Origin of the sequence: Ideonella margarita, from assembly GCF_038066635.1 — a bacterium.
GTDB classification, from domain to species: Bacteria; Pseudomonadota; Gammaproteobacteria; order Burkholderiales; family Burkholderiaceae_C; genus Ideonella; species Ideonella margarita.
On record NZ_JBBUTI010000003.1, the window covers coordinates 1 to 115343 of the forward strand.

Sequence of the window (115343 nt, forward strand, 5' to 3'; positions counted from 1 at the left end):
AAAGAATTGAAGTGAACTTCACTTCCATGAGCATTTAAAGTCTTGCGACTCTGACATCTTGCGATGCCTGTCACTCGCCTTCAAACGCCCACGCTTATCGGCTGTTACTTGTTAAAGAGCTTTGACTTTCGTCGTTTGCTGCAAGCATTTATTTGCAGCGAAGAGGCGAGATTTTGACTGTTTTCTTAAACCGTGTCAAGCACTCAGCTTCTTTATTTTTCACAGCTACTTTCGTTTGCTGCGACAGGCTTGGTTTTTGGTTTTGCCACTTGCGGCTATCACCTCGACTTCGCCTGCCGCGCTGAAGACTTGGTTGTCATCAGCGCAGCCCACGACTATAGCGCGCTTTCAGCCCAGTGCGCAACTTTCTTGTGAAAGTTTTTCAATCAGCGCTGCCGCATCAGGGCTGCGCAGGCATCTTGGGGCGCGTCCGCCTCCAGCACGGTGGGCAGGTAAGAGCTCAGCGCGCGTGCATCGCAGCGCAATACACGCTGCTTGATCGAGCTGACCTGCGCGGGATGCATCGACAGGCTGCGCAGGCCCATGGCAAGCAGCAGCTCAGTGAACGCGGGGTCGCCGGCCATTTCACCGCAGACACACACACCCTTGCCCAATGCGTTGGCCTGGCTGATCGTCTGGGCGATCAAGTGCAGCACAGCCGGGTGCCACGGGTCATACAGATGAGACACGGCCTCATCGGCACGGTCGATCGCGAGCGTGTACTGGATCAGGTCATTCGTGCCGATGCTCACGAAGTCGAAATAGCGCAGGAGCGACGGCAACATCAGGGCGGCGGCCGGCACTTCGATCATGGCGCCCAACTCAACATCGGTGAATGGCACGCCACGCGCACGCAACTCCGCCTGGGCCCGATCAAGCGCCTGCCGGACCCGATGGACCTCCGACAGATGCGCCACCATCGGAATCAGGATGCGCACCTTGCCGAAAGCACTGGCCCGCAGGATGGCCCGCAATTGCTGGCCAAACATCTCAGGTTCAGACAAGCTCCAGCGGATCGCACGCAGGCCCAGCGCCGGGTTGAGCGTGTGTTCGTGCCGAAGCTCGTGCGCCGACATGCGCTCCAGAGGCTTGTCCGCACCAATGTCCACCGTCCGGATCGTGACCGGCAGCCCCTTCAAGGCTTCGACCACCTCCCGGTAGGCAATGAACTGCTCATCCTCGTCAGGGAGGTTGCCGCCGCGATTCATGAAGAGGAACTCGCTGCGGAACAGGCCCACCCCGACTGCACCTGCGTCGATGACAGCGCCGGCATCGCGGGGCATCTCGATATTGGCAAGCAACTCCACCGACTGGCCGTCGAGCGTCACGCTCGGCGTGTGCCGCAGGCGGTTGAGCCTGGCGCGCTCGACCTCGGACTGCCGCTGCCGGAATCGGTATTCCTCAAGAATGATCGGCGAAGGGTTGACGATCAACACCCCCGCGTCGCCGTCGATGACCAGCCAGTCGTCCTGACGAACGATGCGGCTGGCCTCACGCGCACCGACAACCGCAGGAATATCCATGCTGCGGGCCACGATGGCGGTGTGAGACGTGCGCCCACCCACATCCGTCACAAAACCGGTGAAGACGCTGCGCTTGAATTGCAGCATGTCGGCCGGCGCAATGTCGTTGGCCACCAGGATGAGCGGGTCTTCGCCAGCAAAGTCACGCGGCACGCCGTGCACACCGGACGAAGCCAGTGGGTCTGCCACCCGTGCCAGGGCCTTGAGGATGCGCTCGGCGACCTGTTCCAGGTCGGCCTTGCGCTCACGGAGGTAATCGTCCTCCATCTCGTCGAATTGCCGGGCCAGCACTTCCAGCTGGGCCGACATCGCCCACTCCGCGTTGTAGTGCCGCTCGATGATCCACTGCTTGGTGGCCTCGGCCAGCATCTCGTCGTGCAGCATCATCAGGTGCACGTCCAGCAGCGCCGCCAATTCGGCATGGCTCTCTTCAGAGACTTCGGCCTTCAGCGTGGTCAGCTCCGCAGCCACTTCGTCACGGGCGTCACGCAGCCGCAGCACCTCGGACTCGACCTCGGAGGCGTCGACGAAATAGTGGGCCACGTCGACCCGACTCGACGCCACGAGCACGGCGCGCCCGATGGCGACACCGCGAGACACCGGCAGACCAAAAACCTGAATGCTCATGCAAGGAATGTAGCAGCCCGTCGCGCGCGCCAGACCGGTGGAAACGCGCCATCACAAAAGGGTCACGCAGGCGTCACAGGCCAGTCACCGGCGTAGCCAACCATGGCGTCATTCCGAACAGGAGGTCGCATGAAAGAGCTACCCAATCCCACCCTGCCGCTGATCGGCATGCTGGATTTCCGCGCAGCCCGCCCCGCACTGGCGCCTCAGGCGGCGCCGGTGGCGCAGGCCGCAGCGGCCAACACCGACGGGTTCGAAATCGTCTGGGCGCGTCACCTGGATGAAGTGCGCCAGGCGCAGCGCCTGCGCTACCAGGTCTTCGCAGAGGAAATGGGCGCCAGCCTGCCCAGCCTGCCGGGTGCGCCTGCCGGGCATGACGTGGACGTGTTCGACAACTTCTGCGAGCACCTGCTGGTGCGCACCCTGGCCACCGATGATGCGCCAGCTGCCGTGATCGGCACCTACCGCGTCCTGACGCCAGGCGCCGCACGCCGGGCAGGTGGTTATTACAGCGACACCGAGTTCGACCTGACCCGCCTGCGCCCGCTGCGGGAGAGCATGGCTGAGCTGGGCCGCTCATGCGTGCATCCGGATCACCGCTCAGGCGGAGTGATCCTGTCGCTGTGGGGCGCCCTGGCCGGCTTCATGGCCGCCAACGGCCTGAACAACATGATTGGTTGCGCCAGCGTGAGCATGCGCGACGGTGGCCACGTGGCCGCCAGCCTGTGGGAGCAGCTCCGGCACAGCCACATGGCCAGCCCCGAGCACCATGTGCGCCCGCGCCTGCCGCTGCCGGTGGAAGAGCTCAACCACGGTCTGCAGGTCGAAGCGCCCCCGTTGATCAAGGGCTACCTGCGCTGCGGCGCCAAGGTGCTTGGCGCGCCAGCCTGGGATCCTGATTTCAATACGGCCGACCTGCCGATGCTGATGCGTCTGGCCGATCTGCCCGCCCGCTATCGCCGGCACTTCCTCGGGCACTGATCAGCGCCCGGGGTTCGGCGAGGGGTTCACTGCCCTTCGCCGAACTTGTCGTTGACGAGTGCGGTGATCTGGGCCTGGGCCTCACCCTCATCGGGGCCGTCGGTCTCCAGTTCGACCTCGGCGCCCAGGCCAGCCGCCAGCATCATGACGCCCATGATGCTCTTGGCATTCACCCGGCGCCCGTTGCGGCTCATAAAGACCTCGCACTTGAAACTGCCGGCCAGCTTGGTCAGCTTGGCTGATGCACGGGCATGCAGCCCAAGCTTATTGCTGATGGTGAGCGTGGTCTTGATCATGGGCAGAAGAAGAAAGCTTTTGATTTTGTGGCCGCTGGGCGGCCCCTTGCATCACCCCCTGTGACCCACCAGCCACCGCACGGGCAACCAGGGACTCCAGGGGTTCATGAACATAGGCGAGCGCTCGCCAGAGCATCGGCACATTGACGCCCGCCACCAGGCGAACGTCCTGGCCGTCCACCAGCCGTTGCGCCACATTGCAGGGCGTCGCACCGAACACATCACACAGCACCAGTGCTTGCGGGTCCTTGACCGTCGCCAGCAGCGCGCGCCCCTGGCGCTCGATCTCTTCCGGCGCGGCATCTGCCGGCACATCCAGCGCGGCCACACGGCCGATGGCGTCAGGGAAGACATGCGCAGCCACGTCGCGCAGCGCGGAGGCCAGCGGGGCGTGGGCAATGATGAGCAAACCAGGCATGAACTACGGGGAGCAGACTGCAAACGCTCCAAACCAGCGGAGAGCCATTATCAGGCCGCGTGCGCTGGAGCGGGCGAGCAGGCCCTTCACGGTTGAAAACGCAACGCTTCCTCGAAAGGCGCCCAAGCGCTGACGGTGTTCTCACCCTCCGGACCAAGCACCATGGCCTGCACCACCCAGGTGCCGCGGGCGGCCAGCCGGAGCAGGACCTGCTTGCGCTGCCCATCGGGCCACGGTCCTGTCCAGGTCCAGCGCCCGGCCCCGGGCTGGGGTGTCATGCCCGGCCATGCCGGCGCTTTCGTGTCGGCAACCGGCTCACCGCGCAACTTGCCCAGGGCACTGTCGCGCAGATCATGAAGAGCGGCGTCCACCTTGGCGGGGTCCTTCATGTCAGCGGCACTCACGGCAAACAAGGTGCCGTTCACCTCGCAGACATGGAGCTCCATCGCCACCGTGGCACCCGCCACCTGCAGCGATCGCTCATGGTGATCAGGGCGGCACGGCATGCCAAATCGCAAGCCCGGGCCCGCCAAGGTCAGCTCCCGCCAGTTCAGGCTCGGCGCGCACGCGGCCAGGCAGGAGACAAGCAGGGAACAAGACCAGAGGGTCAGCAGATGTCGGCGCATGGCTCATTATCAGGGCCTCGTTCAGGGGATTCACGCGCGGTTGGTTCACGACGAACATAGCTCCCTTTTTGCTCGGCCGCCATGCAGCAAATGCTGCACGCTGCGCCGGCTTTTTGCCGCCCTCAACCGTTTGTGACAACATCAATGTGTCGCGAGCGGGACAACCGCCGCGCATTGTCATGAACGCCCCCGACCGGTTTACCTCGCCCATGCAGTCACCCTCCTCCGCCCCGTCCACCGCCAACGACGACCATTGGCGCGAGTTGATCAGCCAGATCGGCAGTGACGTCGGCATTGCGCTGTCGAGCGCCATGGAGCGCGTCACGGTGCTGGCCACCACGGGCAAGATCGACCGCGTCGGCCTGCGCGCACTGCGCGACGAAATCGAGCACGCCCGCCGTGTCGGCATGATCGGCCAGCAGCTGGCGCGCTTCGCCTCGGGCCGCATCCGCCAGTCGCCGGAGCAGGTCAATCTCACGCAGATGACGCGCGATGTGCTGGTGCAGCGCGGGCGCGAGGCCACGGCCAAGGGCCTGGAATTGCGCCAATCCATGCGCCCGGCCGACGTGATCGTCGATGCAACGCTGCTGCATGCGCTGCTGCAAGCCGTGGTGGACTGGGTGCTGGAACATGCCCGCGGCACCATCGAGTTCCGCCTGGACATTCGCCCCTGGCCGCCGCATGCGCGGCTGACCTGCCAGTTCGGCCATCAACCAGCCGATGCGGCCATTCCGGATGTGGTGGCGGCCAGCGACAAGGTGCCGTCGCTGGATTCGATGTCCTGGCGGCTGGTGCAGCAGATTGCCTGGACGCTGCAGCTGGTGATCGAGCGGCAGGACAGCGCCAACGCCAGCACGCTGTCGCTGGAGTTCCCGCGCACGGTCAGCGAACAGATTGAAGGCGTCACTGCCGTTGAAATCGACCAGGGGTTCGGCGTGTCCGACAACTCCAAGCCGTTGGCGGGCAGCCATGTGCTGGTGGTGGCTTCGCGCCGCGACACCCGCAACGAGATCCGCGAAGCGACCCGCCACATGGGTTTGCTGGTCGACTTCGTGAGCTCGGTGGAAGAAGCCGAGGAGTTCTGCCGCGACGCCCTGCCGCACGCCATCGTGTACGAATCAGGCCTGAGCGGCGACCGTTTCGAGAAGCTGCGCACGGGCATCCGCGCTGAAATGCCGACCTTCGTGTTCATCGAGATCACGGAAGAGGGCAAGCAGTTCGAGCTGTCGGATGAGGGCGAGCAACGTCAGGCCGTGGTGGGCCGCGAGGCCGTGATGGTCTCGCTGCCCTCGGCGCTGATCTTCGAGCTGTCGCGCACCCTGTAACGGACGACGGTGCCACGGGCCGCATCACGCGGCCCGTCCCGCCCTGCCGCGGTCAGCGGCCAAACACCTTCTTGAGGATGTCGCTGCCGGTGCCCACCGGGTCCTGGCGGATCTTCTTCTCTTCCTCGCCAATCATCAGGTAGAGCCCGTCCAGCGCCTTGCGGGTGACGTACGCCTGGATGTTGCTGTCTTCCTGCTTGACCAGCCCCATGCCGGCGGCCTTGCCAGCCAGGGCGTTGTACTTGTCGGCCAGTGACACCTGCTCCGTTGCCCGGGTGACGATGGGCAGGAACTTGGTGCCCAGCGGCGCGCGGGTCTTGCCGGCGAAGAAGTCGGTGACCGAGGTCTCGCCACCCTGCACCACCTTCACGGCGTCCTGCACCGACATGCCCTTCACGGCGGCCACCAGCAGAGAACGCGCCTCCGGCACGGCCGCCTCGGCGGCACGGTTCATGGCCGTCACCAGTTCGTCGACCTTCTTTTGCTGCCCGGTGAACTTGGCCAGCTTGGCGGCTTCATTCAAGAAACCGGGCAAGGGGATGCGAACTTTCGGGTTCCCGAGGAATCCATCGCTCTGGCCAAGCAAACTCACGGCCGCCTCAGCGCCGCGCTCGAGCGCCGTCTTCACGCCCAGCGAGGCGTCGGACTGGCTGAGCAAGCCGGCCTGGGCCTGCGAATGCCAAGCCCCGAGCACCAGCATGCCCGGCACCATCGTCGTAAACTGTCTTCGCAACATTTCTGAATCCTCCATGCAACGTCGCCGCCATCTTGCTCTGAGCGCCAGCCTGCTGGCAACCGCCACCTTGGGGCCGCTGCTGCTCTCAGGCTGCGCCAAGCGCGAAAGCGCGCCGGATGTCGCCTGGACGTTGCTCGACGGCAGCAAGGGGCAGATGTCTGCGCAGCGCGGCAAGGTGATGCTGGTGAACTTCTGGGCCACCAGCTGCACGACCTGCGTGCACGAGATGCCGCAGATCATGGCCACGCACGAGAAGTTCAAGGCACAAGGGTTTGACACGCTGGCCGTGGCGATGAGCTACGACCCGCCGGCCTATGTCGACAATTTCGCCAAGTCGCGCCAACTGCCTTTTGGTGTGGCGATCGACAACACCGGCGTCATCGCCAAGGCTTTTGGCGACATCCGCCTGACGCCGACCACCTTCCTGGTGGACAAGCGCGGCAAGGTCGTCAAGAAGTTCGTTGGTGAGCCCGACTTCGCCGATCTGCACAAGCTGATCGGCGAGTTGCTCGCAGAGGCCTGACTCCCGTCAGGCCCTGCGGCCAGTCAGACCAGACCGGCGCCGGCGGCCTGCTTGTCGGCGTGATAGCTGGAGCGCACCATGGCGCCGACAGCCGCGTGGGTGAAGCCCATCTCGTAGGCCTTTTCCTCGAACATCTTGAAGGTGTCCGGGTGCACATAACGGCGCACCGGCAGGTGGTGGCCCGACGGCGCCAGATACTGGCCGATCGTCAGCATGTCGATGTTGTGGGCGCGCATGTCGCGCATCACCTCGAGGATTTCCTCATCGGTCTCACCCAGGCCCACCATGATGCCGCTCTTGGTCGGCACGCCCGGCACTTCTTCCTTGAAGCGCTTGAGCAGGGTCAGGCTGAACTGGTAGTCAGAGCCCGGACGCGCTTCCTTGTACAGGCGCGGCGCGGTTTCGAGGTTGTGGTTCATCACGTCCGGCGGCGCGGTCTTGAGGATTTCCAGCGCACGGTCCATGCGGCCGCGGAAGTCCGGCACCAGCACTTCGATGCGGGTCTCGGGTGACAACTCACGCACCTGGCGGATGCATTCCACGAAATGCCCGGCGCCACCGTCACGCAGGTCGTCTCGGTCGACGCTGGTGATGACCACGTAGCTCAGCTTGAGCGCCGCGATGGTCTTGGCCAGGTTGGCGGGCTCGTCCACATCCAGCGGGTCAGGCCGGCCGTGGCCCACATCGCAGAACGGGCAACGGCGGGTGCACTTGTCACCCATGATCATGAACGTGGCTGTGCCCTTGCCGAAGCACTCGCCGATGTTCGGGCAAGAGGCTTCCTCGCACACCGTGTGCAACTTGTGCTCGCGCAGGATGTTCTTGATTTCGTAGAAGCGGGTGCTTGGCGAGCCGGCCTTGACGCGGATCCAGTCGGGCTTCTTCAGCGTCTCGGCAGGCACCACCTTGATGGGGATGCGGGCCGTCTTGGCCTGGGCCTTCTGCTTGGCAGTGGCGTCGTAGTCTTCAGCAGACTTGGCTTCGTGGGTGATGTTCTGGGTGGCCATGGCAATGCAGCAGCAGAAGAAAAGGCGGTCAGGGCGCCAGATGGCGGGCGAGGCGCTGGGTCAGCACCTCGGCCACGGCAGCAGCCGACACGCGGACGCCCAGTGTAGCGAGGTCGACTGTCTGCAGCCCCGCGTAGCCGCAAGGGTTGATGCGGCTGAAGGGCTCCAGATCCATGTCGACGTTCAGTGAAACGCCGTGATAGGTGCGATGCTGGCTGACCTTGATGCCCAGCGCGGCCACCTTGCCGAGACCGGCAAACGGGTCCAGGCGCGGGCCGGCCGGCAAGCCGGCATTGAGCGGATCAGCCAGGTTGACGTAGATGCCCGGTGCGCCCTCGACCCGGAAGCCGACCACGCCGAAGTGCTCCAGCGTCTGGATGACGGCCGCCTCGATGCGGAACACGTATTCCTTGACGTAGATGCCCAGGCGGCGCAGGTCGATCAGCGGGTAGATCACCACCTGACCCGGTCCGTGGAAGGTGACTTGCCCGCCCCGGTTGCTCTGCACCACCGGGATGTCGCCGGCGCCCAGCACATGCTCGGGCTTGCCGGCCACGCCCTGGGTGAACACGGGCGGGTGCTCGACCCGCCAGAGCTCGTCGGGCGTTTCGGGCCCGCGGGATTCTGTGAACGCCCGCATGGCGTCGAAGGTCTGCGCATAGGGCACGCTGCCCCAATCGCGCAGCAGCAGGCCGGGGTGAGCGGGCGCCATGCCGGGAATCGTCAGAGGACGATCTTGACCATCGGGTGCGTGGTCAGCGTGCGGTAGAGCTCGTCGAGTTGCTCGCGGCTGGTGGCGGTCACCGTGATCGTCACGCCCAGGTAGTTGCCGGCCTTGCTCGGGCGTGTTTCCACCGTCGCGGGGTCGAAGCCGGGGTCGAAATTCAGCGCCACGGCGACCACGGCGTCAACAAAACCGTCGACATGGGCGCCCATCACCTTGATGGGAAAGGCGCTGGGGTACTCGATCAGCGACTGCTCGGGAGGAATGTAGGACATGGCTGAACTGTGGGGTCAGGGTGAAAACAATTCAAGGGTGCGCCCGGGCGCTCACTTGATCCACAGGCGCAGGGCGTCCCAGGCGCGGCCCAGCAGACCGGCCTGCGGCACGTCGTCCATCGCCACCAGCGGCACCGACGCCACCGGCGTGCCGGCGGCCGTCGTCACCTTCAGAGTGCCCACGCGCTGGCCCTTGGTCAGCGGCGCCACCAGCGGGTCGTTGCGCTCCACGGCGGTGCGGATGCGATCGCCCTCGCCCTTGGGCACGGCCACGTACAGCGCACCGGAGCCGCCCAGACGCGCCTCGTTGCTCTTGCCCTTCCAGACCGGCGCCACCGTCACCGGCTTGTCGGCCTCGAACAGGCGCACCGCATCAAAGGCGGTGTAGCCCCAGTTCAGCAGCTTCTGGCTTTCGTTGGCGCGGCCCTGCATCGACTCAGCGCCCATCACCACCGACAGCAGGCGGCGCTTGCCGTTCGGGAAGTCACGCTGGGCGGACGAGATCAGGCAATAGCCCGCCGCGTCGGTGTAGCCGGTCTTCATGCCGTCCACCGTCGGATCGCGGCGCAGCAGCAGGTTGCGGTTGTCCTGCCGGATATTGTTGAAGCTGTATTCCTTGATCGCGTAGTAGGCGTAACGATCGGGGAAGTCGCGGATGATGCGCTGGGCGATCTCGGCCAGTTCGCGCGCAGTGCTGCGGTGGCCGGCTTCGGTCAGGCCGGTCACGTTCTTGAAACTGGTGTTCTTCAGGCCCCAGGCCTGGGCCTGGCGGTTCATCTGCGCAACGAACGCGTCCACCGAGCCGGCAGCGCCTTCCGCCAGCGCCACCGCGGCGTCATTGCCGGACTGCACGATCATGCCCTTCAGCAGCTCGTCCACCGTCGGCGTCATCTTCGGGTCGATGAACATCAGCGAGCCGCCACCCTTGCGCTCCGACCAGGCCCGCTCGGACACCGGCAGCCGCTGCTCCAGGGCCAGCTTCTTGTCACGCAGCGCGCTGAACACCACGTAGGCGGTCATCAGCTTGGTCAGCGATGCGGGCTCGGCCGGCGCGTCGGCATTGCGCTCGGCCAGCACCTGGTTGGCGGTCAGATCGACCAGCAGATAGCCGCGGGCGACGATGTCCGGCGCTTGAGGCGCCTGCGCCAGGGCCGGCAGGGACGCGCTGAGCGACAGCGCTGCAGCCACGAGAACAAAAGGAATGCGGTTCATGAATAGCCTGTGAATCAACGGTGCCATGCGTCAGTGACGATGGACTTGAGCAGCGCGAGCTGCCCATGGAAAAAGTGGCCGACGCCCGGCACCACCAGCACGGGCAGCACCTGGGGCCGGGCCCAGTCGAGGGCGGCGCTCAAGGGCACCACCTCGTCGGCCTCGCCGTGGATGACCAGCGTGTTGGCTGGCACGGCGGCGACCTGGAAATTGACGGCAGCCGGGCCCACCAGCACCAGCCGCTCGGCGGGATGATCGGCCGGCAGGCGCGCGGCGGCCTGCGACGTGACATAGGCGCCAAACGAAAAGCCGGCCAGCGCCAGCGGCAGGTTGGCATCGCGGTGCGCGGCGATCACGGCGAGCGCATCGTCCACCTCGCCGCGGCCTTCGTCCCATTGCCCCTCAGACCCACCCACGCCCCGAAAATTGAAGCGCACGGCCCGGTAGCCCAGTTGCACGAAAGCGCGAGCCAAGGTTTGCGCCACCTTGTTGTCCATCGTGCCGCCATGCAGCGGATGCGGGTGGCACACCACCACCACGCCGCGCGGGGCTGCGCCCTGCGGCTCGTCAATGGCAACGGCCAAGGCGCCTGCAGGCCCGTTCAGCGTCAGGCGCTGGGTATTTGCATTCATGTAGAAAACTCAGTGGCCCGGGTCAGCGGCCAACCTCAGGCGCCAGCATCAGGCGTTCAACGGGCTTGCCGTTCTTCAGGTGCGATTCGACGATCTCGTCGATGTCGTGCTGATCGACGAAGGTGTACCAGACGCCTTCCGGATAGACCACCGCCACTGGCGCGCCGGCACAGCGGTCCAGGCAGCCTGCCTTGTTCACCCGCACACCGCCCACACCGGCCAGACCGGCTTCGCGCACGATCTGCTTGCAGTGATCAAAACCGGCCTGTGCGCCTTGCTGCGCACAGCAGGCCTGGCCGTTGTCGCGCTGGTTCAGGCAGAAGAAGACGTGGTGCTTGTAATAGCTCATGGCCGGATTGTAGGCAGTGGGCCGTGGCGCAGCCCCGATCCGGTCAATCCCAGCGCGACGCGATGCGCCCGAACAGCGACACCAGCGCCAGGTACGGCCACAGCCAGCCCACCCACTGCGCCAGCCCGTGGAAGCGGATGAACCGCCCCTGCTCCCAGGCCTGCAGCGTCAACGCGAAGAAGGGGTCGGCCGGCGCCTGGGCCACCAGCATCACCTGCGCACACACCACCGCGATGCCCAGTGCTGCCACCAGCCGGAAACCGGCACCCATGCACATCAGCGCCAGCACCAGGCCCACCGCCAGGCCCGGCAGCAAGACCGGGCTCATCCAAGACAAGGCATGCGCCGGCCCGAAGCTCAGCGTGGCCGACAAGGTGCTGGCCGCCAGCCCCAGCACCGCGGCCGAGAGGGCCAAGGCCACGCGGCGCCAGCCCGGCAAGGTCACGGAAAAGGCCAGCAGACACGGGCCGAGAAAACCCAGCGTGATGCCCAGGCCTTCCAGCATGGCCGGGTAGCGGTCGCCCGACACGGGCACGTCGTTGAGCAGCTCCAGCAGGTCCTGGGCGCGCGGCACATCCAGCAGCAACTCGTTCAGGCCGGCCAGCACGCGCTCCCAACCGAGGCCGAGGCCGAAAGTGAACGGTGTCGGGAACAGCAAGCCAAACGGCCACACGGCCATCAGCACCAGCGTATTGGCACTGCGCCGCACAAACCAGCGGTCACGCACCCGCTGCCAGAGCGCGAGCACCGACATGCGATGCGCCGCCACCGCCAGCAAAGCCCCCAGCACGCCACCCGCCGCATTGAGCATCAGGTCGAGCTGCGACGGCACGCGCACCGGCAGGAACTGCTGGGTGACTTCCATCGTGTACGACACCAGCGCTGGCAGCGTCACCGCCAGCCACCAGGCCGGCCACGAGCGCACCTGGCTGCGCACGCACGCCAGGAACAGCAGCGCGCCCATCGGCATGTAGCCGATCAGGTTCGACCAGACATCAAACCGCAGGCGGCGCTCGGGCATGGGCAGCGCCAGCAGTTCCGTGAGGCTCGCGCCCGCCGGCCACCGCCAGTCGGTGAACGGATACAGGCTGGCATACATCACCAGCCCGATGAACAGCGCCGCCAGCGGCACGGCCGAGCTGAGATGCCGGGTGCCCGCGCTGGAAGCACTCATCGGCAACAGGATCAGAAGGGCTTGACGACCACGAGGATGACCACCGCGGCAAACAGCAGCACCGAGACCTCGTTGAACACGCGGTACCAGCGGTCGCTGCGGCGGTTCGCCATCTGCTCGAAGTCACGCATCAGGCGACGGCAGTAGTGGTGATAGCCAATCGTGGCCACCACCAGCGTCAGCTTGGCATGCATCCAGCCGCTGCCCGGGCCGCGGCCCACGCCGTAGCCCAGCCACATCACGGCGCCCAGCACCAGGGCAATCACCATCAGGATGCCGGAGAAGCGGTACAGCTTGCGCGCCATCAGCAGCAGGCGTTCGCGCTCGGCATGGCTGTCACCGGGCACCATGGCCAGGTTGACGAACAGACGGGGGAGATAAAAGAGACCGGCAAACCAGCTCGCCACGAAGACGATGTGCAGGGCCTTGATCCAGAGGTACGGGGTGCTCATGCGGCGATTATCGCGGCGCAAAAACGAAGCCCGGAAAAGAAAGAGCCCCGGCACGAGGCCGAGGCTGAAAAGCCTTTGACGCTGTCATCACGTAAAGGCACCTGCTCAGGGAGGAAAAGCAGGGAGATTCACCCTTTCGGGTGTCCCTCAGCCCCAAATGTATCACCGCGTCGCATACCGGTACCATAGCCACCATGTAAATGCCCCGCGGGAACCATCGAAAAAGTGACAAATTCGATACATCTCGCGACACCCCAGGACACCCCGTGACACACGCCCGATTCCCCGCTGCCCGCCCTCGTCGCCTGCGTCGCGACGCCTTCAGCCGCGCCATGGTGCGCGAGCACACCCTGACACCGGCCGACCTGATCCTGCCGGTGTTCGTGCTGGACGGTGAGAACCAGGTGCAGGACGTGGCCAGCATGCCCGGCGTGCAGCGCCTGAGCATCGACCGCCTGTTTCCGCTCGCCGAAGAATGCGTGCGGCTGGGCGTGCCGGTGATGGCCCTGTTCCCGGTGATCGACAGCGCCCTGAAAGACCCCACAGGCAGCGAGGCCACCAACCCGAACGGCCTGGTGCCCCGCGCCGTGCGGGCGCTGAAGGCGCGCTTCCCGGAGCTGGGCATCCTGACTGACGTGGCCCTCGACCCCTTCACCAGCCACGGCCAGGACGGCCTGCTGGATGAAAACGGCTACATCCTGAACGACGAGACGGTGGCGGTGCTGCGCCAGCAGGCGCTGACCCAGGCGGCGGCCGGCGTCGACATCGTGGCCCCGAGCGACATGATGGACGGCCGCATCGGCGCCATCCGCGATGCGCTGGAAGCCAACGGCCACATCCACACGCGGATCATGGCCTACAGCGCCAAGTACGCCAGCGCCTTCTACGGCCCGTTCCGCGACGCCGTGGGCTCAGCCGGCAACCTTGGCAAGAGCGACAAGAAGACCTACCAGATGGACCCGGCCAACAGCAACGAGGCAATGCGTGAAGTGGCCCTCGACATCGCCGAAGGCGCCGACATGGTGATGGTCAAGCCCGGCCTGCCCTACCTCGACATCGTCAAGCTCGTGAAAGACGAGTTCCGCATGCCGACCTTCGCCTACCAGGTGAGCGGTGAGTACGCGATGATCAAGGCCGCCGCCCAGAACGGCTGGCTCGACCACGACAAGGTGATGATGGAAGCGCTGCTGGCCTTCAAGCGCGCAGGCGCCGATGGCGTGCTGACCTATTTCGCGCTCGACGCCGCACGCCTGCTGCGTGAAGGCTGAGCCCTTGCCTGCCGACAACGGGGCCATGCGCATCTTCCACATCCACGCCGACCGCTTCGAAGCGCTCGACCGCCTGCCCGACACCCTGCCCGAACAGGGCTTCCTGTGGGTGGGCAGCGGCCGCCGGGAGTTCGAGGTGCACCGCGCCGATCTGCAAGCCGGTCTGCAGCGCTGGACCGGCACGCCGGGCCTGGTCGACCTGCATGTCAGCGACCTGCTGAACCCACAGTTGCCTTCGCACTTCGAGGACACCTCCTGGTACGACCTGCTGGTGTTCCGCCGGCTGGCCGCGGGCGCCGGCAGCCAGACCCTGTTCGTCGGTGAGGAAAACGGCACGGCCAGCACGGCCCGTCAGGCGCTGGCTGCCATCGACACCAGCCCCGTGGGCTTCGCCGTGTTCGACCGGGTGCTGGTGACGGTGCATCCGGCCGACTGCCTGGTGCGCGACTATTTCGCCCACCGGCTGACGCAGCACTCGATGGAGTCCGATCCGCGCGGCACCACCCGGCTGCCCGCCAGCCCGGCTGATCTGATGCTGCGGATGGTCAACCACATGGTCGACAGCTATCTGGAGCTGCGCCGGCTGCTGACCCGCCAGCTGACCACGCTGCAAGGCGAGCTGCTGGGCAACAACAGCCGCTTCCATGATTGGCAGGTGCTGCTGCAATCACGCGAAACGCTGCACATGCTGGAAGACACCTGCGAGGACCAGCGCAGCGCGGTGCAGGAATGGATCGACGCACTCGATGAATGGCCGGCAGAAACCGACCTGCTCGCGCAGCGTGAACGCGAGCTGCTGCGGGTGCGCTCACGCGATGTGCTGGAGCACATCGAGCGGGTGCTGAGCCATGTGCGCCGGCTGGAGCAGAGCGCCGAAGCGGCCGTGCAGATGCACTTCTCGGCGCTGGGCCACCGCACCAACGACATCATGCGCACGCTGACGGTGCTGACCGCCATCTTCCTGCCGCTGAACCTCATCACCGGCATCTTCGGGATGAACTTCGACTGGATTCCGCTGCTGCATCAGCGCGACGGTTTCTGGTTCGCGGTGGGCCTGATGGTCTGCATCGCCCTCGGGCTGGGCGGGTTCTTCTGGCGCAAGCGCTACCTGGGCACGCACCAGCGGCCGCGCTGAAGCCGGCCGCTGCAGCCTGCTTCAGCGCGCCTCAGCCGCGCTCTCGCCCGGCGTAGGGGTCGGCCAGGCCCAAGCCCAGCAGGATGGCCGTTTCGCGGGCCTCCATGGCCTCGGCTTCCTCGCCGTCGTCTTCGTGGTCGTAGCCCTGCGCATGCAGGGTGCCGTGCACCAGCAGGTGAGCGTAATGGTCGGCCACGGAGATACCCAGCTCGGCCGCCTCGCGCTCAACCACCGGCGCACAAAGAATCAGGTCGGCCTGCACCACCGGCTCATGCTCGTAGTCGAAGGTCAGCACGTTGGTGGCGTAATCCTTCTGGCGGTATTCGCGGTTCAGCGTCTGGCCTTCCTCGGCCCCGACGATGCGCACCGCGATCTCGCCGGGGTTCTCCAGCGCCGCGCGCATCCAGCGGATCACCTTGTGGCGCGGCAGCAATGCGCGGTGCGACGGATCAGCGAACTGCAGCGACAGCGTCAGCTCAGGCAGGGCAGCTTTGCTCATCGGCTCTGTGCCTCACGTTGGCGGCTCTGGGCGTCATAGGCATCCACGATGCGGGCCACCAGCGGGTGGCGCACCACGTCAGCCGAGGTGAAGTGCGTCATCGCGATGCCCTTGACCTTCTTCAGCACCTGGGCCGCGTCCACCAGGCCGCTGGGCATGCCCTTGGGCAGGTCGATCTGGCTGACGTCGCCGGTGATCACCGCCTTGGCGCCAAAGCCGATGCGGGTCAGGAACATCTTCATCTGCTCGGGCGTGGTGTTCTGCGCTTCGTCGAGGATGATGAAGCTGTGGTTCAGCGTGCGGCCGCGCATGAAGGCCAGCGGCGCGATTTCGAGCGTGCCCTTTTCGAAAGCCTTGGTCACGCGATCGAAACCCATCAGGTCATACAGCGCGTCGTACAGCGGGCGCAGGTAGGGGTCGACCTTCTGCGTCAGGTCACCCGGCAAAAAGCCCAGGTGCTCGCCGGCTTCCACCGCCGGGCGGGTCAGGATGATGCGCTGCACGGCGCTGCGCTCCAGCGCATCCACCGCACAGGCCACGGCCAGAAAGGTCTTGCCGGTGCCGGCCGGGCCGATGCCGAAGCTGATGTCGTGGCCCTGGATCTTGCGCAGGTAGTCCATCTGGTTGGGCGTGCGGCCAGTCAGATCAGCCCGGCGGGTGTGCAGCACGATCTCGCCCTCGGCCACCGCAGCCACCGAGCGGGGCTTGGCCTCGCCACGGCGCAGGTCGTCGATCGCCAGTTGCAGCACGTCGGCCGGCAGCGGCTTGCGTGCCAGCTCGTACAGGGTTTCAAGCAGAGCCAGCGTGCGTTCGGCGTCGCGCTTGCTGCCTTCGATGCGGAAGGCGCCCTGGCGGCGGCTGATCGTCACCGGCAGCGCGGCCTCGATGGTCCGCAGGTGTTCATCAAGTGCACCGCAGAGGTGGCCCAGCCGGGTGTTGTCCAGCGGCGAGAAAGTGTGTCGCAACATCATCAGCCGCATTGTCCGGCAAAGGATAATCCCGCGTCATGATCGGTCGACTCACTGGCGTTCTCGCGGAAAAATCGCCCCCGCAGGTGGTGCTGGATGTGCACGGTGTCGGCTACGAAGTCGATGTGCCCATGAGCACCTTCTACAACCTGCCCGCCCTGGGCGAGAAGGTCACGCTGCTGACCCACTTCGTGGTGCGTGAAGACGCCCAGCTGCTCTACGGCTTTCTCACCGGCGAAGAACGCGCCACCTTCCGCGAGGTGGTGAAGATTTCCGGCATCGGCCCGCGCACGGCGCTGTCCATCCTGTCGGGCATGTCGGTGAGTGACCTGGCCGGCGCGGTGTCTCGCCAGGAAGGCGCGCGCCTGCAGAAGGTGCCGGGCATCGGCAAGAAGACCGCCGAGCGGCTGCTGCTGGAGCTCAAGGGCAAGCTCGGGGCCGACCTGGGCGCGGTGCCGGCCGGTGTGAACAGCGAAGCGCAGGCCGACATCGTGCAGGCGCTGATGGCCCTGGGCTACAGCGAGAAGGACGCAGCCGCTGCGCTGAAGAAGTTGCCGCCGGACGTAGGTGTCAGCGACGGCATCAAGCAGGCGCTCAAGCTGATGGGCTGAGCGCCCGCGGTTTCAACGCGTCGCTTCAGCCCATCACCACGGCTCAGTGCTTCATGCTGCCGTGGTCGTGGCCGGCATGGGGGTCGGCCGGCTTGGCGCCCAGGGCCTGCACGGGCACCGTCAGCGCCAGCGTTTCCAGCTTGCCGTCCTTGCCCTGCACGTTCAGCGTCAGGGGCACGGTGTCTCCGGCTGCCAGCGGTTTCTTCAGGCCCATCAGCATGACGTGATAGCCGCCCGGCTTGAGTTCCACCGCTTTGCCAGCCGGCAACTCGACGCCCTTGACGGCGCCCATCTTCATCACGTCGCCCACCATCTTCATCTCGTGGATCTCGACCACGTCGGCCGCCGGTGACGCCGCAGACACCAGCGTGCCGCCCTGCGCCGAGGTGATGCTGAAAAACGCGCCGGTGGCTTTCTGCTGGGCCACGGTGCCGCGCACCCAGGCCTTCTCGACAGTGGTCTGGGCCAGGGCGGCGCTGGTGGCCAGGGTGAGTGCGGCCACCAGGGCCAGGGTCTTGAATGAGGTCGTCATGAGGGTCTCCTGTTGAGGATCATTCCACAGTCACGCCCGCCAGGCGCTGAGGGCCGTCACTGCGGGTCATGCCGGAGGGCCATTCGGCCTCACGCAGGCGAGACAAGCTGAAACTGGCGCTCTGGCGCTGGCGGGTGTCGAGGATCTGGGTACGTTTGAGGTTGGCGAAGATGCGCGACACGGTTTCGGGAGCCGTGTCGATGATCGCCGCCATGTCTTTGATGGTCGGCAGGGCACAAGTCGCGCCCTCGCCGGCCCAAGGGGTGTCGTCCGGCGCCAGCAAGAGCAGCAGGTGCTTGAGGCGGTCCTGGGCGGTGCCGGTGCGCAGGGCCACCAGGTCTTGCCCGCGGCGCTGCTGCTGCACCAGGCCTTCCATCAGCGCCAGCCGACGCTCGGCCTCGCCACTCAGCGGGCGGCGGCGGGCCTCGCAGGGCACGATGGCGCGCGCCGAATAGGCATACGGATACGCGGCCAGCAACTCCAGGCCCATCAGATCGCCCGGCAGAACGATCTGCATGAAACGCTGGCCTTCCCGGTCATTGCGGTCCAGGCGCAAGGCGCCCTTGTCGAGCTGCCACACCGAGCCCATGCCGCCCGCCTCGAACAGCCATTCGCCCGAGTCGAGGGAGACCGGGTCATCCTGAAAAGCAGAACGGGAATCAATGAACATGGCGACAGATCTGGACAGCAAGGCCGGTTTGGCCAGCAGTTGCGGCCAAACCTAGGGAAAATACTGATTTGATTGTAATCAGGCGAAAACCGGGTTTTTACCTAAGAACGGTCACATCAGTCTTGCGCGATATCAAGCCAATGGGGGTGCTAGACACACTCCACTCACGGCTCAATGGGCGTGGCCCGCGTGTGGATCAGCCACCAGGTTCATGCGGGCCGCAGGCGCCTTCAAGCCTTGGGCGGAGGCACCCTCCTTGGGCACCTCCACCCAGTCCCAGCGGCCTTTTTCGCAGACCTGCTGCACCGGCCACCACAGCAGCCCGGCCTGACCCGGCAGCTGCCCGCGCACCACGAATTCGTCGTACCAGGCGTCTTCGAGCCAGAACTCGCGGGCCGTGGCCTGCCAGGTGATATCCACCACGTCCTCGGTCACCTTGCGGCCGTGGCTTTCATAAGGCTCGGCCAGCTTGTCCTTGCGGATGCTGAGCTTCCAGCCCGGCTTCGGCATGGGCTTGGCGCCACGAAAACCAGCCGGAATGCGCACCGTCACCGTGTGGGTGGCAGTGCCCTCGCAGCCGTGGCCGATGCGCAGAGCGACCTTGGCCGAACTGCCTGCCGGGGCCTCGGCCGGCTCCACCGACACATGCGCCTGCGCAGCCGTGGCAAGAAGCATGGACAGGGCAGCAGCGCCCAGCAGGGAGGTCTTGAAGGATTGGAATGTCATGGTCATGCGCCTCACAGGTCGAACTTCAACTCAGCCGAGTAGCTGCGCTGCGGATAGGGGTGGAAATTCCAGTACTGCTGGTTGTTCAGGTTGTCGATGCCGAAGGCCGCGCTCCACTGGCGCGATGCCTGCCAGCGCACCCGCACATCGCCCGTCAGATAGCTGCTGGCGCCGGTGTAGGCGAAGGCATTGGTATCGAGGTTGTCGAGTGAGCTGTACTGCCGGCCGCTGTAGCGCACGCCCAGCGTGGTGGCCAGCGCTGGCGTCATCTGCCAGGTGGCCACCACGGTGGCGCGCCAGCGCGGCACCCGCGGCTGCCACTTGCCCACCGTGTCGCCCGGGGTGATCTGGTAGCCGTCGTTGGCCACGATGATCGAATCGGCGAAGGTCAGGCTGGCTTGCAGGGTCAGGTCGCGCACGAGCTTGTCGCTGCCGGCCGAAAACTCCAGGCCGGTGGTGCGCACATGGTTGATGTTCTGCACCGTGTTGGCGTTGGTGGCCGGGTTCAGCTGCGAGTACAGCGCGTCGCGCGTGTCCTCATGGAACAGCGTGCTGCGCAGGTTGCCCAGGGCGCCAGTCCATTCTGCGGTCAGCTCGCTTGTCCAGCCGCGCTCGGGGCGCAGGTCCGGGTTGTTGTTGATGGCCTGGCCCAGCGTGTTCACGCCGCCTTGGTACAACTCGCTCACGGTCGGGAAGCGCACGGCGCGGCCGGTGCTGGCTTTCAGCACCCATTCGTCGCTCAGCGCGCGCGACAGCGCCAGCTTCGGCGAGACGCTGGTCTTGCTGCGCTCAGGGTGGTCGATCTGGCCCGTGGTGGCTTGCGTGACGCCGCCCCAGGCGCGCCATTGTTCGGCGCGCAAGCCGATGACCGCCGCCCAATCCGGCGCAAAGCGCCAGGTGTCCTGCGCCCAGGCGCTGCGGGTGCCGGTGTTGCCGGCGAAGAGCGATGCGAAAGCCGCTGGGTCACCATGGCGCCAGTCAGCGGTGGTGTCCACGCGGGTGCGCAGCTGGTAGGTGTCCTGGCCAAAACCGCCGTCCACCACATGCGCGCCCTGCTCACCCTCGGGCCGCCAGGTGCCCTTGGCAGACAAGGTGCGCCAGCCGGTACCCGCCTGGTCGGTGATGCGGCCGGCATTGGCGGCGGCCTTGCTCGTGGGCGCCAATGCGCGGGCACGGTCGGTGTCGTAGTCGTAGACGCTGGCCGCCACTTCCCAATCAAACACGCCACGGGTACGTGACTTCAGCGACAGCGCGTGCATCACATGCGAGAGGTCTTCGTGGGTCTGGCTGAAGTCGGAGGCCGCCAGCGCGTAGCGCTTGCCGTTGATGTTCACCGCCTGGGTGATGTCGCCGCCATAGGTGTTGTTGACCACGGCTCCGGCGCTGTCACGCAGCCAGCTCTGCGAACTGCCGTCCGACGTGTTCTGCCACAAGCCCACCAGGTAGTTGGCGCGCAGCGTGGGCGTGATGTCCCAGGTGAGCTTGGCCTTGACCTGGTCCTGCACGGTGTCGTACTGGGTGGCTGAGCCGATCAGCCACCAGTCGGCATTGCGCGGGTTCTGGCCCGCCACGGCGCCGCTCACCACGGTTTCACCGCCCTTCAGCGCCGCGCCGGCGCTCAGCAGCTTGTTCGAGAACACCAGCGGCTGACCGACGCTGTCAGTGCGGTTGGCTGAAACGAACCAGCCGAAATCACCCTCGCGGCCGCCCAGGGAGGCACTGGCCTGACCGGCGTGATAGGTACGCTTTTGACCATACAGATCATTCGGCTGGCTGCTGTACGACAGCTTCGCATGCGCCTCGAAGGCCTTCGGGCTGCGGGTGACGTAGTCCACCACCGCGCCCACGGCGTTGCCGGGGTAGGCGGCCGAGAACGGGCCGTACAGCACATCGACCCGGTCAATTTCCTCCGGTGTCACCAGGCCCCAGCGGGGCGTGAAATTGGCGCCGTTGCCCAGCAGGTTCGACAGCAGCACGCCGTCGGCATACACGAGCGAGCGCGCGCTGTTGCCCGTGCCCGAGGCGCGGGTCGAGAGCACGGCGTGGTTGTAGTCACCCACATAGCGCTTGCGCACCAGCAGGCTGGGCAGGTATTTCAGCGCGTCTTCGGCATCCGTTGCGTTGATGGTCTGGGCGATCTGCGCCGCGCTCACGCCTTCGATGGTGGTGGGAATGCGCGTGGGCAGCGAACTGGGCTGGCTGCCGGTGATGACCACCACGCCGGACTGGCGAGAAGGGGCTGGAGCGTCGAGCGCGGTAGGGGCCTCTTCGGCATGGGCGCGCTGCCAAGGTGCGGCCAGAAGCGCGAGGGCGATGGCCGTCAGGGGAAAGGCTGAACGGGCGGAAACAGCAGAAACGCGCAACGAGCGCACACAAACAGAAGTGGTCATGAACGGGCTGATCAAGGCGATGCAGGCGGCGTCCGGGGCCGAGATCAGCACAGCGAGCGCTGGCAACTCAAGCAAAAGGACGCCCGACAAGGGCCTGCGCACGCCGGCAGCATGCCGAGAGACCCTCGGCGCAGGCGCACGCAGCGGGCTCGCCTCCGGGGCGAGCGATCAGCTGTTCAGCGGTGGGGCTCGGGGCTGTGCAACAGCCCAGGCAAACAGCGGCCGGTGGGCCTGCAGGAACAGGCGCGGCACGGCATGACTCAAGGCCGGAGTGGCCAGGGCATCGGTGGGCGGTGCGGACGGCGGCAGCGGGGCCTGCCCGCCCAGGCCGCAAAGCGGGCAGTGGTCAAAGTGCAGGCCGGCTGCGCCGGACAAGGGGGCCTCGGGGCCGCTCGCCTCAGAGCCGTCAGCCAGGGACACCAGCCGTGTGCCTTGCGGCGTGCAAACCTCGGTGTACAGGGAGTTGCCCGCCGCGGCGGCCATCGCATGCGAGATCGTCGGCGCGAACGCCAACCCGAAGATCGCGAAGAACGCGACCCACGACAGGCGTTGAAGACGACGGCGCATGGCAAACATGCCCGGAATTCTAGTCGCGACGCGCAAAGCCCTTCATCACCCCCCCTGACAGCACGATGCATTGCACAGGCAGATTTTCTAGACTGCCCTACCATTTGCCATCTGGCCACCTTGCCGTGAATTGAAGTGCCGCTGTACCGCCGTTCCTTGTTGCTGGGCATGAGTACCGGGCTGCTGAGCCCGCACGCGGCCGGCCAGCCCGAGCCACCCGCCAGCGCCGCAGCCAGTGCGGTCGATGCCACGCATGCGGCCGTGCGCTTCCCGCTGGCCAGCGACCAGGCCGACCAGCGCTCGACGTTCAATGCCCAGCTGCTGGAGCTGGCCCTGCAACGCGGCGGCTGGCCGCAACCGTTGCGCTACGTTGGCGGCGTGAACCAGGCCCGTGCGCTGGTCGACCTCGAGCAAGGCGCGCTGGATGTGGCGACGGTATCCGACCAGGCCGATCTGCCCGAGGGCCTTCAGCCCGTGGCCTTTGCGCTGCGCCATGGTCTGCTGGGTTTTCGCCTGCTGGTGAGCACGCCCGAGCGCATGGCGCGACTGCAGGCCACAACCAGCCTGGAGCAGCTGAAGCGCAACTTCCTGCTCGGCTACGGCCAGGACTGGCGTGACCTGCCTCGCCTTCAGCGCCTGGGTTTTCGCATCGTCACGGCCAGCACCTACCGCGGCATGTTCCGCATGCTGCTGGCCGGCCGATTTGATTACCTGAGCCGGGGCGTGAACGAAGTCCTGCCCGAGCTGGGCAACCGAGAGCTCAACCCACAGTCACGGCTGATGGTGGTGCCGAGCCTGTCGATGCGCTACCCGGTTGACGACATCTTCGTCGTCCGGCCCGGCGCCACCGCCCTGCACCAGGCCATTTCTGCCGGCTTGCAGGCCGCCGTGGCCGACGGCAGCTACTGGCGCCTGTTTGACAGCCACTTTGCCCAGGCGCTGCGCTTCGCCCGCCTGGAGCGCCGGCGCGTGTGGTCACTCGACGGCTACGGCAACAACCCGATGATCGAGCAGGCGCAGGCCCGGTTGCTCAAGCGCTGGCGCACCATGAAAGGCTGACACGGCCGCGCCCACGTGGCGATAATGGCTGTATGTCCATCCAGACCGACGACTTCGGCGAATTTCCGCCCCGTGCTGCCCGCGTGGTGGCTGCTGCGCCCGCCACGCCCCAGGAGGAAGCGCTCGAGCGCGCCCTGCGGCCCAAGGGCCTTGATGAATACGTCGGCCAGGTGAAGGCCCGCGAACAGCTGGAAATCTTCATCGGTGCGGCCAAGAAGCGCGAGGAAGCCCTCGACCACGTGCTGCTCTTCGGCCCGCCGGGCCTGGGCAAGACCACGCTGAGCCACATCATCGCCAGCGAGCTGGGCGTGAACCTGCGGCAAACCAGCGGCCCGGTGCTGGAGAAGCCGAAGGACCTGGCCGCCATCCTCACCAATCTCGAGAAGAACGATGTGCTGTTCATCGACGAGATCCACCGCCTGTCGGCCGTGGTCGAGGAAATCCTGTACCCGGCGCTGGAGGACTACCAGATCGACATCATGATCGGCGAAGGCCCGGCGGCCCGCTCGATCAAGCTCGATCTGCAGCCCTTCACGCTGGTGGGCGCCACCACCCGTGCCGGCATGCTGACCAACCCGCTGCGCGACCGCTTCGGCATCGTCGCCCGGCTGGAGTTCTACACCGCCGAAGAGCTGTGCCGCATCGTCACGCGGTCGGCCAAGCTGCTGAACGCGCCGATCGACCCGGCCGGCGCACTGGAGATTGCCCGCCGCTCACGCGGCACGCCCCGCATCGCCAACCGCCTGCTGCGGCGGGTGCGCGACTACGCCGACGTGAAGGGCGATGGCCGCATCACCGCGCCCATCGCGGATGCCGCGCTGAAGATGCTCGACGTCGACCCGGTCGGCTTCGACCTGATGGACCGCAAGCTGCTCGACGCCATCGTGCACCGGTTTGACGGCGGCCCGGTGGGTCTCGACAACGTGGCCGCGGCCATCGGTGAAGAGCCCGGCACCATCGAAGACGTGATCGAGCCCTACCTGATCCAGCAAGGCTTTCTGCAGCGCACACCGCGCGGCCGCATCGCCACGCTGATGGCCTACCGCCACCTCGGCCTCACGCCACCACAGCGCGGCACCGACCTGTTCGAGGGCTGAGGCGGCGGGGCTGGCCCGCCAAGTCACTTCGCCAAATCGGCCGACCGGTCGCCCAGCCAGAAGCGCGCTCCGGCGCCGAGGCCTGCGGCGGCGTCACCCGGGTTGTAGAGCTTGCAGCGTTTGAGCGACAGGCAGCCACAACCGATGCAGGCGTCGAGCTGGTCGCGCAGTTGCGTCAGCGCCTCGATGCGGGCCTGCAGCAACGGTTGCCACTGGCGTGAGAGCCGCGCCCAGTCCGCCTGCGTGGGCGTGCGGCCGTCAGGCAGGCTGGCCAGTGCGGCGCGAATGTCTTCCAGCGCCAGCCCCACGTTCTGTGCGGCGCGAATGAAGGCCACGCGGCGCAGGGCATCACGCGCAAAGCGCCGCTGGCCGCCGTCCGTGCGGTGCGCATGCAGCAAACCTTCCGCCTCATAGAACCGCAAGGCACTGGTGGCCACGCCCGCGCGCTCGGCCAGGGCGCCGATGGTCAAGAGTTCCGCCATGTCACGCTGCTCCGGGCTGTTGAAGACCACATTTGAAAAGCTGCTTGACTTCAAGTCAACTTGAAGTTTCAGACTCTCCCCATCGTCAACCTGAATGGAGAGCGCCATGAGCCGCAGCACCTTTGAGCATGTGAACCTGACCGTGACCGACTTGCCCCGCGTCTTGCACTTCGTGCAGACCGCCTTGCCCGATTGGCGGGTGCGCGGCGGTGGCACGATGGACTGGTTCGGCCAGCCCATCGACTGGTGCCATGTGGGCACCGACGAGGCCTACATCGCGCTGCAAAGCGGCGGCAACACCGAGGCCCTTGACTGGCAAAGCCTGGCCACCGGCGTCAAGCACATCGGCCTGGTGGTGCCCGATGTGGACGCAGTGGTGCAGCGCCTGACGGACGCCGGTTTTCCGCTCGACCACTGGGGCGGCCAGACCGCCGTGCGGCGCAGCGCTTATGTGGTGGCACCGGGCAGCGTGCAATTCGAGTTCGTGCAGTACAACAGCGCCGATCCGGCACTGCGCAACGATTACTCGACCGTCTGACCGGGGATGAGTGCCAAGTCAGGGCACGCTGAAGTTCAGCTCGCGGCTGCCCTGCCGCCCGAGGGTGTCGGTGACTTGCACCACCAGGCGGTGGCTGCCTGACGGGATTGCCGCCTGCTCCACCTTCAGGCCGTCCGGGCGCACCACCACGCTCTTGAGCAGGCGCTGCGTCACGTCGATGCGGAACGCGCCGTACAGCACCCGGAAGCTGGCCACGTCGATGGCCGCATCGGCCGCCGGCTTGAAGCGCAGCTCGATCGGCACCGGGCTCACCACCTGGGTGCCATTGCCTTCCAGCAAGGGGCGCAGCACCTCGATGGCCGGGGCGCCTGCGGCCCGCGCCACCAGTGTGACGGGCATGGGCACCGCCGCTGAACGGGCCACTTCGTCCGGCGTCACGAGCCAGTCCTGCGCGCGCGCCGGGCCGGTGCCCGTCAACGCCAGCAGCGCCAAGCCGGCCATCGCCACCACCCCGCCTCGGCGGCCAAACCCATTCATCGACAAACCCGTCATCGCACTTCCTCCACATCCAGCAGTGCCGACGCAAACGCGTCGCTGCACGCACCTTGCACACACGGGCCGGCCTGCTGCCCGAGCAGCGCCTGCAACTGAGAGCGCCCACGCTGGTCCAGCAAGGGCGCCAGAAACGGCCCTGCCCGCTGGCCGCGCAACGCACGCCAGTCACGCGGCCCATCGGTCACCATCACCAGCAAGCGGTCGAGCCCGGGCGGGCCGCCGGCCACCACGCGCCAGGACGGCCGCGGCAGCCACAGCTGCTGGCCCGCAGCTATGCGGTTGTCGCTGTCCAGCTCATTCGGGAACAGCAGCGTCATCGACGCGCCGTCGGTGCCAGCCATGGCCACGTAGACATGACCAGGGCGATCGCTCACCAGCATCAGGTCCAGCGGGTCCCGGTCGATGCGCAGGCGCTGTGCCGACGCAGTGACCTTCAAGGAGCGCTTGTGATCGCGCTGCGCATGCACCTGCGCCAGGATGTCGCCCGGTGTGGCCCGAACGGGCGCGGGCGTCGCCACGGGTGCGGGCACCGGCGCTGGCGTGGGTGCGGCAACTGGCGCGGCAACTGGCGCGGCAACTGGCGCGGTGACTGGCGCAACGACCGGCACAACGACTGGGGCAACCACAGGTGCAGGCACGGGCGCCACAGGCGGTGCCGCCGCGAACAAGGCCGGCACGAAGCCCCGGTTGCCCGTGACCACCAGGTGCTGAGGCGTGATGTCGGTGGCGCCGCGCATGGCCTGCTCCACCTGCGCTTGTGCGCAACGCACCAGCTCATTGGCGCTGATGGCGCCGCTGCCGTCCAGGTCGCGCGCCTCGCCCATCAGGCAGCGGCGCAGGGCCGTGGTGGCCAGGCCGCCGGTCTGCGGGTTGTCGAAGCTCAGCTCATCCGGCCGCGACGATGAAATGTGCACCACATCGCCCAGGCCCATGCCCGCCGCCGACAGCGCGGACTCCATGCTGCGGGTGCGCACATTGCTGGGCTGCGCGCAGGCTTCGCTCACACCCGATGTCTTGGCCTGCAGCATGGCCGCACCCAGCGCCCGGCTGGCTGGGCGGGCGGCGGCAGCACCACCGGAATGGCAGGCGTCGTACACCACCATCAGCTTGTCGGCCTTGTCGCCAAGCGGTCGCAGCATCCGCGCGAATTCGGCGTGGGTGAAATCCTTCAGGTCCCAAGGGATCAGCGTTTCAACGCAACCACCCGCTTGCGGATCATGGAAGCGCGAGCCGTGGCCCGTCCAGTACACGAACACGCGGTCGCCCGCGGCCACGCGCTGCGCCAGGGCCGAAAGCGCAGCCTGCACACCGGCACGGCTGGCCTGCTCGTCACGCAACTCGGTGATGTTGGCATCGGGCACCTGCAGCGCGCGCGCCATCTGGCGGGCGCTGCGCATGTCGTGCGTCACGCCGTCGAGGGCGCCGACCGGCCGGGCCGGGTCCTGCTGGTAGCGGCCCAGGCCGATGATCAGCGCATGCCGGCTGGCGCGGGGCGTTGCACTCGTTGTTGCCGTTGAAGCTGCCGCGGGCTCGGCGGCGCCGGCCGACGCCATGGCGCAGCCCATCACCACCGCCAGCACCGTGACCGTGAAGACCCGCGCCAACCAGCACAAGGGATCGGTCCTCATCGCGAAGCCAGCGGGCCTTGCCGCTGCTCGTAACCGGTCAACTCCTCGCGCTGGCTGCTCACCAGGGTGTTGCGCTCGTCACGCGCCTCGAACTCCATCGCGACGAAGTTGCGCAACTCGGGCGAGTACCACCACACCGTCGTCCAGCGCTGCCACCCGCGGTTGCCAGCTGCGGAACGGCCCTTGGCTTCCGACGAGACTTCGATGCGCTGGGCGTCGAACTCACCCGCCGGCACCTTCACCTTTTCAACGGTCTTGAACAACAGCGTCGCCTCGATGTCGATCAACGTCACCGAGCCATCCGCCTGGATGCGGCGCTGCTGGTAGGTCACGTTCTGCTTCTGCCCGGCCTGCATGCCCTCCCACCAGCGCGGCTGGTAGGGCGTGTATTCCACCCGGGCACCGTTGGCGTCCTGGATCACGATCGGGCGCAGCCATTCGTCGTACCGCGTGCCGCCAGCGGTGAACAGATGGTTGTCGTCACCAACCCGGGCGATGGCCGTGGTGTAGTTGCGCACCACCTCGCCGCGCCACTTGTCGACGACCTGGTAGCGCCAGCGATCACCCGAGCTGATGCCCCGCGAATTGACGGCCACGGGCGCGCGCGCCGGCTTGGCCGGGCCGGCGTCAGGCCGTGATTCAGGCATCAAGCCCACCGACACACGCGGCGCGGTGTCGGGGAAACCGGCAGGCAGTGGCGCACCGGTCGGCTTGGCAGGTGCAGACACCGTGGACGGTACCGGGGCTGGCTGAGGAGCTTGCTGGAACAAGTTGCCTGGCGCCAGACCAACCGACACGCGCGGCGGTGCGTCCGGCATCGCAACCGCAACCTGCGTGGGCTGCGGGCGCGGTGCGGGGGTGGGCGCAGGAGGTGCTGAAGCCTGTGCTGCAACCTGAACGGCAGGCTGTGGCGCGGGTTGTGGCGTGGACTGGGGAGCAGCAGGCGCCGGTATCGGCCTGGTCAACAGCGCCAGCTTTTGGCGGGCCTGCTGGGCATGGGCACCGGCAGGAAAGCGCTTCAGGTAGGCCTGCACTTCCAAGGCCTGCTGGCTGTCGCGCACCGCGTCCCACAGGGCGTTGTCGAGCGCCGTCTCAGCCGACACCACGGGCGCGGCCGGAGGCGGCGGCGGTGGCGGAGGGGGTGGCGGCGCCTGCACCACCGGCAAGGGCGGCATGAAGAAGAAGTCGCCCTCGAGCGAGGTGCTTTCCCACGGCACCTGCTTGCCTTGGGATTCCTTGCGCACCGAGCGGCGCACCTCCTTGAACACGTCTTCCACCTTCATGCCCGGCTGGGCCATGGCGCGCAGCAGGAACTGGGTGTAGAGGCCGTTGCTACCCGCGCCGTCACTGCTGACCGAGCCCGGTGACGTGGCAAACGCCACCAGCGTGCCCACCGGCGCGTCCATCTGCGCCAGGCCCTGCTGGGCCGATCGGAAGCTGCGCGCAAACGGGTTGTTGCGGCAGGCATCCAGGATCATCAGGTTGGTGGCATTGCCGGCCGTTTCCATCTTGTCGAGCACGGCCTGCGCATCGAGCGCCTGGTAGGCCACCTCGTCTTCGCGCTGGATGTCGGCACCGACCGGAATCAGGTAGTTGCGGCCCTTGATCTGCATGCCGTGTCCGGCGAAATAGAACACGCCGGTGCCGCCTTCGCGCAGCCGGGTGCCGAAGTCGCGCACCGCGTTCATCATGTCGCGCAGGCCCACGTCGGTGCGCAGGATCACGGTGAAGCCCGAGCGCTCCAGCGCCTGCGCAATCGCGCGGGCGTCATTGCCCGGATTGCCGAGCGGCGCATCACGGTAGGCACCATTGCCGATCACCAGCGCCAGCCGCTGGCTGGTCTGGGTGGCTGCCGCCACGGGTTGAACTTTCAGGGTGCGCTCGGAGCCGGCCGCGGGGGCCGCCAGCGCCGCCTGCCCGGCCGGCGACAGGCAGGCCCACAGGCCCGCCCACCACCACACCGGCAGGCCCGGGCCTTTGGAATGGATCATCCTGACAGTATCGACTGCCCCCGCACGATGTTGAGCACGGGTTAAGTCAGACGCCAAAAAGCCGATAAGACGACCATGAGCAACAGCCTCGCCGAACTGCTGGAGGACGTCGATGCCGGTCTGATCTGGGCCGGTGCGGACGGCGTCGTGCGCCGCATCAACGCGCTCGGCGCGAAGCTGACCGGCCTGAAAGAAGGCAAGGTCATGTTCGACCCCGACCTGAAGAATGCCGTGGCCACCGTGGTGAAGAACCGCGGCTCGATGGAATTGAAGGCCATTGGCATGCCGCCGGCGCCGGGCCAGAGCCCGACCCGCCTGACCTGCCGCGTGATTCCGGGCCTGGTGAAAGACGACGCCTTCGTGTTCGTGCGCCAGGCCGACGTCATCGCCCCGGCGTCGGTGGCCGACCACCTGCTGCTCGCCTTGAACGACGATGTGCATGCACCGCTGAAGGAAACCCTGGGCCGGCTGAAACACAGCAACGCCCAGTGGCCCCTGATGGTGGAATGCACACGCAAGCTGTTCACCAGCCTCGACCTGCTGGTGGAGCTGGCCACGCTGTGGCAGGGGCCGGCGCCCAGCGGTGCCGACAACATCACGCTATGGCCGCTGGTACAGATGGCCTGGATGATGCAGCAGAACTCGCCGGAAGCGCGGGCCTGCCCGGCCTCGATGCCGCCGCCCAGCTCGGTGGAAGTGGTGACGCTGTACGGCGACACCGACAGCCTGTCGCGGGCGATCCGGCTGTGCATCGATTCGGCCCTGCGCAACCAGCCCCCCGCCCAGCCCTGGAACATTCACCAGGAAGTGGACGGCCAGCGCGTGCTGATCCATTTCACCGGCGCCCCGATCTTCCCGCGGCCCAAACCGGCCCCGGGCGTGAAGTTGACCGAGCCCTCACGCCGCCAGGCGCTGGAGCTGTTCGGCCACCAACTGGTAGAGAAGATCGTGCAGGCGCACGGCGGGCAGTTGCTGGAGGACGCGGCCGAGCAGCGCTTCAGCGTTGCCCTGCCCACCAACCAGCCGCACCGCGCCAGCGGCGGCGTGATGGACATCGCGCAGGCGCAGCAATACGCCCGCGACCTGGCCGCCTTGATGTCTCGTGCCCGGCTGCACACCGCCCGCGATGCCGCCGCCAAGGCCGAGGCCCATGCCGCGCAGCAAGCTGCCGCCGGCGACGCGCAACTGGCGCAGCAGAAGCTGGCCGCGCAAGCGGCCGTGCGCCCTGCACCGCAGCTGCCTGAAGCCAAACCCATCAACAACAGCGACGACGACGCCGTGCTGTTCTGACGGCGCAGCCGCCTCAGGCGGCCAGCGGCATCTGCTCGCGCAGGGCGTCGGCAATGCGCCGCAGGTCAAGCGTGCGCAACAGGCGTTGTGCGCCCGGCTGCCCCACCTGCGCCAGCCGGCGCGAGCCCAGCTCGCGGGCCAGCGCATCATCCGGCGCGCCGTGCTGCGGCAGCTCGGGCTCCCAGTCGGCCGGCTCGATGGTGCGCAGCGCAGGCACCGCAAAACCAACCAGCTCCGGCCCGCTTTCCACCACCAGGATGCTGACGGACGGCGACGCGCTGATGGCACCGAAGCCCGCCAGCCGGCTCAGGCACATCACGGGAATCGTGCGGCCGCGGTTCACCAGCATGCCCAGCAAGGCACCCCGGTTCTGGAAGAGCGAGACATCGCAGGTGTAGGGCAGGATCTCGCAGACCTGGTCGATCGGCGTGGCGGTTTCGCCGCCGAGCGCGTAGGTGATCATGGCCCGGCCCAGGCCGGTCGTCATCGCGGCATCGAAGCCTTCGGCGGTGCCCTGGTCGCCCAGCGCCTGGGCGTTGGTCTGACCCAGGTTCACCAGCACCTCGTTGGTCAGCAGCGCATCACCGTCCAGCAGCAAGAACTGCTGCGCCGTCACGCCGGTGCGCACCAGCACGTCGGCGGCCAGCCGGCTCGCCGGCACGGCGCCGCGGAACAGCGTCGGGTGGGGCAGCGCGAAGGTCGGCACAGTCAGCACGTCCGCCTGGTCCACGCTCACCACATCCATCACCTGCTGCACGAGGCAGGCCACCATGCCGCGCTCCAGGCGCAGCACAAAGGCCTGCAGCGGCCCGTCGGCGGGCAGCGGCCCCAAGCCGCACAGGGCCATCAGATCAACCGCCGGCAACTTCAGTCCGGCGTAGTCGATCACGCCGCGGCAGTTGCCCATCGCCAGCGCGGAGCGCTCGATCACCGGTGAGGCCAGCGTGGCGTGCACCGACATCGCGTCCAGGGCCAGCGGCACCACGCCGCAGCGGATCAGCATCAGGGGCAGGCTGTTCTGCAGCACGCTCACGGCTTCATGGTCGGCGCTGGTTTGCTGGCGCTCGGGCTCGGGGTCGTCCACCATCGGCACCTGCGGCAAGGCCGCCAGCGCAGCCGGGTCCAGCACGTTGACCAGGCTTTGATCGTCGTCGCGGAACAGGCTGCCCGCCAGCACGGCGGCCACGGCGTCGGTCACCCTGGCCGGATGCAGGCGCTGGTCGGTCGGCCGGAAGATGCCGGTCACGCCGTCCGTCAGCAGGCCGAGGATGCGCCCCTGCTCGATCATCACGACTACGCTGGGCGAGGCCAGCTTCGGCGCCGGCCGCCCCAGCAGCAGGCGCAAATCAAGCACCGGCACCATCACGCCGCGCAGGTCAATGCCGCCGATCACATGCACGGCCGGGCACGGCATGGGCAGCAGCGCCAGCAGCGGCAGCACCTCTCGCAGTGCGTCCATCGGCAAGGCCAGGCTCATGCCCCCGAGCGTGAAGCCGCCATAACCTGGCAGGTCAACCGGCGTGTCGCTCATGGGGCTTTGCCGTTGGCGGTGAGCTCGTCGATCAGCCCGGAGACATGGTTGGCCAGCTCACGCTGCTGGTTGGTGGCCTCGGCGATCTGCTTGACGCTGCCACCCGTGCGACTGACGTTGTGGATGATGCCCTCGAAGCTGCGTACGGCGTCCTTGCTCACATCGGCGCCCTGGCCGACCTGCAGCGTGGAGGCCTCGATCAGCGAGGCGATTTCGCGGGCGGCCACCGAGCTGCGCTCGGCCAGCTTGCGCACTTCGCCAGCCACCACCGAGAAGCCCACGCCGTGCTGGCCGGCACGGGCCGCCTCGATCGCGGCATTGAAGGCCAGCAGGTTGGTCTGGTTGGCGATTTCACCGATCACGCCGACGATCTCCGCCACGCGGGTCGAGCTGGTCTGGATCGCGCTGATGGCGGCAATCGCCTTCTGCAGCGATTCATACCCGGCCTTGGCCGAGCTTTCCGCGTCGCTGGCCAATTCAGCCGCCACGCCCGAGTTGGCGGCGATGGTGCCGATGCTGCCCACCAGGCTGCGCACGCTGCTGCCCATCTCGGCCGACTTGGTGGCGATGCGCCGCTCCAGCATCACTTCCTCGGTGACGTCGTAGGCGTACTTCACCACCTTGTGCACCTTGCCGTTGATGTCGAGGATGGGGTTGTAGGTGGCCTGGATCCACACGTCGCGGTTGTACTTGCCCACACGGTGGAAACGACCGCTGATGAAGGCGCCTTCGCTCAGGCGGATCCAGAAGTCGCGGTACTCGGCACCCTGGGTGTAGTCGGGCGTGCAGAACATGCTGTGGTGCTGGCCCTGCAGCTCGCGCAGCGTGTAGCCCATGGCCACCTGGAAGTTGCGGTTGGCGGTGAGCACCCGGCCGTCCAGATCAAACTCGATGACCGCCTGGCCCTTGTCGATGGCATTCACCTTCGACTCGAACTCGGCTGCGCGCAGCTTCTGGTCGGTCACGTCGGTGGCGAACTTCACCACCTTCACCGGGTTGCCACGCGGATCGAAGATCGGGTTGTAGGTGGCCTGGATCCACACCTCGCGGCCGTCCTTGCCCACCCGCTTGTATTCACCCAGCTCGAACTCGCCGCGGCCCAGCCGCTCCCAGAAGGCCTGGTATTCGGCCGATGCCGCATGTTCGCTGTCGACGAACATCCGGTGGTGTCGCCCGCGGATGTCATCCATCGAGTAGCGAACCAGCTTGAGAAAGTTCTCGTTGGCCTTCAGCACGCGGCCCTGCATGTCGAACTCGATGACGGCCTGCGCACGTTCAATGGCGCCCAGCTTGCCCTCCGACTCCAGCCGCTGCAGCTTCTGCTCGGTGACGTCCTGCCCCAGCAGCAGCACCTTCTGCAGCATGCCGTCCAAACCCATCACGGGGCTCAAGGTGCCCGACAGCCAGACCTCGCGCTGGCCGGCTCCCTTGCGGCGGAACTCCGCCATCGACGGCTTGCCGTCGCGCAGCAGGCGCCATTGTTCTGCGTGCACGGCACCGCCGTGGTCTTCCTCGAACATCAGGCTGGCTTCGTCCTTGCCCACCAGATCGCCTTCACGCAGGGCCAGGGCACGCTGCATGCGCTCATTCGCCATCAGCACACGTCCGTCGCGGTCCAGCTCCATCAGGCAGGCGCTGGCACCCACGGCCGCCATGCGTGCAGCCACTTCCACGCTCTGGATCTTGGCCGGCGTCACGTCGATCGCGTACTTGACGATCTTGAACGGCCGCCCTTCCAGGTCGAGGATGGGGTTGTAGCTGGCCTGGATCCACACGCGCTTGGCGTTCTTGCCGAAGCGCTGGAACTCGCCGGCCTCATGGTGCCCCTGCGCCAGCCGCTGCCAGAAGCTGCGGTAGGCCGGGCCCTGCACCTCGTTGAGGTCGACGAACATGCGGTGGTGCAGGCCCTTCACCTCGTCCAGGGTGTAGCCCATCAGGTCCAGGAAGATCTGGTTGGCATGCAGGATGTTGCCGTTCAGATCGAACTCGATGACCCCCTGCACGCGGCTGATGGCCGAGAGCTTGCTGGCGTCTTCCAGGGCCTTGAGCTGGCCCTGGGTGATGTCCTGTGCAAACAGCAGCACCTTGGCCGGCTGTCCGTTGTCCACGGCGATCGGGCTGTAGCTGGCCTGCAGCCAGACCGTGCGGTGCTGCTTGTCGATGCAGGCGTACTCGCCGGTCTGCGGCTTGCCGGCCCGCAGGTTCGCCCAGAAGGCCTTGTAGTCCTCGCCCTCGGTGTCGCCGGCCGGCATGAAGCGGCTGTGGTGCATGCCCACCGCCTCTTCTTGCGTGTAGCCGAGGATGCGCTGGAATTGCTCATTGGCATGCAGCACCCGCCCGTCCATGTCGAACTCGGCCAGCGCATGGGTGTGGTCCAGGGTGTTGAGCTTGGCCTGGTCTTCCTGGGCCTGCTGCACCTGCCGGGTGATGTCGATGCCGTAGCTCACCACCTTCAGCGGCTGCCCGTTCAGGCCGCACACCAGCGCCACGGTCGAGCGGAACCACACCCGCTGACCGGTCTTGCCCACGCGCAGGAAATCGCCGTGCACGCTTTCGCCGCGGCGCAGGCGCTCCCAGCCGTCCTTGTAGCGCTTGCTCTCCACCGTCGCGGCTTCGCAGAAGTGGGTGTGCGACTTGCCGATCACTTCAGACAGCGTGTAGCCCAGGGCGTCGAGGAAGCGCTGGTTGGCGCCGATCAGGTTGCCGTTGAGATCAAACTCGACGCGCGCCTGGCTGTTCTCCATGGCCTCGCCCTTGGCCAGGGCATCCAGCGCCTGCAGGCGGTCCAGGGTGATGTCCGCGGCCACCATCAGGGCGCCGCACAGCGCGTTGTGTGCGTCGTGCAGCGGCGCGTAGTGCACCTGCAGATAGAGCTCGCGGCCATCGGACGTGACGCCGCGGTAGTCCCCGCGCACATCGTGGCCTTCACGCAATTGCGCCCAGAGCGCGTCGTAGGCTGGGCTTTCCACGAAATCCGGCGGGCACAACATGCCGTGGTGCTGGCCCACCAGCTCTTCGCGGTAGTAGCCGAACAAGCTCAGGAAGTTGGCGTTGGCGTCGTTCACCACCCCATCAAGCGACACCTCCAGCATCGCCAGGCTGCGCTCGATCGATTGCTGTCGGCGTGCGAGCGCGGCCATGTCCACCGCCGGCTCTCCGCTTTGCAGGGCATCAAATTCATCAGGGGTCGTGGCACTCATGGGTCAACCTTCTCAAGGGCGCCCCATCCGGGGCTCATCAGCCCTTGTCTTTCGGCTGATGCCCATGTCCGGTTGAGCGTGCAGACGCGCCTTCCCCCCGATCAGGCAGCCATCGACGGCAACTCCCCGCAGAGTGCGTGACCTAAATCACACAGCGTGTCCCACGCGGTCGGCGCTCTCGTCGCGGGCCTCGTCGTCCAGGTGCTGCACGTCCGCCCAGCCCACCAGCGTGAAGCCTTCGCCCGTCCACAGCAGGCGGTTGATGCCGGTGTTGGGCAACTCCCAGGTGCGCGGCGCATTGAGGGTGATGCGCGAGGCGGCGCGGTAGAAACAATCGAGCACGCCGCCGTGGGCCACCAGCACCAGCGTCTTGCCGGCATGGGCCGTGGCAAGGCGGGTGAGCGTGGCCACGCAGCGATCGAAGAAACCCTGCAAGGTTTCGCCCTCGGGCGGGCCGAAGGCCGGGTCGCGCTTGCGCCATTCGGCGCTGCCTTCGGGGTACTGCTGCTCCACCTCGGCATAGGTGTGGCCCTGCCAGATGCCGAAGTGCCGCTCACGCAGACCGGCATCGGTGATGAGCGGCAGGCCCGTGACGGCGGCCACCGCCTGCGCCGTGGCATGGGCCCGTGAGAGGTCGCTGCTGATCAGCACCTCGGGCGCGTCGTCCACCAGTGCCAGTGCGGCGCGGCGCGCCTGCTCCAGGCCGCGCTCATTCAGCGGAATGTCGAGCTGCCCCTGCAGCCGGGTTTCCACGTTCCAGGCGGTTTCGCCGTGGCGCAGGGCAATGATGCGTGTCACTCCCTGCATCAGACACCCCAGACGATGGCCTGCTGCTCGGCGAGCGCACGCTGCATCATGTCGATCAGTGGCCAGGCGCGCTGGCGCAGTGACACCACCGGGGCGCGGCTGGCACCGGTGTCTTCCTTGTCATCATCCGGGTTGGCCTCGTCAGCGTGTTCGGCGGCGCTTTTCAGCATCTCGGCCCGCACGGCTTCGTCCGCGGCAATCGCGGCCTGCAGGGCCTCCAGGGCAGCCGGCATCTGGCTCACTTCGATGATGCCCCGGGGGCCGGGCTGCTTGCCGATCAGGCCGAGCACGCGGTCACCGTTGGGGCCGAGCATGATGACGTCTGCGCACGCCTTGCTCTTGAACTTGTAGATCATGAACGCCTCGCTGCCCGCCCGACGTGGGCCGGCCACCGGCCACATTGTGCCCGCCGGTCTGGCGGGCGTCGGTGCGGCGCGGGGCGCGGCGCTCAGGCCACGCCGGCCTCGGGCGCGGCTGGCTCATTGGCCGCAGGTGCACGGCCGCGCGGACGAGCTGCAATCTCGAAGCCCCGCACATCCAGCGCCGGGGCGCACAGCTGGCCTTGCCAGCCCGCGCAGCCGGCGTCGCACAGCCAGCGGCGCTGCACCTCGTTGTCCACGCCCACGGCATAGACAGGCAGCTTCAGCGCCTGGGCAAAGGCGACGATGGCCTGTGCCAGGGCGGTGTCGGGCGTGGCCCGCTGCAAGCCACGCACCAGGCTGCGGTCCAGCTTCACGGCAGCCAGCGGAAACCGCCGCCACAAGGCCAGCGCGGTGTCGCTGGCACCGACGTTGTCGAGCACCATGCGCACGCCCAGGCGGTGCAACGCCTGCAGGTTGAACAACGCCGATTCGGCGTCGGCCTGCAGCGCACTTTCCTGCAGATCCAGCTCCAGCATGTTGGCGGCCCAGCCGGTCGATTCCAGCAGCGCCGCCACGCGGCGGGCGTAACCGGGCTGGCCAAGGGAGGCCGCGCTCACGTTCACGCACAGGGTCAGCGCCATGCCGGCCTGCCGCCAGGCCACGGCCTGGTGCAGCGCGCGTTCCAGCGCCCAGTCGTCCAGCGACACCATCAGGCCCAGGCGCTGCACGGCCCCGAGGAACTGCGCCGGCAGTTGCAGGCCGCGCACCGGATCATGCCAGCGCAGCAGGGCCTCGGCCGCCACGACCTGGCCGGTGCGGGCATCCACGCGGGGCTGCCAGTGCAGGCGGAAGGCGTCATCGGCCAGACCCTCGCGCACGGCGCGCTCCAGGCGTTCCAAATGCTGGCGTTCATCGTCAGCCAGGCCGGTGTGCACGGTCCAGCCGCGCCCACCGCCGTCGCGGCCGTTGCGCTGCAGCGCGGCCTCGGCATGGACCAGCAAATCTTCGGCACAGCCACCGCCACGCGGCGTGGCGGCGATGCCGATCTGCAGGCGCAGGCCTTCGGTGGCCAGCAGGCCGGCGGGCAAGCGGCAGGCGATGCCCTGCAGGCGTTCGGCCAGCCGCTCGGCGGCCGATTCACCGCCTTGCTGCAGCATCACGGCGAAGCGGGCGCCGCCCAGACGGGCCACGCGCGCATGGGCCGGCGCGCAGGCGCGCAGGCCCTCCACCAGTTCATCCAGGGCGCGGGCGCGGTTGCGGCCGCTGATGGCGAACAACGCCTGCGCATCAAAGCTCAGGCACAGCAGTGCCACCGAGGGCTCACCCGGGCGCGCCAGCGCTTCGTCCAGCGCCAGCAGCAGGCCGCTGCGGTTGGGCCACAGCGTGAGGCTGTCGACGCCGGTGGTGCCTATCTCGCGCGGGGCGCTGCTGAGCTTGCGGCCACTTTCGCGGAACGACCACACGCGGCCGATGGGCCGGCCGGCGCTCCACTGCGGCTGCGTCTGGCGCTCCAGCGTGATGCCGCTGAGCAGGGTGATGTGGTCGGTGGTGCTGAGCATCAGCTGCTGACCGATCTGGTGCAGCCGGCGCTGGTAGTCGGCGGGCTGCAGCACACCCAGCCGCATCCAGTCGAACACGGCTTCGTCGCTGCGGTCGGCCAGGGCGGCTTCGGGCAGCTCCCACAAGGTGGCAAAGCGCCGGTTGAAGGCGCAGATGTGGCCCGACAGGTCGGTCACCAGGATGCCGTCGGCGGTGGCCTCCAGCGTGGCGCGCAGTTCGGCCAGCAGGGTTTCGCGCTCCAGCGCGGCGGCGGCTTCGGCGCTGCGGTCACGCAGGCGCACCAGCAGGCTGTGGGGCTGGGCGCCGCCCATGGGTACCACGCTGCGGTGCACCAGGGCCAGGCCGCCATGTTCACGCGGCAATTCCAGGTCCGAGCTCAGTCGGCCGACCCGGCCGGCACGCACTTCGGCCCAGTAGGCGGCGTCCTCCAGCGTGGGCAGCAGTTCATCGGCAGCGGTGCCCGGCCATTGGTGCGCGGGCTGGCCCAGCCAGTCGGCACCCGCGCGGTTGATGGCGCGCAGCGTGCAGCTGGCCACATCCACCAGCCAGGCCGGCTCGTCGAGCACCTGCAGCCACTCCTGGGCGCCAGCGGCGTCCTCCGTGCCGTCGAGCCAGGCCTGCAGGCCTGGTTCGCGGGGAATCATGCCGCCTCCGGTAGAGGCTGCGGGGCCTCGACGTCAAAGAAATAGGCCACGCGCTGTCGGGGGCGCAGGTATTCGGCGGCACGGGCGGGCAGCTGCGCGGCCTTCAGGCTGCGGCGGATGCCGAGGTCACCTTCGCGGTCGAGGTCAACGTGCAGCGCCTGATCGGCCGGCACACCGGCTTCGTACACAAGCACGCGCGGCTTGAGCGGGCGGGCGGCGTTCACCGTCATCACCATCGCGTAGCGCTCGTCAGACAGCTGCACCACAGAGCCCGGCGGGTAGATGCCCATCAGGCGGATGAAGCCGCTGAGCATGTCGGCGTCGAACTTGTTGCGGCTCTGCGCGAACATGCGCGAGAGGGCCTCGTGCGGCGTCAGCGACTTCGACGGCACTGCGGCATTGCACAGGTTGTCGTAGGTGTTGACCATCGCCACGATGCGGGCCGCCGGGCTGATCTGGGTCAGATGCGCGCCACGCGGGTAGCCGGTGCCGTCCGCCAGTTCGTGGTGCTGCGCCAGCACCAGCAGCGCGCCGTTGCTCAGGCCCATGCGCTGGCCCTGGGCCACGCCCTTGGCCACGTGATCGCGGTAAAGCGCGGCTTCGGCATGGGTGAAATCGTCGTGCAGCAGGCGCACGCGGTCAGGCAGCGCCAGCTTGCCCACGTCATGCAGCAGCGCGCCCACGCCGATGTCCATCAGCACGCTGTCTTCCAGCTCCAGCGCGCGGGCCAGCAGCAGCGAGATCACGGTCACGTTCATCGCGTGGGCCGAGTGGCGGTCGCCGCCAGGCTCACCCAGCACGCGCAGGCACAGCTCGCCGTCCACCAGCATCTTGTCCAGCAGGGCGCGGGTCAGCATGTCGGCGCTTTCGCGCGCCTTCACCGGGGTGCCCACCACGGCGTCACTGATGCGGCGCAGGTCACGGCAGGCTTCGCCGTACTGGCGTTCACATTGGCGCAGCGCGGCCTGCTGGGCAGACACCCGCTCAGCCAGCTCGCGCCGGGCCTGCACGGCGGCGGCTTCGGCCGCACGACGGGCGGCCTGGGCCTGGTCGGCGGCACTGGCGCCCACGGCGGCGCCCTGCTCATCATTGGCCGCCGGGGTGGCGGCTTCGTCGATGGCGGCCACGCCTTCACCTGCGGGCACCACGGCCACGCCGTGGATGTCCACATCACTGCGCTCGGGGCTCCAGCGCACTTGGCGCAGCCCCAGACCTTGAATGGTCTCGATCTGCTCGGCCGACGCGATCTTGAAGCTCGACAGCGGGAAGGGATGCGCCATCCAGCCCACGTCCAGATGCACAAACATCCCGACGCGCAACGCTTGAACCGACACCGTATCCGACATGACTATGTTTCCCTGTGCTTGGTCGCCCGGGATCGCCGGGACGACTTCTCTGCACTGGTCATCGGCCATGCCGGCTGAAAACTTGAGACAGGTTGCAACGCCATGCAACCGGACACTCAAGCTGCGGCGGTGCCGGCCGCCCTCAACGCTGGGCCTGTTCGCGCCAGGTGCCCGGGGCCAGGCCGCTCAGGCGCTGGAAGAAGCGGGTGAAATACCCCGCATCCGTGAAGCCCAGATCGAGGCCGATGCGCTTGATGCTGAGCGTGGTGTAGGTCAGCTGGCGTTGGGCTTCGAGCATCAGGCGGTCATGCAGCAGGGCCAGCGCGCTGCGGCCCAGCACCCGCTGGCAGATGCGGTTGAGCTGGGTGGGCGTGAGGCCGAGCTCCGCCGCCAGATCAGCCACACGGGGCTGCAGGCGAAAGCGCGCGTCGATCAAGGCGCGGTAGCGCGCCAGGTGGTCAGCGGCCCGGCCGGCGCCGGCGGCGGGCACCGGCGCATCGTCGGGCAGCGCACGGGCCAGGCTCACCATGGTTTGCAGCAGGGCGGCGTCCAGCGCCAGCGCGCGCCAGGGCTGGGGGTTGGCGTATTCGGCGGCCAAGGTGGCCACGGCGCTGCCCAGGCTGCGCGCTGCCGGCCCGTGGCCGCGCAAGGCCAGCCAGTGCGGCTGGGCCAGGCGCGCCCACAGGCCCGGTACGGCGTCCAGCAGGCTGGCCAGGTGGCGCTCCTGCACCGTCACCACATGGCCTTCCACCCCGGGGTCAAACCGGAAGCCGTGGGCCACCAGCGCCGGCACGCACACCGCGCAGGGGCCGCGCAAGGGGCATACCTGGCTGTCCAGCCGGGCCTCGGCCTGGCCTTGCGCCATGTACAGAATTTGAAAGAAGGTGTCGTGGCGGTGCGGCTGGATTTCCCAGTCATGCAGCCGGCTGCGCGACGAGATGGTTTCCACGTGCAGCCGCTCTGACGACGCTGCCCCGCCCTGCTCACCGTAGAGCAGGTAAGAGGGCAGCGAACGCACCGCAGCGGTGGGCTGGGCGGCTGAAGGGATGGGGGTTTGTGCGGCCATGGAATGTTCGAATTGTTCAATGTCTTGCGTTTTCTGTCCATTGGCTTGGCGCTGCCACGGCCCTACGCTTGCGGCCAGCTATCCACACTTTCGGAGACACCCCCATGCGCACCCAAGTCGCCATCATTGGTGCCGGCCCGTCCGGCTTGTTGCTCGGCGCCCTGCTGCACAAGGCCGGCATCGACCACGTCATCATCGAACGCCAGTCGCCCGACTACGTGCTGAGCCGCATCCGCGCCGGCGTGCTGGAACAGGTGACGATGGACCTGCTGGACGCCGCCGGCGTGGGCGCCCGCATGCACCGCGAAGGCCTGCCGCATGACGGGTTCGACCTGTGCTTCGACGGCCGCCGCCACCGCATCGACCTGCATGCGCTGACCGGCCGCAAGGTGATGGTGTACGGCCAGACGGAAGTGACGCGTGACCTGATGGACGCCCGCACCGCCGCCGGCCTCGGCACCGTCTACAACGCCAGCGACGTGCAGCTGCACGATTTCAACGGCACCCAGCCGCGCGTGACCTTCACCGCCAAGGGCGAAGCCCACGAGGTGCACGCCGACTTCATCGTCGGCTGCGACGGCTTCCACGGCGTGGCCCGCGCCAGCGTGCCGACCGACGCCATGCAGACCTTCGAGAAGGTCTACCCCTTCGGCTGGCTGGGCGTGCTGGCTGATGTGCCGCCGGTGCATGAGGAACTGATCTACGCCAGCGACGAGCGTGGCTTCGCGCTGTGCAGCATGCGCAGCAAGAGCCGTGTGCGCTACTACGTGCAGTGCTCGCTCGAAGACAAGGTCGAGCAGTGGAGCGACGACGCCTTCTGGGACGAGCTCAAGCGCCGCCTGCCGGCCGAAGACGCCGCCCGCATGGTGACCGGCCCGTCGATTGAAAAGAGCATCGCCCCGCTGCGCAGCTTCGTGGCCGAGCCGATGCGCTTCGGCCGGCTGTTCCTGGCCGGTGATGCCGCGCACATCGTGCCGCCCACCGGCGCCAAGGGCCTGAACCTCGCGGCATCCGACGTCGGCCTGCTCAGCCATGCGCTGACCGACTACTACCGCGGCAACGCGGTGGGCATCGACACCTACTCGGAGCGTGCGCTCTCGCGCATCTGGAAGGCCGAGCGCTTCAGCTGGTGGTTCACCTCGCTGATGCACCGTTTCCCGGACACCGGCGCCTTCGGCCGCCGCATGCAGAGCGCCGAGCTGGATTACCTGGTGAAGTCGGAAGCGGCGATGACCGCGATGGCCGAGAACTACGTGGGCCTGCCGCTGAACGTGTGACACGCGGCTGACACGGAGCCGTCACGCTCCTTGCACATTCCGTCACCAGAATCGTCGTGAAAGAGGTCACAGCCTGCGCCACTGTCAGTGGCTCAAGCACTGAGCCTCACCCGCTTTCACGCGTCGCGAACCGCAGCCGCCCGGCCCGCCCCGGGGGGCTGCGCTTGTTTGTGGCGCCACACGATCTGGTTCGCCATGCTGCACTTCGACGAAACACCGCCCCGCAAGGCCCGCATCGAGATCATTCCGATGATCGACGTGATGATGTTCCTGCTGATCTTCTTCGTGCTGATCAGCACCAACGTCATCCCCAGCTTCGGCCTGAAGACCGCCCTGCCCGACAGCAGCACCGCGCAGCGCATGGTCACCGACCAGCGGCCGGTCATCGTCACGCTCGGCGCTGACGGCAGCGTCTCGCTCGACGGCCAGGCCGTGCCGGCCGGCACCCTCACCGCCCGGGTGCAGAGCATCCATCAACAAGACTCGCGCAAGCGCTTTGTCATCAACGCCGACCAGTCGGTGAAGTGGCAATCCGTGGTGGATGTGATGGACGCGCTGCGCGCCCAAGGCATCGACGCCATCACCTTCGCCACCAAGCGGGTCGGCTGATGATCGACTGGCTGAACGACCGCCGCGATCCGGCGGCGCTGGGCACGGCCGTGCTGTTCCTGACCGCAGGCTGGTGGGGCTTGCAGCATCTGCCTGCGGCGGTGTCCACCGCCCCGGTCAGCAATGAGGTGAAGGTGCAGTGGGAAGACCTGCCCGCGCCCACACCGGCTGAACCCACGCTGCCCGCACCGCCGCGCCCTGCGCTGGAGGTGCCCCCGACCAGCGCAGGCCAGCCGCCCGCGCCGGCCCCGGCTGCACCCGTGCTGTCGCCCAACGCCACGGAAGTGGCCACCGGGCCGACGAGCACGGCGCCTGTCGCGCCTGCTGCACCGCCTGCGCCGGCCACGCCACCTGCGCCAGCCGCAGCACCCGCCACCGCACCCCCGGCTCCGCCCGCGCCCGCGCCCGCACCACGCGCCCACGCCTCGGCCGAGCAGGGTTACGCCAGCCAGCTGCGCGGCTACCTGAACAGCATCAAGCGCTACCCCAACAGCCGCGAGGCCCGCCAGCTGCGTCCCACCGGCACGGTGCGCGTGTGGCTGGAGCTCTCTCGCAACGGCCAGTTGCAGGGCGCCGGCATCGAGACCAGCAGCGGCTCGTCGCTGCTGGATGTGGAGGCGCTGCGCACCGTGCGCGGCGGCCGCTACCCCGCCATGCCGGACGACGCCTACCCCGGCCAGGCCAGCAACCGTTTCGTGATCGCCATCGACTACACGCTCGACGACTGATCGACCCACCTGTTTTTTCTTGCAGCAACACCCTCCCACAAGGACACCCACCATGCGCCCCTTCACGCTCAATGCCATCACCCTGGCACTGCTGGCCCTGACCGCCCACGGCCAGGCCCTGGCACAACAAGCCGGCACCGACATCGGCAAGATCACCGTCACCGGCGAAGGTGACAAGCTCGGCACCGGCCTGCTGGTCGACGAAGACACGCCCAAGGCCAAGAGCACGGTCACCAAGGCCCAGCTCGACAAGGTGCGCGCCAGCTCGAACCCGTTCCAGGCCATGTCGCTGATGCCCGGCGTGAACAGCTACAGCTACGACGCCACCGGCCTGTTCGGCGGCAGCCTGCGCGTGCGCGGCTTCAACAGCGACCAGATGGGCTTCACCATCAACGGCGCGCCGGTGAACGACTCGGGCAACTTCGCGGTTTATCCGCAGGAATACACCGACCTGGAAAACACCTGCGAAATCTCGCTGACCCAGGGCGCCTCCGACACCGAAGCCCCGCATGTGGGCGCCTCGGGCGGCAACGTCGGCATCAATTCCTGCGGCGCGAATGACAAGGCCCGCGTGCGCGCCTCGCTGTCGGCCGGCAGCCTGAGCTATCGCCGCGTCTTCCTGCGCGCCGATACCGGCCAGGTTGGTGACTTCAAGGGCTTCGCCTCGATCAGCAGCAGCCAGGTCGACAAGTGGAAGGGCGAAGGCAAGGCCGACCGCACCCACATCGACGCCGGCGCCGAATTCAAGATGGGCGACGTCAAGCTGAACGCCGGCATCCTCTACAACAAGGCCGTCAACAACAACTTCCGCACGCTGACGCTGGAGCAGGTGGGCACGCTGGGCTACACGGCTGATTTCGCGACCGTCGTGCCGCAGCACCTGACGCCCGTGGCTGGCACCGCCCAGAACGAAAGCACCATCGCGTCGGGCACCGCCTACTACGGCTACGCCCTGAACCCGTTCGAGAACTACCTGCTGACGGCAGGCGCGCATGTGCAGCTCTCGCCCGTCACCCGCCTCGATGTGGAGCCGTACTTCTGGTACGGCTACGGCACCGGCGGCGTGCAGCAGACCTCGGTGGCAGAAGGCTCCGGCAGCACCCGCCTGGGCGGCGGCGTGAAGGACATCAACGGTGACGGCGACACGCTCGACACCATCATGGTCTACCGCGGCAGCCTGACGGAAACCCACCGTCCTGGCGTGACCATCAAGCTCAGCCATTCGATGGACAACCACCAGTTGCTCGGCGGCGTGTGGATGGAGCGTGCGAACCACCGCCAGACCCAGCCGGCCACCACCGTGGACAACAACGGCGCCATCGCCACCAAGTGGCTCGACAGCGACGGCGCCCTGCTGCGCCGCGCCGACGGCACGCTCTACCAGGGCCGTGACTGGAAGACGGTGTCGACCGGCCAGAGCGCCTTCCTGCAGGACACGATCGACGTGGACAGCCAGTGGCGCGTGATCCCGGGCGTGAGCTGGCGCTCGATCAAGCGCGAGTTCACCAACACCGCCAACGACGGCTCCGGCGGCGGTGCCGACTATGTGCTGACGCGTCGCTACTCGGAAGTGCTGCCGAGCCTGAACACCAGCTTCCAGTTCACGCCGGAAGTGCAGGCCTTTGCCGGCATCTCGAAGAACCTGCGCGCACCGAGCAACTTCGAGCTCGGCAATGCGGTCACCAGCGTGGTCTACGTGAACGGTGCACCATCGACCTACGTGGTGCAGGTGCGCAACACCGTGAAGCAGGAAACCGCCGTCAACCTCGACATGGGCGCGCGCTTCAAGACGCCGCTGGTCAAGGGCAGCGTCACCGGCTTCTACACCCGCTTCACCGACCGCATCGGCTCGGGCTACGACCCGGTGCAGGCCGGCAAGTTCGACATCAACGTCGGCGACTCCACCATGAAGGGCCTGGAGGTGGAACTGGGCACCGTGCCTTACATGGGCTTCAGCGCCTACGCGTCGGGCACCTACACGGTCAGCACGCTTGACAACGACCTGCTGAACTCGTATGTGGACAGCGTGACGAAGAAGGTCGTGAGCTACACCGCCGCCACCTCGGGCAAGCAGTTCCCCGACACCCCGAAGGGCATGGCCGCACTGGCCCTGCAATGGTCGGACGGCCCGCTGATGCTGAACCTGTCGGGCAAGTACACCAGCCGCCGCTACACCACGATGACGAACGACCAGTCGATCGGCGGCTACACCACCATCGACTTCAACGCCGCCTGGCAGCTGCCCGCCACCGACTGGACCCGCAACACCGTGCTGCGCCTGAACCTCAGCAACCTGACGAACAAGCAGTACCTGCTGGCCAACTCCGGCAGCGGCTCCAGCTTCACCGTCAATGCCACCGGTGCAGGCTCTTCGCAGCCCTCGCTGTACCAAGGCGCTCCGCGCTTCGTGAGCATGTCCCTGCAGACTGACTTCTGACCATGAACTTCAATTTCTTCCACGACCTCGTGCTGGTGGCCATGGCGGGGCTGATGGCCCTCGCCCTGATCGTCATCGTCGAGCGCCTGATCTACAACACCTTCGTCATCCGGGCGCGCAAGCGCCTGCTGGCCGCCCTGACCCAGCCGGGTGAGGGCGCCCTGCAAGCCGAGCTGGCCCGCGCCAGCCACGGCCCGCATGCCAACATGGTGGCCGGCGTTCGTTCGCTGAAGACCAGCGACCCCGAGCGCATGGACCTGAAGGTGCAGGCGCTCTACCTGGAGCAGCAAAGCAGCGTGCGCCGCGGCCTGTGGCTGCTGGACACCACCATCACGCTGTCGCCGCTGCTCGGCCTGCTGGGCACCATCCTGGGCATCATCGACACCTTCACCGCACTGGCGGCGCAAGGCGTCTCTGATCCGCAGGCGGTGAGCCGCGGCATCGGCACTGCGCTGATCGCCACGGCGGCGGGCATCGGCATTGCGGTGTTCTGTCTGGTGTTCAACAACTTCTTCACCGAACGCGTTGAGCGGATCAATGAAGAACTGAAGGTGCTGGCCCTCGGCCAGGCCGGGGAGGCTTGATGGCACAGGCGCAGGTGAAGGCGACAGCCGTGTTGACGTTGAAGGCCGCGCTGGCCGGGTTCGCCCTGCTGGGCGGCCTGGGCAGCTTGGGTGTGGGGGCTGCCACCGCCGCCCCGGTGCCGCTGCGGGTGATGGCCTTCAACGACTTCCACGGCCACCTCGAAGCCGCCGACCTGCGCCTGGACCTGCCTGACCCGGCCAACCCCGGTCAGTGGCTGCGCGCACCGTCGGGCGGAGCTGCGGCCCTGGCTGGCCTGGTGCGTGAGCTGCGGGCCGACAGCCCGAACCACCTGCTGCTGTCGGGGGGTGATCTGTTCGGCGGCTCACCGCTGATCTCGTCGCTGTTCCGCCATGAATCAACCGTGGCGGTGATGAACCGCATCGGCCTGGACGCCAGCGTGGTGGGCAACCATGAATTCGACGCCGGCTGGGCCGAGCTGCAGCGCCTGATCAATGGTGGCTGCGCCGCCACCCAGGCCGGCAACCCGGCGCGCAGCTGTGCCAACGGCCTCTGGGGGGGCGCGAAGTTCCCGCTGCTGGGCGGCAACGTGGTAGCGGAAGCCACCGGCCAGATCGTGCTGGCGCCCTCGGTGGTGCGCAATGTGGGCGGCGTGCGCGTCGGCCTGATCGGCGCCGTCACCCGCACCACGCCCGACATCGTGATGCGCTCCGGCATTGCCGGACTGCGCTTTGACGACGAGGCCGATGCCATCAACCGCAGCGCAGCGCTGCTGAAGGCGGCTGGCGTGCACACCCTGATCGCGCTGGTGCATGAGGGCGGAGAAATCGGCCAGGCCAGCCAGCGCGGCGACTGGAACGACGGCAGCTGCCCGAAGGCCCGCGGCGCGATCTTCGAGATCAACCGCCGGCTCTCACCCGACATCGATCTGCTGCTGACCGGCCATACCCACCAGGGCTACCGCTGCGAGATGGACGGCCGGCTGGTGATGCAGGCCACGGCGTACGGCCGCGGCTTGTCGGTGATCGACCTGGTGCTCGACAGCGACACCGGCCGCGTGCAACGCAGCCAGACCCGCGGCCTGAACGTGCCGGTGCTGAACGAGCGCACCGACCCTGCCCTGCGCCGCCAACTGGCCGCCGGCCTGCCCGCCCCGCTGGCGCGGGCGCTGCTGAATGCGCAGCCTGATGCACAAGTGGCCGCCGAGGTGGCAGCGATGGCGCAGGCCGTGGCCCCGCTGGCGAACCAGCCGGTGGGCCGCATCACGGCAGACTTCAAGCGCGGCGGCACTGGTAACGGCGGCCCGGTGGACAATGCCGCAGGCCGCCTCGTGGCCGATGCCCAGCTGGCCGCCACCCGCAGCCCCGCCACGGGCGGTGCGCAGCTTGCGCTGATGAACCAGGGCGGTGTGCGCAGTGATCTGGAATGCACGGCGGCTGACAAGGCGAGCGGAACGCCCTGCACCATCAGCTACGGCCAGGTCATCACCATGCAGCCCTTTGGCAACGCACTGGTGACGATGACGCTCAGTGGTGCCCAGTTGCAACGCGTGCTCGAGAGCCAGCAGCGCGCCAATCCGCAAGCGCCGGCCATCCTGCACCCGTCGGCCGGCTTGACCTACGAGTGGCATGCCAGTGCCGAGGCCGGCCAGCATGTGCGCCAGCTGATGCTGAACGGCCAGCCCGTGCTGCCCGAGCAACGCCTGCGGGTGACGGTGAACAACTTCATCGCCGATGGGGGCGACGGCTTCACCCTGCTGCGCGAGGGCACGGAGCGCCTCACCGGTCCGCTTGACGCCGAAGCGCTGGTGCAGTTTCTGGGGGGCTCGCAGCCCGTGCAGCCTGACACCCAGGCACGGGTGCGCTGGCTGCCCTAAACCCCCGGGGGCGCGGCGAGCCGGCCGCGTTTCCTACAATGCGGTCATGAACGCCAAGTCTTCCGTCTACACCCGTGGCGCGGCCCTGCCCGCGATCCTGGCCCAACGCATCGCCATCATCGATGGGGCCATGGGCACGATGATCCAGCGCTACAAGCTGGGGGAAGCCGATTTCCGCAATGCCGCGCTGCAGGCACATCCGAAGGACCTGAAGGGCAACAACGACCTGCTGGTGCTGACCCGCCCGGACGTCATCAGCGAGATCCACGAGCAGTACCTGGCCGCTGGCGCCGATCTGATCGAGACCAACACGTTCGGCGCCACCAGCGTGGCCCAGGACGACTACGGCCTCGGCCACCTGGCCCGCGAGATGAACGTGGCCGCAGCCCGCCTGGCGCGCGCCGCCTGCGACAAGTACAGCACGCCCGACAAGCCGCGCTTCGTGGCCGGCGCCCTTGGCCCGACCCCGCGCACCGCCAGCATCAGCCCCGACGTGAACGACCCGGGCGCGCGCAACGTCACCTTCGACGAACTGCGTGCGGCCTACCGCGAACAGGCCGAAGGCCTGCTGGAAGGCGGTGCAGACGTGTTCCTGGTGGAAACGATCTTCGACACGCTGAATGCCAAGGCCGCCATCTTCGCGCTCGACGAGCTGATGGAAGACACGGGCGAGCGGCTGCCGGTGATCATCTCGGGCACCGTCACCGACGCCTCGGGCCGCATCCTGTCGGGCCAGACCGTTGGGGCGTTCTGGTACTCGGTGCGCCATGCGCGCCCGCTGGCCGTGGGCCTGAACTGCGCGCTGGGCGCGGCGCTGATGCGCCCGTACATCGAAGAGCTGAGCCGCCTGGCCGGTGACACCTACATCAGCTGCTATCCGAACGCCGGCCTGCCCAACCCGATGAGCGACACCGGGTTTGATGAGACGCCGGACGTGACGGGCGGCCTGATGGAAGACTTCGCCCGCGCGGGTTTCCTGAACATCGTGGGCGGCTGCTGCGGCACCACGCCGGATCACATCGCGGCGATCGCCCAGCGCGTGAGTGCCTACCGCCCGCGCCACCGCCAGGACCCGCTGTTCAGCGGGCTGCTGGCGGCGGATGCCGACCTGGAAGCCTGAGGGGCTGCCGGGTTCAGCGCTTGACGTTGCCCGCTGCGGCGGGTGATGTCGACGGCGTTGCTGGTGGCGGGGGCGGCGGCAACTGGTTGTCGTCCAGCCGCTTCACCGGCCCGCTGCCGGGCATCAGGCGCAACTGCACCGCATCGCCGGTCACGGTTTGCACGGGCGCCAGGCGCCAGGCCGTGATGCCCTTGGTGTTCAGGTAGGCCCGCAAGGCACTGGCGCGGGCGTCGGCCTGCGCGCCGGGTGTGGAAATCTGCAAGCGCGCCGAGGGCTGCCGCTTCAGGCTGAGCACCAGCTTGTCGAGCACGCCCTTGATGGCCGGCTTGGCCGTCGCCGTGGCGCCTTCGAAGGAATGCACCAGCGGCACGCTCAGGCGCACCGAGCCGTCGGCTTCTTCCTGCACCCGCACGGGCGTGGGGTTGAACAGCTCTTTCAGCCAGGTGGCCTCGGCCAGCAGCGGAGACGGCTCGGCCGGCAACGCCACGGGGGCGACCGGCGCCGAGGCCGCAGCCACGGGCGCGGCGGGCACCACCACCGGGCGCTGCGGCGCTGGTGTGGCCACCGGCGCCACCGGAGCGGGGCGCGGCGGTGTGCCGCAGCCGGCCAGGCCGATGGCCAGCGCCGTGGCCAAGGCCCCGTTCAGAACCCATCGGTCAGCCCGGTATGGGGCTGGTCGTTGAACATGCATCTCGAAAACTCCCTGTGCCCGTGTGTTCACGGTGCGCTTGTCTTGTCTGGTTGGCAGGTCTCTGGCGTGCATGCTGGCCGAGGCTCCGGGGTGGCACGGCCACCGCTCAAGACTCGGGCTGGCTGCCCGGGCGGCCCTGGCGAACCGCTGCGCCGTCCATCACCTGCTGCAATTGCTGGCCCAGCACGTCGATCTCCTGCTGCATGGCCCGCACCAGCTGAGCATAGATGCGCTGCTGGCGGGCTGCCTCCCGCAGGCGGGCAGCCATGCGCTGGCCCAGGACATACATCAGCTTGGCCGCCACCTCGGGCTCCTCGCGCTGCATGCGCTGCAGGGCGCGGCGTGACAAGCCAGCGCCGATCACGGCAGTGGATGCCACGCAGCTGGCCACCCGGGCGCCGCCGTCGAGCAGCGCAATCTCGCCGATCAACTGTCCGGGCTGCAGCACCGAGATCACCACCGGGTCGGTGCGGCTGGCCACCATCGACTCCACCGTGGCTTCGCCGTGCAGCATCAGCACCATATAGCTGGCGTTGACCTGATCGCCCTCCTGCACGATGACCTGGCCCGGCCGGAACCGCATCAGGCGGGCGTGCGCCACCACCGCTCGGGCCTCTTCCTGACTGAGACCGTGCAGCGCATCAGCGGAACGCAGCATGCGAACGGCCAACTCGGCGTGATCAGGAAACTGCAGGATCGACGGTGCGGCAGGACTGGTGGGCATGGCGGAGTGGCACTAATTGCAACCCTGACGATACCTTGTTGGCATTTGCTTCGCCTGCTTGCCGGGCACGCCCCCACGGTCGTCCGTTAAAATTCCCACCACCAAGGAGCGTTGCAGCAACGTCGCCCCGTGCGACGGAGTCAGGCTTGGTACCGGATCAACGACGCTCACCCGCCCTGTGGGTGAGCTCCGTCCGTTGTTGTATTTCCCCGCCTGCCACCTGAGTTCTGCACGCCATGACCACCACCGCCCTGCCCGCCCTGCCCATGCGTCTTTCCGGCCTGGAGCCGGTCACGCTGGACGCCAGCACGCTGTTCGTCAACATCGGTGAGCGCACCAACGTCACCGGCTCGCGCGTGTTCGCCAAGATGATCCTGGCCGGCGAGTTCGAGAAGGCACTGGCCGTGGCCCGCCAGCAGGTCGAGAACGGCGCGCAGGTGATCGACATCAACATGGACGAGGCCATGCTGGACAGCCAGGCCGCCATGGTGCGGTTCCTGAACCTGATCGCCGGCGAGCCGGAAATCGCCCGTGTGCCCATCATGGTCGACTCCTCGAAATGGAGCGTCATCGAAGCCGGCCTGAAGTGCCTGCAGGGCAAGGGCATCGTCAACTCCATCTCGCTGAAGGAAGGCGAGGCCGAGTTCAAGCGCCAGGCCAATCTGGTTCGCCGCTACGGCGCCGCCGCGGTGGTGATGGCGTTCGACGAAAAGGGCCAGGCCGACACCTTTGCCCGCAAGATCGAGATCTGCGAGCGCGCCTACAAGGTGCTGGTGAACGAGGTCGGTTTCGCGGCTGAAGACATCATCTTCGACCCCAACATCTTCGCCATCGCCACCGGCATCGAAGAGCACAACAACTACGCCGTCGACTTCATCGACGCGACCCGATGGATCAAGCAGAACCTGCCCGGCGCCAAGGTGTCGGGCGGTGTGTCGAACGTGTCGTTCAGCTTCCGCGGCAATGAGCCCGTGCGCGAAGCCATCCACACCGTGTTCCTGTACCACGCCATCAAGGCTGGCATGGACATGGGCATCGTCAACGCCGGCATGGTCGGCGTGTATGACGACCTGGAGCCGGTGCTGCGCGAGCGCGTGGAAGACGTGGTGCTGAACCGCCGCCCGGACGCCGGCGAGCGTCTGGTGGAGATCGCCGAGAACGCCAAGGGCGCGGCCAAGGACGACAGCCAGCGCCTGGCCTGGCGCGCCGGCGACGTGAACGAGCGCCTGAGCCACGCGCTGGTGCACGGCATCACCGACTTCATCACCGAAGACACCGAAGAATGTTGGCAGGCGATTGCCGCCACCGGTGGCCGCCCGCTGCACGTGATTGAAGGCCCGCTGATGGCCGGCATGAACGTGGTCGGTGACCGCTTCGGCGCCGGCAAGATGTTCCTGCCGCAGGTGGTGAAGAGCGCCCGCGTGATGAAGCAGGCCGTGGCCCACCTGCTGCCCTACATCGAGGCCGAGAAAAAGGCGCTGATCGATGCCGGCGGCGAAGCCAAGCCCAAGGGCAAGATCGTCATCGCCACGGTGAAGGGCGACGTGCACGACATCGGCAAGAACATCGTCACCGTCGTTCTGCAGTGCAACAACTTCGAGGTGGTGAACATGGGCGTGATGGTGCCTTGCCAGGACATCCTGGCAAAGGCCCGTGAGGAGGGCGCCGACATCATCGGCCTGTCCGGCCTGATCACCCCGAGCCTGGAAGAGATGCAGCACGTGGCCGCCGAGATGGCCCGTGACCCGTGGTTCGCCGAGCGCGGCACGCCGCTGCTGATTGGCGGCGCCACCTGCAGCCGCGTGCACACCGCAGTGAAGATTGCGCCGAACTACGCCGGCCCGGTGGTGTACGTGCCCGATGCCTCGCGCGCCGTGGGCGTGTGCTCGGACCTGCTGAGCGACGAGCGGGCCGCCCGCTACATCGCCGAGCTGAAGGCCGACTACGAGCACGTGCGCCAGCTGCACGCCAACAAGAAGAAGACACCGCTGGTGAGCCTGGCCGCCGCCCGCGCCAACAAGGCGATGGTGAACTGGGCCGACAAGCCCGCGGCGCCGAAGTTCATCGGGCGCCGCGAGTTCCGCCAGTACGACCTGGCCGAGCTGGCCCGCTACATCGACTGGGCCCCGTTTTTCCAGACCTGGGACCTGGCCGGCCCCTACCCCGCCATCCTCGACGACGAGGTGGTGGGCGACACCGCGCGCAAGGTGTTTGCCGATGCGCAGGCCATGCTCAAGCAACTGATCGAGGGCCGCTGGCTGCAGGCCAATGGCGTGATGGCGCTGTACCCGGCCAACACCGTGGACGACGACACCATCGAGCTGTATGCCGATGAATCACGCAGCGAAGTGCTGCTGCGCTGGACGCCGCTGCGCATGCAGACCGAGCGCCCGGTGGTGGACGGCGTGAAGCGGCCGAACCGCTCGCTCGCCGACTTCGTGGCGCCCAAGGGCGTGCAGCCCGATTACGTCGGCCTGTTCGCCGTGACGGCCGGTCTGGGCGCCGACAAGAAGGCCAAGCAGTTTGAAGATGCGCACGACGACTACTCGTCCATCATGATCAAGGCCCTGGCCGACCGCCTGGCGGAGGCCTTCGCCGAGCGGCTGCACCAGCGTGTGCGCACCGAACTCTGGGGCTACGCCGAGGGCGAGGCCCTGAGCAACGAGGCGCTGATCGCCGAGCAGTACCAGGGCATTCGTCCGGCGCCGGGCTACCCGGCCTGCCCGGAACACGGCGTGAAGGCCGGCATGTTCGACGTGCTGCGCGCAACCGAGATCGGCATGGGCCTGACCGACAGCATGGCGATGACGCCGGCCGCCAGCGTCAGTGGCTTCTACCTGGCCCACCCGGAGGCGGCTTACTTCAACGTGGGCACCGTGGGCGCCGACCAGTCGGCAGCCTTCGCTGCAGCAGCGGGCGTGTCCGAGGTGGAAGCCGCACGTCGGCTGGTGTCGGTGCTGGACGACAAGCCCGGCGCGTCGGCGTAAAAGCTGGCGTTTAGCTGGGTCTGCTGCGTCAGGTAGGCGCGGTAGTTCAGGAACAGCTCGCGATCCACCTCGCCGGGCTGCTGCCAGAAAGTGTGCAGCGGCCCCGGGTGCACCAACCCCGGAATGGCGTACAGGCAATCACCCAGCGCCAGCACCGGCGTGTTGTGGAACATGGCCTGCAGGCCGGTGGTGCTGTTCACCGTGACCACGCCCTTGGCGGCGCGCAGCAACGTGGGCAGGTGCTGGTCGTGGATGTAGAGCACCCGGCCTTCCAGGCCCAGCGCTGCCACGCGGCTGCGAATCAGCTCGCGGTAATCACGGTAGGGCTTGTCCAGCGGATGGTGCTTGATGACAAGCAGGTCACCGGCAGGCGCGGCCTGCGCGAACGAATCGATCACCTCGTGGATGAACTGCTCGACGCTCTGGTACGGCGAGTGGCAGAGGATCTGCGCGTCGTTGTGCACCTGCAGCGGTACCAGGAAGTAGCGCTTGTGCTGCTCGGGCGCGGCCAGATAGGCTTGCGCGCGGCGCTCGACCCAGCGGCTTTCGTACTTGCGGCCAGCGCCGCGCACCCAGCGCAGGCCTTCCCGGATCGGGTGCAGGCAGCGGTGATGCTGGTAATGCGGGAAACGCTTGCGGCCCAGCCAGCAGGCCAGCGCGTAGGTCATCGCCAGGTTGGCCACCGTGCCGAATTGCTGGCCCGTGGGCTCAGGCGGCGGTGCGGGCTGGATGTCCAGTTCGCGGTAAAAGGTGGCGTCACGCGGCAGGCTGGATTCAGCATTCACGCCGCCCACCTCCAGCGTCACGTAATCGGGCCGCAGGTAGCCTTCTTCAAACACGTAGACGGGCACACCAGCGGCACGGGCCACGTCCACCGCCATCTGATGCAGGGGCCGGCTCTGGCCGAACAGCACCAGCGCATCGGCGCGGTGGCGATCCAGCAGGGCCCGCAGCGCGGCAGGCCATTGGGCCGTCGGTTGGTTGTAGGCCACCGCCGTGGGCGCCTCGCCACCGTGGCCGGTGCAGCCGGGCTCGCTCGAGAACCATTCATCACCGGCGTTGAAGTTCACCTTCTGCACCAGGGCGCCCTGCACGTGCAACCACGCCGCCAGCCGTGCGAAAAAAGGCCCCATGGGGCCTTGCAGCAGCAGCGGACGGCGACAGGCGCGCAGTCGGTCCAGGGAGGTAGGTAACAACATGTGGGTGCGGTTTGACAGCGCAGTGTAGGCCTGCCGTGTAAACGCACAGCCCCCCAAGAACGCCGACGAACACCCCCTAATGCGCCGCAATCCGCGATGACGTGACTTGATGCACCGCGGATGCCGGCCGGTTTCACGCTTGGTGCACGTTGGCGACCGGGCCTGCTCAGCCCCGCATGGCCACCCAGGCGCGCAGCACGTGGCGCCACAACTGCGACAACACGCGCCGCGCGGCCGGTGCTGCGGCATCTTCGGCCCGCCAGCGCTGCAGCTCCGCCAGCACGTCTTCAGGAGAGGTGAACTTGTCGGAGCGTGCGCTCACATAGCTGGGATAGCCTATCAACGCTGCAGCCACCAGCGCATCGATGCTGATGTCAGTGCCAGTCCAGGGTGGCGGTTGCCGGTCTTGCGTGAGGCCGCGGCCGGCGTAAAACGGCCAGCCCCAGGTCACCACTGGCCGACCACGCAGCAGAGCCTCGAAGCCGGCGAGCGAGGTCATCACATGCACCTCATCCACGGCCCTGAGCAGGGCGTCCATGGGCACATCGGTCACGATCTCCTCGCACCACGAGGCAGCCTCCTGCTCACCCTGGCCTTTCGCACGCAGCCCGGCCACGACGTCGGGGTGGGGCTTCCACACGATGTGCGCGTCGGGTCGGGCCCGGCGCACGGCCTGCAGCAGGCCGATGTTGGTGCGCACGCCGGGTGCGCCGGCCAGCACGGCGGCATCGGTTTCCACCTGGCCGACCACCAGCACCACGGCCTTTGGCGTGGCCGGACGGCGCCAGACGCCGCCACCCACGTTGTACTTGGTCAGGCCCGCCTCGAGGATGGCTTGGCGCAGGTGGGCGGCGCGGGCCAGCAAGGCGGGCTCGAAGGTGTGGGCACGGGCCAGCAGCGCCAGCAGGTCGGAGTTGGTGGCGGGGTCGTAGTGCATGCCGCCAGCGTCCACCACCCATGAAAGCGGCCGGCGCAGCGCGGCGCCCAAGCCCACCGAGCGCAGGAAACCGTCTTCCAGCCGCAGCACACCGGCCAGGTGGCCTGACGGCAGATCAGGCGGTACCGGCTGGCGGCCCCACAGCACCAGCGTGCTGCCGGCGGGCACCGCATCACCGCGGCCGATGAAGCGAACATGGCTGCCTTGCAGGAACTGCCGCACCAGCGGCCGCTTCCACCAGCTGAAGCCCTGCGCCACCAGCTCGGGCGCAAAGCGCTCACGCTGCTGGCGTTGCAAGGCCATCCAGCTGACCAGCGCTTCCACCTCACAGCGCTCACCGGTGTCGGGGTGCACATAGCGCGGGTAGGCGACCAGGGCGGCATGCACCAGCGCTTCCAGGCTGGCGGCACCACGCCGGGCGGGCGCGGGCAGCTCGTCCTGCGTCAAACCCCAGCCGGCATAAAACGGCATGCCGAAGCAGCGCACGGGCTTGCCCCAGAGCAGGGCTTCAAAGCCGAGCTGCGAGGTCACCACGTACACCGCGTGCACGGCTTCCAGCACACCAGCCGGGTGAACATCGGTGGCCAGCAGCGTGACGCGGGCAGCGTCGGCGTCGCTCAGGGTCGAGCTCAAGCCCGCACGCAAATCGGCCATGTGCAGCCAGCCACGCTTGCGGCCCGCCACCACGTCGGGGTGCACCTTGAGGATGATCCGGCGCTGCGGATGCTCGGCCAGCGCGGCATCCAGCATGCGCTGAAAGCTCGCGATATTGGCCTGCCCGTGCAGCACCGACGCATCACCATGGGTTTGATCGACCACCAGCACCGCGCCGGTGGCATCGAGTTGCACATCGTCGCGCGCGGCGTTGTATTTGGAGATGCGGGCGCTGCACCAGGCTTGCTGCAATGCGCGGGCGCGTGCCGCTTCAGCCGGCGTCACGCCCTCAGCAATCAGGCGTTCCAGGCGCGAGGGCTGGCTGGCGTCGTAATAGATGCCAAGGTCGTCAATCACCACCGAACACGGCGGGTCGTCAGGCCCCAGGCCCACCGAGCGCAGGAAGCCATCTTCCAGCCGCAGCAGTGGCAAGCCGTGCGCTCGGGCATATGCGGCGGCACGGGCTGCGCTGGGCTTCAGGCCCCAGGCCAGCACGGCATCGGCCGCCGGCTTGTGACAAGCCGTGCGCCGGCTGGCGCGCACTAGTTGCGCGTCATTCAGCAGCGCGGGCAGCGGCGCCAGCCCGGCCAGCCCCGGCCCATGCAGCAACCAGCGCGGCAGGCTCACCCCAGCTCAGAGGCCGCTGGCCGCGAAGTGGGGGTTGTCGAAACCGGGCTTGCCGTAGCGCAGGTCAGTGCCATCAGACACCACGGTCACGCGGCCACCGGCAGCCCGCAGCACGGCGTCGCCCGCGGCAATGTCCCACTCCATCGTGCGTCCCAGGCGAGGGTAGAGGTCAGCCTCACCGGCCGCCACCAGACACAGCTTCAGTGAAGAGCCCGCATTGGTGCGCGAAGCCACCACGCGGCCATTCAGGAAGGCGTCGAGCGCGGTTTCATCACCGTGCGAGCGGCTGGCCACCACCGTCAGGCCCTCAGCGGGCACAGCGCGGCACGCAATGCTGCGGCGGCCGGCGGCGTCTTCCAGCCACGCGCCGTGGCCCACCGCGCCGCCAAACAGGCGGCCGATCGCCGGGGCATACACCAGGCCCAGCACCGGGCGGCCGCCGTCAATCAAGGCGATGTTGACGGTGAACTCACCGTTGCGGCTGATGAATTCCTTGGTGCCGTCCAGCGGGTCGACCAGGAAAAATCGGCCTGCCACCTCGGGCACGTGCCCGGCAGCCACGGCTTCTTCGGCCACCACCGGAATATCAGGGGCGATCTTGGCCAGGCCTGCCAGGATCACGGCTTCGGCTTGCTGGTCGGCCAGCGTCACCGGGGAAGCGTCAGATTTGTTCACCACCGAGAAGTCGGTGGCGTAGATGCCCATGATGACTTCACCGGCTGCATGCACCAGCGGCGTCAGCTCTTCCAGCAAGCGAGGCAGATCGAGGTTGGCTTGTGACATTGGTGGGGTTGCAGCGGTTAGGGGGTGCCCGATTGTGCACGGCACATGCGAAAATCAGCCCCCTAAAACATTTATTGACCTGACTTGTGTCGACGCTGACGCCTGACATCGCTGAACTCAACCAACGCCGCCGGCGTGCGGTGGAGTTGCGCCTGGACGGCCTCACGCTCAACAACATCAAGGAGTCGACCGGCCTGAGCGTGCCCACCATCATCAGCGCCTGGCAGGCGTTCGTGGCGGGCGGCTGGCAGGCGATTGATGTGGCGGCCCGGGGCCGGCCCCGTGGCGACGGCCGGGTGCTGAGCGCCGAGCAGGAAGCCGAGTTGCGCCACAGCGCGCTGCACACCCCACCTGAGCAGCACGGCCTGCCGGCCGGCCTGTGGGACGTGGCCGCGCTGCAAACCCTGGCGCAGCAGCGCTGGGGCACCGAGTTGAACAACCGCGCGGCCACCCGCCTGCTGGAGCGCTGGCAGCTGGGTGTGCAGGGCCTGCGGGAAACCGCCGAGCGCCACCCGACTCACCTCGACTGGCTGGACACCACCTGGCAAAGCCATGTGAAACGCGGCCAGCAGGGTGGTGCGCGCCCGTGGTGGGCTGGCAGCATCAGCCACCCTGATGTGGCCGCTCCCGGCGGCGTGCGCGTGGCCATCACGCCGCGTGGCAGCCTGCACTGGCTGGGCACCGGGCACCTCGGCAGCGCGGCAGACATCGAATCCTTCCTTGAGCGCTTGCCAGAGGCGCACAGCCAGGGCGCCTGCGTGCATCTGCACGGCGTGGCGTTTGGCGCATCGCCGCGTCTGCTGGCATGGCTCGCTGAGCGGCCGCACATCGAGGTGCTGGCTTGCCCGGTCGCTCCTGCCCGGCCGCAAGCCAAAGCCGCCACCCCTATTTCAGCCCCAACTGCCGCGCCCAAACCGGCAGTTCCCTCACTTTCCATCCCGCCCAGAACGGACCATCCCATGAGCTTGACCCACCTTCAGCGTCTGGAAGCCGAGAGCATCCACATCATGCGCGAGGTCGTCGCCGAGGCTGACAACCCGGTGATGCTGTATTCCATCGGCAAGGATTCAGCCGTGATGCTGCACCTGGCCCGCAAGGCGTTTTACCCCGCCCCGCCGCCCTTCCCGCTGCTGCATGTGGACACCACCTGGAAGTTCCGGGCGATGTACGAGATGCGCGATCGCATGGCCAAGGAACTGGGCATGGACCTGCTGGTGCACCACAACCCTGAAGCACAGGAGTTGGGCATCAACCCGTTCACCCACGGCTCGCAGATCCACACTGACATGTGGAAGACGCAAGGCCTGAAGCAGGCGCTCGACAAGTACAACTTCGACGTGGCCTTTGGTGGCGCCCGTCGCGACGAGGAAAAGAGCCGGGCGAAGGAGCGCATCTTCTCGTTCCGTTCGGCACAGCACCGCTGGGACCCGAAGAACCAGCGCCCGGAACTCTGGCGCCTGTACAACGGCCGCAAGCTGAAGGGCGAATCGATCCGCTGCTTCCCGATCTCGAACTGGACCGAGCTGGACATCTGGCAATACATCCACCTCGAGAACATCCCTATCGTGCCGCTGTACATGGCCGCTGAGCGCCCGGTTGTGGACCGTGACGGCACGCTCATCATGGTCGACGACGACCGCTTCCCGCTGCGCGAAGGCGAAGTGCCGATGATGAAGAAGGTGCGCTTCCGCACGCTGGGTTGCTACCCGCTGTCGGGCGCCGTGGAGTCGGAAGCCGAGTCGCTCACCGACATCATTCAGGAGATGCTGCTGACGCGCACCTCCGAGCGCCAGGGCCGCATGATCGACCACGATGCCGCAGCCTCGATGGAGAAGAAGAAGCAAGAAGGGTACTTTTGAGCCCCCACGCTCCCTGGCGGTCGCTGCCCCCCCAAGGGGGCTCGCGCAGCGGCCCGGCAAAGCCGGCTCCGCGCACGCCACTTGGTTAAAACCACAGAATCTCTGAAGGAATCGACATGGCCCACGTATCAGACCTGATCGCCAGCGACATCGAGCAATACCTCAAGCAGCACGAGCGCAAGAGCCTGCTGCGCTTCATCACCTGCGGCTCGGTGGACGATGGCAAATCGACCGTCATCGGCCGGCTGCTGTATGAATCGAAGATGCTCTTCGAAGACCAGCTCGCCGCCATCGAGAACGACTCCAAGAAGTGGGGCACGCAGGGTGGCGACATCGACTTCGCCCTGCTGGTGGACGGCCTGGCCGCCGAGCGCGAGCAAGGCATCACCATCGACGTCGCTTACCGCTTCTTCAGCACCGACCGCCGCAAGTTCATCGTCGCCGACACCCCGGGCCACGAGCAGTACACGCGCAACATGATCACCGGTGCGTCCACCGCTGACGTGGCCGTGATCCTGATCGATGCGCGCAAGGGCGTGCTGACGCAAACCCGCCGCCACAGCTACCTGGTCAGCCTGATCGGCATCCGCAAGGTGGTGCTGGCGATCAACAAGCTCGATCTGGTCGACTACTCGCAAGAGGTGTTCAACCGCATCAACGAGGAATACCGCGAGTTCGCCAAGCAGATCGGCCTGGACGACATCACGTCCATCCCGTTGTCGGGCCTGAAGGGCGACAACATGCTCGAGCGCAGCCCGAAGACCCCGTGGTACCAGGGCCCGACGCTGATGGGTTTCCTGGAAACCTGCGAGATCGACGAAACCCGCCTGCAGAAGGAGGCCTTCCGCCTGCCCGTGCAGTGGGTGAACCGCCCGAACCTCGACTTCCGCGGCTTCTGCGGGGTGATCACCAGCGGCGCCATCAAGCCGGGCGACCGCATCCGCGCCCAGCCCTCGGGCAAGGAAAGCAAGGTCGCGCGCATCGTCACCCTGAACGGTGATCTGCCTGAAGCCGTGGCCGGCCAAAGCGTGACGCTGACGCTTGAAGACGAGATCGACATCTCGCGCGGCGACGTCATTTCGCTGGCCGAGAGCCCGGCCGAAGTGGCTGACCAGTTCGAGGCCACCATCGTCTGGATGACCGACGAGCCGATGCTGCCCGGCCGCCCTTACCTGCTGAAGATCGGCACCCAGACCGTGACGGCCACGGTGACCGAGCCGAAGTACAAGGTGAACGTCAACACGATGGAGCACCTGGCCGCCAAGAAGCTCGATCTCAACGAGATCGGCGTGGTGAACCTGGCACTTGACCGCCCGATCGCGTTTGATCCGTACAAGATGAACCGCGATACCGGCGGCTTCATCCTGATCAACCGCCTGACCAACAACACGGTCGGTGCCGGCATGCTGCACTTCGCGCTGCGCCGCGCCCACAACATCCACATGCAGCCGGTGGACGTGAACAAGCAGGCACGCGCCAGCGCCAAGGGCCAGCGCCCCGGCGTGGTGTGGCTGACGGGCTTGTCAGGGGCTGGCAAGTCGACGATTGCCAACATCGTGGAGCGAAAGCTGCACGCGATGGGCCGCCACACCTACCTGCTGGACGGCGACAACGTGCGCCATGGCCTGAACAAGGACCTGGGCTTCACCGAAGCCGACCGGGTGGAGAACATCCGCCGGGTGTCCGAGGTGTCGCGCCTGATGGTGGACGCCGGCCTGATCGTGATCACCGCGTTCATCTCGCCGTTCAAGTCGGAACGTGCGATGGCCCGCCAGCTGATGCAGGACGGCGAGTTTGTCGAGGTGCACGTGGACACCCCGCTGGCCGTGGCTGAAGACCGCGACGTGAAGGGCCTGTACAAGAAGGCACGCCGCGGCGAGATCGCCAACTTCACGGGCATCTCCAGCCCGTACGAAGAACCGGACGCACCGGAGCTGCGCGTGAACACCACCACCTGCTCGGCCGAAGAAGCCGCGGATGTGGTGATTGCGCGTATTCGAGAGCTGGGGCTGATCGACTGAAGTTGAGGGCGCGCTGGGGCAATGGCCCCATTTTGCGCGCCGAGTGGGGCAAGCTGGGTGGGGCATTTGCCCCACCCATTTGACCCAGCAACCGAAATCCGGCGCCTCAAGCCCATCGAAGCGCCAACAAAAAACCCCGCCTAGGCGGGGTTTTTCATGAGCGCTGATGCGAGATCAGGCTTGCTTGCGGCGACGCGACATCAGGCCCAGAGCGGCCAGGCCAGCGGCGAACATCGCGTAGGTTTCGGGTTCCGGCACGGGAGTGATGGTGTAAGCCACGTCGTAGCCACCCTTCTTGCCCTTGGACACGTCCGTGTTCAGGAAGATCTTGTCGGCCTTGGTCAGCGTGAACGTGCCGGTGTACAGGCCGGGCGACAGCGTAGCCGGCTCGGTCAGGATACGGAAGTCGTCGACGCCGTTGAAGTACTTGTCACCCGAGGTGCTCAGCCAGGCAACGTCAACAGTGGTCTTGCCGCTGGTGACGAACTGGAACGAGTACGAGTAGGTGCCTGCTTCCAGCTTGGTGAAAAAGCTGGCGTTGCCGGTCAGATGAGCATCATTGCCGGTGAGCGAGTTGTAGCTCAGGTCGGTGCCGATGTCGGTGTTGGCGGCAAAGGAAGCGACTGACGCCACTGCCAGAGCCGAAGCGATGATGAATTTTTTCATGAATAACCCCCACTTGATGAGGCAAAACGGACCTTCCGCCTCGCCGATTTCCTGTAGTGAATCTTAAGCGTCACAAATTGATACGTCAAACCTTCAACCCCCATCCATTGGGGGGAGGGCGTCGTGCAAAGTTGGCGAATCAGAAGCCGAATGCGCCAGAAAGCGAATGGCACTAGTGGCGAGCACTACCCGAGCCCGAGGGAACAAGCCTCGGGAATTGCCAACAAAAAACCCGCCGAAGCGGGTCTTTTGCGAGCGCTGATGCGAGATCAGGCTTGCTTGCGGCGACGCGACATCAGGCCCAGAGCGGCCAGACCAGCGGCGAACATGGCGTACGTCTCGGGTTCCGGCACCGGGGTGATGGAATAGGCCACGTCGTAGCCGCCCTTGGCAGGCTTCAGCGCGTCGATGTTCAGGAAAATCTTGTCGTTCTTGGTCAGCGTGAAGGTGCCGGTGTAGGTGCCAGCGGCAGCCGACGTGTTCGAAAACAGCACCTTGAAGTCTTCAGGGTCGGAGAACGAGTTGTTGCCCGTCGTGCTCAACCAAGCAGAAGCCAGGGTGGTCTTGTTGTCGGCCTCGAACTGGAACGAGTACGAATAAGTACCGGCAGTCAGGTTGGCAAAGAAGCTGGCATTGGCGGCCACGTGAGCATCATTCCCGGTGAGCGAGTTGTAGCTCAGGTCGGTGCCGATGTCGGTGTTGGCGGCGAAGGAGGCGACTGACGCCACTGCCAGAGCCGAAGCGATGATGAATTTTTTCATGAATGATCCTAAATTGAGGAGGCAAAACGGACCTTCCGCCTCGCCAATGTCGTCTAACGAATGTTAGGCGTCACAAATTGCTACGTCAAACCCCTGCACCCCCGACCTTTGGGGGAAGGTGTCGTGCATAGTTGGCAAAAACACCTCAGAAACAGACAAGCAAAATTTAAGCCACCTCAGCGCCACCACAGCTGACCGTAACAAGAGGCAACGTTGGCATTGAAGGCGTAGGTGAGCAGCGCGTTGGCATTTCCCACGCTGCGTTGCTCACGCTGCAGACGGCAGCCCAGCTCCACCGCGCGCATAGGCTGGTAGCTGGCGGCCACCGACAATGTGTGGGTGGCGTCTGAGGCCTGCTGCGCCTCGGTGAGCACCAGAAAGGTGCTGTCGATCTGCCGCTGCACCCGGCGCGCCTGCACTTGCACATTCACCTTGGAGGTGGCCAGCCAGTTGCCCGTCACTTCAAAGGTGGTGCGCAGCTTCGCATCGGCCAGCACGCTGCCTTGGTCGCTGGCGCCGGCGTCACTGTCACGCACCACGCGGGTCGTCAAACCCAGCTTGCCGGTGGGCTGCCAAGCCCATTTCACCGAACCCGCCCAATAGGTGGTGCTGCGGGCGATTTGCAAGCTGTGGCGTTCCCGGCTGACCGCCGCAGAGGCGTCAACCGTGCTGGCACCACTGGGCCGCCAGAAAACGACCGTACGGAGTTCGTTGCGGGTGAACTCGTCTCCGGTCGAAAGGCGCGGGTACTCACCCTCAGCGTAGGCCACTGCGCCGCGAATACTGAAATCAGACTGCGGCTGCCAGCGCACGCCCATGTCGGCCTTGCGCCAGTTGAGGTCACGATTCGCAAAACGCTCGGCTGAGAAGTTCCGCCGATAGTTTTCGAAGCCGGCATCAAAGGTGAAAGCCGTGACGACACCAACACGAGCGCGAGCGAAAACGCGGTCAACACGCTGCTCCGTCTTTTCAGTGACGGGCGTCACCGTACGCAGGTCGTACAAGAACAACTCACTGGAGGCCTCCGCCCCGACCTCACCACTCCACAGCCCTGCCGCCGTCCAGTCCAGACCCACATCGGCCTGATAACTGTTGTTGTTCAGGTAGTCGAGTTTGCTGTAACGGTTCACGTCATAGGACGCGCTCGCATGCATGCGGTGGCGGCCCAGCGGCTGGTCCAGCATCAAGCGCAGGCCGGATGCAGAGACGGTGTCGCTTTGCGCTGCAGCGTCAATCGCGCGCAGCACGTTGGAGTCACGCACGAACTGCTGCGACACGGCCACGCCGTAGGGGCTGGTTTCAGCGCGGGCGGCACCAGCCAGGGCCAGCGGGGCCAGCAAGGCGGCCAGAAGACGGGGTTTGAATTGCACGGGTAAAACCTTTAAGGCAGGCCGGCGGCGCTCAATAAGCGCTGCGGTCAAAGAACATCAGCTTGGCGGTGCGGGCGATGATGAGCAAGTCGAGGCCCAGCGACCAGTTGCGCAGGTATTCGAGGTCGTACTCCACCCGGCGCGCCATCTTGTCGAGCGTGTCGGTTTCACCGCGCAGGCCATTCACCTGAGCCCAGCCGGTGATGCCTGGCTTCACCTTGTGGCGGGCCATGTAGGCCTTCACGATCTTGCGGTATTGCTCGTTGTGGGCCACGGCGTGCGGGCGCGGGCCCACGATGCTCATGCGGCCCTGCAACACGTTCACGAACTGCGGCAACTCGTCGAGCGAGGTGCGGCGAATGAACGCGCCAAACGGCGTGATGCGGCTGTCACCCCGGGTGGCCTGCTTCACTTCGCTGCCGTTGTCTTGGGTGGTCATCGAGCGGAACTTGTAGACGTCGATGATTTCGCCGTCCAGGCCCGTGCGGCGCTGGCGGAAAATCACCGGGCCGGGTGAGCTCATCTTCACGCCAATGGCCAAACCCACCAGTATGGGGGAAATGCCGATCAGGATGAGCGACGACAACACGATGTCGCTGGCCCGCTTCACCAAACCGTTCACACCGGTGAACGGCGTGACGATCAAGCCCACCACCGGCACGCCGCCCATGTCTTCCAGGCGGCCTTGAATGATGTTCACACCGAACACATCGGGCACAAAGTGCAGCGAAGCCGTGGTGTTCTGCAGCGCGGCCATCAAATTCAGGATGCGAGGCTGCGACGTGAGCGGCAGCGTGATGAACACGTCTTTCACGCCGTGCTCGTCAATGTAGCCCGCCAGCAAATCCAGCTTGCCCAACAGTTGGTGGCCCTCTGGCACCGAGATGCGGTCGTCGGCGCGGTCGTCAAAAAAGCCCAGGCACTGATGGCCCAGCTGACGACGAGCCACCAGCATCTTGGCCACACGCTCACCCATGGCGTTGGCGCCCACCACCACGGCGGGCCTCCGCGCTGAAGGCAGGCTGGCATGGTGGTGCATCCAGGCGGTGCCGCCGGCGGTCAGTAGCCACAACACCATTGGTGTGCCTACACCCCAGGCCAGCAACATGTGTTTGTTGAATCCGCCCAGTGCACCGGTGGCGTAACCCAGCATAGCCAGCACAAACAGCACGCTGACCCATGACAAGGCAATGTCGATGAACACACCCACGCCGGTCTTGCCGAAGCGATTGACCCCCGGGAACATCAACACCACCAGCAAGGCCAGCAGCGCCATCGAAGGGCCTTCAAACGCCTGTCCAAACGCCGAGTGGCACACGCCCAGCATGATGCCGGCGACCGCCGGCTCCATCAGGGCAGACACCCCCGCCGCCACCGTGGGTGGGGCACTCAAAAACTGCTTGCGTGCACTGCGTTCTTCAAACATGGATGCGGGTCGGTTCAGGCCGTGCGGCCGTAGGTATCTTCAAATCGAACAATGTCGTCTTCGCCCAGGTAGCTGCCCGATTGAACTTCAACAATTTCCAGGTCGAGCTTGCCGGGGTTGGCCAAGCGGTGCACCTCACCCAGCGGAATGTAGGTGCTCTGGTTCTCGGTCAGCAGGATCTTGCGTTCGCCCACCGTCACTTCGGCTGTGCCACTCACCACAATCCAGTGCTCGGCGCGGTGGTGGTGCATCTGCAGGCTCAGGCTGGCGCCCGGCTTGACCATGATGCGCTTCACCTGAAAGCGCGGGCCCATGTCGATGCTGTCGTACCAACCCCAGGGGCGGTGCACCTTGCGGTGCACCAGTTGCTCGCCGCGGCTAGCGCCACCCAGACGGTTGACGATCTTCTTCACATCCTGGCTGCGGCTGCGGTCGGCCACCAGCACGGCGTCAGCGGTTTCCACCACCACCACATTGCTCAGGCCCACCGTGGCCACCAAGCGGCCGCTTGAGTGCACATAGGTGTTGGTGCTGTCTTCCAGCAGCGCGTCGCCAACCGCCACGTTGCCATTGGCGTCTTTGGGGGCTACTTGCCACACGGCGTCCCAGGCGCCCAGGTCGTTCCAGCCTGCGTCCAGCGGCACCATGCGGATGTCGAAGGCACTGCCGGGGCAGTGCTCCATCACGGCGTAGTCCACCGACTCAGAAGGTACTTGCTCAAACTCGGCCTTGCCGGGGCGCACAAAACGGCCATCACTGCTGCGCGCGGCCCAGGCTGCCTGCGTGGCGGCGAGGATGTCTGGACGGAACTGGCCCAAGGCCTTCAGCCAAACCGAAGCCTTCACCACGAACATGCCCGAGTTCCAGCTGTAGCCGCCTTCCGCCAGGTAGCGCTGCGCAGTGGCCAGGTCAGGCTTCTCAACGAACTGCGCCACGGTACGGGCGCCATCGGCACTGGCTTCACTGCGGATGTAGCCATAACCCGTCTCCGGCGCATTCGGCGTGATGCCCAGAATGGCAATGGCGCCACCAGCCGCCACACGCACCGCCTGTTGCAAAGCCGCCGTGAACGCCGCGGCGTCGCCCATGGTTTGATCCGCCGGGCTGACCACCAAAACGGGGTCAGAGTCATTTTCCTGAGCTTGCAAGGCGCCCAGCGTCAGCGCCGGTGCGGTGTTGCGCGAAGCGGGCTCCAGCAGCACGGCTGCCGGCTCGACCTTGATTTCACGCAACTGCTCAAGCGCAAGAAAGCGATGTTCGGCGTTGCCCAGCACCACCGGCGCAGCGACCGTGATGTCTGCCGCCCCCAAACCCATCAGGCGCGCGGTGGCCTGTTGAAACAAGCTGTCATCGCCAGACAGCACCAGGAACTGCTTGGGGTAGCCGGCCCGCGACAACGGCCACAGGCGGGTACCACTGCCGCCGGCCATGATCAGTGGCAGCACTTGAACTTGAGCACTCATGCTATTCGTACCTGGAAAGTGTTCTGAAATGTGTATTGCGATCGATTGTCACTGACCAGCGTGACGCCCGACGTATATCGAGCGGTTACAGCCCCGATACAGCTCTCATGGCGCTGCACCGGCACCACACCGGGTGGCAGCCAGCTCGCGGGCTGCCTCAGGCACCGGGCCATACCAAGCCAATTGAGGGTTGGGCGGCATCACCACCAGGGGCGCCACCACATCACCCAAACGCACCGGACCCAGCGCATGCTGAAGGGCCTGGAACCACAGCGCGTCGGCCTGCTGGCTCTGGGTGTTGAAGCGGTTCAGCGGCGCGGGCAGGCTGGTGCGGCGCCACAGCATGGCCGCACAGTTGCCGGGCTGCAAAGGCCGCTCGGGCCTGAATTGCAGGTGCAAGCCCGGCCCCACACGCAGCGCGCGCGGCCGAACTGCCACCCAATCAGGGTTCGCCTGCAGCGCAGCGCACTGCACGGCCAGCAAATCCGGGTGCCACCACTGGCCAGGTGCGGCCAGCGCCAGCAGCGGTGCCTGGGCCTGCTGCACGACGTGATTGCGGGCATGGCCGGGGCCTTGCCACAACGGAACTGCCACCGTGCGCACCCGCGCATCGGAAGCGGCGACCTGCGCCGTCAACGGCCAAGCAGCAGGCCAATCGTCGGCGTGCGCCAGCAATACCTCCAGGGCCACACCCTGCTGCGCCAAGACCGCCTGCAGCGTGGCAGCCACGGCGGCATCTTCGCCTTCGACGTTCAACAATACGCTGACGACCGGCTCAGCCCCTGCCTGTGGAGCGGCCTGGAGCTCATCAGCAACCACGGCAAGCGCACCAGCTTGATGCCAAGGGGCGTCAAGCGCAGACAGTCGCCAAGGCCGCGCGCCCACCGACTGCAGCAAGGGGTTGAATGCCGCAGCCGCAGCTGCGTATTGACTATCGGCTTGCAGCAAACCCGCCAGCGTACTCACCAGATCGACGTTCAAAGGCCGCAGGGCGACACGCCTGTGCGCCTCATCCAGCAAGCCAGGCAAACCAGCGCTACCTTCCGCGACGTTCACAGCGGCCAAGGCCAGCACATGGTCTTGCACCGCGGCTGGCGCGGCCCAGCGCCACGCGTCAGCCGGCCCAGCTTGCTCGCCCCAAGCCACCAGAAAGCCGGGGGCTTTCAGGCCATGCAGGCAGATGTCGGCCATGCGGGTGCTCAAGGCTTCGCGGGGTTCGCCTTCAAGCTCGGCCTGTCGCAACACCGCCAAGGCGGCGTCCAACTGGCCCAGCCTGATCAGGGCGCCGTAGCGCACCACCAGCACCTGCCAGCGCACATCAGCCACGGGCCACAACTGGCGCGCGGCCTCAATGTTCACGGCGTCAAGGGCTTGCAGGGCCACATCAGGCCAGCCTTGCTGCAGCAGCAAGCGCGCCACCATCAAGCCCTGCATCGGGTGGAGGTTGGCAGCCAAGGGCAGCGTTTGGCCGCGGGCGGCACAAAGCGCCAGCTCCAGCAAAGGCACCCAGGCCACTGCCGTGGTGTTATCAGCTTGTTGCTGCAACGTGTGCAGGGCCATCTCCAGCGCTTCGCCCCAGCCCTCGCCCACCAGCAGCACCAAGGCCTCCACCAAAGCGGCGGCTGGCTGCTTGCCGCCGCCTGGCGCGCTGACCAGTTCGGTGTGCAGCAAGGCATGCACCACATGCGCTGCGAGGAAGGGAACATCTGCCTGACCGAGCGTGGCCCGCATCGCCGTCATCAAGGTGGCGCGGCCGGAAGGCAAGTTCTCTGGCTGGGCCAGGCATTCACGGGCCTGCGCGAATTCGAGCTTGTCGAGGTGAACCGACGCCTCTGCCAAGGCCCACTGCGGCGCTTCGGGCTCGGCCTGCCGAAGGCGCTGCACCACCGTCTGGGCCAAGGCGTGATCGCCAAATCGACGCGCTGCGCGCAGCACACCTTTGGCCACACGCAACGGCGCCTTGGGTTGGGCCAGCAGCGCCTGGGCTACGGCAAACGCCTGCGGGTGCTGCCCCAGTTGCGTGTGGCAAGCCAACACACCCAGCGACGCTTCAGGTTCGAACCGCTCACGCGTCTGGAGCACCTGCCATGCCGACAGCGCCAACACGGGCTGCTGCAGCTTGGTGGCCGAACGCGCCACCCACTCCTGCATGGGCCACCGGTTGGCATCGTGAGCCAGCACCCGCTGTGCGGCCTGCAAGCTGCCTTGCGCATCACCCAGGTGCCACAAGCACTTGGCCTTCAGTGCCCACATGGGGATGCGGCCGGGCTCAGCCTCCAGCACCCGATTGATGGACTCCATGGCCTCGGCCCATCGGCCCAGTGCTGTGAGCGCACGTGCCAGCCCGACCTGAGACACCAGGCGGTCCGGCGCCGCCTCCAAGCTGGCGCGCCAGCGCTGCTCGGCTTGCGCCCAGTCTTCAAGGCCTTCGGCCACCCGCGCGGCTTCGTCCCACAGGCGAGCCGGCACACGGTACTCGCCATCGCGTGCAGCCCAAGCGGCTTCTGCGGCTTCAAATTGCTGCAAGGCCACCAAGTGGTCGAGGCGATCGAGCAGGGCCTGAGCGTTACTGTGCATGTGCAATTTCCATGGATGGGAAATTTTCACATGCGGACCAACTTGCGAGAGCCCCCTGAACGAATGAGAAATTCGACGCCCGCTCGAGAACAATTCGAGCAAGGCAGGTCATGTGAACCGTGTCACAACACCCTGGATCAGGCAACTACCTCCGCCAGCATCCGCAACACCCCCGGCTGCCAGTGCGGCAACTGCAGGCCAAACGCCTGTTCCAACTTGCTGGTGCTCAAGCGTGAGTTCAACGGCCGCTGCGCCGGCGTGGGGTAGGCGCTGGTCGGAATCGCCTTGACGGCGTCCGCCGCCACTTTCAGCGGCACGCCCTTGGCGCGCGCCCACTCAATCACCAGGCTGGCGTACCCATGCCAGCTGGTTTCGCCACCCGCCACTAGGTGGTAGGTACCAGTTTGAGGTGCACGCACTGCGTGGGCGGTGACGTCGGCGATCAGGTCAGCGCCGGTGGGGGCGCCTATCTGGTCGGCAATCACGTTCAGCGCGTCGCGCTCAGCCGCCAGGCGCAGCATCGTCTTGGCGAAGTTGCCACCACGCGCGCCGTACACCCAGCTGGTACGGAAGATCATGTGCCGGCAGCCAGATGCGCGAATCAGCTCTTCGCCTTCCAGCTTGGTGCGGCCGTACACGCTCAAGGGTTTGGTGGCCGCGTCTTCGGTACGTGGTTCAGTGCCTGAGCCATCAAACACATAGTCGGTGCTGTAGTGCACCAGCAAGGCGCCCAGGCGGGCGGCCTCATCGGCCAGCACGCCCGGTGCAGTGGCGTTCAGGGTGCGGGCCAAATCGGGCTCTGATTCAGCCCTGTCGACCGCCGTGTGCGCCGCGGCATTCACGATGACGTTGGGTGCCAGCTTGCGCACCAGCGCGGCCAACGCTTCTGTCTGCGCCAGATCACCACCCTGCTGCCGGTCAAGCGCGTGCAACTCGCCCAGCGGGGCCAGGGCGCGTTGCAGCTCCCAGCCCACTTGCCCGTTCAGGCCCAACAGCAAGATCTTCATGGTGCTTCAGCGGGCCTGGTAGTTGGTGCTCAGCCAGTCCTTGTAGGCGCCGCTTTGCACTTCGGCCACCCAGGCTTCGTTCGCGAGGTACCACTCCACGGTCTTGCGGATGCCAGTTTGGAAGGTTTCGGCCGGGCGCCAGCCCAGTTCCTGCTCAATCTTGCGGGCATCGATGGCGTAGCGGCGGTCATGGCCGGGCCGGTCGGTGACGTAGGTGATCAGGCGGCTGTAGGGGCCGGCCGCGTCAGGGCGCAGCTCATCGAGCAGGCTGCAGACGATCTTCACGATGTCGATGTTGGCCTGCTCGTTCCAGCCGCCGATGTTGTAGGTTTCACCCAGGCGGCCACCGGCCAGCACGGCACGAATGCCGCTGCAGTGGTCCTTCACGTACAGCCAATCGCGGATCTGCTGGCCGTCGCCATACACGGGCAGCGGCTTGCCGGCCAGCGCGTTCACGATCATCAGCGGGATCAGCTTCTCGGGGAAGTGATAAGGGCCGTAGTTGTTGCTGCAGTTGGTGGTGACCACCGGCAGGCCGTAGGTGTGGTGCCAGGCGCGCACCAGGTGGTCACTGGCTGCCTTGCTGGCCGAGTAAGGGCTGTTCGGCTCGTACGGATTGGTTTCGGCGAAGGGCGGGTCGGTGGGCTTGAGGGAGCCGTACACCTCGTCGGTTGAGACATGGTGGAAGCGGAACCCAGCCTTGGCTTCGCCTTCCAGGCCTTGCCAATACGCACGGGCGGCTTCGAGCAAGGTGAAGGTGCCGTCGACGTTCGTCTTCATGAACGCGCCGGGGCCATGGATGGAGCGGTCAACGTGGCTTTCAGCAGCGAAGTGCACGATGGCGCGCGGCCGGTGCGTGGCCAGCAACTGGTCGATCAGCTCGCGGTTGCAGATGTCGCCATGCACAAAGGTGTGGCGGGCATCGCCCTGCAGCGAAGCCAGGTTGGCCAGGTTGCCGGCGTAGGTGAGTGCGTCGAGGTTCAGCACGGGCTCATCGCTCTGGGCCAGCCAGTCGAGCACGAAGTTGCTGCCGATGAAGCCGGCGCCGCCGGTAACGAGAATCATGAATGCTCCAGAAATCGAGAGGTCAGTGGGCTGTGCGTGTAATCAAAGATCACGCAGCAAGCCTGCGGCAGCGTCTTTGCCAGACAACTGCGGGGCCATGCCCACATCGGGCCAGGCAATGGCCAGGTCGGGGTCGTTCCAGGCCACCGCGCCTTCGGCCTGGGGCGCGTAGTAATCGGTGGTCTTGTAGAGGAAGTCAGCGGTGTCGGTCAGCACCAGAAAGCCGTGTGCCAGGCCGGGCGGTATCCACAACTGGCGGTGATTCTCGCCACTCAACTCCGTGCCCACCCACTGCCCGAAGGTCGGGCTGCCTTTGCGAATGTCGACAGCCACGTCAAACACAGCACCGGCGGTGACGCGCACCAGCTTGCCCTGGGCATGCGGCGCATTCTGGAAATGCAGGCCACGCAACACGCCCTTGGCCGAGCGGGAGTGGTTGTCTTGCACGAAGCGCACGGGGCTGCCCACGGCTTCGTCGAAGCGCTTCTGATTGAAACTCTCCATCAGGAATCCGCGCGTGTCGCCAAACACCTTGGGCTCCAGAATCAGCACGCCTTCGATGGCGGTTTTGACCACGTTCATCAGAACACCTGGTCTTTCAAGATTTGTTGCAGGTATTTGCCGTAGCCACTCTTCGCCAGCGGTTCTGCCAATGCAGAGAGTTGGTCGCCGGTGATCCAGCCCTGGCGCCAGCAGATTTCCTCCGGGCAGCAGGCCTTGAGGCCCTGACGCTTTTCCAGGGTCTGCACAAAGCCGCTGGCTTCCAGCAGGCTGTCGTGGGTGCCAGTGTCCAGCCATGCATCGCCACGGCCGAAGATCTGCACGTCCAGCTCGCCTGCTTCCAGGTACACACGGTTAAGATCAGTGATTTCAAGCTCGCCGCGCGCGCTGGGCTTCAGCGCCTTGGCCCGCTCCACCACCTTGTCGTCGTAGAAATAAAGGCCGGTGACGGCGTAACGACTCTTCGGCTTGGCCGGCTTTTCTTCCAGGCTGATGGCGTGGCCGTCTGCATTGAACTCAACCACGCCGTAGCGCTCGGGGTCGGTCACCGGGTAGGCGAACACGGTTGCGCCTTCGGGCTTGGACGAGGCCTGCAGCAGGCGGCGGCCCAGGTCATGGCCGTAGAAGATGTTGTCACCCAGCACCAGCGCGCTCGGCGCACCGGCCAGGAATGCTTCGCCAATGATGAAGGCCTGCGCCAGGCCGTCCGGGCTGGGCTGCACCGCATATTGCAGCGAGATGCCCCAGCGTGAACCATCGCCCAGCAGCTGCTCGAAACGCGGCGTGTCTTGCGGCGTACTGATGATGAGAATGTCTTTGATGCCCGCCAGCAGCAGCGCTGAGAGCGGGTAATAAATCATTGGCTTGTCGTACACCGGGATCAGCTGCTTGCTGATGGCCAGCGTGGCCGGGTGCAAGCGCGTACCCGACCCTCCAGCCAGGATGATGCCTTTGCGAGGCTGATGGCTCATGAAGTTCCCTTTCGCGCAGCGAGTGCGCATGGGGTTCATTATCGGCAAATGCAGACACAAAAAAGGGGCGCACACGGCGCCCCTTGGGGGTGGACAAAGCAAGCCGGCACGCGGCGCTTATCGAACACAGGCTCGATGCTGGCCCTGCACTCAGGCCATCTGCGCCGCCTTGCGCCGACGCGACATGGCCACCAGCCCAACCAGGCCAGCCATGAACATGGCCCAGGTTTCTGGCTCAGGCACCGGCGCGGTGGTGACGGCATAAGAGAACGCCGCCGAAGAGCCCACCGGGCCGAGCGACACCACGTCATGCGTGTACAGCGACATCGACAACTGCAGGTTGTTGGAGCCGTAAGCGTTGAACGCCCCCAGGTTCAACGAATGCCCGTTGAAGTAGCTGCTGGCATCGGCCAAGGAGGTGAACGACTGATTCAGGACCTGGCCATAGTTGCTGTAGATGGTGATGGACATCGAATCGAAGTTGCTGCCCTGCACCGCGTCGAAGCCCGACAAACCCAGCCACAGATTGCCAGGCGTGCTTGGAGAAGCAAAGCTCCACGACGTACTGGCCGTGAAACTGCCGCCGCTGTTGCCCACCACGCCCATGGCGCCGCTGAGCATTCCGCTGGACGACAGGTTGGCCACGCTGCCAGTGCGCCCGGCCAGATCAGCCGCCGTGCCGTAACCATTCACGCCCGCTGAGCCACCCGCAACCACCACCGCTGCGCCCGTGCTGTTGGTCTGCGCATTGGCGCTGTTGTAAAGATCAAGGCCATCGCCAGAGCCAATGCGCGCGGACGCATTGGCGGAGTTCTGAGCACCCCCCTCACTGCTGGCCACAGCCTCACCTTGCTGCGCCGCCGTTACCAAGGCATGGCTGTTGACGCTCGCCTGGGTGGAGCCCGCGGCGTTGGAGGTGGCCTTGGCAACGATGCCGTTGGCTGAAGAGCCTGCCTGCACGGACAGCGCCTGCAAACTCGACACCGTGGTGTTGGCCGTAGCCGAGCCGCGAACGCCCGCCCGGCCATCTGCGGAGTAGACATACCCCGCGCTGCCGCCTTGCGCACTGGTGTAGCCCGACACCGAAGATGCCTGGCTGTCGTTGATCGACAGGACACTTGTCGCGTTGCCGCCATGGCCAGCCACACCGCTACCGTACACATGGCCGCCGTTGCCACCGACCGCGGTTTGATAGAGCGACAAGTCGCCCGCCGTGCGGCCAGACACCGTGTTCACCAGATTGACCGCCGCACCGGCACCGCCGTTGTAGGCACCCAAGCCGATGCCGCCGTCGCCACCAACGGCCCGCGCGCTGACGGACACGCTGCCCGTGTCGGACACCGCTCGTCCACCCGCCCAAGCAGTACCGCCAGCAGCTGCCACCGCAGTTTCACCCGTGTTGCCAGATCCACCGCCCTGGCCACCCGTGGCGGAAGAGTCAACACTGACGCTGGAGCTCCCTGTGGTCTGCCCGGTGAACATGCTGCGTGCAGAACCCGCAGCACCACCGGCCATGGCCGACAAGCCGCCGGCATACCAGGCCGTGCCGCTGCCCTGGCCAGCCCGCGCCGTACTGTTGCCCGAGATAGCCCCGTTCGCCGACACGGTGGTGGCGGTATAGGCACTGCCGCCCACCCCGGCCACCGTGGTGGGCAGGGCCTCGGCGTCGACCTGGCCAGCGTTGCCACCCGACGCGTAGATCGACATATTGCTGTGGGTCGCTGTCAGATCCGCAAAGCTGAGGTTGTTCGTGACACTTCCCCCGTTGCCGGCGTTCGGCCCATTGCTGGTCAAGGCGCCGCCGGCACCGGCCTGCAAATTCAACAACTGATAGCTCCAACCACCGCTGCTGCGCAGCACATCGGTGGTGATGATGCTGCCGCCATCGCCTGCGACCGCCCCCTTGTAGCTATCGCCGCCCGACCCCGCAATCAGGCTGACGACCGCGCTGGTTTCGCCACCAGACAAGCTGGTGACGCTGCTCAACACCTCGTTGAAGCTAAGCGACCCACCGGTACCAGCCCAACCGGCCAATTCGGTGCCCGAGCCCCCGTTACCAGCTTGAATGTTGATACTGCCATTGGCATTGCCAGTGGCTGATACCAACGACATCACGGCGCGGGCTGCGCCCCCTGCACCGCCGAAGTTGCCACCGCCCCCCGTGCCGCCGGTAGCGGAGACAGTGCCACCAACCGAACCGACGGATGACACCTGCAACAGCGAGGTGGCCGAGCCACCGGCGCCACCGGAAGCGCCCTCGGAGTAGGCCGAGCCGCCGAGCCCGCCATTCGCGGCAGATGAGTACCAGATTTGCTCAGTGCTGGTGGCGGTGATGCTGAACACCGACTGCGCCTGCCCACCCTTGCCAGCCACCAGCCCGTAGTAGGAATCCCCACCCAAACCACCTGACGCGCTTTGGGTGATCGACTGCCCGAGGCCCATCGACGAGGTGGTGGACGCGCTGTTGACAACGGAGACATCGCCACCCGCACCGCCACTGGCGCCGGCGTAACCAGCGCCGCCAGCCCCACCGGTCCCGGAGGTCTCGATGTTCAGAAATTGAGTTGCTCTGGATACGGTGACCTGCAACTGCGCCTGGCCGCCCTGCCCTGCCACGAAGCCTGCTCCGTAGGCAGAACCACCGTCGCCACCCACGGCTCTCACGGTTGCAGTAACGTTGCCCGCGTCGGAGCCAATGTCGACCACCGCAGAAGCGTTGCCACCCTTGGCTCCATCAGTCGCGTACGACGAACCACCGCTGCCGCCTCTGGCCGAGACGTTGAGTTGCACTTCGCCGTTCGCAGACGCCTTGATATTGGCATCGGCATTGCCACCGGCCGACCCTTGCGCAGCATTGCCGCCATTGCCGCCCACCACATTCACGACATACGACAAGTACGCTGCCATTGAGTCGGTCACGGTTGACCAGACGCTGGCCCAGCCTGCTGCACCCGCCAGCGTTCCTTGACCGCCACCCGAGCCGGCCACCGCGTCCAGCCTGACGTCGTTCCAACTGCCCGAAACCGTCAGGGGATCAGTCAGGGTGACGCTCCCGCCGGCCCCGCCGAAGTCACCACCGCCACCATTGCCACCAGTCACTGACAGCCGTGAGAAAGTGGTGCCGCCCAGCGACAAGTTCGACAGGAAACTTCCGGCGCGGTTCACGCCAGCGCCCTGGCCGCCCACGCTCAATGCGCCCGAGCCGCTGCCGCCATGGCCGCCGGTGATGTTGACGTTGGCAAAGCCCCCATAAATCTTCAGCGAGCCGTCGGCTGCGCCGCCATCGCCGCCATTGCCTGTGGCGCCGTAATAGCCCCAAAGCGTACCGCCATGGCCGCCGCCGGCCGATACAGTGGCACTGACGTTGCTGGTGGGCTCACCTGCCACGCTGCTGAAGCTTGCGTAGGCTGCGCCGCCAACCATGTCTGCTGAAATCGCGCTGTTGCCGCCATCGCCACCCAGTGCCTCTACTGTCACTTGGGCGCTCTGCGCGACGATGGGTGTCGACAAGTTAAGGACGGAGGACGCATCGCCACCGCGAGAGGCACCGCCGACCAGGTAGTACCAATTCCACGAAGCATTGCTGCTGTTGCCGCCAATGGCCGACTGCCTCAGCCACAAGTTGCCATCCGCTGCTGAGCCGCCAACCGCGTTCACCAGCGAGACCGATCCGCCTCGTCCGCCAGCAGCTTGCGAAAAACTATCACCGCCCGCGCCACCCGTGGCAACCACGGCCACTTGCACATCACCGGAAGCCGCCGACGCATAAGCAACCAGCCCATCTACCGTGACATAACCGCCCCCGCCCGCCTGCGAGTTGCTGTAGCGTGCACTGCCGCCAGCGCCACCCGTGAGTTGCAAAACAGCGGATGCCCCGCCGCCTGCCGAGGTGGCTGTAACGCCCTGCCCTTCACTGAGCACCAGGTTGCCGCCGTAGCCGCCACGGGTGCCGTCGACATAGGCAGTGCCATTGCCACCCTGCCCACCCGTCAAGTTCAATCGGGCTGCCACGCCCCCCGTGCCCGTGTTGACCAGCGTCATGCGCCCAGTGGCGGCGCCACCCATCCCAGCGATCATTCCCGGACCAGCGCCGCCACCGGAACCACCGGTCGCGGACAACTCACCAGAGACCTGCTGTGCGGTGTCGCCCGTGGCCGAGCCCTCAGCCACGGCCTCCCCACCGGAGGCGCCAGTCGGAATTGCCACGATGGACAGCGTTGCAGGGCCACCCTCGCCGCCTCCAGAGCTCAGGAGGTTCGTATTGCCACCTGCGCCACCGAACGCGTTGCCGGTGATGCGCACGAACTTGTCACCGCTCAAACCCGTGGCTGCAATCGACAAGAACGAATCGCCCCCGTTGCCGCCCATTCCCACATCAGCGTTGCCGCCATTGCCGCCGGTGGCCGTGCCGCTCGCCGTGAGGTTGCCGAGCGCCGAGACCACCTGGCTGGATGACGCGAAAGCACCCTGACCGCCCAAACCATCTTGCGTGTTACCGCCCGAGCCCCCTGTGGCCTCAATCAAGGTGTTGTAGAACAGATTGGTGCTGTTCGACATGAGGTGCGAAATGACAGCCATATCACCGTCGCCGGCGTCGCCGCTGGTGACTGAAAAGCCGTCGTCAGCCGTGTAGGCGATGTGCTCCAGCCGAGTGCCCTTGAGCACCACGGCCGCGAACGAGGGCGATGACACCAACGCGGTCAGCCGCGCCTGGAAGGCGGCATAGCCCTGGGGTTCAGCGGCGATGGCTTGGCCCGGCGTTGCGTAGGCTTGTGCAATGGCCAAGGCCAATGCCAGCGGCACCGCACGGCGGCGGTCATGCTTGCGACTCATTCCTGCTCCCTCGTTTTGTAACGAAAACTTGTAACAGGACGGTAGTTGACGCTGCTGCAGCAAGCATCCCCCTGACGGTTGAGCGCACCACATCAACCCCCTAGTTCTGGGTGGGGAAGCCGTGAGCCAGCCTGCGGGCCATTCTTGGTGCCCAAAGCCACCAAACCTCCACCCATCGCCCGATGGGCAGCCCCCACACAACTTGTTACTGTTCGCACATACCAATTTCACGAGTTGAGGAGTGACTGTGCTGACACGCAAAACCTTGATCGCCGCCCTGCTGTTGGCGGCTTCCGTGGCCCATGCCGAGACCGTTGGCTCGGGCCTGACGTTGACCACCAACGGCACTTCGGTGGTGTATGGCGGCAACACCGTCTCCACCGCGACCAACGAAAACACCAACACCGCCCTGAACAAGGCCGTTGTTGACTACGCCGGCGGCACGAGCCTGCGCGTGGAAGACACCGCCACCCGCGTTCGGGTTTACGAAGACACCTCGGTGTGGCGCAATACCGAGTACAGCGACTCGGCCAGCGCGACCAGCTACTTCAACAACAGCGGCTTCAGCACGGGCACCGTCGCTGTTTCGTACTCGGGCACGCTGAGCTTCAGCGCCGGCAGCAGCCCGGTCAGCGCCTACAGCCAGCTGGTTTCGTTGTCTCTGGTGGGCACGTACCTGCCGGGTTTCTCGCCGGTTCCGGGCACCCAGGTGGTGCCGGGCCTGCCGTCGCTTTACGTGAGCATGAACGGCGGCAACTACCAGCAGCTGAACGTGTCCAATGAAACGTATTCGGACAGCACGCTGTTTGTCACCCGCTCGAGCCTTTTTGTGCCGCTGGAAACCGGTTCGGCGAGCTTCCAGTTGCTGGCCGTTGGCGGCGCCGGCCTGAAGCTCGATTCGATCGGCCTGACGACTTCGCTGTTTGAAACGAGCGGCACTTCCGTGGTGACCAGCTCGCGCCTGATCAGCGAATCCATCAAGGCTCCGGTGCCCGAACCCGAGACTTACGCCATGTTCCTGGCGGGCCTGGCAGCACTCGGCGTGCTGCGCCGCCGCAAGTTGAGCTGAGTTCGGCTGCAAACGACTGGCAAGCTGTGGCGATTCGCCCAGCTCGCCCAGCCCGCGCCCCGCCACACCAGCGGGGCGTTTTTGTTTCTGGCGGCCCCCAACATGGCACCTAAATTGCTGCCGGTTTGCCACAAACTGTCACACCCGGCATCCGATAATCGAACCCGCTGAACACAACGCTCACCACCCAGGGAACCCATGAAGATCGCAGTTGCAGGTACCGGCTACGTTGGCCTTTCGAACGCCGTGCTGTTGGCGCAGCACCATGAGGTGGTGGCCCTGGACATTGACGCCGCCAAGGTGGCGATGCTGAACCAGAAGCAGAGCCCGATTGCAGACAACGAGATTGAGCATTACCTGGCTACCGCCAAGCTGAACCTGACGTTCACGCTGGACAAGCAACAAGCCTATGCCGGTGCCACCTACGTGGTGATTGCCACGCCCACCGACTACGACCCCGTTACCAACTACTTCAACACCAAATCAGTTGAAGCCGTGGTGCGCGACGTGATGGCCGTGAACCCCGATGCAGTGATGGTCATCAAATCGACCATCCCGGTCGGCTACACAGAAAAGCTGCGGCAGGAGCTGGGCTGTACCAACCTGATCTTCTCGCCAGAGTTTCTGCGTGAGGGCAAGGCGCTGTATGACAACCTGCACCCCTCACGCATCGTGGTGGGCGAGAAGAGCGAGCGTGCCCAGGTATTTGCGAATCTGCTGGCTGAAGGCGCCATCAAGCAGAACGTGCCCACGCTGCTGACAGACAGCAGCGAAGCCGAAGCCATCAAGTTGTTTGCCAACACCTATCTGGCGATGCGCGTGGCTTACTTCAACGAGCTGGACACCTACGCCGCCAGCCACGGCATGGACACCCGCCAGATCATTGAAGGCGTGTGCCTGGACCCGCGCATTGGCAGCCACTACAACAACCCGAGCTTTGGCTACGGCGGCTACTGCCTCCCGAAAGACACCAAGCAACTGCTGGCCAATTACAGCCAGGTTCCGCAGAACCTGATTGAAGCCATCGTGAACGCCAACACCACCCGCAAAGACTTTGTGGCGGTGGACATCCTGGCGCGCAAGCCCAAGGTGGTGGGCATTCACCGCCTGATCATGAAGGCTGGCTCAGACAACTTCCGAGCCAGCAGCGTGCAGGGCATCATGAAACGAATCAAGGCCAAGGGCGTTGAGGTGATCGTTTATGAGCCGGCACTGCATGAAGAGACCTTCTTCGGCTCGAAGGTGACGCATGACCTGGCTTGGTTCAAGCAGAACGCCGACGTGATCGTGGCGAACCGGCAGGTGACTGAGCTGGACGACGTGAAGGCGAAGGTCTACACGCGGGATTTGTTTGGGAGTGATTGATCGCCCCGGTTACCAAACTTGCCTGGCCGGCGGTGAGTTGGTGAGTGACTCGTCAACGCACCGCCCGCAAGTTCTAGCCACACTCCACTGCCCGATACAACCAAGCTGCCGAACTCATCTGCAGCGGCGGGCTGTACTTGGTTAATCCACGCCCATGTACGCGCGCAGCCGTGCGACCAGCTTCGGATCGGCGTGGGGCGATATAGCACTCGTCGAAGCCGATGCTGATGAGTCAGCGATCAACTGATTGACTTCAGACGGCTCCCAAGCAACTGAAACACCGGGCCGGGTAGACATCCAACGGGCGGTCGCCAATTGGTGGTCATTGCGATGCTCACCGAGTGATGCTTTGCGGGGCACGATGATGATCGGCCGCTGGTGCTGAAGCGCACTGATGATCGACCCCATACCCGCGTGCGCCACGATCACTCGGGCGCGACCAAACAATTCCTCAATTTCCAGCGGGCTCATGAACGGCTGCGCACGAATGTGGGAAAGCTTCAGTTTGCTGGGGCCGATTTGGGCGATAACTTCCTCGCCACTCTCTTTAGCCCACGCGTCCATGTGCTCGATGAGCCGGTCAAAGGCCAACTGGGTGCCAACGGTCACGAAGATCACAGCACTGCCCCCCAATGTTCAACACCGTCTTTGTCAGTGGCCAAGTGAGGCCACTGCGTCAGGCATACGCTTGCAAAACGCTTGGCAATTCGCCCTGAGCCAGACAGCTCTTCGCTATTGGCAATGCTGTCTACCCAGATGGTCTTGGCGCCAACGAGGCGTCCGAGCGCAACTGCTGCCAACCCTGGTGCAGCACCTGTGGTGATGACAACGTCGGGCCGTTCGATCAGAAGCACCTTGGCGACCTGCAGGAACATCAAGGCCATCTTGAGTCGTTCCCAGCGGTTCGCATCAGCGACAACATGCAATCGACCTGGCACGGTCACTCGAGCGTCTTTCGATGTTGTGATGTAGCTGACTTTGCAGTCTTGCCACACAGGACACAGCCGCATCAGTTGTACCCAATGTCCACCCGTTGAGGCAACGGCCAGTACCTTCTTCATTTCGCACGCCTTTGCGTTGTGAGTTCTGTGTAAAGCGCCTCAAGCGCTGGCACCACCATCGCCTCGCTGTAATTGGCCTGCACACGCTCGCGGCCTGATGCCCCCATCGCCCTCCTCAGGGCAGCGTCTGCGGCGAGGCGGGCCATGCGGTCGGCCAGGTCGTCCACCTTTCCCGCCTCGACGAGATAGCCATCGAGCCCTTCCCGCACCAGTTCAGGAATGCCACCCACACGGGTAGAAAGCACAGGCACGCCGTAGCTCATGGCTTCAAGAATGCTGACCGGCAGGCCCTCATGGAACGAAGGCAAAACATAAACGTCTGCCTCTTCCAGCAATTTCAACTTCGCATCACCGACCACCCAGCCGAGGAACTCGACCGAGTCAGCAATACCCAGGCTGATTGCCGCCTGCTTAGCCTTTTCCAACTCGCCGGAACCACCAATGCGCAGAGTCATTGGTACGGACGACATCCGCTTTGCCTTGGCAAAGGCTTCAAGCATCGGATACACGCCCTTGCGGGTCCCAATCGCACCTAGAAACAAGAACGTAACGGGCGCCCCATCTGCGTGGGCAGGTTTGACGGCTACGTTCGGCATTGGCACGTAATTAGGCAGGATGACTACCCGCGCAGAGGGTGAAACCCCTTCGATATAGGTCTTCCAGCTTGAGGAAAGCACGACGACACACGAAACCCTACGAAGAATCGTGGCAATCAAACGGCGCAGTATTTCAGGCTGTGCATTGATGAATTTGTCGGTTTCCGATCCGTGCATGTGAAAAATCACGGGGACGCGAAACATGCAAGCCGTCACGGCAAAAACGGATTTGCGCCAAAAACTGCCACGCATTGCAGCATGTATGTGAACCAATGCCACTTGCCCGCCAAACAGCCTCTTCAACAACGTGAAGTAGCCAGAAGCTGCAGTTCGCAAACGAAGCGACAAACTGCCCTCGACGTGGGGGGCAATCCAATCAACACTCCATCGCTTAAAAATACCGCTGGCACGGTAACCTTCAACGACAGCACGCATACCGCCGTTTGCAGCAGTACAAACCATGAGAACACGCCGCATATTCACTTCCACAACAGCTTTCCGCTATCGCTCTTCCGCTTTCGGGCGAACCAAATGCTGGTCCCGAGCAAGGCCATAAAGAAGAAGTTCATTGCGGGCACCTCAAGCAAATCTCGCCCGTAGGGCACCATGATGGCAGTCATCGCAAAAATTGGTGGACCCGCCACTGCCACAGCCCGCAATTCAGAAGAAACCCTATTCCTATTGGCAATGAAGCAGTTCCACGCCCCCAAGAAGGGAAGCGCCAAGAAAGTCACCAGGCCAAACAGGCCAAAATCCCAAAGGATTTGTGTAGCAGCGGATCTATCAATAAAAAATGGGTAGCGGCGCGCGATCTCACCCACACCAAAGGATGACTTTCCGCGACTGGCACCAGGTCCGTAGCCAATCAAACCTTTCACAGGGTTTACTAACCACCCATCCGTCCACCATAGCCGAAGCGCGGCGCTACGTCCCATTTCGCCCGTTTCAAGATTTATGTAGTTGGGATCAGTACTGTAGCCAAAGGTATAGTCATACAACTCGGTCGGAGTCGGGGTGCCATGATTTCGTTTCGAGTAATGCAGCATGGCATACGACGCGATAACACCGACTGCAACGATCAGGATTGCAATCATGGCAAACGCAGATCTGACAGGTCGCTTAATAATTTGCGGCAAAAATAGGACAAAGCCGGCGGCGGGCAGTAATAGGACGATAACCTTAACCTCAGCCAATACGATGCACAGCAGCGCACAGCATGCAATCAACGCATACCAACCCCGACGCAACTGATTGTTCGCAACCAACTCGCGTGCTAAGAAAACGCTAGCCAAAGCCAAGAAAGCCAAAACCCCGCTTGCGCCGCCGCTTTCTGGATTCCCGCCAAAGGAACCAACAACCGCATCCCACGCAACACTGCCCCCGGCGCTAGCACGCTTGGCGGCGACCACGAAGTATTGATATAGGACGAAAGGCACTTCCAAAACCGGAATAAAGGCTGTTGCGCGCCAGAATCTCAATTGCCACTGCTCGTTAAGGACACCCGTGCCCAACAACACGGCGACCGGTACAAAGCCCATTAGACTTTTAATGCCGGTAGTCGCCAGCAACGGCTGCGGCTGATTCAGCAGGACGGCCAGTACGACTCCAATCGCAAGAGCCAGAAATAGCCAGTGCAGACCAGTTAGACGACTACCACGGTCAATTCGAACACCAAGAAGTTTGGCGACGATACCCAGCGCCAAGCCATACGGAAGCAGTAGCGCCTGCCCCACGCCACCGAAATACATGATCGACCCGGCAACGACGTATACCAGTGCAGCCATTGCTGCCATCAGCCAGGATGCCGGCAGGGCGATCACATATCCGCCAAGCACAGCGGCCAACGCGACCAAAATGACATAGATGCTGCCGGTAGAAACCATCAGCCCGACCAGCAAAGCCAACCCACAAGCCGCAATCGGCAAGATTAACTGACTCTTATTCCCAAACTCAAACCTCATGGTGGGGCCTCTCAGTGCGCTGCACAACGCGCGCGCTGCCGTACTTGGTCGGGCGTCAATTTGCCATCCAGCACTCTTACAACATCGGCCTCAAGCACCATGTCGTTGGCGTCAACGCCGTCGTACGCATACAGACCAAACTTCGGATACATACCGAGCGGGGTGGGATAGGCATTCGCAACATTCATACTGTCAATTACCTGCTTGCTGTCGCGCCACACCGCCAGCTCCCCCTGGCCAGGTTCGGAACTCCACACGGCACGTACCAAAACGCAGGTCCATTCACCGGGCTTTGCGGGGCCTGTCGGTACCACTTTTCTTGGAATGAGTCGGTTCTGGTCTTTTGCAATCATCAACGGGCTGCTGTTTGTACTGTGCAGAACCACATTCAAGATCCCGCCCCTGACCATCAATCCAAGCGGCGGCGGCACCGTAATCGGTCCGGGTTGCGCTGTATGCACTTGACCAATAACTACCGGCTTCTTCCATTTGAGCCAATCCGCAGTCTGGTAATAGCTAAATGCATACCAAATCGGCTTGCCGGTGTTAATGGGGGCAGTGGTGCCGCGATATTCCACTCGCCACCCATTTGCAACCTTCTCGGCTTTTGGGCTGAGCGTGAACTGAACTACCGCCCCTTGTTCCCGCGTGTTTTGTAGCTTCGCTGCTTCTTGCTCAGAGGCTTGAATCTTGTAGCCTTGCTTCAACTCAGCGTCGAGATTCTCGACCGATCGAACATTCGATTGCGCGTATCCAAGCGACGGTGAAACGCCGATCACAAGAATAGTCCAGACCTTCTGCAGGCTCAGGCGCGCCCAGATTTGGGCGTTGATCAGTCGCTTGATCGCCCTCACGCCTTCATACAGAACGACCAGTTGCCGCTCAGCGTGCTCGGGATGGCCGTGAAGTACCTCACCCATTTCAAGTTGCGCTTTTTCAGCAAGAGGCATTGCTTGGTTCACGGTTGACCTCACTTCAGCGAGACACATCGAACGGAATCAGTTGGCTCCCGGCGCGGTTTGGCAAGCAAACCGGCCAGCAGCCCCGCAGAAAACACGCCCCATGCACTGACCGCGTACAGGCCTCGCGCAAGTGATTTGCGTCGCAGACTCATCAACAAGACGGGCAACGCCAGCATGCCCAAGCCAGCCAGCGCCAGTAGCGGTGTGCCATTGACTGCAGCCAGCAGCACAAAGGTCGCTGCGGCAAAACACCACACCAGCACCGCGAAATACAAGCGGTACACATGCAACCGAGTAAGAACGAAGCTTAGATGCGGCTTCCCAAGCGATTGCCTCAGGAGCTCACCGCAGCCCCAGGCGTATCGGCTGGTCCAGCGCTTGGCGAGCAAGCGATAGCTGGTTTCGGTGTGCCCGTAGTGGCAAATGCCTGGGTGGTCAAGGCGGCGCAGTCGCCAACCAGCGCTGGCCAAGCGGGCAGCTAGCTCAAACTCTTCGTAGGCGTGCAGGTTTTGATTGGTGAAGTACCCAACCTGGGCCAATGCGCTACGCCGATAGAGCCCGCCCATGTCCAGACGGTCGACTTGCCCCGGCTCAAAGTGCGCCAAGCGGCGTTGCGCACGGTTGACGAACTCCTCGTTGTCGAGGTTCATCTCACGAACCTGTCCGCCAACACCCGCCAAGCCCGAATCTTGTTCCAGAGCAGCGATGGCGGCCTCGACGAAACCCGGCTCGAAAGTCATGTCTCCGTCAAGGATGTAGAGGTACTCACCCTGGGCAACGGCGTAGCCCAATTGCGCACCAACTCCGCAGCATCGGTCTTCGGCATGGCTGAGCTGCACGATACGCACCGGAAATTGAGCAGCGATCTCACAAGTGCGATCCGTAGACTTTGAGTCGGCCACGATCACCTCGCCGCTGCCTACAGCCGCCACAGCATCAAGCGCGGACCGTATGGCCCGCTCAATGTTGGCTTGCTCGTTGAGCGTTTTGATGATGACGCTGAGGCGCATGGGCGTAGGGCTCGACACAGGGTTCAACGCAGCGCGGCCAGCATCTGGGCGGGAATGGCAGCACGCTCACGCCAGGTAGGAATACGCTCTGCCAGCAACGAGCGTATCTCGCCTTCATGGCTCTGCAGTGATTGCAGTGAGCTGGCCAGCGTGCCGGCCGACACATCGGGCGTGTCGAGCACAACCGGCAGGTCACCAAACAAATCGCTGTTGATGCCCTTGGCCTTCACGCTGTAGGCGATCGAGATGGTCGGTACGCCCGTCGAGAACGCAGCAATGGTTGCGTGCGTGCGCGCCCCGATGAAGAAGCGCATCTTGGACACCAAGTGCTTCAGCTGCGAGGCATTCAAGTGCGAAGGCGCCAGTGCAATACGCGGGTCCGTCAGGCCAAATCGCTCAACCAGGCCCTTCATGTAGGCGTGGTCTGAGTTATAGCTGCCGCCATCCAACGGGCCCACATGCGGCAACAGCAAAACGCCGTATCCGCTTTCCACGGCGCGACGGGCAAATTCAGCCACCTCTCGGTCAAGTTGCTCGCGTGATGCATCGTCCGGTCGGAACTTGCGGATCAACGGACTGACGTTGAGGCCGAGCAAGCCTTCAGGGCCGAGCACTGGCAGCAGACCCTCCACGTCAAAGGCCTCCGGCTGCAAGGTGAAGGCTGGGTCCGTGACCTGCACGACATTGTTCAAGCCAAGGCCTGTAAGGTAGCGCATCGTTGCTGACTCACGCACGGTGATCTGGTCATAGGTGGCCAGATGGGTTCGCATGAAGCCCTCGACATGTGGCTTCTTGCTGAACGGCCCCACCGAAGCGCCCCAAAGCACTGTCTTCTTGCCCAACGCACGTGCGTTGTCGATGTAGCCGCAGTGGTCGTACAAAGATGGCAGGTCGTAATCGAGCGAGATGGTGTCCCCGCCCGTCATGATCACCGTGTCGCATTCAGCCATGGCAGCCCGAACTGCGGGCTGAAGGGTGTGAGAAGGACGACCGAGTGTTTCGACGAAAGGCGCGAGGCGACGGCCCCAATGCCAAACACGCAAGCTCTTCGGGGGGCGCTGTGCCTCAATGAACCGGATGCCAGCAGCTGCGTGCTGCGGCCACTGTGCTGCATCCAGCTGTGGCGCCAGCGAGGGCGTCACAAAGCTCGACCCCGGCATCTCTTTGGTGACCAGGCCCGATACCGAACGCACCAGGGCCTCACAGCCGCGGTTGCCAAAATTGTTGTGTCCTGCAAAGAAGATTTTCACGATGGGCTCTATGTAAAAGACGAAAGGTTCAAACGACGCGCAGAACGTCTTTGAGGTCACGGCGGGGTGAGCGCGGCACGCGGCAGTCGGCCGCAGGCATACCAACGGCCAGCAGCATCATCACGCGCTCGGAATCAGGAATTGCAAGCGCAGCATGCAGCCGCCGGTCGTTCTCAGGGGGAGTGCACCAATTGAGGCAGCAGCTAGCTAGGCCTTGGGCTGTCAAAGCGTATTGCAGCGTCATGGCGAACAGGCCGCCGTCGATGTACGGCTGGTGGCGTTCGCTGGCATCAAAGAAGCCGGTCTCATCCGCAGTGATCACCAACACCCACGGTGCCAAGTGTCCGAATCCACGGTTGCCGTTCTGCAGCTGCAGCGCCTGTTTTTTGGCCTGGGCATCGTGCAGTGCATGCACGCGGCAAGGTTGTCGGTTACACGCCGATGGCGACATTTGTGCCAGCTGAATCGCCTGCTCAATGGCCGACCGTGGCACGTCGTCTTCAGCGAATTCCCGAACACTTCGGCGACCGGCCACCAAACCGGCAAATACGGCCTGGCTATTGGAGTCGTTCACCAGGATCGGAGCCAATGGCACTGGCGTAGAAAGCGCAACGTCAGTCGAAGGTTGGCCGGCGAGGAAAGTCTTCACGACCGGCGTGATTTGTCCCGCAGGGTCGAGCCCGTGCGCTTCCAAATGGCTCATGTAGTCGTGCAGGGTGCGCATGGCGCCGCGATAGACCGAGTCCGACTGCGAATGCCCGGCGGCATGCCAGCGTTCCAGATGCTCCATCACGGCCTGTGCAGGCTCCAACCCGAACAAGCGCCGCGGCCCAGGCATGACCAAGCCTTTTTCAAGCTTGTGATACTGGAAGAAGAGGGAGGCTGCGAGGGGCCGGTAACCCAACTGCCCCACCGGCCAAAACATGGCTCGGTAGGTATGTTTGATGTCGTAACTGAAATAGCGAAGCATGTAGGCCCGCTTGAACTGCTGCTTGACGCGCCAATAGGCGGTCCAGAGCGCAGGCCAACGCTTGAGGGCAGACTTGAGGGCTTGTTTGATCGACATGGAATTCAAAAAACAATCAGCCGCTTGGGCAGTACTTTGCCCGCCCACTCACGCTCGCGCGGAGTCAGCGGTTTGAGAATCGCGGCGACCACCAGATACGCAATTGCACATGCGGCGGCACCAGCCAGCACAACCAACGGCGTGCTCGCAGCAGGCAGCAACCACTTCATTTGCAAACCTGCGGCGCAGGCTGCAACCATGGCAAGTGCCAAGCGCCACAAGCCCCGGGCTTCCGGTAGCCAGAAAGCATCGTGTTCACGCAGGCGGCGCAGCATCACGGCGCACCAAAGTGCATCGCTCAACACCAGGCCAGCGCACAACGCTGACAGCCCAATCAGCGGATACAACGCAAGGCCTAGTGCCAAGCCGCCCAGCGACCAAATGGTCCCAGTCAAGCTGGCGGCCCCTTCTTCGTATGACACGGCCAGCAGCGAGACCTCAGCGCGCACGACTTGCCCGAGGGTGTAGGCAAGAAACAGGTGAACAAAGGGCAAGGCATCCGGAAGCTTGCCTGCTGTGAGCATGGCCACCAATTCCGGTCCGTAAACGACGAATGCAGCCCAGACCGGAGCCAACGTAAGCACGTTCAATTTGAAGACCATGTCAGCCAAGGTACGCATGTCGTCGCCTGTACTTCCACGCTCACGGGCCGCCACGAACATGGGGCGAATCACACCGATGAGCAGGAAGCTCGGCAAGTACCGCTGCAAGGTATAGGCCAGCAAAGAAACAAAGCCGAACGCAGCCGCTGCAGCCGCACCCACCAAGCTGACAGCAGCCAGCCGAACGGCATGCACGCTCGACAGGAGGCCGATGCATTGAGCTACGTAACTGGGCATCGAATAACTGATGACGCGTTGTTGCAGGTCGGCATCCCAATGGTCGCCATCATCTGCAGGTGGTGACATGCGCCACTTCGTCATCTGGCGCCAGATCAACACGAGCGCAACCGTCACACCTACCAAGCTGACTGCAGCTTCGACGGCAATCCAAATACGAAGGCTCCACTCTCCTTCCAGAAAGGCGCCGCCAACCAACAAAACCAGCAAGCGGAGCCAAGCGCGCAAAGTAGACGAAACCTGGGACGCGCCCTGCATCAGCAGCGAATCAAATGCCATTTCGGCGAAGCGCGCCACGCCTTCACAAAGCAGGTAGGCCGCAAAAATGCGTATGACGCTTTCGCCACCTGGTAGCCCAAGGAGCGTCGACAAAGGCTGCGCCCAGACAGCCAGTGCAAGCGCACCAACCAGCAAGGTCAAAACCCGCAAACCCAACAGCCGGGTCATCAGCGCTGAGAGCGCCTGTAAACGGCGTGTGGCCAGCAACGCAGGCAAGTAGCGATAGGCAGCGGGAATTGCGCCAGCATTGGTCCCAAGCTGGCCAAACTCAAACACCGAGATCAATGCGATGTATGCGCCGTAGTCAGCGCGCGGGAGCGCCCGAACCAGAAGGAACAGCATTGCAAAGCCAGCAATCGAACTTGCCAGCTTTCCAATCGCAAAATGAAGCAGACTCTTCTTGAGCCGATGCGCGTCCAACTCAGCCACGGCCTTCGGCCCCGGCCCCGCCCACCTCTCGTGCCAGCCCCATCGGCTTAGGCTGACCAAACATGCGCGACACCATGCTCGAAGGCAGGGCACGGTGCAAGTCTTGAATGAAGGTGTCGTGCGCCCGGAATGCTGCCCCCGCGTCACCGCCGATCGACGAAATGCGCATCAGAAACCCGTCCGGAATGACGCCCTCGAAACCCTTGCGAAGTTGAGCGAGCTTCTGTTCCTTGGAGGTGGTGGCAACAGTTTCGCCAATCACCATCCAGTAGGTGATTGGCTCAATGCGTGCGCCGAGTTTGGACACCAGGCGGCGCACAGGCAACTGCCTGCCTGCGTCTGCAATGTTGTCGCGCGAATTGCTGAGAATTTGAAACCCTTGAGCCGGGTAGCAAACCTCCGGTCGGTGCAAGACGGTGGCATCTGACTGATCTCGCCCATAGGCAATGGACAACATGATCTGCACGCCCGACTGAGCCGACACATAAGTGCGGCTGAGCACGTCTGTGTAAAGCCGATTCAACAGAGCCTGAGACTGTGGATTGACCACCAAAGCTGCTGCGCGCACAACCTCCCACTCACCAAATGCTGCCGGAACGGTCGCTTCCAATTTGAAGGCGCCGTCGGTATCGGCCAGGTAAGTTCTCGGCGTCAGCCGATATGCAGCACCGGCACCTGCCAACATGAAAAGAGAGGCTAGTGCCGCCCGGCGATCCAGAGGCTTGTTCATGCAGCCACCTTCACGGGTTCAGAAGCGAACAGACGGCGCAAAAGCAAGTCGGTGGCGAGGATCATGAAGAGTGCTGCCATGAAGAGCACCATGCCCGCAAAGCCATGTAGGAAGCCCTGCCCAGCCTCATCGCCGAAGTGATAAGTGATCAAGCACAGAACCACCACGCGAATAACGTTGGCAGTGAAGCTGATCGGCACCACCAGAATGGCCAGTGCCACGTTGCGCACGGTGGATGTCGACTCCACCAAGTTCAAATACAGCAGGCCAAGCGCCTCCAGCGTCAGCAGGGTGTGCAGGCCTGCACAGGCATCAGCCACCAACAACTGGTACGGGCCCACCTGAAGAATCACCCCGGTGCGCGCAACTGGGTAACCGGTGGTCATCAGCAGCCACTCGGCAACCGTGCTTACTGCAAGCTTCATGGGCTGCGTCACCATATCCACGACTGCGTTTGGCAGTGGAATCAGGAAGCAGAGAAAGAAGAAGCCGAACACGATGGGACGCAGTCCGCCTGTGCCGCGCATCAGCAGGATGGCACTTGCAACAACGACGAGCGCCGACCCGACCTCGAGCAGCAGCAACGACTGGCTTCGGCCCAGCACATACATGGCGATGCCGACCACGATGCCAAGCCCGGCCAAGACAGGGAAGTCAGTGCGCGGGGTCAGCAGGGCACCTGACGGCCAGCGCTTGTAAATCAACCAGACAGACAACGCCAGGATGATCGGGCCATGGCCTTGCTCGTCAGAGGACCAGACGCCCCGGAACAAGTCGTAAAGCGTCGGCAGGTACAACGCCCCGATGCCGATCAGCAGCAGACCTGTCGCCAAGCTGATTGGCGGCAACTTGGGAATGGCCCAACGATCACTCATGGCGTGCATCAGAACTCGTTCATCACCACGCCAGCCACCTGCGCGTTCACCGCTGACAGGTTCTGAACCAACTCCTGCAAGGCCTGCAGCCGCGCTTGATCTTTACGCGCAACGATCAGTGCCACACCGCAGCGTGCCGCAGCAACGACGCCGTCCGCACCATATTGGGCGGCCGGGGTGTCCACCACAACGTGGTCAAACTTGGTTAGCAGTTCATGCAGCAGCAAGCCAAACGCCGGGCCTTGCAGCAGTTCCAGCGGGTTGGGTGGGCTGATGCCCACCGGCAACACAAACAGGTTGGCCACGCCGGGCACAGCGCGAATCACGCTGTCGCCACGGCGGCCGGCCAGCAAGCCAGACAGCCCGCTCTTGGCGTCAACACCAAACACGCCGTGCAAGCGTGGGCCGCGCAGGTCGGCATCCACAATCAGCGTGCGACCACCGAGCTGCGCCAATGAAACGGCCAAGTTCGCGCAGAAGTAGGTTTTGCCATCGCCGGTGTTCGGGCTGACCACGGCCAGGGCCTTTTTGATCCTGGGCGCGCCTTCAACGCTACCCGGCTGGGTGCGCAGCAGAATCTGCGCGCGAATGGCGCGGAATGCTTCTGCTTGTTGGCTGAATGGCTGATTGAGAACCGCCAGCTCGGGGCTGGTCTTCTCGGTCGCCGCCCCACCGTAGGAATAGTTGAACTGCTGCGCCAGCGCATGCAGCACATCATCAGGCGACGCAAAACCCAAAGCGATGGCCGCCTCACCAAACTTCACGCCGTGGCCGCGTTGGTACTTGAGGATCTGCTCAACCTGCTCGGCGCTCAGGTTGCGGGTGTCGCGGATGATGTCGCCAATGCTGCGCACGTCGTCATGCGTGGGCAGGTTGCCGAAGGTAGAGGCCTGTGCATCAGGCGAATTGAATTCTTGTGCCATGGGTCGGGCTTTCAGCCTTGTTTCTTGTCGGGGGCCGGCAGGCGGCCCGAGATAACGCGCTGCGCCATCAGTGAAGGCGGACCGCTCTTCACTGCCGGCTTGGGCATCACGCCCAGCATGGGCAGGCCCAGGGCTTCAACCAGATCTTGCGGGCCGCGCACACGGCGGTCCATCATCTCGCGCACCAGCGCCGTACCCAGCGCCAGCAAACCACCCAGGAAGATGGCCACGATGGTGTTCAACAGCACCTTGGGGCTGGACGGCAGCAGCGGCGGGCTGGCCGCGCTCAGCACGTTCACATTGCTTTGCTGCGTCTGGCTTTCAAGGTTGCTCTGGTTCATGCGGCCAACCAGCGCGTCGTACGTCTTCTGGGCGTTGTCCACATCGCGTTGCAGCACGCTCATTTCGTCGCGGCCACCCTTGAGCTTCAACACCTTGGCTCGCTGCGCTTCAAGCTGAGCGCGCACATCAGCCACACGGGCAGCGTTCACGTTGGCGTTCACGGTGGTGCTGCCCACTGCGCGCTTCGTTTCAACTTCCAGGCGGCTGCGCAGCTCGGTGATATTGGCGCGGGCTTGTACCACTTGCGGGTGGTTGGCACCCAAGCGAGTGTTCAGCTCTTGCAGGTTGGCTTCAGCGCGGCTCAACTCAAGCTTGATGCTGCTCACCACCGGGTTGTTCAGCGCTTCGCTCATGCGGTCGCCGCTGCCAACAGACTGCGCACTACGGCTGTTCGATTCAGCTGCCAGTGATTGCAGCATCACCAATTGGCTGTTCAGTTCGTTCAGGCGCTGGGTTTCAACGTCCAGGCGCTCGTCATTGCCGATGATGCCGCTGGTTTGTTGGTACTCGCTCAATCGGGCTTGAGCAGCTTCCACCGCTTCACGCGCTTCCTTCGAACGGTCGTCGAAGAAGCCGCTGTAACGACGCGCTGGATCAACGCGCAGTTCGATCGCGGTGTCGATGTAGGCCTGCACAAAGGCGTTGGCCACACCGGCAGCAAACTGCGGGTCAGGTGCCTGGTAGCCAATGTTGATGACGTTCGATTCGCGGCTGGGTTTCACGTCCAGTTGCTTCTGGAAGACACCGCCAAGCCAGTCCTCGATGTTGCCCTCGCCATCGGTGGCTTCCTGCCACTGCTCACGCACCTGCGGATTCTGGTCAAGCTTCAGGTTGCGAATCACGCGGCGCGCCACGCGGTCACTGGTGATGATGTCTACCTGCGTAGCCATCATTGCCATGTTGGCCACGCCGGCCAACATCATCCCGGTGATCGGATCCGGCTTGGCATCCACCACCACACTCGCCGTCGCCGTGTACTTCTTCGGCAGCACGAGGCTCACCACCACGGCAGTCAACACAGTCAGCGCAAACACCAGCGCCGACAACTTCCAGCGCGCACGCAGGATGGACAGGAATTGAGTAAAGGTCATCTGGGTTCAGGCAATCAGAACAGGCTCTCGCGAACGTAGATCACGTCGCCGTCACGCAGGGTTTCGTCCATGGCGGGTTGCAGCACTTCAGGCTTGCCCTCGCCGCTGCGGCGGTGCACGCGAATGCCCTTTTCAGTGCCGCGTTGCGTCAGGCCACCACCGGCGGCCAGGCCTTGCAGCAGCGTCATGCCGCGCTCCAGGCGCAGCTGGCCTGGGCGTTGCACTTCACCGTAGATGTAGACCAGCGGTGCGCGCTCAACGTAGACCACGTCGTTGCCTTGCAGCACCAGGTCTTCGCTGCGCTGGGCGCCGGTGAACACGGTGGGCAGGTCAACCTGCTTGCGGAACGGCTGCTGGTTGCGGGTGCCCACCACGGTGATGGTGTCGCCACCCACGTTGGTCAGCACGCCGCCGGCCAGGGCCAGCACATCGCTCAGACGGGTGCCTGCTTGCTCCAGCGCATAGCGGCCGGGGCGGCCCACCTGGCCCAGCACGCTCACCTGGCTGCCGCGGGCTTGCATCAGCACCACCGTCACTTGCGGGTTCTTGACGAAATCACCCTTCACCAAGCCGCTGGCGATGAGCTTTTCAGCCTCGCCCACGCTCAGGCCGCCCACACGCAGGCCGCCCAGCAGGGGGTAAGAAATGACGCCGCCGTCAGACAGGCGGGTTTCCAGGCTCAGGTCGAGGTTTTGGTAAACGGCGATGCGGATCACATCGCCCGGGCCGAGCTTGTATTCAGCCACTTCGGCCGGCACGTTGGCGGCAGATTGTTGGGCATTCGCGGGGCTGGAAGACAGCCAGGTGGCCAGCAGGGCGGCGGTGGCGAACACCGCCAGTCGCAGAGAACGGGTATGCAGCATCACTTGATTCCAAGGCCTTTCTTGAGGGTGGCGTCGTCGAGGCCACCAGAAGCCGGGTTGGCACTTGGTGCAGCCGGGGTGGCGGCAGTGGGTGCAGGGGCAGGTTGAGCAAGATTTGCGCCGGAAGCCGCATCGGCCGCCTTCTCTGCAAACTTGCCGAGGTATTCAACTTTGGCAGCCGTGCGCAACGCTTTGATGTCAGCGGCCACGGTGGTGCGCTTGCGGTCGTTGGACAGGAACAACTCGATGGCCGGGCGGGCCTGCTCCAGCGTCACTGGCTCTGACTTGCTGCTGGCGATGTTCACCACCTTCAAGCCACCGGGCAGCGGCAGCACCAGGCTTTGGCCGTCGGCCAGCGTGCCCAGCTTGGCCACCAGCGACAGCGGCAGCGCTTCGGCGGGCTGGGTGGCAGCGTTGTTGCTGGATTGCAGCTGCAGCGCCTTCAGCACCTCTTGCACGTCATGCGTGCTCTTGGTGGCTTGCAGGCGGGACTGGGCCTCTGCCATGCGGGCTTCAGGCACCTGCACATTGAACTCTTGCAGGTTGTAGATGCGGCGGTTGCTGAACAGCGCAGGCGTGTCGTTGAAGTACTTCTGCACTTCGTCAGGCGTGGGCTTGGCCACTGATTCAGCGACCTTGTCGCCATAGGCGCGGGCAATGATGTCGCGCTTGGCGGCTTCAATGGCGGCCACCACCTGCGGCTGGCGGTCGAGCTTCAGCTCTTCGGCCTTCTGCACGGCCAGTTCCTGGTCGATCAGGCGTTCCAGCAGCTGGCGGCTGACGGCGTCGGTTTGTTCAGGGGCCAGGCCGCGCTGCTGCTGCAGTGCCTGGTTGATCTGGTGCACGGTGATTTCACCGCTGTTCACACGGGCCGCGGCCTGGGTGGCAGCCTTGTCTTTGCTGCCGCCACAACCAATCAAAACCACTGACGCAACGACGCTGAGCGCCATGGCCGCCGAGCGGCTGGCGCTCATCTTGTAACTCTTCATGTTGTTCCCTGGGCTGATGGCCGGCCAGATGCCGACAAACCGCACTGATTGTGTGCGGCATGGCAGAAATTGACTATCGGACAATCTGCGGATGTAACCAAAGATTTTACGCGGGTGAAGGTTCGTTACGGGTTACTACCGAGCAACCGTTACGTGTCTGACTCGGCATCCCCCTACCTTGTTGAAGGGACCAATACCCACGCCCGGCCACGGTCTTTGACTGCACAATGTGCAGTGCAACAGCACTCACTGCACAAAGGTGGTTACATGGGTATGAAGGAACTGGCCGCGAAAGTGGCCGCTGAACACGCTGACATCCCGGCCAACAAGGTCACGGCACTGGTTCGCGCCACGCTGAAGGCCCTGCACCAGGAGCTGACCGACACCACCGAGAAGACGGTGAAGCTGCCGCCGCTGGGCAGCTTCGTGCTGGTCACCAAGGCCGCCGGCGAAGACGACGGCGAAGGCCGCCGCAAGGTGCATCTGCGCCTGAGCAAGCCGAAGGACGAGGCAGAGGCCGCCGAAGGCGCCCCGGCAGCCAAGAACGCAGAGAAGAAGGCTGCCAAGGCCGCCTCCCCCGAGCGCGCAGCCAAGAAGGCCGAGCGCCAGGCTGGCAAGGCTGACAAGCAGGCTGCCCGCAAGGCCGCCAAGGCCCAGAAGACCGAAAGCTGAGTTCTGGCCGGATGCCGCTTGCGCTGAGCAGCGACGCCATCAGCCGCCTGGCGGCCGGCGGCGTCACGATGAACCTGAAGCCGGGCACCCGGCTCCCCGACGAATCCATCTTCGAGCCGCCCTGCAGCCTGAAGTGGATGGAAGTGCAGCACTCGCTGCACCTGGGCGCGTTCAGCTACGGTGTGAGCGGTTACTACTACGGCTGTCGCATCGGGCGTTATTGCTCGTTCGGTGAAGAGGTGCAGATTGGTCGGCACCCCCACCCGATGGCCTGGGCCAGCACCTCGCCGTTCTTCTACGAGCGCATCGAGGGCATTCTCAACCAGCCCTTGCCGCCCGGCGTGGCGCTGTCGCCGGTTACCGATTTCCGGCGCAGCACGCCGCCCGCGGTGGCCACGCTCACCCACATCGGCCACGACGTGTGGATAGGCCACGGCGCCTTTGTGCTGCCGGGCGTGCACATTGGCAATGGCGCGGTGGTGGCGGCCATGTCGGTGGTGACGAAAGACGTGCCCCCGTATGCGGTGGTGGCGGGCTCACCGGCCACCATCAAGCGCATGCGCTTTGACGACGCCACGATTGAAGCGCTGCAAGCCTCCTGCTGGTGGGATTACGCCCCCTGGCAACTCAAGGGCCTGACGGTGGACGAGCCCCTGGCGTTTGCCGCCGCCGTGAGCGCCCTGCGGGCACGCGGCTTGCAGCCCTGGCAGCCAGACAAGCTCGACGCCGCCGCCGCGTTGGCCCAACTACCCCCCCGGCCAAAGCGGTCGCTTTGGCAGAAGATCTGGAAGAAAGCAGGCTTTCGATGACCGCCCCCATCTTTATCAAAGACGTGTGGCCCGATCCGCACTTCAAGAAGATCGGCGAGCACTTCGACCTCTGCTCCCGTGCTCAGCTGGCAGAAGACCGCAAGGCCCTGGCCGCCGAGCTGAGCAGCCTGACCTCGTTCTACGTGATCTGCTTCACCAACCGTTGCGGATCGAACCACCTGGCCCAATGCCTGGCCTCAGACGGCCGGCTGTTGCAGGCCGGTGAAGTGCTGAACGAGGAAGCGGTGATCAACAACGCGCTGAAGCATGGCTTCACCAGCTTTGATCAATACCTGACCTGGCTGATCAGGACCCAGAAGGGTGCGCATGGTGTGTTCGGCCTGAAGGCCAGCGCAGGCCAGCTGCTGGGCTTGTACAACCAGGGCATCCTGGAATTGCTGGGACCGCGCCTGAAGTTGATCCACTCGTTCCGCCGCGAGGTGATGGCGCAGGCGGTGTCGCTGTTCATCGCCAGCAAAACCAAGCGCTGGACAAGCACGCAAACCGCCCAGGCCGGCGAAGACGCCGTGAAGTACAACAGCATCGAGCTGATGGCGATCGCCAACAGCATCTGCCACCAGAATGCGCTGCTCACGCTGCTGTTCAACGTGATGCAGCTGGACGCCGTGAAGGTGCCCTACGACAAGCTGGTGGAAGAGCCCGAAAAGGTGGTGCGCCGCCTGGGCCGCCAGCTGGGTGTGCCGCAGCTGCGCCTGGTGAGCACCAATCTGGCTTACCAGAAGCAGGCCGACGCCCTGAACGACCGGCTGCTGATGCAGCTGGCCGCCGACCACAGCCTGGGCGGCACCGGTGCGCCGCCCCCGATGCCCGAGCCCTGACCGATCAGTTCTGCGGGCCGACGTAAAGCTGGCTGAAGCTGCCGCCGATCGAGGCCTGCCGCCCGGCGACGGGGTTGTACACCTCCTGCGCCTGCGCCACGGACATCAAGGCCCAGGCCGTGCGGTCATTCCAGCGGCTGCCCCAGGTGCTGGCCATCTGCGAATCAGACACCGCTGAGGGCGTGGTGCCGTTCTGGCGTGCCACCACGATGCGCAGTGCGTTCAGCAGCTGATCAAAGCTGATGCGCAGGTCAAAGTCCAGGTTGCTGAAGGCCTGGAACTGCGCCGTGTTGCCACGCGAAACGAACAAGCCGAGGCCGGTGGAATCGTCGGTGATGGTGGTGCCTGCCGCCTTGGCCGGCCCCTCGATGACCGGGATGCCGCCCTGGGCCGCGTCAAACCACACCTTGCCGTTCTGGAACCAGGCCACCGACGACCAGTCGTCGATGCCGGCGCGCTGGATGGCCGTGTTGAACAGGTAATGCAGCTGGCAGGGCCGCGCCGACGTGACGCCGCCGTCCACGCAACTGGCGTTGACGAAGTTCACCGTGATCTGCTGCTTGGCCTGCACGGGCGAGCCCGAGATCACCTCGGTGCCCACATTGATGGCCCTGACTGTCTGGCTGGCCACCACGCGCGCATCGGCCACCGTGGGAATGGGGCTGCCCACCCACGGCCGACGCGGCGCCGAGCGCCAGTCTTGCCGGAACTGCACAAAGGTGCCGTTGATGTTGGCATTGGTGCCGTTGCCGTTCTGGCCGGCACTGGTATAGGGCTGAAGCAGGCTGGCATTGCCCGTTGACACGCCCGTACCGGTGTACAGGCCCACACCGCCGCCCGTGGCCGTGCTCGGGTTGAGCACCACCATGTTCGGGCCGCTCAGCCCTTGTGAATCAGCTGCGCAGGCCGAGAACGCACCCGACGGCGACCAGCGCCGCAAACCGCTGGCGGAGGTATCAATGCCGGTGCGCGTGCCCACGTCACTCAAGGCGGCGTCGTCACCATTGGACACCGGCCCGTCGTTCGCGGGCGTGTTGCAGCCGCGCCCCTGGCCGAAGAAGTTGATCTTCATGCCGGCCGCGTACAGGCGCTCGCTGCCCGTGGGGTTCCAGGTGGCAAACACCGCGCCACCGGCTGCGGCCTGCAGGCCGTCGTCGGTGCTGAGGGCGCTGTTCACCTGGAAGCGGAAGGACTCGGCGGTGGGCACGATGGCGTCGATCACCACCGCAGTAGAACCGCCGCTGCCACCGCTGTTGTTGTTCGACTGGGGCGTTTCCGGTGTGACCACCACACCGCCGCTGTCACCGCCTCCGCCACCGCCACCACAAGAAGCCAGCGCCAGGCTGACCAGCACCGCGCCCGACGTGCGCACGAAGCCACCGGCCAGGCCAGGGTGATCTGCAAGCCGTAAGGGCAGATCGATGGGTGAAACAACAGGTGCGGACATGCGAAACCTCGGCAGCAGGCACACCGCACGACATGCGCGGCGTCTGTCCGTGGTTTCGGAAGAACTGGCTTCGGGGTTGACCGACAACTGCGGTCATTTGCCCGGTTTCATCTCATTCAAGTGGCCGCCAAAGCGGGCGCTGTCGACCACATTTCCGGCAACTTGAGAGCCGGAACAGAACAAAAAAAAGCCCCCGGTTCTTCACCGGAGGCTCGTTTTTAAACGTTGAATTGCGGCCCCTGGCCGCGCCGGGTCAGAGGCCCAGGGCCACCTTCGCGGCAACTGCGATCTGGTAAATGATCTGCGTGATGCCGCGCGTGATCTCGACGTTCTTCGAGTCGATCTTCGGCAGGATCATGATTTCGTCGCCGGGGCCAGGCACCGAGCCCGGGGGCGCCACGCTGCCGTCGCCGCGCATCACCAGTTGCTTCGAGGTGTCGGCCTTCTGGGTATAGCCGCCAGCCAGGCTGACATAGTCTTCCAGCGTGGCGTTGGAGTTGTAGACCAGCGCGTTCGGGAACAGCACTTCGCCGCTCACCAGCACCAGGTTCTTGCTCTCCGGGATGTTCAGCACGTCGCCGTCTTCAACCAGGATTTCACCGGCCTGACCGCCCGTCAGCACCACCTGGCCCAGCGGCTGCACCTCACGGGCGCGGGCCACGAAGGCCAGCATCAGGTCGGCCTCCACCTTGCGCAGTTGGGCTTCTTCGTTGGTCGCCGAGCGCGCGGTGAGCGCGGCGGTTTCGAGGTTGCGCAGGGCGATGTCCAGCGTCTGCTTCTGGCGCACCTGCACCGAGCGGCGGAAGAGCTGCAGGTTGGCCATGTTGGCCGTGGGCGACGGGTTCAGCTTGGCGATCACGTCCTTCAGGCGCGCGCCGTTCGGCAGCACCAACGAGCGCTCACCGCGCTGGGCGCCGTCCACGCGCACCAGCAGCGTGGTGGCGTACTTGTCGGCGGTCACCGTCACCACGTCGCCGCTTTGCAGCATCAGGTTGCCGGCGCTGGCCAGCGGGTGGTATTCGCTCTTCAGCTCCACGCCGGTGTTGCGCATGATGCTGAGGTGGGTGGCCGACGGCTTCGGCACCGCCAGCATCAGCAGCTCGTTGGCCGAGACGGTGGGTCGGGTGGTTTCAAAGACGTACGGGTTCTGCGTTTCACCCACCACCGTCACCGAGTAGCGGCGCGGTTGCACCACCACGGTGTCGCCGTCCTGGAACTGCAGCTTGTCGAGCTTGCCCTTCAGCAGGAAGTCGTAGAGGTTGAACGAGGCGCGCACCTTGCCGCCGCGCTGCACCAGCACGTCGAGGTAGCTGCCGCGGTCGGGGTCAATGCCGCCGGCCTTGTCGAGGAAGCCCAGTACGGCATCTGACGACACGCCCGAATACAGGCCGGGCGCCCGCACGAAGCCGGTCACATACACCTTCACGGGCTGGGCCGAATCGAGCGAGGCATACACGCCCACATTGGCCTTGAACACGCGCTTGACCTGGTCTTCGACGTGCTTGTTCAGCTCGATGTTGCGCACCCCCAGCACCGACACCGGGCCGACGTTCGGGATGAACACATTGCCCTGCGGATCGACCGTCTGGAAGGCTTCCCAGGTGACGGCGCCCCAGGTGCGCAGCAGCACACGGTCGCCGGTGGTGACGAGGTATTCCGGGTTGAAGCCGGTGAAGGCCTGCGCACCAAAGCGGCCCGAGAAGATCTGCGAGCCGAACACCACGGGCTTGCCGCTGAGCGACGGATCAGGCGGCAGCGGCAGGTTCAGCAGCGGTGGCGTGACGGGGGCGGCCACCTGCGCGCTGGTCAGCGGCATCGCGGGCATGGGCGACGACGTCATGCCGGCCGGCAGTTGCAGGGCCGGCACGGCGGGCATGCCGGTGGCGGTGGTTTGCGCGTGGGCGACCGGGCTCAGGGCCAGGGCCAGCAGCAGCGCGTGCGCGAAGGAGGGTTTGAACAGGGTCATGGTCATCAATCCTGATGTTCGCGGATCGTGGCGATCACGAGTCGGACGATCGAAAAGAGCATTCCGCACAGCGCAAGCACCGTCAGGAAGTCATAGAGGCGGGCGGGGTACACGGCCGATTCGGCCTTGACCGGAGGATCCACCACCACCAACGTGCGCACCTTGCGCAGGGTGTCGGCGCGGGCGGCTTCAATGCCGATCAGCGCAGCGCGGTAGGCCTCGTCGTGGAAGGTGGCCTGGGCCAGCAGGCCCTGGTACTGCACGGCCAGCGCGGTGAGTTGCTCACCGTTGTTCGACACCGTCACGCGCAGACGTTCGGCTTCCAGCTGCGTTCGGGTGGCAGCCAGCTGGCTGCGCAGCGCCTTCACCTGGTAGGTGTCTTCCGCCAGGAAATCCAGCGCCGACTTCAGATCAGCTTCCTGCTTGGCCAGCGCAGCCTGCAGCGTGCCGGTGAGCTGGTTGTTGGCCTGCGCCTGCGACATCGGGTCCAGCAGCTTGTTGCGGGCCTGGAAGGCGACGATCTGCGCCTTCACCTCCTGTGAGCGACCGAGCGCCAGCTTGGCCTCGGTTTCAGCGAAGGTCAGGCGTTCGCGGGCAATGCGGTGGGTGTAGTCGTTGATGAAGCGCTCGCCCTCTTCCAGCACGGCCTGGGCCAGCTGGCGGGTGAACTCGGGCTCGAAGCCCTGCACGTCGATGGTGAGCAGGCCGGTGTAGTCGTCGCGGGTCACTTCCACGCGGCTGCGGAAGTAGCGCAGCATCCACTCCTGGCTGGCACCGGGCCACAGGCGGTAGAACGGGTCGTACCAGGGCTGCTCGAAGTGCTTGCGCAGGTTCAAGCGCGCGTCCAGGCGACGCATCATGTCCATCGAGTGGATGTAGTTCTGCAGGTACACCGTGTCGCTGATGGACGGCGCCGCGCCGCCACCGCCGCCCAGCAAGGCCGCCACCGCACCGGCGGCGCTGCTGACGTTGCCGCTGCTGCTGGTGTCGCGCACGCTGACCACCGATTGGCTGACGTAGCGGTCAGCCGCCACGGCGCCGTAGTACACGGCGGCTGCCAGCACCGGCGCTGCAAAGAGCAGCACGAACAGGGCCTTGCCGCTGGTGAATGTTTTGAGTTTCATCGTTGGGGAACGGCCTGGTGTTGCCGCTGCATGTTCCGGTAGGCCTCGAGGCCGGTTTCAACGTCTTCAAACAAGGTGGCCTGACCGTCTTCCACCACCACCACCATCTGGCAGTACTCGCGGATGTCGTTCTGGTTGTGCGACACCAGAATCAGGTTGGCGTCTTTCACGCGGTCGGCAAACACGGCTTGCGCCTTCTTGCGGAACAGCGGGTCGCCGGTGGCCATGGCCTCGTCGATCAGGTAGTAATCAAAGTCAAAGGCCATGCTCAGGCCGAACGTGACGCGGCTGCGCATGCCCGACGAGTAGGTCTTCATGGGCAGGTCGAAGAACTTGCCGATCTCGGCGAACTCTTCAACGAAGGCGATGCGCTCACGCATTTCCTCGGGGCTGCTGCTGTGCACGCGGGCCACGAAGCGCACGTTGTCACGCGCGCTCAGCGAGCCCTGGAAACCGCTGCCCAGGCCCACGGTCCAGGAGATGCGCTTGTCGGTCTTGACCTGCCCGTAGTCGGGCGTGTCCATGCCGCCGATGAGTTGCAACAGGGTTGATTTGCCTGCGCCGTTGCGCCCCATCAAGCCGATGCTGACGCCCTCGGGGAACACGAAGTTCAGGTCACGGAACACATAGTGCCGGCCCTTGGTGGTCGTGAACGACTTGGTGAGGTTGATGAGCTCAATCATGCGGCACCACTCACGACATCACCAGCTTGCGGCGACGCAGCCAATACAGGTTCAGCGCCAGCGTCCAGACCACGATGATCCAGGCCAGCGGCAGCGTCCAGTTCACGCCTGGCAGCAGCGAATACCCAGGCAGCCAGGCCGCACGGCACAGCTCCACCAGGTGCAGCACCGGGTTCCAGAGCAGCAGCGACACCATTTCCTGCGGAAAGCCATGCAGCGAAAAAATGATGCCCGAGAGCAGGTAGAGCGGCATGGCCAGCAATTGCACGAACAACTGCCAGCGCGGCAGCACTTCAACAATCACGGCGGAGAGCACACCCAGCCCCATGCCCAGCAGCACCAGCAACAGGATGCAGGCCATGACGGCAAAGGCATCGAGCGGCACCACCGGCGCATAACCGATGCGACCCAGCACAGCCATGGCCACCACCAGCACGAGGCTGTCGATGCAGGTTTCCAGCACCGTGCGGGCCACCATGGTGTCGATCGGCTTGACCTGCTTGAAGCCGAACAGGCCGCGGTTGGCCGACACCGAGTTCATCACCTGCACCCACAGGCCCTTGAAGAGCTGGTACGGCACCATGCCGATGAGCAGGAAGAGCGGGAATTCGAAGCTGCCGCGGGTCAGTCGGCCGCGCAGCATGGTGTTGATCCAGACCAGCACGGCCAGCTGCAGCAGCGGTGCGCCCAGCACCCACACCACACCGGCCAGGTTGCCGCCAAAGCGTGTCTTGATCTCGCGCATCAACAACGCGAAAACAACCGCTTTCTGGATTTGCCACGAGGAACGGCGCTTCACGTCAGGGCGCTGCGCACAGACAGGGTCAAGGTCATCGCGTCACTGTAGCGCAGCGCGGTGACGCTCAAGCGCCCAACCAGCGGCTGTCGAGCTGTTGTTGTTGGGGGAGCGCAGGCTGGCTGATGTCGGGCGCGCGTGAGCTGCGGTCCAGCAGCCGGGCCAGCGCCAGCGGGTCTTCAGCCAGCGCCAGCGGCAGCACCAGGTGGTGACGGTCATGGGCGCGCACACGGTCGGCCTGGGCGCCGAGGTCAAACACCGCCACGCGGCGACCGCTTCGCAACGCGCCTGAGAGCACGTAGCAATAGGTTTCAGGCCAGATGGACGGCACGAGGATGATGTCGGGGTCGGCTTCGTCGATGCGCTCGGCCATTTCGTGATCGAAATAGCGGCCCATCAGCTGCACGCCGGCTGCGGCCAGCTGGCCATCGTCTTGCGAGTAGCCGAGCAGCGTCAGCCGCATCGGCAGGCCTTCAGCCACCACCGCGCGGGCCATGCCCAGCAGCACGTCGTAGCCCTTGATCTGGCTGATGGCGCCCACCACCAGCACGCGCACCGGCTCATTCACCGGCACCAGCAGCGAGCCGGACACCCGTGGCGGCGGCTCTTCTTCGTGGGGCTCCACGGTGAAGGTGATTTCCGGAGCCAGCGGCGTCATGCGGCGCAGCACGTCAACGGACGGCACCACCACGGTTTTGGCCACCGACAACATGCGGCCGTGCGCCCGTCGCCAGGCGCCGATCGGGCCGGTGCTTTCGAGCAGACCGTCCTGCAGCAGGCACTGGTTGCAATCGGCTTCATCAGGCTGGCCGCAGTGCCGGCCAGCCGGCGTGACCATGTTCACCCGCGGGCAGGCCATGTAGTAGTCATGCACCGCCACCCGCAGGTCGGCGCCGATCTTCTCGGCCAGCTGCGACACCACGGTGGCGCTGGCAGTCGGGAAGTCGATCAGGTGGTGGACATGGATTTCGTCGATGCCCAGCTCGCGCAGCGCTTCTTCCAGCAAGCCGCCGGCCTCCAGGTGCAGCGAGCCCACATTGCTCAGCCCGAACATGCCCGGGTGGTTCAGGCTGACCATGCGCGAATCGCGGATGGGGCGCAGCTCGAAGACACCGAAGCCCTGGGCTTCGAGGGCGGTGGTTTGCTCCAGCAGGTGGCGCTCGGTGCCGCCGCCGCGGTTGTGCGACACCAGCAGCACGTTGCGCCGCTTGCGCTGGGCCGCCAGGCGGGCCAGGTCGATGCGCACGCGGTGGGGGTGGGCAAGGTCGTTCTGGATGTAGCGCTGGATTTGCGCGTCGTAGCCCGGGTGCAGCTTTTCCAGGGTACGCAGCGCGCGCGTCGTGCGTTCAGCCGCTTCGCCCTTGAAGCTGACCGAGCCCACATGGCGCACGTACACGTCAGTGGCCAGCGCGTTGCGCCAGCCGCTCTTCAGTGCGCGCTGGCAGAAGTCGTTTTCTTCCCCGTAGCCACGGCCGAAGTTCTTTTCATCCAGCAGGCCCACTTCACGCAGCGCGGCGCGGCGCATGAACATGCAGAAGCCGACGCCGGTGGGCACATCCACCCACTGCTGGCGGTTGACGCGGGCCGCCAACTCGTCGATCTCGCGGTGCCCAAGCTCCAGCGACTGGCGGTTGTCGCTCAGGGTTTCGGGGTAACTGCAGATGGTGGCGTTGTTCGACAGCGGCGTGATGGTGGCCATGCGCGGATGCCGCGCGGCGTGGGCCAGCAAGCGGTCCAGCCAGTCGTTGTAGACCTCGGTGTCGCTGTTGAGGATGACAACATCGCGCTCACGGTGCAGGCGCAGGCCGCGGTTCACGGTGCGCACGAAGCCCTGGTTGTTGCGGTTCAACTCCAGCTCGAACAGGCCGCGCGCCGCCAGGGTGCGCAGCATGGCATTGAGCTCGGGCACCGGGCCGGCGTCGTTGTAGACCACCACCTGGTGCGGGGTGGCCACCGGCGCGGTGAGCACGCTGTGCAGGCAGCGCAGGGTTTCATCAAGGCCGCTGTAGACGGGGATGAGCACATCCACCACCGGTGCGCTGGTCCAGCGGCGCGGCTGCACGTCGGCCCACAGCGCCGGGTCCAGCATGTGGCCCAGGTCGGGCTGAGGCACCAGCGGCACGACCTGGCCAGAGCCCGGGCGCGGCGTGCGCTGGCCGTGGTGGTCGGCCTGCATGTAGCCGTGCATCCAGTCGGTGGCAAACACGGCCAGGGCATTGCCCTTGACCACCCGCATCTCGGGCTGCGCGGCCAGCAGCCGGCGCATGTCGAGGCCGGGCAACGGGCTGCGGCTCTCGCGCCAGCCCCACTTCTGGAAGTGGCGCAGGGGGTCGAGGCCACTGTTGGCCACGTCGGGGTTGCTGCGCAGGTAGTACTCGGCGTCGAACCAGGGCGAGGGCGACACGCCCTTGAACCGGCCAACCAGGCCGTAATGCAGCAGGCGGTTCACGCCCAGCGGGCCGGGGCACTGCTTGTCGTAGTGCGCGACGTTGAACATCGGGCACGGCGCCAGGCCGGCGGCATTGCCGTGCCGGATGTAGTGGCGCAGCGGTGACAGGCCGCCCAGCTCGGACGCATCAACGCGCGACAGATAGAAGTCGCGGTCGAACAGGCCCAGCCGCCGGGTGAGCGTCAGCTCGAACTCTTGCAGCGATTCACTTTTGCCCACCGCGCGCCCGAGCAGACGCACCAGGCGGATGCCTTGCAGCATCACCCGGGCGTCAAACGCGCGCTTGGGGACCTCGATCATCGATCGACGCCCTCAACAGCAAAAATCGGCAAAAGTGGCATATTTGGAAGAAAAAACCCGCCAAAGGTGGGCGGGTCGGCAGCTTTCTCATTTTCGGCTGCAGGCAAGAAGGGCTGAAGCCGCTCGCTGAAAATGTAGCGTAGGTGTTACAGATTTGCGTCCCCAGAACGGTGGATTTCTACCCCTAGGACACCACCACCACGTTTACAAATTCACTGTAATCGCAGCAATCCTTGTGCCTGCCACGCCACAAGCAGCGCCGCCTCTGCCGGCCAGTCATGGCGCTGGCCCACGCGGCGTTCTCCCGAGCGCACGATGTGGTGAGCAGCCGCTGCACCCCGCTCGCCGCCGACCCCGACGCCAGCCACAGACATGCCCTGCCAGCCCGTTGGCCGCAACGCCTGCATCCAGGCCAAGGCCAGTACGCCGGCACTGGGTGGTGCGCTGAGCTCAGCCACCAATCCGCGCCAGACCGGCAGCGGCACGGTCAGCACCGGCACGCCGGCCGCCTGCAACTCATCAAGCAAGGGCCAGCGGCGTACCTGAAACGCCACGTCCGGCCCCGACACGATCGCCCATCGAAGGCCGGCGGGCACCGGCCCCTGGTGGCCGGGCGACACGACCCACACATCACAACGTGCACCGATGTCTGACGCCGGCGCATCGGCCTGCTGCCAATGGTTGAAGCGCACCACGGCAGCGTGTGCGTCGATGGCTGCGCCGAGGCCGCTGCCGCGCAGGCTGGCGGCGTTACCCACCACCATCACATTGGCCTGGCTGGCCAGCCACGCCGCGAACGCAGCCGGTGACGATTGCACCGGCGAGGCACCACACAGCAACGAAGACGTTGGCAAGGCAGCCGCCACACCGGGCAACGCTGACGCCGCCTGAAGCCACGCCGGTTTCAAGCCCGCCAAGCGGTGCGGGGCCACCTCAGCCAGCAGGCCAATGGCACGGTGGCGCAAGGCGGGCGGCAGATCAGGCAATGCAGCCACCACACCCGCCACCCAGCGCTGGGGCAGCGGCCGGCCCAGATCACGCCGGAACAGCGCCAGGCGCACCAGCGCCGCAGGTTGACGGTCGTCCAGCCACACGCGCCAGAACAAGCGCAGCGTGTTTGCGTTGTAGTGCCCGGCTTGCCGATGCCGCCAGGCCTGCCAGCGCCCCCAGACGCTGCGCCAGCTCATGTTGGCCCCTTCGTCTGCAGGCCCTGACGAGCAACACCCTGCACCCAGTCCAGCCAGGTGCGCGCGTTGGCATGGATGTCGGCCACGGCCAGCACCCGCTCGCGCAGGCCGCCGGCCAGTGCGGCACGGTGGCCGGGCTCAAACAACAGGCGCTCCAGCTCGATGCGCCAGGCGTCGAGGCTGGCGGCTTCAACCGCCCCGGCGCCGGCCTGCGCCAGCCGCTGGGTGTCGGCATTGGGGGAACACAGCGTGGGCACACCCCACCAGGCAGCTTCCACCACCTTCAAACCAGATTTGCTGGCATTGAAGCGGGTGAGCTCCAGCGGCGCCAGGTTCACGGTGGCACCACACACGGCGGTCTTGTACTGATCAAACGGCAGCTTGCTGCGCTGGCGCACCTGGGCTGTCGGGAATTGCTCGGGCAATGTCAGCGGGCCGATGATGTCGAGCTGCACCTCGGGGTGCTGCTGCAGCAGGCTGGCCAGAACGGGCGCCACGGCGGCGAAGTCTCGCTCGTGGCTGCGGGTGCCGGGCAGGTAGCGGATCACCGGGCCGGGGTATGTTGCGTCGGTGTCGGGTGGCTGCAGCGTTGATGCTTCAGTCCGCCAGCTGTGATGCACCGCGTTGTGCAGCACCAGCACCGGCTTGCCCGGCCAACGCGCGGCCACCTCCGATGCCAGCGCGGTGGTGGACACCGTCACGCCGTCGACCAGCGCCAGCGCTGCAGCATGTGCGGCAAAGCGCCGCTTGGTCTCTGGCAAGCCCACCCAGCCGTTCAATACACCGGGGCTTTGTGGCGCCAGCTCGGGCAGGAAGACCAGATCGTCGACATCAGCCAGCACCAGCGTGCCTTGCCGCCGCCACCACCACAGCCGGGCGCGCAAACCCAGGCTGAGTTGCGGGCGGTGCAGCACCACGATGTCGGGCGCGGTGCGCTGCCGTCGGTCATCGCGCTCAACGGCGCGCTCAACGGCGCCCTCAACAAGCTGCCGAACAGCGGCGCCACCAAATCGCCGCCAGTGACCTTGATGCACTGAGTGCCCAGCCTGACCCAGCGCGGCGGCGAGGTTGTCGCAGCGGTACAGCCACGACGCGTCCTCGCGGAAGCGATCAGGGTTCTTGTTGCAGGCCAGAAAGGCGATGGTCAGCGGGCGCGGCAAGGCTGGGGCGTGTCTCTTGTGCGGGGCAGCACCCCGGCTCGGCCCAGTTTATTACTCAGGCAGGCTGCGGCGGTATTGCACCGCCTCGGCCACCGCGGCGGGGCCCACCTCGTCGGCATCCGCCAGATCGGCGATGGTGCGGGCGAGCTTCATCACCCGGTGCAGGCTGCGGCCCGACCAGCCCAGCCGCTCGGCTGCCTTGCGCACGAAGGCGGCGGCCTCGGGCGTGAGGTCACAGTGCGCATCTAATGTGCCGGTGGGCAAGGCGCTGTTCAGGCAACCTTGGCGGGCCCACTGCCGCGCGCGGGCCGCGGCCACCCGGGCGGCCACCACCGGGCTGCTTTCACCCTCGGGCTGGGCCATCAGTTCAGCAGGGCGCACGGCGGGCACATCGAGCTGCATGTCGATGCGGTCGAGCAGCGGGCCCGACAGCCGCCCCTGGTAGCGCGCCACCGCGTCGGGCGTACAGCGGCAGCTGCGGCCGGTGGCGGCCTGCGCGCCCAGCCAGCCGCACGGGCATGGGTTCATCGCCGCCACCAGTTGGAACCTGGCCGGGAAGCGCGCCTGCCGCGCCGCCCGAGAGATGGTGATGTGGCCACTTTCCAGCGGCTCACGAAGGGCCTCCAGTGCGGCGCGCTGGAATTCAGGGAGCTCGTCAAGAAACAGCACGCCAGCGTGGGCCAGTGAAATTTCACCCGGCCGGGGTGGCGAACCACCGCCCACCAGCGCCACCGCACTGGCCGAGTGGTGCGGCGTCCGGTTTGGCCGGCGAGCCCAATCCACCGGGTTGAAACCGCCCGCCGACACGCCCTGCACCACCGCGGCTTCCAGCGCTTCGTCGTCGGTCATGGGCGGCAGCAAACCCGGCAAGCGCTGCGCCAGCATCGACTTGCCCGTGCCCGGTGAGCCACACAACAACAGGCTGTGGGCACCTGCGGCGGCAATTTCGAGCGCGCGTTTGGCGGCGGCCTGGCCTTTCACATCACGCAAGTCAGGCTCGCTCGGGCGCTGGCCGGGCTCAGGCGCTCGGGCCTGGGGCAGCGCGACGGCATCTTCCAGCAGCAGCGACTGCACCACCTCGGTCAGGTGGCTGGCTGAACGGATGTCGAGTCCGCTGACCCGCGCGGCCTCGGCGGCGCTGGCGGCGGGCAGCACCAGCCGCCGCCCAAGCGAGCTGCGCCGCGCCGCCAGCGCGATCGCCAGGGCGCCACGCACCGGCCGAAGCTCACCCGCCAGCGAAAGCTCGCCGGCGAACTCATGGCTGGCCAGACGGCGGATGTCGATCACCTCCTGCGCCGCCAGGATGCCCAGCGCAATGGGCAAGTCAAACCTGCCGGACTCTTTCGGCAAGTCGGCCGGCGCCAGATTCACGGTGATGCGTTTGTTGTGGGGAAAGGTGAACCCGCTCTGGGCCAGGGCGGCGCGCACACGCTCGCGGGCCTCTTTCACCTCGGTGTCGGCCAGGCCCACCAGGGTGAAGCTGGGCAGGCCGTTGGCCAGGTGCACCTCCACCTGCACTTCGGGTGCCGTCAAACCATCCAATGCGCGACTGAAGACCACGGCCAATGTCATGGGGCGCGATGTTGTGGGGCATGCGCCAGGCCAGCCATCCCTCTTCGGACGGACTGGGGCGGGCTTGCTCGGTCGGGAATGCTGGACAAATGCACCAAAAGCGTGCAATTTACGGGCTTGGCACATTGGCGGTGCGATTTGGCGGCACAAGCGCACCCGGAATGCACCGGGAGCACGAACAAGCACCAAGCCGGAACATGGTACGGAAGCTGCAAGGGAGAGAGCGGACCCAATTTCTGACTCAACCCACATAACGGAGCCCCTCCATGAAGAAGTCCCTGATCTCCCTGGCTGTTGCGACCCTGGCCTGCGCCGCACCGTCCATCAGCTTCGCGGCCGACACCACCGTGGCGTTCAACGCTGCCGTGGCCTCCGACTACCGTTATCGCGGCATTTCCCAGTCGCGCCTGAAGCCGGCCGTGTCGGCTGGCGTGGACGTGGGCCTGCCGAACGGCGTGTACGTTGGCGCCTGGGCCTCGTCGATCAAGTGGATCAAGGACGCCGGTGGTGACGCCAGCGCCGAAATCGACGTGTACGGCGGCTGGAAGGGCGAAGTCAGCCCCGGCCTGACCCTGGACGTCGGCGCCCTGACCTACCAGTACCCCAGCAACAAGCTGGCTGTCAGCGCCAACACCACCGAAATCTACGGTGCCCTGAGCTTTGACGTGTACACCCTGAAGTACTCGCACAGCGTGACCAACCTGTTCGGTTTCGCCGACAGCAAGAACAGCGGCTACCTCGACCTGAGCGCCACCTTCGACGCCGGCAATGGCGTGATGGTCGCTCCGCACGTCGGCTACCAGAAGGTCAGCCACAACGGTGACTTCAGCTACACCGACGTGTCGCTGACCGTGAGCAAGGACTACAGCGGCTTCGTGCCGAGCCTGGCCCTGGTCGCCACCGACACCAAGAGCATTGGTGGCGTGAAGGCCTATGCATCCCCCGCGAACGGCAAGAACCTGGGCAAGACCGCCCTGGTGCTGGGCCTGAAGTACAACTTCTGATTCACAAATCCGCCAGAGGAGCCAAACCATGAAGATGGTGACTGCCATCGTCAAGCCATTCAAGCTTGATGAAGTGCGTGAAGCGTTGAGCGCCATGGGCGTTCAGGGCATCACGGTGACCGAAGTCAAGGGCTTCGGCCGCCAGAAGGGCCACACCGAGCTGTACCGCGGTGCAGAGTACGTGGTGGACTTCCTGCCGAAGGTGAAGATCGAAGCAGCCGTCGATGACGCGCTGGTCGAGCGCGTGATTGAAGCCATCGAGTCCTCGGCTCGCACCGGCAAGATCGGCGACGGCAAGATCTTCGTTTCGCCGCTGGAACAAGTCGTTCGCATCCGCACCGGCGAGACCGGCAAAGACGCGCTCTGAGTCCGCACACAACACCTCAAGAGACATTCAAATCATGAGAAAGCTGATTGCTTCCCTCGCCCTGGGCCTCACGGTCCTGGGCTTTGCAGGGGCCGCCTTCGCGCAAGAGGCTGCGGCCTCGGCGCCTGCCGTGGCTGCTGCCGCGTCTGAAGTGGCTGCTGCCGTCGCGCCCGCTGCCTCGGCTGCTGCCGATGCCGCGTCTGCCGTGGCCGCACCCGCACCGGTGCCCAACAAGGGCGACACCGCCTGGATGATGGTCTCCACGCTGCTGGTGATCCTGATGACCGTGCCTGGCCTGGCGCTGTTCTACGGCGGCCTGGTCCGCAGCAAGAACATGCTGTCGGTGCTGATGCAGGTCATGGTGACGTTCTCGATGATCGTCGTGCTGTGGGTCATCTACGGCTACTCCCTGGCCTTCACCGAAGGCAATGCCTTCATCGGTGGTTTCGACCGCCTGTTCATGAAGGGCATCTGGGACAACGCCGCTGGCACCTTCGCCAACGCCGCCACGTTCAGCAAGGGTGTCTACATCCCTGAGATCGTGTTCGCAGCCTTCCAGGCCACGTTCGCCGGCATCACCTGCGCCCTGATCGTCGGTGCGTTCGCTGAACGTGCCCGCTTCTCGGCCGTGCTTCTGTTCATGGTGCTGTGGTTCACCTTCAGCTACGCCCCGATCGCCCACATGGTCTGGTTCTGGATGGGCCCTGACGCCTACACCGGCGCTGAAGTGGTTGACGCGATGAACGCCAAGGCTGGCTACATCTGGCAGATGGGCGCACTGGACTTCGCAGGCGGCACCGTGGTGCACATCAACGCCGCTGTGGCTGGCCTGGTGGGTGCCTTCATGATCGGCAAGCGCATCGGCTACGGCAAGGAAGCCATGGCCCCGCACAGCCTGACGCTGACGATGGTCGGTTCCGCCCTGCTGTGGGTGGGCTGGTTCGGCTTCAATGCCGGCTCGGCGCTGGAAGCCAACGGCTTCGCTGCCCTGGCCTTCATGAACACCTTCGTGGCAACCGCCGCTGCGGTGCTGGCCTGGTCGGTGGGTGAAGCGCTGCACAAGGGCAAGGCCTCGATGCTGGGCGCTGCGTCTGGCGCAGTGGCTGGCCTGGTGGCCATCACCCCGGCAGCCGGCAACGTCGGCATCGGTGGCGCGCTGATCATCGGTGTGCTCGCTGGCTTCGCCTGCCTGTGGGGTGTGACCGGCCTGAAGAAGCTGCTGGGCGCTGACGACACGCTGGACGTGTTCGGCGTGCACGGCGTCGGCGGCATCCTGGGTGCCCTGCTGACCGGCGTGTTCAATTCGCCGAACCTCGGCGGCCCGAGCGCCGTCGGCGACTGGGTCACCGTCGGCATGATCGCCCCGGACGCCTACAGCATCGCATCGCAAGTGCTGGTGCAAGCCAAGGCTGTCGGCATCACCGTGGTGTGGTCGGCGATCGTCTCGATCATCTCCTTCAAGGTGGTTGATCTGGTCATCGGCCTGCGTGTGCCGGAAGACGAAGAACGCGAAGGTCTGGACATCACTTCCCACGGCGAAACCGCCTACAACAAGTGATGACGTGATCCACCGGGCGGTGCGCCGCCCGGTGTCAAGAGAGAGTTACGGAGCGAGTTTGGGGATGGCATCACTGCCGTCCCCATTTTTTTTGTGCACGCTTGATAAACCCGTTTTCAGCCCGATCTGACAGAATTCCCGAATCCCCCCAGCCGTATCCGTCCAACATGGTTCCGCACCTCATCACAGCGCTCAACGGCCCGATCAACGAGCTCGAGCAGCGCATCCTGGAGTCCATGCCGGCGATCGAACGCTGGTTCCGCCTCGAATGGATGGAGCACACGCCGCCGTTCTACACCTCGGTGGACATCCGCAATGCCGGCTTCAAGCTGGCCCCGGTCGACACCAACCTGTTCCCCGGCGGTTTCAACAACCTGACGCCCGAGATGCTGCCGCTGGCGGTGCAGGCGGCCATGGCGGCGATCGAAAAGATCTGCCCGGAAGCCAAGAACCTGCTGCTGATCCCGGAAAAGCACACCCGCAACCCGTTCTACCTGATGAACGTGCAGCGACTGATGCAGATCTTCGGCCAGGCCGGCCTGAACGTGCGCCTGGGCACGCTGGACGAAGGCATCACCTCGCCCACCGACGTGGCCCTGCCCGACGGCAGCACGCTGACGCTGGAGCCGCTGGAG

Annotated in this window: 99 protein-coding genes, 1 pseudogene and 1 riboswitch (1 of these 101 running past the window's edge); of the genes and pseudogenes, 29 read left to right on the forward strand and 71 right to left on the reverse strand. The window is 65.6% G+C overall.

The window, feature by feature from the left end; translation table 11 throughout:
• Positions 1 to 386: 386 nt before the first annotated feature.
• Positions 387 to 2150, reverse strand: coding sequence for a phosphoenolpyruvate--protein phosphotransferase (ptsP, locus tag AACH00_RS04490; RefSeq protein ID WP_341397863.1), 1764 nt, complete (start codon positions 2148 to 2150; stop codon positions 387 to 389).
• A 129-nt stretch (positions 2151 to 2279) separates the two neighbouring features.
• On the opposite strand from ptsP, the gene AACH00_RS04495 reads away from it, so the two are divergent.
• Positions 2280 to 3131, forward strand: a complete 852-nt coding sequence (locus tag AACH00_RS04495; RefSeq protein ID WP_341397865.1) for a GNAT family N-acetyltransferase — start codon at positions 2280 to 2282, stop codon at positions 3129 to 3131.
• Between the two features lie 26 nt (positions 3132 to 3157).
• On the opposite strand, the gene AACH00_RS04500 is transcribed toward AACH00_RS04495, so the two are convergent.
• The 3 genes from AACH00_RS04500 to AACH00_RS04510 form a co-directional block, all read right to left on the reverse strand.
• Positions 3158 to 3427: an HPr family phosphocarrier protein gene (locus AACH00_RS04500; protein WP_341397867.1), complete on the reverse strand. Its 270-nt coding sequence runs from the start codon at positions 3425 to 3427 to the stop codon at positions 3158 to 3160.
• Positions 3396 to 3845 (reverse strand): PTS sugar transporter subunit IIA, encoded by a 450-nt coding sequence (locus AACH00_RS04505; RefSeq protein ID WP_341397869.1) that lies wholly within the window; start codon positions 3843 to 3845, stop codon positions 3396 to 3398. Before AACH00_RS04505 ends, AACH00_RS04500 begins: the two co-directional genes overlap by 32 nt.
• A gap of 86 nt (positions 3846 to 3931) precedes the next feature.
• Positions 3932 to 4351, reverse strand: coding sequence for a hypothetical protein (locus AACH00_RS04510; protein WP_341397871.1), 420 nt, complete (start codon positions 4349 to 4351; stop codon positions 3932 to 3934).
• A 329-nt stretch (positions 4352 to 4680) separates the two neighbouring features.
• Between AACH00_RS04510 and AACH00_RS04515 the strand changes: the two genes are divergently transcribed.
• Positions 4681 to 5796, forward strand: coding sequence for an ATP-binding protein (locus AACH00_RS04515; RefSeq protein WP_341397873.1), 1116 nt, complete (start codon positions 4681 to 4683; stop codon positions 5794 to 5796).
• A gap of 52 nt (positions 5797 to 5848) precedes the next feature.
• Here the strand turns inward: AACH00_RS04515 and AACH00_RS04520 are convergent, their stop codons facing one another.
• Positions 5849 to 6532 carry a DUF4197 domain-containing protein gene (locus tag AACH00_RS04520; protein WP_341397875.1) on the reverse strand — a complete coding sequence of 228 codons (684 nt, stop codon included), beginning with the start codon at positions 6530 to 6532 and terminating at the stop codon, positions 5849 to 5851.
• A gap of 13 nt (positions 6533 to 6545) precedes the next feature.
• Here AACH00_RS04520 and AACH00_RS04525 point away from each other — a divergent pair, with 13 nt between their 5' ends.
• On the forward strand, positions 6546 to 7055 hold the full coding sequence (locus AACH00_RS04525) for a TlpA family protein disulfide reductase (protein WP_341397877.1): 510 nt from the start codon (positions 6546 to 6548) through the stop codon (positions 7053 to 7055).
• Positions 7056 to 7078: 23 nt separating this feature from the next.
• Here the strand turns inward: AACH00_RS04525 and lipA are convergent, their stop codons facing one another.
• From lipA to AACH00_RS04565, 8 genes are read right to left on the reverse strand one after another with little or no spacing between them, the layout of a single operon-like run.
• Complete coding sequence (gene lipA / locus AACH00_RS04530) at positions 7079 to 8062, reverse strand: lipoyl synthase (protein WP_341397879.1); 984 nt, start codon at positions 8060 to 8062, stop codon at positions 7079 to 7081.
• Positions 8063 to 8090: 28 nt separating this feature from the next.
• On the reverse strand, positions 8091 to 8774 hold the full coding sequence (lipB, locus tag AACH00_RS04535; protein WP_341397881.1) for a lipoyl(octanoyl) transferase LipB: 684 nt from the start codon (positions 8772 to 8774) through the stop codon (positions 8091 to 8093).
• A gap of 11 nt (positions 8775 to 8785) precedes the next feature.
• Entirely contained in the window at positions 8786 to 9061 is a 276-nt protein-coding gene (locus tag AACH00_RS04540; protein WP_341397883.1) for a DUF493 family protein, read from the reverse strand.
• A 51-nt stretch (positions 9062 to 9112) separates the two neighbouring features.
• Positions 9113 to 10273, reverse strand: coding sequence for a D-alanyl-D-alanine carboxypeptidase family protein (locus tag AACH00_RS04545; protein ID WP_341397885.1), 1161 nt, complete (start codon positions 10271 to 10273; stop codon positions 9113 to 9115).
• 14 nt (positions 10274 to 10287) lie between these two features.
• The gene (locus AACH00_RS04550) at positions 10288 to 10905 is read right to left on the reverse strand and encodes an alpha/beta hydrolase (RefSeq protein WP_341397887.1); all 618 of its coding nucleotides are present in this window, start codon (positions 10903 to 10905) and stop codon (positions 10288 to 10290) included.
• Positions 10906 to 10927: 22 nt separating this feature from the next.
• Positions 10928 to 11254, reverse strand: a complete 327-nt coding sequence (locus AACH00_RS04555) for a (2Fe-2S) ferredoxin domain-containing protein (RefSeq protein WP_341397889.1) — start codon at positions 11252 to 11254, stop codon at positions 10928 to 10930.
• A 43-nt stretch (positions 11255 to 11297) separates the two neighbouring features.
• Complete coding sequence (locus AACH00_RS04560; RefSeq protein WP_341397891.1) at positions 11298 to 12428, reverse strand: VanZ family protein; 1131 nt, start codon at positions 12426 to 12428, stop codon at positions 11298 to 11300.
• Positions 12429 to 12439: 11 nt separating this feature from the next.
• The gene (locus AACH00_RS04565) at positions 12440 to 12880 is read right to left on the reverse strand and encodes a CopD family protein (protein WP_341397893.1); all 441 of its coding nucleotides are present in this window, start codon (positions 12878 to 12880) and stop codon (positions 12440 to 12442) included.
• A gap of 266 nt (positions 12881 to 13146) precedes the next feature.
• Here AACH00_RS04565 and hemB point away from each other — a divergent pair, with 266 nt between their 5' ends.
• Positions 13147 to 14148, forward strand: a complete 1002-nt coding sequence (hemB, locus tag AACH00_RS04570) for a porphobilinogen synthase (RefSeq protein ID WP_341397895.1) — start codon at positions 13147 to 13149, stop codon at positions 14146 to 14148.
• 25 nt (positions 14149 to 14173) lie between these two features.
• A complete protein-coding gene (locus AACH00_RS04575; protein WP_341397897.1) occupies positions 14174 to 15283 on the forward strand; it encodes a magnesium transporter CorA family protein in 1110 nt (369 codons plus the stop codon).
• 31 nt (positions 15284 to 15314) lie between these two features.
• On the opposite strand, the gene ybeY is transcribed toward AACH00_RS04575, so the two are convergent.
• Positions 15315 to 15782 carry an rRNA maturation RNase YbeY gene (gene ybeY / locus AACH00_RS04580; RefSeq protein WP_341397899.1) on the reverse strand — a complete coding sequence of 156 codons (468 nt, stop codon included), beginning with the start codon at positions 15780 to 15782 and terminating at the stop codon, positions 15315 to 15317.
• Entirely contained in the window at positions 15779 to 16753 is a 975-nt protein-coding gene (locus tag AACH00_RS04585) for a PhoH family protein (RefSeq protein ID WP_341397901.1), read from the reverse strand. The genes ybeY and AACH00_RS04585 overlap by 4 nt, the downstream gene beginning before the upstream one ends.
• Before the next feature lie 35 nt (positions 16754 to 16788).
• On the opposite strand from AACH00_RS04585, the gene ruvA reads away from it, so the two are divergent.
• Entirely contained in the window at positions 16789 to 17361 is a 573-nt protein-coding gene (ruvA, locus tag AACH00_RS04590; protein WP_341397903.1) for a Holliday junction branch migration protein RuvA, read from the forward strand.
• A gap of 43 nt (positions 17362 to 17404) precedes the next feature.
• Here the strand turns inward: ruvA and AACH00_RS04595 are convergent, their stop codons facing one another.
• The 5 genes from AACH00_RS04595 to AACH00_RS04615 form a co-directional block, all read right to left on the reverse strand.
• Positions 17405 to 17893: a copper chaperone PCu(A)C gene (locus AACH00_RS04595; RefSeq protein ID WP_341397905.1), complete on the reverse strand. Its 489-nt coding sequence runs from the start codon at positions 17891 to 17893 to the stop codon at positions 17405 to 17407.
• Positions 17894 to 17912: 19 nt separating this feature from the next.
• The gene (locus tag AACH00_RS04600) at positions 17913 to 18563 is read right to left on the reverse strand and encodes a Crp/Fnr family transcriptional regulator (RefSeq protein ID WP_341397907.1); all 651 of its coding nucleotides are present in this window, start codon (positions 18561 to 18563) and stop codon (positions 17913 to 17915) included.
• 171 nt (positions 18564 to 18734) lie between these two features.
• Positions 18735 to 19289: a YcnI family copper-binding membrane protein gene (locus AACH00_RS04605; protein WP_341397909.1), complete on the reverse strand. Its 555-nt coding sequence runs from the start codon at positions 19287 to 19289 to the stop codon at positions 18735 to 18737.
• An 11-nt stretch (positions 19290 to 19300) separates the two neighbouring features.
• The gene (locus AACH00_RS04610; RefSeq protein WP_341397910.1) at positions 19301 to 21679 is read right to left on the reverse strand and encodes a TonB-dependent receptor; all 2379 of its coding nucleotides are present in this window, start codon (positions 21677 to 21679) and stop codon (positions 19301 to 19303) included.
• Between the two features lie 168 nt (positions 21680 to 21847).
• Positions 21848 to 22255: a DUF2946 domain-containing protein gene (locus tag AACH00_RS04615; RefSeq protein WP_341397911.1), complete on the reverse strand. Its 408-nt coding sequence runs from the start codon at positions 22253 to 22255 to the stop codon at positions 21848 to 21850.
• A 159-nt stretch (positions 22256 to 22414) separates the two neighbouring features.
• Here AACH00_RS04615 and AACH00_RS04620 point away from each other — a divergent pair, with 159 nt between their 5' ends.
• Both AACH00_RS04620 and ruvB read left to right on the forward strand, forming a co-directional pair.
• Positions 22415 to 23305: a hypothetical protein gene (locus AACH00_RS04620; RefSeq protein ID WP_341397912.1), complete on the forward strand. Its 891-nt coding sequence runs from the start codon at positions 22415 to 22417 to the stop codon at positions 23303 to 23305.
• Between the two features lie 32 nt (positions 23306 to 23337).
• On the forward strand, positions 23338 to 24402 hold the full coding sequence (ruvB, locus tag AACH00_RS04625) for a Holliday junction branch migration DNA helicase RuvB (protein WP_341397913.1): 1065 nt from the start codon (positions 23338 to 23340) through the stop codon (positions 24400 to 24402).
• Positions 24403 to 24425: 23 nt separating this feature from the next.
• Here ruvB and soxR read toward each other — a convergent pair whose 3' ends face one another.
• Positions 24426 to 24884, reverse strand: coding sequence for a redox-sensitive transcriptional activator SoxR (gene soxR / locus AACH00_RS04630; RefSeq protein ID WP_341397914.1), 459 nt, complete (start codon positions 24882 to 24884; stop codon positions 24426 to 24428).
• Between the two features lie 106 nt (positions 24885 to 24990).
• Here soxR and AACH00_RS04635 point away from each other — a divergent pair, with 106 nt between their 5' ends.
• Positions 24991 to 25422: a VOC family protein gene (locus AACH00_RS04635; RefSeq protein WP_341397915.1), complete on the forward strand. Its 432-nt coding sequence runs from the start codon at positions 24991 to 24993 to the stop codon at positions 25420 to 25422.
• Between the two features lie 18 nt (positions 25423 to 25440).
• Here the strand turns inward: AACH00_RS04635 and AACH00_RS04640 are convergent, their stop codons facing one another.
• From AACH00_RS04640 to AACH00_RS04650, 3 genes are read right to left on the reverse strand one after another with little or no spacing between them, the layout of a single operon-like run.
• Positions 25441 to 25935 (reverse strand): hypothetical protein, encoded by a 495-nt coding sequence (locus AACH00_RS04640; protein ID WP_341397916.1) that lies wholly within the window; start codon positions 25933 to 25935, stop codon positions 25441 to 25443.
• Entirely contained in the window at positions 25932 to 27566 is a 1635-nt protein-coding gene (locus tag AACH00_RS04645; protein WP_341397917.1) for a caspase family protein, read from the reverse strand. Before AACH00_RS04645 ends, AACH00_RS04640 begins: the two co-directional genes overlap by 4 nt.
• Positions 27563 to 29557 (reverse strand): caspase family protein, encoded by a 1995-nt coding sequence (locus AACH00_RS04650; protein WP_341397918.1) that lies wholly within the window; start codon positions 29555 to 29557, stop codon positions 27563 to 27565. Before AACH00_RS04650 ends, AACH00_RS04645 begins: the two co-directional genes overlap by 4 nt.
• Before the next feature lie 75 nt (positions 29558 to 29632).
• Between AACH00_RS04650 and AACH00_RS04655 the strand changes: the two genes are divergently transcribed.
• Entirely contained in the window at positions 29633 to 30847 is a 1215-nt protein-coding gene (locus AACH00_RS04655) for a Cu(+)/Ag(+) sensor histidine kinase (protein WP_341397919.1), read from the forward strand.
• A 13-nt stretch (positions 30848 to 30860) separates the two neighbouring features.
• Here AACH00_RS04655 and AACH00_RS04660 read toward each other — a convergent pair whose 3' ends face one another.
• The 7 genes from AACH00_RS04660 to AACH00_RS04690 all read right to left on the reverse strand — a co-directional run bounded on the left by AACH00_RS04660 (position 30861) and on the right by AACH00_RS04690 (position 41363).
• A complete protein-coding gene (locus tag AACH00_RS04660) occupies positions 30861 to 32378 on the reverse strand; it encodes a chemotaxis protein CheW (RefSeq protein ID WP_341397920.1) in 1518 nt (505 codons plus the stop codon).
• Positions 32375 to 35578 carry a PAS domain S-box protein gene (locus AACH00_RS04665; protein WP_341397921.1) on the reverse strand — a complete coding sequence of 1068 codons (3204 nt, stop codon included), beginning with the start codon at positions 35576 to 35578 and terminating at the stop codon, positions 32375 to 32377. Before AACH00_RS04665 ends, AACH00_RS04660 begins: the two co-directional genes overlap by 4 nt.
• 147 nt (positions 35579 to 35725) lie before the next feature.
• A complete protein-coding gene (locus tag AACH00_RS04670; protein ID WP_341397922.1) occupies positions 35726 to 36385 on the reverse strand; it encodes a histidine phosphatase family protein in 660 nt (219 codons plus the stop codon).
• Entirely contained in the window at positions 36385 to 36741 is a 357-nt protein-coding gene (locus tag AACH00_RS04675; protein WP_341398053.1) for a DUF1840 domain-containing protein, read from the reverse strand. Before AACH00_RS04675 ends, AACH00_RS04670 begins: the two co-directional genes overlap by 1 nt.
• A gap of 92 nt (positions 36742 to 36833) precedes the next feature.
• Positions 36834 to 38951, reverse strand: coding sequence for an EAL domain-containing protein (locus AACH00_RS04680; protein ID WP_341397923.1), 2118 nt, complete (start codon positions 38949 to 38951; stop codon positions 36834 to 36836).
• Complete coding sequence (locus tag AACH00_RS04685; RefSeq protein ID WP_341397924.1) at positions 38948 to 40297, reverse strand: cyclic di-GMP phosphodiesterase; 1350 nt, start codon at positions 40295 to 40297, stop codon at positions 38948 to 38950. The genes AACH00_RS04680 and AACH00_RS04685 overlap by 4 nt, the downstream gene beginning before the upstream one ends.
• A 142-nt stretch (positions 40298 to 40439) precedes the next feature.
• Entirely contained in the window at positions 40440 to 41363 is a 924-nt protein-coding gene (locus AACH00_RS04690; protein ID WP_341397925.1) for a helix-turn-helix domain-containing protein, read from the reverse strand.
• Between the two features lie 104 nt (positions 41364 to 41467).
• On the opposite strand from AACH00_RS04690, the gene pobA reads away from it, so the two are divergent.
• The 7 genes from pobA (at position 41468) to AACH00_RS04725 (ending at position 49953) form a co-directional block, all read left to right on the forward strand.
• Positions 41468 to 42640 (forward strand): 4-hydroxybenzoate 3-monooxygenase, encoded by a 1173-nt coding sequence (gene pobA, locus AACH00_RS04695; protein ID WP_341397926.1) that lies wholly within the window; start codon positions 41468 to 41470, stop codon positions 42638 to 42640.
• A 195-nt stretch (positions 42641 to 42835) separates the two neighbouring features.
• Complete coding sequence (locus AACH00_RS04700; RefSeq protein WP_341397927.1) at positions 42836 to 43249, forward strand: ExbD/TolR family protein; 414 nt, start codon at positions 42836 to 42838, stop codon at positions 43247 to 43249.
• On the forward strand, positions 43249 to 43977 hold the full coding sequence (locus AACH00_RS04705; protein ID WP_341397928.1) for an energy transducer TonB: 729 nt from the start codon (positions 43249 to 43251) through the stop codon (positions 43975 to 43977). Before AACH00_RS04700 ends, AACH00_RS04705 begins: the two co-directional genes overlap by 1 nt.
• Positions 43978 to 44029: 52 nt before the next feature.
• Positions 44030 to 46414 carry a TonB-dependent receptor gene (locus AACH00_RS04710; protein ID WP_341397929.1) on the forward strand — a complete coding sequence of 795 codons (2385 nt, stop codon included), beginning with the start codon at positions 44030 to 44032 and terminating at the stop codon, positions 46412 to 46414.
• 2 nt (positions 46415 to 46416) lie between these two features.
• Entirely contained in the window at positions 46417 to 46998 is a 582-nt protein-coding gene (locus AACH00_RS04715) for a MotA/TolQ/ExbB proton channel family protein (RefSeq protein ID WP_341397930.1), read from the forward strand.
• A gap of 29 nt (positions 46999 to 47027) precedes the next feature.
• Positions 47028 to 48833 carry a bifunctional metallophosphatase/5'-nucleotidase gene (locus AACH00_RS04720; RefSeq protein WP_341397931.1) on the forward strand — a complete coding sequence of 602 codons (1806 nt, stop codon included), beginning with the start codon at positions 47028 to 47030 and terminating at the stop codon, positions 48831 to 48833.
• Positions 48834 to 48879: 46 nt separating this feature from the next.
• Entirely contained in the window at positions 48880 to 49953 is a 1074-nt protein-coding gene (locus AACH00_RS04725; protein WP_341397932.1) for a homocysteine S-methyltransferase family protein, read from the forward strand.
• Between the two features lie 13 nt (positions 49954 to 49966).
• Here AACH00_RS04725 and AACH00_RS04730 read toward each other — a convergent pair whose 3' ends face one another.
• Both AACH00_RS04730 and AACH00_RS04735 read right to left on the reverse strand, forming a co-directional pair.
• Positions 49967 to 50587 (reverse strand): OmpA family protein, encoded by a 621-nt coding sequence (locus AACH00_RS04730; RefSeq protein WP_341397933.1) that lies wholly within the window; start codon positions 50585 to 50587, stop codon positions 49967 to 49969.
• 163 nt (positions 50588 to 50750) lie between these two features.
• Positions 50751 to 51368, reverse strand: a complete 618-nt coding sequence (locus tag AACH00_RS04735) for a Crp/Fnr family transcriptional regulator (RefSeq protein WP_341397934.1) — start codon at positions 51366 to 51368, stop codon at positions 50751 to 50753.
• 99 nt (positions 51369 to 51467) lie between these two features.
• Positions 51468 to 51544, forward strand: a riboswitch (S-adenosyl-L-homocysteine riboswitch).
• A gap of 60 nt (positions 51545 to 51604) precedes the next feature.
• On the opposite strand from AACH00_RS04735, the gene metH reads away from it, so the two are divergent.
• A complete protein-coding gene (gene metH, locus AACH00_RS04740; RefSeq protein ID WP_341397935.1) occupies positions 51605 to 54355 on the forward strand; it encodes a methionine synthase in 2751 nt (916 codons plus the stop codon).
• A gap of 56 nt (positions 54356 to 54411) precedes the next feature.
• Here metH and AACH00_RS04745 read toward each other — a convergent pair.
• The 3 genes and pseudogenes from AACH00_RS04745 to cysQ all read right to left on the reverse strand — a co-directional run.
• Positions 54412 to 55803 (reverse strand): annotated as a pseudogene (locus AACH00_RS04745) (capsule biosynthesis protein); the annotation flags it as partial.
• Entirely contained in the window at positions 55721 to 57772 is a 2052-nt protein-coding gene (locus AACH00_RS04750) for a capsular polysaccharide biosynthesis protein (RefSeq protein WP_341397936.1), read from the reverse strand. The pseudogene AACH00_RS04745 and the gene AACH00_RS04750, both read right to left, overlap by 83 nt.
• A gap of 6 nt (positions 57773 to 57778) precedes the next feature.
• A complete protein-coding gene (gene cysQ / locus AACH00_RS04755) occupies positions 57779 to 58555 on the reverse strand; it encodes a 3'(2'),5'-bisphosphate nucleotidase CysQ (RefSeq protein WP_341397937.1) in 777 nt (258 codons plus the stop codon).
• 959 nt (positions 58556 to 59514) lie between these two features.
• On the opposite strand from cysQ, the gene cysD reads away from it, so the two are divergent.
• Entirely contained in the window at positions 59515 to 60414 is a 900-nt protein-coding gene (cysD, locus tag AACH00_RS04760) for a sulfate adenylyltransferase subunit CysD (protein WP_341398054.1), read from the forward strand.
• Between the two features lie 116 nt (positions 60415 to 60530).
• Positions 60531 to 62435 (forward strand): sulfate adenylyltransferase subunit CysN, encoded by a 1905-nt coding sequence (gene cysN, locus AACH00_RS04765; RefSeq protein ID WP_341397938.1) that lies wholly within the window; start codon positions 60531 to 60533, stop codon positions 62433 to 62435.
• A 174-nt stretch (positions 62436 to 62609) separates the two neighbouring features.
• Here the strand turns inward: cysN and AACH00_RS04770 are convergent, their stop codons facing one another.
• The 11 genes from AACH00_RS04770 to AACH00_RS04820 all read right to left on the reverse strand — a co-directional run bounded on the left by AACH00_RS04770 (position 62610) and on the right by AACH00_RS04820 (position 79414).
• Positions 62610 to 63101: a PEP-CTERM sorting domain-containing protein gene (locus AACH00_RS04770; RefSeq protein WP_341397939.1), complete on the reverse strand. Its 492-nt coding sequence runs from the start codon at positions 63099 to 63101 to the stop codon at positions 62610 to 62612.
• A gap of 269 nt (positions 63102 to 63370) precedes the next feature.
• Positions 63371 to 63862, reverse strand: a complete 492-nt coding sequence (locus tag AACH00_RS04775) for an FxDxF family PEP-CTERM protein (RefSeq protein ID WP_341397940.1) — start codon at positions 63860 to 63862, stop codon at positions 63371 to 63373.
• A gap of 176 nt (positions 63863 to 64038) precedes the next feature.
• Positions 64039 to 65232 carry a hypothetical protein gene (locus AACH00_RS04780; protein ID WP_341397941.1) on the reverse strand — a complete coding sequence of 398 codons (1194 nt, stop codon included), beginning with the start codon at positions 65230 to 65232 and terminating at the stop codon, positions 64039 to 64041.
• Between the two features lie 31 nt (positions 65233 to 65263).
• Positions 65264 to 66658, reverse strand: coding sequence for an undecaprenyl-phosphate glucose phosphotransferase (locus tag AACH00_RS04785; protein ID WP_341397942.1), 1395 nt, complete (start codon positions 66656 to 66658; stop codon positions 65264 to 65266).
• 14 nt (positions 66659 to 66672) lie between these two features.
• Positions 66673 to 68121, reverse strand: coding sequence for a mannose-1-phosphate guanylyltransferase/mannose-6-phosphate isomerase (locus AACH00_RS04790; RefSeq protein WP_341397943.1), 1449 nt, complete (start codon positions 68119 to 68121; stop codon positions 66673 to 66675).
• 105 nt (positions 68122 to 68226) lie between these two features.
• Positions 68227 to 70698: a tetratricopeptide repeat protein gene (locus AACH00_RS04795; RefSeq protein ID WP_341397944.1), complete on the reverse strand. Its 2472-nt coding sequence runs from the start codon at positions 70696 to 70698 to the stop codon at positions 68227 to 68229.
• 137 nt (positions 70699 to 70835) lie between these two features.
• Positions 70836 to 71705: a dTDP-4-dehydrorhamnose reductase gene (gene rfbD / locus AACH00_RS04800; RefSeq protein WP_341397945.1), complete on the reverse strand. Its 870-nt coding sequence runs from the start codon at positions 71703 to 71705 to the stop codon at positions 70836 to 70838.
• A 6-nt stretch (positions 71706 to 71711) separates the two neighbouring features.
• Positions 71712 to 72770: a dTDP-glucose 4,6-dehydratase gene (gene rfbB / locus AACH00_RS04805; RefSeq protein ID WP_341397946.1), complete on the reverse strand. Its 1059-nt coding sequence runs from the start codon at positions 72768 to 72770 to the stop codon at positions 71712 to 71714.
• Between the two features lie 42 nt (positions 72771 to 72812).
• Positions 72813 to 73352, reverse strand: a complete 540-nt coding sequence (gene rfbC, locus AACH00_RS04810) for a dTDP-4-dehydrorhamnose 3,5-epimerase (RefSeq protein WP_341397947.1) — start codon at positions 73350 to 73352, stop codon at positions 72813 to 72815.
• Complete coding sequence (gene rfbA / locus AACH00_RS04815) at positions 73352 to 74242, reverse strand: glucose-1-phosphate thymidylyltransferase RfbA (protein ID WP_341397948.1); 891 nt, start codon at positions 74240 to 74242, stop codon at positions 73352 to 73354. Before rfbA ends, rfbC begins: the two co-directional genes overlap by 1 nt.
• A gap of 150 nt (positions 74243 to 74392) precedes the next feature.
• Positions 74393 to 79414 carry a beta strand repeat-containing protein gene (locus AACH00_RS04820; RefSeq protein WP_341398055.1) on the reverse strand — a complete coding sequence of 1674 codons (5022 nt, stop codon included), beginning with the start codon at positions 79412 to 79414 and terminating at the stop codon, positions 74393 to 74395.
• On the opposite strand from AACH00_RS04820, the gene AACH00_RS04825 reads away from it, so the two are divergent.
• Both AACH00_RS04825 and AACH00_RS04830 read left to right on the forward strand, forming a co-directional pair.
• A complete protein-coding gene (locus tag AACH00_RS04825) occupies positions 79371 to 80144 on the forward strand; it encodes a PEP-CTERM sorting domain-containing protein (protein ID WP_341397949.1) in 774 nt (257 codons plus the stop codon). The genes AACH00_RS04820 and AACH00_RS04825 overlap by 44 nt on opposite strands.
• Positions 80145 to 80342: 198 nt before the next feature.
• Positions 80343 to 81509 carry a nucleotide sugar dehydrogenase gene (locus AACH00_RS04830; protein WP_341397950.1) on the forward strand — a complete coding sequence of 389 codons (1167 nt, stop codon included), beginning with the start codon at positions 80343 to 80345 and terminating at the stop codon, positions 81507 to 81509.
• A 141-nt stretch (positions 81510 to 81650) separates the two neighbouring features.
• On the opposite strand, the gene AACH00_RS04835 is transcribed toward AACH00_RS04830, so the two are convergent.
• From AACH00_RS04835 to AACH00_RS04905, 15 genes are all read right to left on the reverse strand, one after another.
• A complete protein-coding gene (locus AACH00_RS04835; protein ID WP_341397951.1) occupies positions 81651 to 82118 on the reverse strand; it encodes a glycosyltransferase in 468 nt (155 codons plus the stop codon).
• 5 nt (positions 82119 to 82123) lie between these two features.
• A complete protein-coding gene (locus tag AACH00_RS04840; protein ID WP_341397952.1) occupies positions 82124 to 82570 on the reverse strand; it encodes a glycosyl transferase in 447 nt (148 codons plus the stop codon).
• Complete coding sequence (locus AACH00_RS04845; RefSeq protein WP_341397953.1) at positions 82567 to 83601, reverse strand: glycosyltransferase family 4 protein; 1035 nt, start codon at positions 83599 to 83601, stop codon at positions 82567 to 82569. The genes AACH00_RS04840 and AACH00_RS04845 overlap by 4 nt, the downstream gene beginning before the upstream one ends.
• A 44-nt stretch (positions 83602 to 83645) precedes the next feature.
• Entirely contained in the window at positions 83646 to 85127 is a 1482-nt protein-coding gene (locus AACH00_RS04850; RefSeq protein ID WP_341397954.1) for a hypothetical protein, read from the reverse strand.
• Between the two features lie 11 nt (positions 85128 to 85138).
• Positions 85139 to 86089, reverse strand: a complete 951-nt coding sequence (locus AACH00_RS04855; RefSeq protein ID WP_341397955.1) for a heparin lyase I family protein — start codon at positions 86087 to 86089, stop codon at positions 85139 to 85141.
• A gap of 8 nt (positions 86090 to 86097) precedes the next feature.
• A complete protein-coding gene (locus AACH00_RS04860; RefSeq protein ID WP_341397956.1) occupies positions 86098 to 87099 on the reverse strand; it encodes a glycosyltransferase family 2 protein in 1002 nt (333 codons plus the stop codon).
• A gap of 23 nt (positions 87100 to 87122) precedes the next feature.
• Complete coding sequence (locus AACH00_RS04865) at positions 87123 to 88349, reverse strand: polysaccharide pyruvyl transferase family protein (RefSeq protein ID WP_341397957.1); 1227 nt, start codon at positions 88347 to 88349, stop codon at positions 87123 to 87125.
• 28 nt (positions 88350 to 88377) lie between these two features.
• The gene (locus tag AACH00_RS04870) at positions 88378 to 89415 is read right to left on the reverse strand and encodes a nitroreductase family protein (RefSeq protein WP_341397958.1); all 1038 of its coding nucleotides are present in this window, start codon (positions 89413 to 89415) and stop codon (positions 88378 to 88380) included.
• A 5-nt stretch (positions 89416 to 89420) separates the two neighbouring features.
• Positions 89421 to 90962, reverse strand: a complete 1542-nt coding sequence (locus AACH00_RS04875; RefSeq protein ID WP_341397959.1) for a polysaccharide biosynthesis protein — start codon at positions 90960 to 90962, stop codon at positions 89421 to 89423.
• A complete protein-coding gene (gene epsI, locus AACH00_RS04880) occupies positions 90955 to 91692 on the reverse strand; it encodes an exosortase-associated protein EpsI, B-type (protein WP_341397960.1) in 738 nt (245 codons plus the stop codon). The genes AACH00_RS04875 and epsI overlap by 8 nt, the downstream gene beginning before the upstream one ends.
• Positions 91689 to 92567 (reverse strand): exosortase B, encoded by an 879-nt coding sequence (gene xrtB, locus AACH00_RS04885; RefSeq protein WP_341397961.1) that lies wholly within the window; start codon positions 92565 to 92567, stop codon positions 91689 to 91691. The genes epsI and xrtB overlap by 4 nt, the downstream gene beginning before the upstream one ends.
• An 8-nt stretch (positions 92568 to 92575) precedes the next feature.
• The gene (locus AACH00_RS04890; RefSeq protein ID WP_341397962.1) at positions 92576 to 93331 is read right to left on the reverse strand and encodes a polysaccharide biosynthesis tyrosine autokinase; all 756 of its coding nucleotides are present in this window, start codon (positions 93329 to 93331) and stop codon (positions 92576 to 92578) included.
• A gap of 170 nt (positions 93332 to 93501) precedes the next feature.
• Entirely contained in the window at positions 93502 to 94923 is a 1422-nt protein-coding gene (epsF, locus tag AACH00_RS04895; protein WP_341397963.1) for a chain length determinant protein EpsF, read from the reverse strand.
• Between the two features lie 14 nt (positions 94924 to 94937).
• Positions 94938 to 95786 carry a polysaccharide export protein EpsE gene (gene epsE, locus AACH00_RS04900; protein ID WP_341397964.1) on the reverse strand — a complete coding sequence of 283 codons (849 nt, stop codon included), beginning with the start codon at positions 95784 to 95786 and terminating at the stop codon, positions 94938 to 94940.
• Positions 95786 to 96775 carry an EpsD family peptidyl-prolyl cis-trans isomerase gene (locus tag AACH00_RS04905; protein WP_341397965.1) on the reverse strand — a complete coding sequence of 330 codons (990 nt, stop codon included), beginning with the start codon at positions 96773 to 96775 and terminating at the stop codon, positions 95786 to 95788. The genes epsE and AACH00_RS04905 overlap by 1 nt, the downstream gene beginning before the upstream one ends.
• Before the next feature lie 267 nt (positions 96776 to 97042).
• Between AACH00_RS04905 and AACH00_RS04910 the strand changes: the two genes are divergently transcribed.
• Genes AACH00_RS04910 through AACH00_RS04920 form a run of 3 tightly spaced genes read left to right on the forward strand, consistent with a single transcriptional unit; the run spans position 97043 to position 99095 of the window.
• Positions 97043 to 97447 (forward strand): hypothetical protein, encoded by a 405-nt coding sequence (locus AACH00_RS04910; RefSeq protein WP_341397966.1) that lies wholly within the window; start codon positions 97043 to 97045, stop codon positions 97445 to 97447.
• A gap of 11 nt (positions 97448 to 97458) precedes the next feature.
• Positions 97459 to 98256, forward strand: coding sequence for a CatB-related O-acetyltransferase (locus tag AACH00_RS04915; RefSeq protein WP_341397967.1), 798 nt, complete (start codon positions 97459 to 97461; stop codon positions 98254 to 98256).
• The gene (locus AACH00_RS04920) at positions 98253 to 99095 is read left to right on the forward strand and encodes a Stf0 family sulfotransferase (RefSeq protein ID WP_341397968.1); all 843 of its coding nucleotides are present in this window, start codon (positions 98253 to 98255) and stop codon (positions 99093 to 99095) included. The genes AACH00_RS04915 and AACH00_RS04920 overlap by 4 nt, the downstream gene beginning before the upstream one ends.
• A gap of 4 nt (positions 99096 to 99099) precedes the next feature.
• Here the strand turns inward: AACH00_RS04920 and AACH00_RS04925 are convergent, their stop codons facing one another.
• The 9 genes from AACH00_RS04925 to AACH00_RS04965 form a co-directional block, all read right to left on the reverse strand.
• Entirely contained in the window at positions 99100 to 100542 is a 1443-nt protein-coding gene (locus AACH00_RS04925) for a hypothetical protein (RefSeq protein WP_341397969.1), read from the reverse strand.
• 253 nt (positions 100543 to 100795) lie between these two features.
• A complete protein-coding gene (locus AACH00_RS04930) occupies positions 100796 to 102508 on the reverse strand; it encodes a polysaccharide biosynthesis/export family protein (RefSeq protein WP_341397970.1) in 1713 nt (570 codons plus the stop codon).
• A gap of 5 nt (positions 102509 to 102513) precedes the next feature.
• The gene (locus AACH00_RS04935) at positions 102514 to 103632 is read right to left on the reverse strand and encodes a KpsE/RkpR family capsule polysaccharide export protein (protein ID WP_341397971.1); all 1119 of its coding nucleotides are present in this window, start codon (positions 103630 to 103632) and stop codon (positions 102514 to 102516) included.
• Entirely contained in the window at positions 103629 to 104315 is a 687-nt protein-coding gene (locus tag AACH00_RS04940) for an ABC transporter ATP-binding protein (RefSeq protein ID WP_341397972.1), read from the reverse strand. Before AACH00_RS04940 ends, AACH00_RS04935 begins: the two co-directional genes overlap by 4 nt.
• Positions 104316 to 104325: 10 nt before the next feature.
• On the reverse strand, positions 104326 to 105114 hold the full coding sequence (locus AACH00_RS04945) for an ABC transporter permease (protein ID WP_341397973.1): 789 nt from the start codon (positions 105112 to 105114) through the stop codon (positions 104326 to 104328).
• 64 nt (positions 105115 to 105178) lie between these two features.
• A complete protein-coding gene (locus AACH00_RS04950; protein WP_341397974.1) occupies positions 105179 to 107860 on the reverse strand; it encodes a glycosyltransferase in 2682 nt (893 codons plus the stop codon).
• A gap of 212 nt (positions 107861 to 108072) precedes the next feature.
• A complete protein-coding gene (locus tag AACH00_RS04955) occupies positions 108073 to 109047 on the reverse strand; it encodes a glycosyltransferase family 29 protein (protein ID WP_341397976.1) in 975 nt (324 codons plus the stop codon).
• Positions 109044 to 110207 carry a glycosyltransferase family protein gene (locus AACH00_RS04960; protein ID WP_341397977.1) on the reverse strand — a complete coding sequence of 388 codons (1164 nt, stop codon included), beginning with the start codon at positions 110205 to 110207 and terminating at the stop codon, positions 109044 to 109046. The genes AACH00_RS04955 and AACH00_RS04960 overlap by 4 nt, the downstream gene beginning before the upstream one ends.
• A 51-nt stretch (positions 110208 to 110258) precedes the next feature.
• On the reverse strand, positions 110259 to 111779 hold the full coding sequence (locus AACH00_RS04965; RefSeq protein WP_341397978.1) for a YifB family Mg chelatase-like AAA ATPase: 1521 nt from the start codon (positions 111777 to 111779) through the stop codon (positions 110259 to 110261).
• A 266-nt stretch (positions 111780 to 112045) separates the two neighbouring features.
• Here AACH00_RS04965 and AACH00_RS04970 point away from each other — a divergent pair, with 266 nt between their 5' ends.
• The 4 genes from AACH00_RS04970 to gshA form a co-directional block, all read left to right on the forward strand.
• A complete protein-coding gene (locus AACH00_RS04970) occupies positions 112046 to 112783 on the forward strand; it encodes a TorF family putative porin (protein ID WP_341397979.1) in 738 nt (245 codons plus the stop codon).
• Positions 112784 to 112811: 28 nt separating this feature from the next.
• Positions 112812 to 113150, forward strand: coding sequence for a P-II family nitrogen regulator (locus tag AACH00_RS04975; protein WP_341397980.1), 339 nt, complete (start codon positions 112812 to 112814; stop codon positions 113148 to 113150).
• A gap of 34 nt (positions 113151 to 113184) precedes the next feature.
• Positions 113185 to 114708 (forward strand): ammonium transporter, encoded by a 1524-nt coding sequence (locus AACH00_RS04980; RefSeq protein WP_341397981.1) that lies wholly within the window; start codon positions 113185 to 113187, stop codon positions 114706 to 114708.
• Positions 114709 to 114875: 167 nt separating this feature from the next.
• Positions 114876 to 115343, forward strand: partial view of a glutamate--cysteine ligase gene (gene gshA / locus AACH00_RS04985; RefSeq protein ID WP_341397982.1) — the beginning only. The gene runs 828 nt beyond the window's last position; 468 of the gene's 1296 nt are visible here — the first part of the coding sequence; the start codon lies at positions 114876 to 114878; its stop codon lies off the right edge, out of view.

Coding starts and splice junctions, on each gene's coding strand:
- AACH00_RS04795 (WP_341397944.1), bottom strand. CDS start 70,698: ATGCACAGTAACGCTCAGGCCCTGCTCGATCGCCTCGACCACTTGGTG.
- ptsP (WP_341397863.1), bottom strand. CDS start 2,150: ATGAGCATTCAGGTTTTTGGTCTGCCGGTGTCTCGCGGTGTCGCCATC.
- AACH00_RS04770 (WP_341397939.1), bottom strand. CDS start 63,101: ATGAAAAAATTCATCATCGCTTCGGCTCTGGCAGTGGCGTCAGTCGCT.
- AACH00_RS04585 (WP_341397901.1), bottom strand. CDS start 16,753: ATGATGTTGCGACACACTTTCTCGCCGCTGGACAACACCCGGCTGGGC.
- epsI (WP_341397960.1), bottom strand. CDS start 91,692: ATGAACAAGCCTCTGGATCGCCGGGCGGCACTAGCCTCTCTTTTCATG.
- AACH00_RS04860 (WP_341397956.1), bottom strand. CDS start 87,099: ATGCGCCTCAGCGTCATCATCAAAACGCTCAACGAGCAAGCCAACATT.
- AACH00_RS04940 (WP_341397972.1), bottom strand. CDS start 104,315: ATGATTGAGCTCATCAACCTCACCAAGTCGTTCACGACCACCAAGGGC.
- AACH00_RS04600 (WP_341397907.1), bottom strand. CDS start 18,563: ATGTTCATTGATTCCCGTTCTGCTTTTCAGGATGACCCGGTCTCCCTC.
- AACH00_RS04950 (WP_341397974.1), bottom strand. CDS start 107,860: ATGATCGAGGTCCCCAAGCGCGCGTTTGACGCCCGGGTGATGCTGCAA.
- cysQ (WP_341397937.1), bottom strand. CDS start 58,555: ATGTCACAAGCCAACCTCGATCTGCCTCGCTTGCTGGAAGAGCTGACG.
- AACH00_RS04965 (WP_341397978.1), bottom strand. CDS start 111,779: ATGACATTGGCCGTGGTCTTCAGTCGCGCATTGGATGGTTTGACGGCA.
- AACH00_RS04635 (WP_341397915.1), top strand. CDS start 24,991: ATGAGCCGCAGCACCTTTGAGCATGTGAACCTGACCGTGACCGACTTG.
- AACH00_RS04725 (WP_341397932.1), top strand. CDS start 48,880: ATGAACGCCAAGTCTTCCGTCTACACCCGTGGCGCGGCCCTGCCCGCG.
- AACH00_RS04495 (WP_341397865.1), top strand. CDS start 2,280: ATGAAAGAGCTACCCAATCCCACCCTGCCGCTGATCGGCATGCTGGAT.
- AACH00_RS04700 (WP_341397927.1), top strand. CDS start 42,836: ATGCTGCACTTCGACGAAACACCGCCCCGCAAGGCCCGCATCGAGATC.
- AACH00_RS04655 (WP_341397919.1), top strand. CDS start 29,633: ATGAGCAACAGCCTCGCCGAACTGCTGGAGGACGTCGATGCCGGTCTG.
- pobA (WP_341397926.1), top strand. CDS start 41,468: ATGCGCACCCAAGTCGCCATCATTGGTGCCGGCCCGTCCGGCTTGTTG.
- AACH00_RS04505 (WP_341397869.1), bottom strand. CDS start 3,845: ATGCCTGGTTTGCTCATCATTGCCCACGCCCCGCTGGCCTCCGCGCTG.
- rfbC (WP_341397947.1), bottom strand. CDS start 73,352: ATGAACGTGGTCAAAACCGCCATCGAAGGCGTGCTGATTCTGGAGCCC.
- AACH00_RS04850 (WP_341397954.1), bottom strand. CDS start 85,127: ATGAGGTTTGAGTTTGGGAATAAGAGTCAGTTAATCTTGCCGATTGCG.
- AACH00_RS04565 (WP_341397893.1), bottom strand. CDS start 12,880: ATGAGCACCCCGTACCTCTGGATCAAGGCCCTGCACATCGTCTTCGTG.
- epsE (WP_341397964.1), bottom strand. CDS start 95,786: ATGCTGCATACCCGTTCTCTGCGACTGGCGGTGTTCGCCACCGCCGCC.
- AACH00_RS04515 (WP_341397873.1), top strand. CDS start 4,681: ATGCAGTCACCCTCCTCCGCCCCGTCCACCGCCAACGACGACCATTGG.
- AACH00_RS04525 (WP_341397877.1), top strand. CDS start 6,546: ATGCAACGTCGCCGCCATCTTGCTCTGAGCGCCAGCCTGCTGGCAACC.
- AACH00_RS04550 (WP_341397887.1), bottom strand. CDS start 10,905: ATGAATGCAAATACCCAGCGCCTGACGCTGAACGGGCCTGCAGGCGCC.
- AACH00_RS04680 (WP_341397923.1), bottom strand. CDS start 38,951: ATGATTCCCCGCGAACCAGGCCTGCAGGCCTGGCTCGACGGCACGGAG.
- cysN (WP_341397938.1), top strand. CDS start 60,531: ATGGCCCACGTATCAGACCTGATCGCCAGCGACATCGAGCAATACCTC.
- AACH00_RS04920 (WP_341397968.1), top strand. CDS start 98,253: ATGACCGCCCCCATCTTTATCAAAGACGTGTGGCCCGATCCGCACTTC.
- AACH00_RS04790 (WP_341397943.1), bottom strand. CDS start 68,121: ATGAGTGCTCAAGTTCAAGTGCTGCCACTGATCATGGCCGGCGGCAGT.
- AACH00_RS04935 (WP_341397971.1), bottom strand. CDS start 103,632: ATGAAACTCAAAACATTCACCAGCGGCAAGGCCCTGTTCGTGCTGCTC.
- AACH00_RS04510 (WP_341397871.1), bottom strand. CDS start 4,351: ATGCCGTGCCGCCCTGATCACCATGAGCGATCGCTGCAGGTGGCGGGT.
- AACH00_RS04975 (WP_341397980.1), top strand. CDS start 112,812: ATGAAGATGGTGACTGCCATCGTCAAGCCATTCAAGCTTGATGAAGTG.
- AACH00_RS04915 (WP_341397967.1), top strand. CDS start 97,459: ATGCCGCTTGCGCTGAGCAGCGACGCCATCAGCCGCCTGGCGGCCGGC.
- AACH00_RS04620 (WP_341397912.1), top strand. CDS start 22,415: ATGAGTACCGGGCTGCTGAGCCCGCACGCGGCCGGCCAGCCCGAGCCA.
- AACH00_RS04545 (WP_341397885.1), bottom strand. CDS start 10,273: ATGAACCGCATTCCTTTTGTTCTCGTGGCTGCAGCGCTGTCGCTCAGC.
- AACH00_RS04910 (WP_341397966.1), top strand. CDS start 97,043: ATGGGTATGAAGGAACTGGCCGCGAAAGTGGCCGCTGAACACGCTGAC.
- xrtB (WP_341397961.1), bottom strand. CDS start 92,567: ATGAGTGATCGTTGGGCCATTCCCAAGTTGCCGCCAATCAGCTTGGCG.
- AACH00_RS04715 (WP_341397930.1), top strand. CDS start 46,417: ATGAACTTCAATTTCTTCCACGACCTCGTGCTGGTGGCCATGGCGGGG.
- AACH00_RS04870 (WP_341397958.1), bottom strand. CDS start 89,415: ATGTCGATCAAACAAGCCCTCAAGTCTGCCCTCAAGCGTTGGCCTGCG.
- AACH00_RS04970 (WP_341397979.1), top strand. CDS start 112,046: ATGAAGAAGTCCCTGATCTCCCTGGCTGTTGCGACCCTGGCCTGCGCC.
- AACH00_RS04930 (WP_341397970.1), bottom strand. CDS start 102,508: ATGACCCTGTTCAAACCCTCCTTCGCGCACGCGCTGCTGCTGGCCCTG.
- AACH00_RS04685 (WP_341397924.1), bottom strand. CDS start 40,297: ATGTCGGATACGGTGTCGGTTCAAGCGTTGCGCGTCGGGATGTTTGTG.
- AACH00_RS04675 (WP_341398053.1), bottom strand. CDS start 36,741: ATGATCTACAAGTTCAAGAGCAAGGCGTGCGCAGACGTCATCATGCTC.
- lipB (WP_341397881.1), bottom strand. CDS start 8,774: ATGGCGCCCGCTCACCCCGGCCTGCTGCTGCGCGATTGGGGCAGCGTG.
- AACH00_RS04980 (WP_341397981.1), top strand. CDS start 113,185: ATGAGAAAGCTGATTGCTTCCCTCGCCCTGGGCCTCACGGTCCTGGGC.
- AACH00_RS04500 (WP_341397867.1), bottom strand. CDS start 3,427: ATGATCAAGACCACGCTCACCATCAGCAATAAGCTTGGGCTGCATGCC.
- AACH00_RS04560 (WP_341397891.1), bottom strand. CDS start 12,428: ATGAGTGCTTCCAGCGCGGGCACCCGGCATCTCAGCTCGGCCGTGCCG.
- AACH00_RS04640 (WP_341397916.1), bottom strand. CDS start 25,935: ATGACGGGTTTGTCGATGAATGGGTTTGGCCGCCGAGGCGGGGTGGTG.
- AACH00_RS04645 (WP_341397917.1), bottom strand. CDS start 27,566: ATGAGGACCGATCCCTTGTGCTGGTTGGCGCGGGTCTTCACGGTCACG.
- AACH00_RS04905 (WP_341397965.1), bottom strand. CDS start 96,775: ATGAAGAGTTACAAGATGAGCGCCAGCCGCTCGGCGGCCATGGCGCTC.
- AACH00_RS04955 (WP_341397976.1), bottom strand. CDS start 109,047: ATGAGCTGGCGCAGCGTCTGGGGGCGCTGGCAGGCCTGGCGGCATCGG.
- AACH00_RS04775 (WP_341397940.1), bottom strand. CDS start 63,862: ATGAAAAAATTCATCATCGCTTCGGCTCTGGCAGTGGCGTCAGTCGCC.
- AACH00_RS04605 (WP_341397909.1), bottom strand. CDS start 19,289: ATGACATTCCAATCCTTCAAGACCTCCCTGCTGGGCGCTGCTGCCCTG.
- cysD (WP_341398054.1), top strand. CDS start 59,515: ATGAGCTTGACCCACCTTCAGCGTCTGGAAGCCGAGAGCATCCACATC.
- AACH00_RS04555 (WP_341397889.1), bottom strand. CDS start 11,254: ATGAGCTATTACAAGCACCACGTCTTCTTCTGCCTGAACCAGCGCGAC.
- AACH00_RS04540 (WP_341397883.1), bottom strand. CDS start 9,061: ATGTCCTACATTCCTCCCGAGCAGTCGCTGATCGAGTACCCCAGCGCC.
- AACH00_RS04840 (WP_341397952.1), bottom strand. CDS start 82,570: ATGAAGAAGGTACTGGCCGTTGCCTCAACGGGTGGACATTGGGTACAA.
- AACH00_RS04650 (WP_341397918.1), bottom strand. CDS start 29,557: ATGATCCATTCCAAAGGCCCGGGCCTGCCGGTGTGGTGGTGGGCGGGC.
- AACH00_RS04610 (WP_341397910.1), bottom strand. CDS start 21,679: ATGACCACTTCTGTTTGTGTGCGCTCGTTGCGCGTTTCTGCTGTTTCC.
- AACH00_RS04615 (WP_341397911.1), bottom strand. CDS start 22,255: ATGTTTGCCATGCGCCGTCGTCTTCAACGCCTGTCGTGGGTCGCGTTC.
- ruvA (WP_341397903.1), top strand. CDS start 16,789: ATGATCGGTCGACTCACTGGCGTTCTCGCGGAAAAATCGCCCCCGCAG.
- lipA (WP_341397879.1), bottom strand. CDS start 8,062: ATGGCCACCCAGAACATCACCCACGAAGCCAAGTCTGCTGAAGACTAC.
- rfbD (WP_341397945.1), bottom strand. CDS start 71,705: ATGAAGATCTTGCTGTTGGGCCTGAACGGGCAAGTGGGCTGGGAGCTG.
- ybeY (WP_341397899.1), bottom strand. CDS start 15,782: ATGAGCAAAGCTGCCCTGCCTGAGCTGACGCTGTCGCTGCAGTTCGCT.
- soxR (WP_341397914.1), bottom strand. CDS start 24,884: ATGGCGGAACTCTTGACCATCGGCGCCCTGGCCGAGCGCGCGGGCGTG.
- rfbA (WP_341397948.1), bottom strand. CDS start 74,242: ATGAGCCATCAGCCTCGCAAAGGCATCATCCTGGCTGGAGGGTCGGGT.
- AACH00_RS04575 (WP_341397897.1), top strand. CDS start 14,174: ATGCGCATCTTCCACATCCACGCCGACCGCTTCGAAGCGCTCGACCGC.
- AACH00_RS04520 (WP_341397875.1), bottom strand. CDS start 6,532: ATGTTGCGAAGACAGTTTACGACGATGGTGCCGGGCATGCTGGTGCTC.
- AACH00_RS04845 (WP_341397953.1), bottom strand. CDS start 83,601: ATGCGTGCTGTCGTTGAAGGTTACCGTGCCAGCGGTATTTTTAAGCGA.
- AACH00_RS04660 (WP_341397920.1), bottom strand. CDS start 32,378: ATGAGCGACACGCCGGTTGACCTGCCAGGTTATGGCGGCTTCACGCTC.
- AACH00_RS04785 (WP_341397942.1), bottom strand. CDS start 66,658: ATGTTTGAAGAACGCAGTGCACGCAAGCAGTTTTTGAGTGCCCCACCC.
- ruvB (WP_341397913.1), top strand. CDS start 23,338: ATGTCCATCCAGACCGACGACTTCGGCGAATTTCCGCCCCGTGCTGCC.
- AACH00_RS04925 (WP_341397969.1), bottom strand. CDS start 100,542: ATGTCCGCACCTGTTGTTTCACCCATCGATCTGCCCTTACGGCTTGCA.
- metH (WP_341397935.1), top strand. CDS start 51,605: ATGACCACCACCGCCCTGCCCGCCCTGCCCATGCGTCTTTCCGGCCTG.
- AACH00_RS04735 (WP_341397934.1), bottom strand. CDS start 51,368: ATGCCCACCAGTCCTGCCGCACCGTCGATCCTGCAGTTTCCTGATCAC.
- AACH00_RS04830 (WP_341397950.1), top strand. CDS start 80,343: ATGAAGATCGCAGTTGCAGGTACCGGCTACGTTGGCCTTTCGAACGCC.
- AACH00_RS04710 (WP_341397929.1), top strand. CDS start 44,030: ATGCGCCCCTTCACGCTCAATGCCATCACCCTGGCACTGCTGGCCCTG.
- AACH00_RS04670 (WP_341397922.1), bottom strand. CDS start 36,385: ATGCAGGGAGTGACACGCATCATTGCCCTGCGCCACGGCGAAACCGCC.
- AACH00_RS04665 (WP_341397921.1), bottom strand. CDS start 35,578: ATGAGTGCCACGACCCCTGATGAATTTGATGCCCTGCAAAGCGGAGAG.
- rfbB (WP_341397946.1), bottom strand. CDS start 72,770: ATGATTCTCGTTACCGGCGGCGCCGGCTTCATCGGCAGCAACTTCGTG.
- AACH00_RS04705 (WP_341397928.1), top strand. CDS start 43,249: ATGATCGACTGGCTGAACGACCGCCGCGATCCGGCGGCGCTGGGCACG.
- epsF (WP_341397963.1), bottom strand. CDS start 94,923: ATGACCTTTACTCAATTCCTGTCCATCCTGCGTGCGCGCTGGAAGTTG.
- AACH00_RS04690 (WP_341397925.1), bottom strand. CDS start 41,363: ATGGCCGCACAAACCCCCATCCCTTCAGCCGCCCAGCCCACCGCTGCG.
- AACH00_RS04595 (WP_341397905.1), bottom strand. CDS start 17,893: ATGACGACCTCATTCAAGACCCTGGCCCTGGTGGCCGCACTCACCCTG.